The organism is Bacillota bacterium (genome assembly GCA_013178305.1).
In the GTDB taxonomy this organism is placed as follows: Bacteria; Bacillota; Sulfobacillia; order JABLXB01; family JABLXB01; genus JABLXB01.
In genome coordinates, this window is sequence record JABLXB010000001.1 from 1 (window position 1) to 115343 (window position 115343).

Below are 115343 nucleotides of genomic sequence, written 5' to 3' on the forward strand. Positions count from 1 at the left end.
ACTGTGACAGTGGACCTCGCCCATGGTTAGCCAGGGAGCTGCAGGGAAAAAGAGGGGCGTCCACCCATACTGCAGGTAAGGCCCGGCAGGCAAAACAATAGTCCGGGGCAAGTGGACTTGAACCAACAGCCTCATGGTCCCGAACTACGATCTCAAGTCTCGCTTAGCCTCATCTGTCAGCTTTCAAGGAAGCCGCGGTGCTTCTTCGCTTAGCCATGGCCAGGATCGCCCCGAGAGCGATAGATAGAAAGGACGCAGTCAGCACCCGGTATTCAGGGGGTAGCAGGAAGGTGAAGGTATGGGCGGGTATCCAAAACATGGGGATGGTTTTCAACACCACAAAGGATAGATGATCCCCCCAGTCAACACGGTTAATCATTTCCCTCAAGTGCGGCTTGAGCAGGCCCTCCCCGAAGACTAGGTCCAGGTAGGTGTCGGTAAGACGGTGAAACCCCATGAAGGTGGGGGCAAAGGTCAGGTTCATGATGGCGCTGGTGAGAAAGGCAAAGGCCAGTTTTGAATCCCGGCCCGGCAGCAGCCCCTTAACCAGGAGATGGGTAACCCCGCCGGCAAAGACTTCAAACATCATGGTGATGAGCATGCCGATGAAACCCCAGACCGCCATGCGAGCCCATAGCCCTGCCGGTTTCCGCCAGGTATTCCCGACAATCCTGATTCCCAGCAGTTCACCCATAGTGGCCAGGAGGGCAAACTTCAGGAACCCCGTGAGGTAGGGATGATGCTGGGTCATGGAAAGGAAAAGGCCATGGGTAGTCGGCAGAACCAGCAACAGGACCACGAGAATCAGAGCTAGGAGCCAGATCAAATCTCCTTTCTGCAATGACAACACCTCTTTCTTCACGAGAGTCACAGGTGACTCCTGGTCAACCCAGGCCACAGATTTGGGCCTGCTCCTCACCCCCAAGTACCTGGAGGCACCCTAGGGCCAAGGGCTTCGCTTCGTTCTCGCCCAACGAAGAGGCCGCTGCACCTACTGTACTTGCAGCGGCCCTCAGTCCTCGACATTCTCAGTAGCTGTACCAGCCCTTTCCGGACTTCTTTCCGGTCTCGCCCTTGTTCACTTTCGTAGCCAGCAATGGCGAGGGCGCAAGGCGGGCCTCACCGGTCTCCCGATATGCCGCCTCTTGAGTTGAATACACGAGGTCGATCCCGACCAGATCCATCAGGCGGAACGGCCCCATCGGATGCCCCAGCCCCTTGACTACGGCCGTATCCAGATCTTCAGGTGATATCACGCCGTCTCCCACTAAGTATACCGATTCGCGCCAGATGCTGTCCAGCACCCTGTTGACCGCGAAGCCCCTGATCTCTCTGTTTAACAATACGGGCGTCTTGCCGAGCCTGCGGGCGAATTCGAGGGCGGCTGTCACGGTCTCACCGGTCGTATGAGGCCCCTTTACGATCTCCACCAGCTCCATAACGAGAGCGGGGTTGAAGAAATGGACGTTGCACACGCGGCCGGGAGACCTCAACCCTTTCACCAGCTGGCTGCTCGGTATGGTGGAGCTGTTCGTGAAAAGCAGGGCCCTGTGGCTCGCTTCATCCGCCTCCTGGAACACCTGTTGCTTCGCCTGCAGGTTCTCCACCACAGCTTCCACGACGTAGTCCGCCGGGCGCACGCAGTCTTCAATCCGCTTCTCTATGAACAACCGGGTCCTGGCCTGCTCCGCGGCCGCAGGATCCAGTTTCCCTTTTTGTACCCTATCATCAAGGTAGGAAGCAGCCCATCGCTGGAAGTGCTCCGGCACCCCCTCCACACTGTCAAATACCCTTGTGTATAACCCCCTGAGCGCGCACAACAACGCTATCTGTGAGCCCATTTGACCGAGACCGATAACCCCGACAGTGCCACCCTCCATGGAGCCACCCCTCCCCGATTAAGGACTTTGCCGACGCGGGTCTCTTACCCGCGCCCCATTACGTCAGTCTAGGCGAACGAAGGGAACGCCACCAGTAGCAGAGTCACAACAAGTGACGCCACGAGCGTAAACGCCACTGTGATCCAGAACATCGGGACATAGGATTCTTTGTGATTGCAGCGGGTGTAGTTGAGCATCGTAATGACGCCGCCGTTGTGTGGTAGAGTGTCAAGGCCCGATGACCAGAACGAGGCCACGCGGTGCATGGCAGCGGGATTCACGCCCATCTGGCCGACGAAAATCGGGGCCAGGATAGGAAGCGCGATACCCAATCCACCAGAGGCAGAGCCGGTTATACCCGCAATAAGAGTGACGCTAATACCGGCCGCCATCAGCGGATTGCCGCCGAGCTTCGTGACAATGTCCACCGCCGCTTTGAACCCGGGCAGTGTGCCGATGACCGCCCCGAAGCCAACCGCGGCAGCCGTGTTCAGTACTGCGGGGGCCGAACCCAGAGCGCCCACGTTGATCGTAGACTGAATGTCGCGCAGGTACGGCTTCATCAGAACGAATCCCAGGATAATGCCCACAACAAGGGAGGTAACAATGTTGAGCTTAGCCACGTTCAACAGACAAAACACCACAACCAGCGGCAACAGTGCAACCCACGGCGACGGCAGGTTTTGATCGGTGACTATCTTGTCCTGAGGATGGGGCTCGTACTTCTCGCCGCCCTTCATTGCCGTTGTTATGGCCCTGTCCAGGTAAACGAGGGACATCCCGAATATCATGAGGCACCCGACAATGCCAGGGATCAGGCCGGCAGTGGGCGGCGTCTTGAGTATCGTGGCGGGAATGATGTTCTGCACCTGCGGCGTCCCCGGTCCTACCATCGCGAACGTGGCAAGGCCTGAAATCATGACGGCCGGTACGAATCGCCTTGGCATACCGAGTTCCTGGAACAGCGCGAGCGTGAGCGGGAATAACGCGAAGGTGGCGACCATGACGTTGACCCCGCCGTACCCGAGGATACCCCCCGCAAGGATGATCGCTGCAATGGCGGGAAGCCGCCTGCCCGAGCCGAATGCCTTCACAATGGCCCCGGCGATGGCCTTGGCCCCACCGGAGTCCTCGTAGAGCTTGCCCATTATGGTACCGAGTAGGAATACGGGGAACATGGATTGGACGAATCCAGCGGCGCCTTTCATGTACGTGTTCACGTAAGCCGGGAGCAGAGCCTCGCCCGAGAATGCCGCCGCGACAAGGGCGCAGATTGGGGCGATGACGTAGATCGAGAGACCCCTGTAAGCCAGGAACATCAGCAGTGCCAGCGATAATAAGATTCCGAAAAGGCCCATTGCTTCAACCTCCTTGGCGTTTTGGATGGACTCCGAAACCCTCGGGTCACGAGGGCTTCACCGCACCCTCGTGACCCGTTATCCGCCTAGATGACCCCCTCGGCCGCCAGCGTAGCGATGTCGTTTTCGCTCAGGCCGGCAAGCCTCGAGTAGACTTCGACGTTATGCTGCCCCAGAGTAGGCGGCGCAGCGTAAAGCTCCCCAGGCGTTTCGGACATCTTGATGTTCGAGTTTGGTAGGGTTACCCAACCTGCCGTGGGGTGCAATACCCTGGCAAGCATGTTCCTCCACTTGAGCTGCGGGTGTTCCACGACCTTGTCCGCCGTAAGCACGGGCCCGCACGGGACGCTCACCTCTTCGAGAGCGTTCACAACCTCGTCCGTGCTGTGCGCTGAAGTCCACTCCTCCACCACCGAATCCACGAATTCGATTGCCGCCTTCCTCTTGGCCATTGAATCAAAGTTGGGGTCCTCACCCAAGCCGGGCCGGCCCATCACCTGGCATAGCCGCTTCCACTGACCCGGGTTACCTGTGGCAATTACTACATACCCGTCCGTGGTCCTGTAGATGTTGTGAGGCCCGCCGGAGGAATGGCGTACGCCCATGGGCGTCGGAACGTCGTTTGCCATGGTGACCCTGGCCACTGCGTTCTCAAGCACGGAGAAGCCGGCGTCAAACATGCTGATGTCGATTTGCTGGCCCCTTCCCGTCCTACTACGGTGAATTAAGGCAGTCACCACGGAGTAGGCGCAGAACATGCCCGCCAGGATGTCTGTTATGGACGTCCCGACCCTGACCGGCGGTCTGTCGGGATACCCGGTCATGCTCATCAGCCCACTCGCCGCCTGGATGATCAGGTCATACGCCGGCCTCTTACTATGCGGCCCGTCCTGTCCGAACCCTGATATAGATGCATATACGATGTCCGGCCTGATCCTCTTGACCGAGTCGTAGTCGAACCCAAGCTTCGCAGTGGTACCCGGGCTGAAGTTCTCCACGAAGACGTCCGCTTGTTTGACGAGCTCGGCGAGGAGCCTCTTCCCTTTCTCCGAGGTCAGGTTCAGGGTGACGCTCTTCTTGTTCCGGTTCGTGCACATGAATGTGCCACTCTCTTTATTCTGAAAAGGCCAGAAGAACCGGAAGTCGTCGCCCATCTTGGGCGTTTCGACCTTGATCACCTCGGCGCCCATGTCCGCGAGCAGCATCGTGCAGTACGGCCCCGACAGGAACCTGGTGAGGTCGATGACTCTAATGCCGTCCAATGCCCGCATCTCGAAGGCCTCCTGTTCAAGCCGGTTCAAGGCCAATTACGATCGCTGCCCCCTGCCCTCCGCCTACGCACAGGGTGGCGAGCCCGTACTTTGCATTTCTCTTGCGTCCCTCGTAGACGATCTTCGTTATGAGGATCGCTCCCGTCGCACCGACGGGATGGCCCAGCGCGATGGCTCCCCCGTTCACATTCATCCTGGCCCTGTCCCACTTGAGCTCCCGTTCTACGCCGAGTATCTGCGCGGCGAAAGCCTCGTTGCACTCGAGCAGGTCAATGTCGCCCAGAGTGAGGTCCGCCTTCTCCAGCGCTTTCTTTGACGCCGGCACGGGTCCCATACCCATGTACGCGGGGTCGACTCCCGCCGTCGCGTACGCTATGAGTCTGGCGACTGGTTTGACCCCCTTGCGCTGCACAAATGATTCACCGGCGAGCACGAGTGCACCGGCGCCGTCGTTGATGCCGGAAGCATTGCCGGCGGTGACCGTGCCTTCCTTTCGGAAAGCCGGTTTCATGGCGGCAAGCTGCTCGTAGGTCGCTCCCTTGCGCGGGTGCTCGTCAACCTTGAACGTAAAAGGTTCCTTCCCGCGTTGCGGTACGTATACGGGGACTATCTCGTCGTTGAACCTACCTTCGGCTATCGCCTTTTCGGCCTTGTTGTGGCTCTCGACGGCGAATCGATCCTGCTCCTCCCTGGTGATCCCGTACTTCTGAGCGATGTTCTCAGCCGTGAGGTCCATGGCGCCCCCGAGCGGGTCGTCGAGACCCAGCCGGAGAGTATCGAAGATGCCGGTGTGGCCCATTCTCGCCCCCCATCTTACCGCTGGCACCAGGTACGGAGCGAGGCTCATGTTCTCAGCGCCGCCGGCTATCACGCACTCGCAGTCACCCGCCAGAATAGCTTGAGCGCCCGATATTATTGCGACCATACCGGAGGAGCAGTTGCTATTCACAGTATAGGCGGGGACTTCGATGGGGAGGCCCGCCTTGACGGCGATCTGCCTCGCCGGGTTGCCGCCCTGCGCATCGGTCACAAGGGCGTTGCCGAAAACCACTGCGTCGACGTCCGCCGGCTTCAGTCCCGCCCTTTCTACCAACGCCCTGACTACAACTACGCCAAGGTCAACCGGGTACATCGACTTGAGAGTCCCGCCGAACGTGCCTATGGCAGTCCTGCATGCTTCGAGGATGTAGACAGGCTTCATGCACTCACCTCCCGGATTACATGTACCAGCCGCCGTTGACGCTGAGCGTCTGGCCGGTCACATAACTGGAATCATCGCAGCACAGGAACAGCGCGACCTTCGCGACTTCTTCAGGGGAACCGATCCTGCCTATGGGTATCTGGGCCTTGCAGATCTCGCGAACCTTCTCGGGAACAACCCTGGTCATCTCGGTGTCGATGAACCCGGGAGCGATCGCGTTTACCCTGATGTTGAACCTGGCCAGTTCGAGGGCCATGGTCTTGGTCATACCTACAAGTCCGGACTTGGCTGCGGAGTAGTTAACCTGCCCCATGTTCCCACGCAACCCGCTTATGGAAGAGATGTTGACGATAGCGCCTCCTGCGCCTGAAGCCGAGTTCACCTGGGCGAAGGCTTGAGCGCACAAGAACGCGCCCTTGAGATCGACCCGCAGAACGTTGTCCCACTGCTCCTCAGTCATCTTGGTCAGAAAGGCGTCCCTGTTAATCCCCGCGTTGTTTAGGAGGGCATCAACTCCTCCGAATTGCCTCACGGCAGCCTCAAAACAGGCTGTAACCTGGGATTTGTCCCCCACATCCAGCGGCACCGCAAGGGCCTTGCCGCCCGACTCGACTATCGCCCCTGCAACGCTCCTCGCCAGGTCGAGTTGGACATCCCCGACAACCACCGCTGCCCCCTCTCTGGCGAAGACCTCGCAGAGGGCCTTGCCTATACCCCTGGCCCCACCCGTAACAACAGCTACCTTACCTTCAAGCCTATCCACGCGCAGCACCTCCTCGCCGCTTCTCCGGTCTTCGTAGTGCAAGCACCGTGCCAAATGAAAAAACCCCGGTTATCCACCGGAGTATGCTTGGACGACGCTGTGAAGTGTCGCGTTCTGCGACGCCTTCGTGTGGGCCCGCACTGAAGAAAACAGGCCTCAGACCACTGGTCTTCTGAAGGTGTCTCCTGATGCGACATGTGTCTCCGACAGCTACGCAACAGGTGAGGGCGCACACCCGGAACTCAAGTGGGAGGCCCGACGGCTAGCCGGAGACTACTCGGGTTCAAACGAACTGAGTTTCCTGTACAGTACGGACCTGTGGATGCCCAGGGCTCTGGCTGCTTTCGCCTTGTTGCCTCCGGCACTACTGAGGGCCTGCAACACCATCGAGCGTTCGAGCGTTTCTATCGACCCCTTGAGGCTTGCCGGAACATTGTGACCGCTTCCCTCAACGCTGGCCTTCAAGTACTGGGGAAGGTCGTCGGGCGTGAGTTCGCTTCCCGCCGAATGAAGTGCAACACTCGTTTCGAGGACGCTGCGGAGTTCACGAACGTTGCCGGGCCACCGGTATCTTATTATGATATCCATGGCATCCGGTCTTACCCTCATATCGCTCGTCCTGCCCAGGTTGCTGCAGATCTCCGTCAGCAACGCCTCGACAAGCATCGGAATGTCCTCGACCCTTTCCCGGAGCGGGGGAACAACGAACCTGGCTACACCGAGCCTGTAAAACAAGTCCTGCCTGAATCTCTTCTCATCCGTAAGGTAAACCAGATCGCGGTTGGTTGCGGCGACAATCCTGACGTCGACGCGCTTGTTCTTCTCGCTGCCGACCTTCTCGATCTCGCCTTCCTGAAGGACCCTGAGTAGTTTCGCTTGGACCGGCACCGGCATTTCGGCTATCTCGTCGAGAAACAGCGTCCCCTTATCCGCGAGTTCGAATCGTCCCCTGCGGCCGCCTTTTCGCGCGCCCGTGAACGCTCCTTCTTCGTACCCGAACAGTTCCGATTCGAAGAGGCTCTCCGGTATGGCAGCGCAGTTGACCTTGATCATCGGGCCGTCACAGCGGGGGCTCTCAGCATGTATTGCCTGCGCCAGAAGTTCCTTCCCGACACCCGTCTCCCCCATTATTAGAATGGGTAGGTTCGTGGAAGCGAGCTTCCTGGCCTTCGCCATTAGCTCGTGCACGGACTCACTATTGCAGACCATCGAATCAAACGTATAGACCAACCCGCGGGCCTTCTTCAACTCCCCCTTGTAGTAATCGAGAGCACTCTTGAGGGAATCGATCTCCTTGAGCATTTCTTTATGCTGCTCCACCGTCCAGAACTGGCTCCTGCCGAATGCGCCGATCGGCTGGCCGTCCTTGATTATCGGCAGGCGAACTCCCAACATCCGTTCGCCGTGGAAGACCATCGACACGAAGAACTCGGGCGTGCCCGTCCGGGCCGCAATGTGCAACCTGGTGCCGGGAATTACCTCGGTGGCGTGCCTCCCGAGTACGTCGCCCAGATTAATCCCGAGGAAATCGGCATAGAAGTGGTTAATGAGCACTATGCGACCTTCCGAATCAACCGCTACTACACCTTCATAAGGGTTGTCCACGATCTGTTCCAGCAGAGCGAGACGGGCCGCGTCTTTGTAAAGACAAAAGTCCACAGGCGTTCCTCCTCGCATTAGAGGATCCATATTAGTGCATTTGTAAACAACACCCAGTACATCAGGGGATCGTTCACTTGAAGGGAAGTGCGCGATTGGACTATTACGAGAGCGGTAATCCAAATCCTTTACAAAGCGGGGACCCCGCTGCCCGTTTCTTGGCAGCAAGGCCCCCACACTGATCGAACCGCCTGCCTCAGTTCGTTACGGTCCCTGCTGCCCCCGGAGTCAAGTTGACGGTTTTTTTGACGGTTAGAGTCTCAAGTAGTGGTGTAAATTCGATAGGCTGTTGACAGAAGTAGCCACCCCGTGGTTTCCTGCGGATGTAAGCGCGACCAAACATCTACAGGAGGGACGACGAGGTGGCCAATGACAGCTTCTCACTTTTGGACTGGCTACGCAAGGTGGGCATGGAGAAGAACGCCGATTTCCTCAGGGAGTCGGTACAGGTGCTGGCTCAGGCGCTAATTGACCTCGAAGTCGCGGAGAAGATCGGCGCCGGCGCCTATGAGAGGACACCCGACCGGCTCACCTATCGCAATGGTTACCGGGTCAGGGAATGGGATACCCGGGTCGGGACAGTCAACCTAAGCATCCCCAAGCTCCGGCAGGGGTCGTATTTCCCAAGCCTCCTCGAGCCCAGAAGGCGTGCTGAGAGGGCGCTGGTCTCGGTGGTCCAGAAGGCTTACGTTCACGGCGTTAGTACCCGCAAGGTGGACGAACTCGTGCAGGCGCTCGGGCTATCAGGCGTGAGTAAGAGCGCCGTATCGAGGCTGTGCGCTGAACTTGACGCGGAGGTGGAGCGGTTCAGGAATCGGAGGTCGAGGGCAGTCTTCCTGCCCGGGCGGTTGTGGCGCCCCTCAGAGATGAAACCCTGGATAATGTAGACCACCACTTACAACCTCCGCAAACCCGGCCTCAAATATCGTCCTTAAAACGCCGCTACCGACCCAATCTCAAAGAACAATCATGCTGGGCGGGATTCGCTCAGTATATTTTCCCGCGCCAGATTCGCAAACTAATTTCACTAAATGCAGAGGTGGCGATGTCATGACCGTAGGAAACAAGTACCAAACAATGCTGGCTAACCTGAAGAGCGTTCAGGCCGACCTTGAAAGTTTCTCCCTTGAGTCTCAGAATCAGAACGCAAAGCAACTCTTTCGTAGCTGCGCAACCGAGACAGGCGGCATTATCCGCCGTCTGGAACAACGGTGGAACGAAGTCTCCAAAGAAGAACCTTCCTACACACAGCAATAGTTGCCAAAAGCGAAGGGGACCGGAAAACGGTTCTCTCCGCTTTTCTTGCCATCTTGACCAATCCTGACCAAGCCTTATCGTTCGCCTTGCCCGCAGAAGCCGTCACGAGGAACCCATTCGCCAGGGCCAGGAAGTACACTACTCAGTTGGCGGGGGCTCGCGCCCGTGGCTAACTGCGCCAGCAGAATGACGGCGAAGCCCACCATGACCGCGTACAGATCTGAAGGGAGCTTCACGAAGGCCTTCGTGTACACCACCAGGTACGTCAGGAAAGAAGCCCCCGCCAGCGCTCGTCGTGGCGAGCGAGGATAACTTCCGCTTGCTCCATCTCCATCGCCTCCTCCAACACAAAAGCCGCCCGCCGGCGGCCATTGGATCACAAAGCCTTGATATTGTCGCGCAACGTAGCGCGTTTAGGTGGTTATCTCAGTGCAGCCAGAGTCTCCACCAGCTCAAGCACGCTTGCGTGAGTCCATGGGAAACTCATCGCGTGTGAGTAATGGGCCGGAACGGAACCGGTTGCCATTGACAGATGCCAGAACTCAGGGAATGTTCCGCTCGGAAATGCCGTCGCCAAGAAGGAGGCGGGCTCGAGGTCTCCGTGCTCAGCCGCCAGCTTTGCCACAATGCCGAGGAATGGCCCCCAGCTCTCATCTCGATTCTGTTCGGTCGGCTGTCGGGAGATAACAAGCCCGTAGTTTAACGAAACATTCTTGACCCCGAGGACCTGCTTTGACCATGAGCACCACTTCCAGGAGTCCTCGTTGCCGAGAAGCCACGCATCATACAGCATCGAAGCGAACCACCACGCCGCATCCTGCTGGGTTCCGTCCGGTTTAAGCGAGTGGCACAACCTGCCATTGGTCCCGGGGACTCTGTAGTCGTCAATATGGGCCCTCATCTCTGTGGCGGTCTGTGTGCAGAATGACGCTCTGACAGAATCACCGAGGGCCGTGTAAACGGGAGATATCGCCTCTAAGCCAGCGATCCACAAAATATCGACCATCGACTCATACTTGATGTCCCCTGTGGGCAGGGGGAAATACCCATCATCAGCAAAGTCGTGCGGATGCAGGGCTACGATATGGCCGTCCGCCGGAACGTAGTTTACCTGTGCATATTGCAGGGCGGAGTCTATCTGCGCTTTCAGAGCCGTCATGCGCGGCAAGTCCCGCGTTTGCTTCCAGTACTCCCCTACCGCCAGCAGCCAGGTTGCCGCGTTATCCGTATTGTGGTAGTTCCCGGGCTCCGCACCGTCAATCCCGTATGAGTTTGAGCCATAAATCGGCTCAGCGACGTTGGCGAACCAATCGAGCATTTCACCGGCCACATCCGGCTTTATTGGGGCAAGGGCCTTGATTACCCAGGCAGTGTCGCGTATGAAATTGCCGTACCATGCTCCCGGGCCTGCACCAAGGAAGGTCCCCTGGGAATTTGGCCGATAAGCAGCCATCATACTCTGCTGTAATGCCATATACCCTTTGAATCGCAGTTCAGCAGGAACATATAGCCAGCGCTCCCTGAGTCCCGCGAAAAACGACCGCCAATAGCCCATGCAGGATTCAAGCGGAATCCTCCATCCAGAGCTGAGAGCACCTGCCACCTTAGCCTGGGTGCTCGCCTTGTCGGTGCCCATCGCGAAACAGATCAGCATCTCGCCATTCAACCCCATGTTCTCTCTGCCAAAACCGTAATAGCATGCCCCACCGACGATAGGATCCACCTTGTCTGCAATTGGCCCCTCGTTGAGCACGATCCCACTCGACTGTATGGCCATCTGGTCTTCGGGTGTGCAGCCGATCACGAACCACAAGTCGGAGGTTTTCTCCTGTGCAGTGATGAGTCTGTGGCCTCCGACCGTCTCCATGGTAACATCATTGTTCGCCTGGCCGCCTGTACCGTGAAGCCAGCCGTTCATTCGCTGAGAACCAACGTTCTGAGTCTCCGTCACCAGGTAGATGACTCCATCCCAACCAAAGATTCGAGACTTCGCGGCTTGGTTGTCGCCTTCGGCAACGTGGGTGCTCTCGTAAACCGGTATAGGATACCCATCGAGGCTCATGAACCGGCCGGTGATATAGTTGTTCTCGCGCGGCTTAACATGGTAGGGATAGCCAAAATCAATGGCCTCAACGAGAGGTGCTGCAATCTTCCCGCCCGCGACCCCCTTTGTGCAGATATCCCTGATGAGTACACGCTCTTCGCTGTATGCCCCGACCACATGTACTGCAGCCAGACAAGTGGGGTCACTGACAAGCGGCTGGCCGAACCGGGAAGCCACAGTCCCCGACTTCCAAAGCGCTGAAGTCTGTAGAATCTCGTCATCCTCAATTTGAGCTTTGGCCAACAGTCGTCTCTTGTTTAAGGCTGCGGCAAACGGTACGCTTCTCCACCCCCTACCTATAGCCCACGCACTGCACAACAGCAGCGTAGTCGCCAATAACGTGCACAGCAGTACCCTTGACCTGGAGCGAGTACGCAGCGCCCTCCGGGACAAGAACATCGCCCGCGCCTCCTATCTCGGCAGACGAATCGATGTCGAGATAGATGTCTCCTGGTCCGATGTTGAGGATGTCGAAGGCTTCGCAGGCTTGGGCGAAAATTAGAACGGCTTCCTGGTTCGGCGTGAGCGTCTGCCGCTTTGCTTCTTTCGTCGAGTAGTATTGTGCAACCCGATTCCCTCCTCCTTCTCCCAGGAGCGGTTTGTAGTCGTCCGCAACTTCGTCGAAATACTGCGGGATCGGCTTACCATCCTTATCCTTCAGGATCGCCTTCGTGTTATAGGCCACACCCTTCACCCCTTCCTACTCCGTTTGAGGCCCGCTACAATACGAAAGCCGCCTGAAGGCGGCTGAGGCTGCCGGTATGCAGTCTCGCTACTCGGTCGCTCGCCTGCGCTGAAACCCGGCAGGCGCCGCGGGGACGAAGAAAGAATTCGGCTCTCCAACCGTATCCAACGCGCTTCCAGTGTCCTGGAGTACGACGAGCTCAACGTAGTCATTGACACTCCTGTTCTCAATGGCAGAGACTTGCACGTCAAACGCCCTGCTACTGGAGAAACTGCTGCACACCTTGACTATCCCAATCGTAGCGCCGCCGTTTTTCAAGATGCGGACCTCGCGAAGAGTCCCACCACTCCTGGCGACGAAACCGACGCCGCCAATTATGAGGTGCTTGCCAGCTGTCTTATCAGTGATGCTCCCCGCGTCCTGCGCCACCGCCCGCTCCCAGTCGCGTACCTCCAGCGCTGATTGCCGGTTGAAGCTCAGCCGGGTAATCGGAGAGGTTTTGTGGACAGCACATCATGAAACGGAGGGGTCGCGATGGGTATGCCAGAGAACCAAGTGAAGAGGCCCCGGCGGCGGATTGGGTGCCTGACGATTGTGGGGATCATTGTCCTGTTATTCGTAGCCAACGCAATCTACAACAGCACTGGCCGACCATCAAAGCCCGCGCCGGCTACCGCACCAGCATCATCACCCGCGCCGTCATCGGCACAGGTAACCCGGGCGGCAACTCCGCAACAGCAGACCGAGTCTGTTGTCAGGGGCAAGCTCTTAGGCAACAACAACCGTGGTCAGCCATTCCTTCGCTCGGTGCAGGTGGAGAAGGCCGACAAGGGCGGTTGGGCCGTCTATGTCGAGTTCAATGCGGCAGACAATCTTACACATCGTCCCTCATTCGTAGCGGCATCGAGATGAAAATGAAGGACATCTACGAAGCAGCGTACAAGGGCGCGCTCGATGTCGGATTAGTCAACGTGGCCGCCTACTTCAACCTCAAGGACAAGTACGGGAATACCTCGGACGGCTGCGTCTATCGAACTGAGCTGGAGGCCGCCGAGGCCAAGAAAATAAACTGGGCAAACATCACCTCCGACGATATGACTCGCATATGGACTACGCTCCTGATTCACCCGGACCTGAGAAAATGACGCCCGACAACCGCCAGGGCTTTGTCGTCGCCCATATGCAGGCGAGGATTCGCATGCCCAAGGCCAGGGAGTGCATCCAGCGCCAGCGCGAGAGGATCGAGGCATTCGCATTCACCTACGGCGTCAAGATTGATATGTGGCATATCAGGGCGAAGGGACTTGTTCCGATCCCCACGCTGGAGCAGATGATCGAAGAGGGCCGGGTGTATGCGGTGATTATCGCCGGATGGGGAAGGCTGGGGTCCCCTATATACCCTTCCGAAACCTCCGAGACACGCACGCCACCATACTTCTCCTCGCCGGGATCCATCCAAAGGTAGTCTCGGAACGCCTGGGGCATTCGGACGTTGGAACGACGCTCAACATCTATTCCCACGTGCTTCCTTCGATTCAGAGAGAATCTGCTTCGGCTAGGACAATCTCGTCGGACACAAGCCTACAGGCCGGACATAGATCGTCAGAATGGCAAATGGAATGGCAAGTGTAAACCGGGCTACGGAATGGCAGGTGGCGGATAATCCTCTAACAGGCAAAATAATGGTCGGGGCGAGTGGACTTGAACCACCGACCTCATGGTCCCGAACCATGCGCGCTAGCCAAACTGCGCTACGCCCCGACTGATGATTGGATGCTATTATGCCGACCTGAACTGCATCATCATTATAACTGAACCCACCCCCGCCGTCAAACGCGCGGACCTGTTGTGCTGCCGCTACTTCGCAGGCTCGCCCCCAGCATCACCCGGGATGTGGCGGTTCAGTCCGCTTCAATCTCCTCGACGAGCGTCTCATAGACCTTCCCACCGACGCTTACGAGGAATGCGCGTCTCCCAATGACCTTCGGCCGGAGTCTGGCGGCAATTGCGGAGAGCGTGGCTGAATACGTCCGCAGGACCTCATGAGCCTGTTCCACCGTGGTTGGCCGGAAGAACACGGTGTCGCCCGGCCTCGCCTGGCCGAGCAGATCGATGTCGGGCCCGATTACCGTGGCAATCTTGGGATAGCCCCCGGTCGTCTGGCGGTCGGCGAGCATTACGATAGGTTGGCCCTCGCCGGGCACCTGGATAGCACCGTGAGGAATACCGTCGGAGATGATATCGGGTTTGCCGGCGTGCTCCACTCTGGGGCCCTTCAACCTCATGCCCATCCTGTCGGACTGCCCGGTGACAGTCCAGGCGGCCGAGAAGAGGGTATCGATCCCCGCCCGTGTGAAATGGTCGGCCTGTGGGCCCGGGACGGCCCGCACAACCCACTCTCTGCCGAACCGCGGTCGCAGGCGGTCAGGCATGGAGCTGCCCGTGGCAGCAAATACACCGGTTTCAGGAATCAGGGTTGCGATGCGGTCGCCGGAGGCCAGCCGTCGTCCTTCGATCCCTCCGACAGCACCTCGCAAGTACGTCGACCTGCTCCCCATCACGACGGGCACGGCGATACCGCCGGCAACGGCGATATACGCCCGGCATCCCGCTTGCGGGACGCCGAACTCCAGGACATCACCCTCGCGCAGTTCAATCGACTCCCACTGCGGGACGAGCCGGCCGTTCACAGTAGGCTCGAACTCCGCTCCCGTAACGGCCACCAGGACAGGCCTAAGGGCGCGGAGTCTGGGGCCTACGTAAGTGACCTCCAGGCCGGCTGCATCGGGGCTGTTCCCAACCAGCAGGTTTGCGACCGGCAGCGAAAACCTGTCCATCGCTCCGGATGGCGGCATCCCGAACTGCTGGTAACCGAAACGCCCGTAATCCTGTACCGTGGTCAGGAAGCCGCCGTCGAGGACCTCGAATGAGTCGGCAGACCTGTGCAATTGATCGCGGGCGCCGGCGCCGTGGTCGACCCGTGGTTGCGCGGCCGAAAGCGACGCGGGGATGTGGTCCGCACCGGCCCGCGAGGCAGTCGGAGAGGCCGGTTTGCCGCCCAGTCCGGGCCCCGGATACGGTACGATGGTCGGAACGTGGGCGCCACTTTCAACGGCGATGCGGATCTCCTCGAAATCCGCTGCCGAGATCGGGACGAATCTCACGTAATCGCCGGCGCGTAGCAGGACCGCAGGATTGCGGGACGGGTCGTAGAGCCTGAGCGGGGTTCGCCCGATAACCTGCCAGCCCCCGGGACTCTCGATGGGGTAAATTCCCGTCTGGGGCCCCGCGATACCTACCGACCCGGCGGGAACACGGGCGCGGGGGCTTTTCAGCCGCGGAGTAGCGAGGCGTTCCGGCATGCCACCGAGGTACGGGTACCCAACCGTGAACCCGAGCATGTAGATCAGGTAGTCCACGCTGCTGTGCGTGCGAATGACCTCATCAGCCGCGAGGCCCGTGTGGGCGGCGACGCATTCGAGATCCGGTCCGTACTCTCCCCCGTAGGCAGTGGGGATCTCGGTGACTACGGGAGACGGCAGTTCCAGCGCGTCAAGGCGCGTTTCGAGTTCCTTGAGAGCGCTGACGAGCTCCGAGAAACCGATTTCCCGCGGGTCGTACAGCACCAGCAGCGACCTGTATGTGGGTATCGTTTCGAGGACGCCCCGTATCACCGAACCTTCGACCGCGCATTGCATCGATCTGACCTTGCTGGAAACCCCCGGCGATATCTCGCCGCCGAACTCCACGACGACGCCACAATCGCCCGCAGGAAGATACCTGGCCTCCGGATACACAACACTCACTCCTGCCTTACACACCGGGGGCGGCGGCCTAGCGGCCGCCGGCCCCGCGTACCCGAACGGATTACTTGATAATCCCGAAAGACCTTAGCACGAGCCGGAGCCCCAGGAGGATCGTGACAAGGGTCACGGCCCAACCCAGGATGTTCTGCGTGGGGTTGTTGGTGAACTTGCCCATGATCCTCGACTGGTTCATGACTATGATGAGGTATATGGTCGAGATCGGGAGCAGCACACCGTTGATCGCCTGCGCGAAAACGATGACCTGAACGGGGTTGGCCCCCGTGAAGGCGACGGTCGCGCCACCGGGCGCATGAGTGATCATTATCTCGGGGTGGGTTGTCATTGCCGCTGCCTGCGGGGTTACGCCGCAGGCCCAGAAAACGGGGACCTCGTTTTCGTGAATTGGAACCGGATCACCGAAATCGGGCCTTTCGATGTCGCGGATGCCGAGCGATTCCGGGTTTCCAATGGCCACGGGCGCTCCATGGACCGAGGGATACCTGGAAGTGATGAGGACGGCCTTTGCGACCAGGTGGCTGGGGATCGGGCGCATGCTCACGACAAGAGGCCCCTTGAAGGCACCGGCAGGCATGCACTGGCGATTGGTTATGTACATTGGGACGTTTCTGCCGAGTTCGATGTGTCGCACAGGGATACCCGCCTGTGCATGGCCAGGCGCGAGCCCGGCAGTTGGTCCCGTCCACTCCCCGAGACGTATCCTCTGCCTGAACTGGCGGGGGGTCGTGGGGGGAACACTTGCACTCGATTGGCTCATACTCACATCTCCAGCCAGTCCGCCAGTGGGGCCACCCTGACGCCCGAGCGCTCCAGGGCGGTGCGGATGGCCTGCGCGAACCCGAGCGCATCGGGACCGTCGCCGTGCAGGCATATGGTATCGGCAACGATTGGAACCCTGGTCCCGTCAACGGCTATGACCACACCCTCCTGGACCATTCGAAGCACCTGTTCAACGGCCTTTTCGTGGTCGTGGATGAGCGCGCCTGGTTGCGACCTGGGAACGAGGCCCCCGTCGCGGCTGTAGGTGCGGTCCCCGAACACCTCGCTGGCGGTGCGAAGGCCGGCGGTCTTGCCTGCCTTGTAGAGCTCGCTTCCGGAAAGGGCAACCAGTATGAGGGAGGGATCCACCTCGCGGATGCCTTCCACCAGCGCCTCGGCAAGTCGCCGGTCTCCTGCCGCCTGGTTGTACAGCGCTCCGTGGGGTTTAACGTGGGTCAGCCTTACACCCTCAGCCCTCGCAAACGCGGCGAGCGCTCCTACCTGATACACGAGGTCGTCCCTTGCCTCGTCCGGGCTGATGTCCATGGGCCTTCTTCCGAAGCCCACCAGGTCGGGTAATCCAGGGTGGGCCCCAATCGCCATTCCGCGGGCGGCGAGCTTCACGGTCCTACGCATTACACCTGGACTGCCCGCATGAAAACCGCACGCAATGTTCGCGGAGGTTATCAGGGACATGATCTCGGGATTCAGGGATATCTTCCATCTGCCGAAATCCTCGCCGAGGTCGCAGTTCAGATCGACAACCTTCATCCGCGCTCCTCCTCTCCGGCTGAGGGCCGGTATCCAAGCTTCGAAGAGACCGCGTCAACACAGCTTTTCAATGCCTTGACCAGAACGGGCTCTCGCTCGGGACCAAACCTCGCCTGCGGGCCGGCGATGCTGATAGAAGCCACCACTTTGCCTGTGTAATCCCTGATGGGCATGGCGATGGCCCAGGTGCCTTCGTAAAGCTCGCCGCAGCTGATGGTATAGCCCTGGGCCCTCTCCATCCGGATCCTCTCTTCGAGCTCCTTGCGGTCTGTGATTGTCACGGGAGTAAACCTCTGGAGGATCTGTTCGTCCAGGATGCGCTGCAACTCGTCATCAGGGAGAAACGCCACCAGCGCCCTCGGGCACGCGCCCGCGTACACTGGAGCCTTTCTTCCGACCCTCGTATACAGCCTTACCGGCTGAGTGGTCTCCACCTTCTCAATATAGACCGCCTCTTCCCGGTCCATCACGACGAGCTGCACGGCCTCCTCGATCTCATCCCGCAGTTTCACCATGAATGGGAGTGCGATAGACCGGATTTCCATCTGCTCCGCTACCATCTGTCCCAGTTCGAGAAGCCGCAATCCCAGCCTGTAACGACGCGGGCCGCGGGAGTCGCCGCTTACATCAATAAGGCCTGAGGAGACAAGCGCGCTGAGCATCCGGAATGCCGTGGATTTCGAGAGGCCCGACATGGTGCTGATGTCGTCAAGGGTAAGACTCGGGATGCTGGGCGTGAAGAGATTAAGTAGTTTAAGAGCCTTGATGGAGCTTGCGTTGGCGTTCTTTACCAATTGGGCTCACCCTCGATAGGTATATCATTTCATTAATTGAAATATATTGATCGATATTTGACACAGCACTTGAGCATTCGACACGGGAACGAGATCTCCTCCAGGATTTGGGCTGTCATCGAGTAGAGGTGGAGGTTAGCCGCCAGAGAGAGTACCTGGATTCGAGAGGGATTCGAGAGGGATTCGAAATACTCGCGCAGCACGGCGTCATCCCTGTTGGTTCCCTTGGCCGATACCAGGGGATGGCGGGCTTCAGGAACATCTTTAACGCCGGCGAGACTTAAGGGCCGGGACTCTCATTCAAGCCCGGCCCCTCCGGATCCGATAGTCTGGACCTTCACGCCCTCGCTACAGGGCCTCACTGCGCGGGGTTCTCACCATCCTCCGCGGGCCGCGCCACTCGAACACGGGCGACACGGAGGACGTCCCCTTCGTGGGTGTATCCCTTCTGGATCTCGTCGGTCACCGTTTCCTCTTTTACGCCGGGTGAGCTGCACACCGCGATCACTTCGTGTACCGCGGGGTCGAACTTCCTGCCCACAGATTCAACCGGCTGGACGCCCTCGGACGAGAGTATCCCCTCGACCTGTCGCAGCAAGACCTCCAACCCCGTTCGCAACGTGGCCGCGTCGGCATCCTTCGTCCCGAGAGCGCGGTTGAAGTTGTCAACCACATCGAGCAGCTTCAGGAGAAGGTCCTTCTTTCCCCTCCGGATCATCGCAGCGACTTCGCGCTCCATGCGGCGGCGGTAATTGTCGAAGTCGGCCCGCGATCTGAGGAACAGATCCCAGTTCTCGGCCACTTTGGCCTTCAGCGACTCGACCTCGGCTCGGAGCGCGTCAACGTCGCCGGCAACCGCTGAATCGGGGGCCTGTGAATCAGGGGCCTGTGCGGCCTTGTTGTCGCAGCACGAGCCGCAGGAATCCTTCATCTCTCGATCATCCATCACTTGTCGTCCTTCTTCTCCTTGAACTCCGCGTCATAGACATCCTGTGAACCACCGCCGGCACCGCCCGCTCCGCCGCCAAAGCCGCCCGGCCCCCCTGCGCCAGATTCGGGTCCGCCCGGGCCGCCTGCGCCGGCTTCAGGACCACCCGGACTACCAGCGCCACCGGGCCCGGCCTGCGGTCCGGCCTTCCTGTACAGCTCCTCCGCCACCTTGTAAGACGCCTGCTGCAGGTCGTCGGTGGCCTTCTTGATCCTCTCGACGTCGTCGGTCTTCAGGGCCTCCTTCAGGTCCTGGATGGCCTTCTCTACGTTCGCCTTATCGGCGGGCGCAAGCCTGTCGCCGACCTCCTTGAGGTTCTTCTCGACGTTGTAGACCAGGCCGTCCGCGCGGTTCCTCGCCTCGGCCGCCTCGCGAGCCTTCTTGTCAGTTTCGGCGTGCTTCTGCGCTTCACCAACCATGTTCTCGACCTGGTCGCGCGTGAGCTGCGTGGACGCCGTGAGCGTAATGCGCTGCTCCTTGTTGGTAGCGAGGTCTTTCGCCGACACGTTAAGGATGCCGTTGGCGTCGATGTCGAAGGTGACTTCGATTTTCGGTATCCCTCGCGGGGCGGGCGGGATGCCCTGCAGGTGGAAGCGGCCGAGCGTGCGGTTGTCGCGCGCCATGGACCTCTCGCCCTGCAACACGTGGATTTCGACGGTGTCCTGGCCGTCCGCCGCGGTAGTGAAGATCTCGCTCTTCTTGGTCGGTATTGTTGTGTTGCGCTGGATAAGCGGCGTGAACACGCCGCCGAGCGTCTCGAGCCCTAACGTAAGCGGGGTGACGTCGAGCAGCACGATGTCCTTGACCTCCCCCGCCAGGACGCCCGCCTGGATGGCCGCGCCCACAGCCACAACCTCGTCGGGGTTCACGCCCCTGTGGGGCTCCTTGCCGGTCAATTTGTTGACAAGTTCCTGGATGACCGGCATCCTGGTGGCGCCGCCGACGAGGATCACCTCGTCGAGGGCCTCGACCTTGAGCTTCGCGTCGTCGAGCGCCTGCCTGAAAGGCCGTATGCACCTCTCGGTCAGGTCCGCCGTGATCTCCTCGAACTTAGCGCGGGTAAGCTTCATCTCGAGGTGCTTCGGCCCGGACTGGTCAGCCGTGATGAACGGCAGGCTGATGTTAGTCTCGTACACCTGCGACAGCTCTACTTTGGCCTTCTCCGCGGCCTCGATCAATCTCTGCAGGGCCTGGCGGTCTTTCCTGAGGTCTATCCCCTGTTCCTTCATGAAACCGCCGGCAAGATAGTTCACAATTCGCTGGTCGTAGTCATCGCCACCGAGATGGGTATCGCCGGACGTCGATTTAACCTCGAACACGCCGTCGCCGACCTCAAGAACAGACACGTCGAACGTCCCGCCGCCGAGGTCCCACACGAGGATCGTCTCGTTCTTCTTCTTGTCCATCCCGTAGGCCAGCGACGCGGCGGTCGGCTCGTTGATGATGCGTAGCACCTCGAGCCCCGCGATGCGGCCGGCGTCTTTTGTGGCCTGTCGCTGCGAGTCGTTGAAGTACGCCGGGACGGTTATGACCGCCTTGGTGACCGGCTCGCCGAGGTACTTCTCGGCGTCCTCCTTCATCTTCCGGAGGATCATGGACGAGATCTCCTCCGGAGTGAGATCCTTGCCTGTTGCGGGGATGTTCACGCGGGCCTCGTTGTTGCCGCCCGCGGTGACGCGGTATGGGACGCGCTTACGCTCTTCGGCCACTTCCTCGTAGCGCCGCCCCATGAAACGCTTGATCGAGAACACCGTGTTCTCGGGGTTCAACACGGCCTGTCGCCGCGCGAGCTGCCCGACGAGGCGCTCGCCCGTCCTCGTGAAGCCCACGACGGACGGCGTCAGGCGCGAGCCCTCGGAATTGATGATGACGGTAGGCTTGCCGGCCTCCATCACAGCAATGACCGAGTTCGTGGTGCCGAGGTCGATCCCGACTACCTTAGCCATACATGCACCTCCACAATACGATGCCGCACGCCTCCGTGGTCCCGCGCGACGGCTTCATCGTCTACCTGCGGGGCCGCCCACGGGCTCCCCACGGCGCCCATCCATGGAATCCTCCCCACTTGCCCCCTCACCGAGGGCCTCGCCCGCGGGACTGCCGGCCCGTGAACGCTCTATCTCGAGGATGTGCTTCACGCCCGCCAGGTTGATACCGTGCTCCCTCAACAACGAACACACGTGCCTCAGCAGCACCAGCTCATTCTCGCAGTATAGCCTGGCGTTCGCATCCGTGCGCGCCGGCTCAAGGATCCCCTCTCTCTCGAGCTGGCGCAGCAGTTGGGGGCTCACCCTCAGCAAGCGCGCGGCCACGCTGATGGTGTACACCGGCTCATCCGGCCCATGGAGCCTGCCGGGAGGCCTGTGGCTCCTGGACTTATCCACCGCCCATTCACCCCTTGTGCAAGCCAGTTTCCTCTAAGAGAGTATATTGATTAATCCGGCTATGTCAAGGATAATGGATGGATCGCATCAGCAGACTGCTGTTATCGACATAATTTCCTTGATGACGGTTGATGACGGCGGGTGATAGCGAAATAGTGGCGAATAGTGGCGGGACGATGGTCTCGAAAGGGCCGGTAAGGCACGCCAGGTGAGGCGCTCTCTACAGGTAGAACGCCAGCTGGTGCAGTTCGAGGCTGACGTCGGCGGAATTGACTTTGACGCCCTCCGGCGCCCTCAGCTTCACCGGGGCGAAGTTCAGAAACAGCCTGACGCCCGCCTTCACCGCCCTCTCCAGCACGAACTGGGCGGCAGACGCGGGCACAGTGAGCACGGCTATCTGAACACCCTTTCCGGCCACGCGCTCCGCCAGCGCGTCCAGGTGATCGATCACGATTCCCTGCACGTGTTGGCCGACCTTGTTCGGGTCAACGTCGAATAGCGCCACGAGGCGGAACGGTCTTGAAGCCTCATCCGGCTGTTCCCGGGTCAGGTATCGAGCCAGCGCAGCGCCAAGCTCGCCCATCCCGAGTATCGCGACGTTGGTTGGACGGTCCGTTTTCAGGATCGACCTGAGCTGGACCTTCAGGTCGCGGGCAGGATAGCCAACCCCCTGTTTGCCGAACTCCCCGAACGTGGCCAGGTCTTTCCTGACCTGGGCCGGAGTCACGCCGGCAAGTTCCGCGAGTTCCTGCGACGATATGTAGTGGCCGAGCATCAAACCGTGTTCTTCGAGAAGCCTGAGGTATTGAGCGAGTCTCCTGACAACCACATCCGGAACTCGTGCCGGCCGCATTGACAGGTCCCTCCCACGACTACCGTTCTTCGCCGTATCATGACAACGTCCTGTTTTAGAACGTCCTGCTTCAGCTGCCGGATTCACCCGGCCCGAGCAGCGACCGTATGAGACCCTCGAGAGGCTTGAGCCTCAGTGAAATCAAGCCTACCAGTACACCGGTCGGCAGGCCGAAGGCCAGCAGCGCCGGCAGGTAGTAAACCAGGGCCGGTTGCCTCGTTATGAGTCCCGCCGCAACGAGCTGGGCAACGTTGTGAGTGATGGCTCCCACCACGCTTACGCCGACGGGGCTTAGCCGCTCGCGGCCGGTCACGACGAGTACACCCATGACTGCGGTACTGGCAAGCCCTCCAGCCGCGCTCAGTATGAAAGTCGCGCCGAGGAGGAACCCGCCAAGGAGGCTACCGAGCACGGTCCGGACGCCCGTGACGACCAGCCCTTCAACCAGCCCGTACGTGTATATCACGTGAACGGCTACGACGTTGGCCAGTCCAAGCTTGGCTCCCGGGAATATGTAGGGTACAGGGATCAATGCCTCAACGGCGTGGAGAGCCACGGCGAGCGCGCTTAGAGTCGACAGGTAGACCAGTTTGAACGTGTGGCCCCTGTTCACTTCGATTCGACCTTCAGGACGACCCGGTTGGGCAGGCAGACTATGACCTGGCCCGGCTGCGCAGCCCATCCCATCCGTATGCACACCTTGTCCGGGCAGTCGGAGGAGAGCATCCTGACGCGGCCGCCCGAAATCTCGAAGGTGCTATTGCCGATGAACCCCCGGACCGTCCGCCTGACGCTTTCGCCGCCGGTCAACGGGATGCGTTCGGCGTCAGTTCCCATCACGTTGACAACCACGACTGCGGCTGGCTCCTTCGGTCGGAGTACCAAAAAACCCACCCACAGCAGGGCAGCCAGTGCGAGTGCCGCTGCGATCACCAGGGTGTCGCTGCGGGTCCAGGCCCTACGACCCATCCCGGCCCGCATCCCCGACGACCCTCACCGGATCGCCCCTCCTGACACGTCCCCCTCTAACTACCCGCGCGAACACGCCCTCGCGCGGCATTATGCACTCGCCCACCTGGCGGAATATCGCGCAGCCGGCGTGGCATTCCTTGCCGATCTGGGTGACTTCCAGCAACGCCTCGCCCGCCTCGAGACGGGCGCCGACAGGCAACGACCAGACGTCCAGGCCCTCGATTGTCAGGTTTTCGGCGAAATCCCCGTAACCCACATCGAGGCCCCTCCCGCGCATCTTGTCGATGCTGGACACCGACAGCAGGCTCACCTGGCGGTGCCAGTCGCCTCCGTGGGCATCACCTTCCAGCCCGAACCCTTCCTTGAGAGCCCCTTCTCCGATATCGGTTTTCCTGACACCCTTGCGGTCGCTATGACACACCGCGACGATGCGACCCTCCATGCGAAATTCTCCTGTTCCACGATCATTTGCCGGATTTGCCGGCTCCAGCAAATCTAAATATAGCACGACCACGGTCTCAAAGAAAGGCGAGTGGCGGGCGGCCGGAAGGCCGGTGAACGCGGGCGGAGACAGGTATCGGTATGGCGAATAGAGCAACCTGTGGCGGTCAATTTTATCAGAAGAGCCTGCGCAGGGAGTCAATGGGGGTCGATAGTCCGTGAAAGCGATGGTAGACAAGGATTTATGCATCAGCTGCGGCCTTTGTCCGGAAATCTGCCCCGACGTGTTCGCCATGGGGGACGACGAGAAAGCATTCGTCAAGGAAAACTCCGACTGCAGTGCGGAATGCTGCCGGGAGGCGGCGGATTCGTGCCCCGTGGGGGCGATAGCGGTCGAATAGCAGCGCCGCTACCCTGCGGGCCGGACGTGGTATCTTCCGTATTCGACCAGGGCCTTCCTGAAGGCAAGTATGTGCGCGATGGGCAGGGCGGTCCTCACCACGCCGCTCGAGCTCGACAGGATGAACCCCCCGCCCGGGGCGCCGGCGGAGATTGCCTCGCGGACAGCGTCCTCTACTTCGCCGGCGGGTGACACCGCAAGCCTCTCCACCTCGACGTTCCCCATCAGGCAGACGCGCTCGCCATAGGCGCGCTTGAGAGAGCGGAGGTCCATCCCCGCCGACGGTTCCAGCGAGTGGATTACCTCAAACCCGAGGGAAACCAGGTCTTCAAACACCGCGTTCAAGTCCCCGTCGGAATGGAAGAAAGGTACACAACCCGCGTGCTTTATGGCGGTCACCATCTCGCCAAGCCGCGGAAACAGCAGCACTCTGAGATCGCGCGGCGACAGGTACGTCCCGCCCGAGTATGCGATGTCGTCTCCGATGAGGATGCCGTGCGCGCCGGAATCGACGGCCTCAAGCGCGGCCGAGGTGTTCCGGGCAATCGCGGCGGCGATGCCTTCCTGGATTGCCGGGCGATCGAGCCTGAGGCCCAGCATGAACCGGTCGAAGCCCATGCCGGACATGCACTCGTAGAAGCCGCCCCCCACCACGCAGAGGACGAACGCGTCGGTCTCGAGCCGGTAGCGCCTGACGCGATCCTCGAACCCGGGCGCGCCGGCATTCACTGGAGCGATGTCCATCCCGAGAGCGTCAATGGCTTCCATCTCCAGTTCGATCGAGAGCCGGTCCGGCTTCCCGCCTTTCATCTCGCTAAGCAGGTTACGCGCGGCGCCGGCCTCGATCCCGAGTTCACCCCAGGGGACCCTGTCCGGTTCCCGCTCCCTGCGTATCGCCATCATAACTCGTTCGAATCGTGTCATGGTCTTCAGTGCCCGCCCACGCCGGGCGCGGGGAACTCGATGTTCCTTACGAAGGCATCCTGGAACGAAGGCATCGCCGAGAGTTCCACGTGCTCGGCGGTTGACGCTATCCGCGCCGCCCTCCGGCGCGCCTCCACCGAGAGGAGGTACAGCTGCGCCCCGGTCCCCGCGGCGTTGCCGATGGCCCTTACGCGAGAAACGTCCACAGCCGGCAAGAGTCCGAGGCCCACGGCGTCATCGGGCCTGATATGATTGCCGAACGCCCCTGCAAGGCACACCACATCGAGGTCGCCGGTCGCGATTCCGGCCCGCTCCATCAGAAGCTCGATCCCCGTACGTATGGCGGCCTTTGCGAGCTGGAGCTGCCGCACGTCCCTCTGAGTCAACTGGACGGGGTTCCCCGCGGCGTCCCTGCCGAGGACATAGCCACTTGCCATGACGTCGCGGTCGCTGAACCTGCCGCGCGGGTCAATCACACTGGCGAGAAGCATTTCGCGAACGGCGCGGATGAGCCCCGAGCCGCAGAGCCCCCTGGGAGGGCCCCCGCCCAGCACGGTCACGCTGTCCGGTACACCCGGGGAGCCCGCCCCACGGGAGAGGCGGACGTCGACTATCGCCCCTGGAGCCGCCCTCATCCCGGACGCGATCTGCCCGCCCTCGAACGCCGGCCCTGCTGCGGTGGAGCATGCCAGCAGCCGGTCGCCCTTCTTTAGCAGGACCTCACCGTTGGTCCCTATGTCGACCGCCAGCCAGGTGCCGGACGGATCGAGTGCCTCCACGACCGTCCCGACAGCCACAGTGTCGCCACCCACGTACCCCGCTATCCCCGGGGCGATCCACACCTCGGCTTCGGGGTGGATCCCCAGCCCGAGGTCCCCGGCCGTGTACGTAAGGGGTTCGAGTACCGGGGGGATATACGGTGACCTGCCGAGCGCCTCGGGGTCTATACCGAGGAAGAAAGACGACATGCACGTATTCCCCACGACGCTGGCAGCGACGATCTGGCCGGCGGTGATGCCCGCGGTCTCGGCCAGCCTCGCGATCAGCATGTTGAACCCGCGGAGCACCAGGAGACGCATCTCCTCGACGCCACCCGCTTTGGCGGAAGAGTAGGTTATTCGCGAAATCAGGTCGGCCCCGGCACTCACCTGCGGGTTTGTCGTGGAAAGCGCGGCGACGGTCGCAGGGCCGCGCGCGGCCGCGTCCCCCGGCCACCCGAGGTCGAGGAGGTAGGCGGCAAGCGTGGTGGTCCCGACATCCAGAGCGAGCCCCCAGGGGCCTGGAGCCGGGGCGCCATCACCAGTAACGTGGGGCACCACACTCACGACGCGGTTCAAACCCGCCGTAACCGACACCCTGCCGCTTTCAGCCCTCAATGCCCGGGGGATGCTGCGAAGTGATGAAAGCCCGAATTCTAGGCTACCCCTGGATCGGTCCGGCCACTGGGCCGCCCGTCCCGCGAACGTCGCCCCCAGGGCGGTCTTCAGCCTCGAGAGGTCGTCCTTCTGCGATGCAAGGGACGGCGCCTCGACCGTAACCTCGGCGAGACGTACGCACGGGCTGTACTCGAACGGGGCGGGGACCTCGCCGAGCGGGGCGCCGCGCGAGCCGCCGTGCGAGGCCTGCAGGCTCCCCCGGAGAAGCGATACGGCGGGAATGGTAGCGGCTGTATCCTTGCCCCCGGCGAACTGCGCCCCGGCCGGGGCGTCGAGAGTGACCACGACATCCCCCTCGATCAAGGCCCTGCACGCGAGCCTGAATCCCGCCGCCAGCGCGGCGTCGCCGAGCCGTTCTCTCTCGGATGGGTCCGGAGGCGACAGCTGCCCGTCAACCTTGACGGCACACCGGCCGCACACTCCCCTCCCACCGCACGGCAGGTCGAACACCGCAACACGGGAGATAGCCTCGGCCAGGGACGTCCCCCTGTCCACCACGATGCTTCGCCCTTCCGGCATCAGCACGACGCGCGTCGTCGTGCCGGCCGGTCCGCCTGGTCCCGGTATCATGAGCCCCGCATCCCTCCAGCCCCGCTTCATAGAATGCCCATCAGCGACACACCGTCAGATTCTGCCCACAGCGCACCGGAACCTCTTTCAGCGGTTTCCGGGCCAAGCCTAAAACGCCGGTGGCGGCCATACCCTCTAACGGGTATACCCCCGCGGGGCGCAGTGTTCTTGCATCGCCCGCGGGGCAGCACCCAACATGGGCGAGGTGGTGTGAGTAAGATGTTCGGGGGGTCCCTTTTTCGCGCGAGCCTGCTCGGGGCCGCCTCCGGCGTACTCGGCACCGGGCTGGGAGGCCTGCTCGCCGCCATGTACCGGGAACCCGACCGGAAGGCATTCGCGGCAATGGTGGGATTCTCCAGCGGGATGATGCTCGCGGTGACCTTGCTCGACCTCATCCCCGAGGCCACGAGAGCGTCCCCGTTGGCCGGCCTCATTGGCACGTTCGCGGGAATACTCGCGATGGCTGCGACCGACATGGCCCTCCCCGCGGGTGGTCGCGCAGAACAGCCCCACGACTACCCGCTGCGGCCGGGGCACCGGTGGAGGCCAGTCACTCGCCAGCAAAGGCCCCTCGCGCGCCTGGCGGGCTATCTTCAGGCGGGCATCGTTGTCGGGCTGGGGATAGCCGCCCACAACTTCGCGGAGGGCCTGGCCGTGGGGTCAGGTTATGTTGCGACCGTCCGGCTCGGGCTCAAGATCGCGGTTCTCATCGGACTGCACGACGTGCCGGAAGGACTGGCGATGGCGACCATGCTGAGGCTGGGGGGCGCATCCCAGCCGGGAGTCGTCCTCGCGGCGGCTGCAGCGGGGCTTCCGATGGCCCTCGGGGCCCTGGTGGGAGCCATGATCGGCGAGATCTCCAGGGCCGGCCTGGCGCTTTCACTCGGGGCCGCCGGGGGCGCAATGCTGTTCATCACAGTACGCCTGTATCCGGAAGGGATCAGCCTGTCCTACGGCCACGCGCTGGTCTCAGGCACTATCGTCGGCCTAGCGTCAGGCGCTTTCCTCGTCGTGGCGATGTGACCTGTGGCGATGTGACCTGTGCGATGCGACCCGCCCCCAGGCGTTCCTCCGCTGCGGTATCCCCTGTATAATGTAGGTGTTGCAGTAAACTGACACGGGAGATGGTGCGCGTTGAACCACGAACGAATTCCCACGCCGTATCTCGCAGTTGACCTGAATGCCGTGAAAAGGAACCTGGCTCGGATGAAGGAGTTCGCCGGGTCGACGGGCGTGAACGTGAGACCCCACGCCAAGACGCACAAGTCGCCCGATGTCGCGCGGCTCCAAATCGACCACGGCGCTGCAGGGATCACTTGCGCAAAGCTCGGAGAAGCCGAGGTAATGGTGCATAACGGTATCGCCGACGTACTCATCGCGAACCAGGTGGTCGGGGAGGACAAGCTCGCCCGCCTCGCCGGTCTCTGCCATCTGGCAGACGTCAAGGTGGCGGTCGACTGCGAGTCCAACGCGCGGGCGCTGTCCGAGGCGGTCTCGCGGGCGGGCTCGAGGGCGGGCGTGCTCGTCGAGGTTGACGTCGGAATGAAGAGGTGCGGCGTCCGCACTGCCGCGGACGCGCTGCGCCTGGCCTCGCTCGTTGCGTCTCTGCCAGGGCTGGAGTTCAAAGGGCTGCTCGGTTACGAGGGTCATGCCGTCATGCTGGCGCCGCGGGAGGCGCGGCGCGAGGCATGCCATACCGCGAATGAAGTGATCGGCGGTACGCGGCGCCTGCTGGAGGATCATGGCCTCACGTGTGAAATAGTGAGCGGCGGCGGGACGGGGACGTACGACATGACAGGCGCGCACGAAGCCTTCACGGAGATCGAGCCCGGGTCCTACGTGTTCATGGACACGAAATACTCGTCATTGGACTTGCCGTTCGAACAGGCGCTTTACGTGGTGACGACCGTGATCAGCGTCCCTGAGCCGGGCCTCTGCGTGGTGGACGCGGGCCTGAAGTCCATGACAACGGAGTTCGGGCTGCCGGAGCCCTCCGCGTGGCTGCCGGCCGGTTCGCCGGCCGCTGCGCCAGCCCCACTGTCGCCCGGCTCGGTACGGGTCGTACGCCTCTCCGAGGAGCATGCCTGTCTCGACAATCCCGCCGGCTTGCCAGTATCACTGGGCGACCGGCTGTTCTTCAAGCCGAGCCACATATGCACCACGGTGAACCTCCACGACTTCTACCACGTGTTCGCGGACGGCAGGTTCTGCGGAAGGTGGAGGATCGAGGCGAGAGGCGCGACATACTGACCCGAGGCACCGCGCAAGAGCCGGTCGCGCTCAATCGCCGGTGCGGACAGCGGGGGCCGGGCGCACACCCGACCTGACCTGCGTCACGCCCGCGACTATGAGGATCGCGCCCAGCATCTGGACGAGCACCCACCGTTCTCCGAGGAACATCAACCCGCCGATACTCGCTATCACCGGGCTGATGTTCTGGTACACCGCGGTTCGCGCGCTACCTATACGCTTGACCCCCCAGCTCCAGAGAATATAGCCGAGCGAGATCGGTACCAGGGCGGAGAACGACAGCGCGCCCCACGACAACGGTGTCACCGAGACCCAGTCCTGCCGTTGAAGCGCTGGAACCGACAGCAACACGAGCGGGCCGGTCCCCATAGCCATGGTCAACGCCGTCGCCTTCAGCACCGAGTACCCTCCGAGGAGAGGCTTCATCAGCACCGTATACAGCGACCAGCATAGCGTCGCCCCGACTATCAGCAGATCTCCTGCAAGAGTACCTTGAGCCATGTCGACGCCGCGCCCCCCAGTGGTTACCAGGAGGACACCGGCGAGCGAGATCATGATCCCCGACCAGGCGCGCATGGTGTAGGACTCCCGCCCCATGTACTGGGTGATGAATGCTACGAAGGCGGGCATCGTGGCCAGGATGACCGAGGTCTTCCCCGCCAGCGTCAGGTTCAGTCCCTGTATGAACAGGTACTGGTAGAGCGTGTGACCGACGAGGCCCGTGGCGATGAACCACTTGAGGTCGGACGGCTGGACCCGCAAGTCCCTTTCGATCAACCATAGCATAGACAGGAGCACGACAGACCCCACGCTGAGTCGTACCGAGTTCAGGGCCAGCGGCTGCATGTTACCGAGTGTGTGCTTCAGGATGACGTGGTTCATACCCCACGAAACGGCTACCCCGATCATCCCGAGGTCCACAATCCTCGGCGGACCGCCGCCCGATGTCCCGGACATGTGCCAGCGCTCACCCTTCCACGCGGTATCGTCTCAACCAGACCGGATCATACCCTTCGCTTCGCGACGCGTTATTCCTTGCGGCAGGCCGCAGCCTGCCGCAGCCCCCGAAAACCCCACACGAAAACCCCGGCGGTATTGACACCTTCTCCATCGCGTTGTACTCTAATGCTGATATTTAGACGATTGGCTAAATGTCTAACGCCTGTGCCAGGGAGGGATATCATGAAGAACGTGTTCTTCGCCCTGTCCGACTCGACCAGGCGTGAGATACTCGAGTATCTGAACGAGGGCGACATGACGGCCGGCGAGATAGCCGACAAGTTCGACATATCGAAACCCTCCATCTCACACCACCTGAATATACTCAAGGAAGCGGGCCTGGTCACTGTCGAAAAGCAGGGGCAGTTCATGAGATACAGCATCAACACCACGGTTTTTGAGGATGTGGCAAGCTGGGTGATATCAATGATGGGAGGTCGGAAGCGTCATGCAAGGCGCGACTAGGTTCAAGTCCTTCCGGGGAAGCCTGCCGCTCGTGCTGGTGACGCTCGCCTGTCTCGCGATCGGGTTGTGGGCGTACCCCAGGCTTCCCGACAAGGTGCCAACGCACTGGAACTGGCGCGGTGAGATCGACGGCTGGTCGGGTAAGACGTTCGCCGTGTTCTTCCTGCCGGCGCTGATACTGGCGCTAATCGGGCTGTTCGGCCTGCTCCCGGCCCTTGACCCATTCAAACAGAACTACGAGAGATTCGCGGGCGCCTACAGCGTCATCAGGGCCGTGATAGTCCTGTTCTTCAACGCCGTGTACCTGGTGAGCATACTGGCGGGCCTGGGATACCTGATCGACACGTCCCTGGTTGTCAGGCTGGGAATCTCGCTCATGTTCATAGCGCTCGGCGACCAGATGGGCAGGCTGAAGCAGAACTGGTTCATCGGTATCAGGGTGCCATGGACGCTGGCAAGCGAGGAAAACTGGAGGAGGACGCACCGCTGGGGGGGCCGCACCATAGTGCTCGGTGGCGCGTTGTCGCTGTTGGCCCTGCCGTTCAACACCCCGGTTGCGGCCGCAATTCACTTCGGTCTGGTGATCGGCGGCATCGTGGCGCCTGTCGTATATTCGTACGTCCTGTTCAGGCAGGGTGTCAGGTGAGGGAGTTCGCCTCGTTGAGTTCATCAGCCGATGGCGCAAGTGAAAACGGATTATTGAAGGTAATGGGGCTAATACGAACGAACTACCATGGCAAAGACTAACAGGTAAGATAAGCGTATTCCGCATGGCGTGCTCCGCAACAAGAGGAATCAACTTCGGGGGTGAGCGGAAATGGAGGGACAGCTCACGTTCGGAGGGTTTACTTCTGCCGGCAACCGGCTTCCGCCGGGTCTGGTAGACCACCTGTACTCAGTTAACCCATGGTGGAGAGGCCGCCCTGGACCGCTCGTGCCGGCATTTCGCCGTTGGCTCTTTGACCGGATGGTACGGTCTCTCTGTGGCGGCATGACCCCGGCGGTTGTGCTTCGTGGCCCGCGGAGAGTGGGGAAAACGGTTTTGCTGCGCCAGATCATCGAGCACTTCCTCGATACTGACGTAGATCCGGCCAGGATCCTGTATGTTCCGTTCGACGAGCTCAAGGTCATAAAGGAGGTTGAAGAGCCTATCCTCGCTGTTGCCCGTTGGTTCGAGGATACGGTGTTGGGCAGGACGTTTAACGAATCGGCCAGGGACGGATCGCCTGCCTACCTGTTCTTCGACGAGGTCCAAAACCTCGACAACTGGGCGCCACAGGTGAAAAGTCTTGTAGACAATCATACCGTAAGGGTGCTGATCACGGGGAGCTCGTCCCTGAGGATAGAGGGTGGGAGAGATAGCCTCGCCGGTCGCATAACGACACTCGAGTTGGGGTCATTCCTGCTGCGCGAGATCGCCGGCATCCGGTTCGGTTATTCAGGCAAGCCTGTACTTGAGGACAACGGCCTCGATAATCTCGGGAAAATAGAATTCTGGCGCGCTGCGAGGGGCCTCATCAGCAGCGACATTGAGACGCGGTCGAGAGCGTTTGCAGCTTTCTCGGATCGCGGAGGCTATCCGGTAGCCCACGAGCAGTCTGGACTGCCTTGGCCCGAGGTGGCTCACTACCTGAACGAGACAGTGGTCAAGAGGGCTATTCAACACGACCTCCGCCTGGGAGCCCGGGGCAAGCGCCGTGATGAGAAACTGCTTGAGGAGGTATTCCGGCTCGCGTGCAGGTATGCGGGGCAGGCGGCCGGACAGGCAGTGATGGTCCCGGAGATCCAGCAGGCTCTGGCTGGAAACATCGGCTGGACCCGGATTCTGGACTATCTAAGATTTCTCGACGGCACCCTGCTGATCCGCCTTATTCAGCCTCTTGAACTGCGTCTGAAGAAAAAGAAGAGCCCGGCGAAGATATGTCTCTGCGACCACGCGCTGCGGGCTAGCCTCCTGCAGGAAGTGGTCCCGCTGGACCCCAATGAACTGGCGGCCAATCCGCATCTGACTGATATCGCGGGCCACCTGGCAGAGAGCGTGGCCGGCTACTTCCTATCGTCCATACCTCACCTTGATGTTGCCCACTCTCCCGCCCGTGGCGCCGAACCTGAAGTCGACTTCGTCTTGACGATCGGCACGCGCCGGGTACCTGTCGAAGTCAAGTATCGTCGCCGTATCGATGCCCATGAAGACACGCGTGGATTGAGGGCTTTCATTGAGAAGACGGCTTACAACGCCCCCTTCGGCATACTGGTCACGCAGGAAGACGGGGTCGATGTCCCAGATCCCCGCATCGTTCCACTGTCGTTGTCGGGACTACTTTGGCTCCGGTGAGTCGCTCCGCCGGTCCAGCCTGTAGAACCAGTACAGCGCGACCGCCACTATCAGGATGCTCGCAGCCTGTGCATAGGTCAGCGGACCGAGGTAGGCGGACTCCCTGAAGAACTCCACGAAAAACCTGATCACCGAATACATCAGGAGGAAGAGCGTGAACACCTGTCCGTCAGCCTTCATCTTCGACCTGACGGACCACAACAGGGCAAACAGCGCAAACGCCGCGATCGATTCGTAGATCTGGGTCGGATACCTGAGCCCGGGAGCATATCGCGTGAGCACGCCCCACGACCCCGAGGTGGGAACTCCGTAGCAGCAGCCGTTGAAAAAGCAGCCCCAGCGCCCGATCCCGATCCCGAGCGCAACGGAGGGGGCGAGTGTATCTGCGAGCGTGTAGAACGAGACCCCCCTCTTCCTGCAGAACCACAAGGCGACGATGACACCAGCCGCAAGCGCCCCATGGAGCGACAATCCTTCCTCGGTTATGTTAAGGATCGTCCAGGGGTTGGAAACGTAGAGACCCAGGTTGAGAACCACGTAGAGTGCGTGGCTCACAATTACCCCGGCCAGGAGCGTCACCAGCAGGAAGTCATACATCCACTCCCCGCCGATACCCTTGCGCTCGGCCTCGCGCGAGGCCAGTATGGAGCCGGCCACGAACGCCAGTCCGAGCATGAGCCCGTACGAGTGCACAGATACAGGTCCCCATCTCGCGATCACTGGATACATCCGATTCACCCTTCTCCGCCGCGGGGCTACAGTTCCTGGATAATCAGCCTGGGATTGGGCACATTAGGAATCCGGAGGCGATTCCTTTGAAGTCCAGGTCCTGGCCGCTCGTCGTCATAGTCGTGGTGCTGTTGTCAACCGTTGCGTCAATAGCCCTTATCGTAACAGACGCGCTTCCCGCCGGCCATGGCGGCTCCCCCGTTCGACCGTGGGACATCCGCGGCATGGTCAGGGAGGCCATCCAGGACATGCTCCGCAGCGATGAAACGCGGTTGATGCTCGAGTCCATGATGCCCGAAACCGTCCTCGACAGGCAGGCGCTCGTCAAGCAGATGATCGACGCCATCTCCACGTCCGAGGAGGCGCGCAAGGCGCTCAGGGACGCCCTCTACACCCCGGAAGCGCGCGAGGCGTTCGCCGCTGCCTTGAAGTCCCCGGAGGCCGAGAGGGCCATCAGGGAGCTCCTGTCCTCCCCCGGGATGCGGAAGATGGTCGCCGACCTCGTCCGCGAGTCGATGCGCCAGGGCTACTAGCATGGCCACCCGGCGCACCCGGCAAGCGCCTCGCCTCGCTCCACCCTGAACCGCAGGCCGAGTCGCTCCCACATCTCAAGGTACTGCCGCCGGGGGATCCGCTCAGGGGGCCTGCCGTCCAGGGCGGAAATCAGCGCCTCGAGGACGTTGGCTCCATACGACCTCCCGTCGATGCCGGGAGAGGTGGTGGCCACAAATGCGGCACCCCTCGCGAGCGCCTCATCGATTTCCGCCTGCGTGGCCGTGCTCAACACGACCGTCTTCCCCCGGAGATCGAGGGGCATGGCCCTCCACAACATGTAAGAATCGCCCGCGAGGACGTCCGCCCCGGAGAAGTCGGGCCCACGCCGCAGGCCGGCCGTCTCCACGCGCCTGCCGGGCTGTATGCGGCTCGGGTACAGGTACCTCAGCGGGACGTGCCGCAGGACCGGCATGGTCACCCTGGCCGCCACCGCGAACCGCCGTAGACCATTAAACACGAACGGGAGGCGAAGCGCAAGCGCGGCGTCGCAGACCCCCACCTCGCAGCCGGCGCGTTCAAGCGCTGCCGCCAGGTCCCAGCGGTCCAGCGCCGAGGCTACGAGGGCCTTCCTTCCGTGGAACCGTACGCCGCACCGTTGGAGCTCGTCAACGATCGACGGCTCGATGTACTCTTTCACGAACGCCCCGTCGGCGACAGGGGAAGAGCGCGCGTACTCGCGCAGTACCCACCCCTCGCGGATCCTGTACCTGGATGCGCCCGCCCTGTAATAGAGGTTCACGCCGCCGAGGCCGAACGCGTCGACCCTGCCATCGTATCGCCTGATGATGTCCTGAGCCCGGCGTATGTCGCCGCCCGTGCCGCGCCGTTCCACGAGCACGCGCTCACCGGCTGCGGAGACCTCAGCCGAGTGATCGCGTGCGGGGTCGCCGAGGCTTACGCTCATCACCCACTTCATCCGGCGCCCAGCTCCGTGGATCGGTCCCTGCCCCAGAGGATGAGTCCCAGGATCACGATGTACGTGCTCGCCATACTGACCACGCGGACCGACTGGTAGAACTCCATCATCGGGAGTGTCGGGTGAAAACCCCTGAAATAGTCCATGTAGTCGTTGAACACAGACCACAACCCGCACGCGAGTATGGCGGGCCTGCCCGGGGAGAAGTACCGTGAGAACAGGACCGCCTCGATCGCCATGCCGAAGTGGCTCGCGAAGAGGAACATCTCCTCGGGAAATGCGGCCTTACGAGCGATCCAGGCCTGGGCGAACACGAACATCGTCCAGAACCCGTATTTTAGCATAGAGATATACGCTACACCCTCGAGCGGGCGGAACCGCTTTCTCGCGTAGATCAGTATAAGGACAAAACTGAATAGCAGGCACGAAAGTGGAGAGTCGGGGACAACCGGCCAGTACCTGAGCGCGGTACCGGCCAGTTGCTCCTTGTACCAGTTGAAACCGTACAACGAACCCAGCAGATTCACCGGAATGAGCAGGGTAAGCCACCGCCTGTCGCGGGGGACGCTCATCAGGAAATCCCAGGCACACTGGATAACTCTCACTGTGTGTTGCCGCCTCCGACACCGGCTCCCGCGTTGGTCTCGTCGCTGACCACACGGCCGTCGCGCAGGCGTATGATCCGCCTGCAATGCGCCGCGACGTTCTGGTCGTGCGTCACGACCACGACGGTCATGCCCGCCGCGTTCAATCCCTTGAATATCGAGAGTACCTCGTCGCCAGCCCTTGAGTCCAGGTTCCCTGTAGGCTCGTCCGCCAGCAGGATCGACGGGTTCGAGCAAAGAGCCCGCGCGATGGCGACCCTCTGCTGCTGGCCACCCGAGAGCTGGTTTGGCCTGTGGTGCGTCCTCGAATCCAGGCCAACGGACGCAAGCGCTTCCAAGGCCCGCTCGAGCCTGTCCCTGACCGGGATGCCCCTGTATACGAGCGGTAGCGCGACGTTCTCCATCGCGGTCAACCTCGGTAGGAGGTTGAACGACTGGAACACGAAACCGATCCGCCGGTTGCGGATGTGCGCGAGTTCGTTATCGTCCTTCTCGGTCACGTCCTCGCCGGCCAGCAGGTAAGTGCCGGAACTCGCGCGGTCGAGGCAGCCGATTATGTTCATCAAGGTCGACTTTCCCGAACCAGACGGTCCCATGATCGCGGTCATCTCCCCCTCGTTCACCACGAAGTCGACTCCCGCGAGCGCCTGCACCTGCACCTCGCCGATAGTGTAGATCTTGGTGATGCCGCTCATCTCTATAACGGGCGTGGCGCAACCCCCCTGACCCTCCGGCCGGCGCAAACGACCGTCTCCACCGCATCTGCCCGGCCGTCTCGGCTGCCCGGCCCGGCCGCCCGGGCGACGGCCGGCGGCCTCCCTAGTTCTTGGCTTCCCACGGCGGAATTCCTTCCGGAACATCCTTACAGCACTCACGGCCAGCGCCGCAGGGTCCGAGACGCCCACCGTCGCGCATTCAGCCACGCCGCCTATCCGGTTACAGCCGTGGCCACCACCTTGACGCTGGTGGAGCCCGTGTAGGTCCTGGTCACCGACACTCTTCCGCCCGGCCGCTTGAAGGTCAGCCTCACCCTGGCGGCCGCCTTGACCTCGAACACCCCCGGCCTCTGCCAGGCCACCCGGAATTCCCGGCCGGGCTCAACGGTGATGACCTGCTTCGCCTCGGCGCCGGACGGCGACGCGTCCACCGACACCCGGAACACCGCAGGGCGACCCGTCACCCACATCTGAGGCCCGGAAACAACGACTCTGACGCCGGGGTCCGGACCACCCGCGGTGAACTCCAACGGTTCCGCGGACGCGTCTTCGCCGGCGGTGACGTCCCACGTCTCTTCCCTCAGCACCTTGCCGCGGGAATCCCTCGACCGCGCGCGCACGCAATACCTGCCCGGCCGCTCGAACGAATGCCGGGCAGACGATACTGGGCCCGCTTCCTGGTCGGTAAGAGCCTGTCCGTCGCCGAAATCCCATTCCCACACGCTATGTTCGCCTGTCAGCGATGAACTTGGGACGGTTTGCCTCGACGTCCTCACAACGTGAATCGTGGGTATCCCCGTGGAGGCGTCCGCCTGCCGGGGAGTAGTGCCCGGAGTGGCATCCTGTCCGGGGACCGAGCCGGGGGCCGGTCCGTCGCCCTCGGGCGTCGCGCCGGCGCCCGCGTCGTTCCCATCGGGCTCGAAGGCGAGGGAGTACCGGACGGCGACGTCGAGCCGCTCCAACCTCCTCAGGTCACTGTCAGATCTGCATTCCCCGGTCAATCTGAATCCTATGAGTACCTTTCCGAGGTCCGAGCCGAAGCGGGCAACCGCGGCCAATGCTGAGTGTGCGGCGCCATCACCAGCCTGCCCGGGACCCGCCTGACCTACGCCCGTCTGCCCCAGGGGGATCTCCTCCCTGCCGGCCCAGGACCCATCGCGCGAGAACCGGTGTACCCACCCTTTCAGGGCGACGCCGGCGGGGGTGCCCTCGTGCGACACCCTGATCGTCAGTGTGCCGCCGTGGCCGTCCAGCGAGGCCCCGTCCACCAGGACGTACGACGGCTCCCACGCCGATGCGGAAAGGTGGCCGGTTTCCGACCATCTCCACCACTTGAGCCACCCGCTACGGAACGACGGCGTATGGGCGCACTTCACGGGGTAATAACATTCCAGCTGCGACGCAACGAATCGATGGACCTCGGGCCGCCGTACGAACGCGCCGTGGTGTGGCCACACCGCTCCCCGGAACACTCTGAACACGTCATCGGGGCACTGGGGAAGGTGCGAGGAGAGAACCTCGACGGCGCCGTCGTTTTCGCCGGTCTCCCCGGACAGCGGCAGGCTCGGCAGCAGCGCCCCGCCGGTGACGGTGACGTACCTCACCGGCTGTCCGGCGGCCCACCTCGTCGCGGTCTCGGCTTCATTCCACCGGTTCAGGAAATGGTTGGCCGGAAGCGCCTGAGACGATCGCGCCACCCTGATCTCGCGGGTGACCAGCCGGCGGAGCACCGCCGAGTCCGCCCTCAACCCAAGTCTCGAGTCGAGAAAGCCCGCTGCAATCTCCTTTCCCTTCGTGACGGCCAGGTCGCCAAGCCGGGCGGCGTAGTACGCGAGCAGGCGCAGAGCGTACTCCCGCGCGATCTGCTTGACGTCCCCGGTGAGCGGAAGCGGCGAGCGCAGCATCACGTCGGCGAGCGTACCGCCGGTCCCGGCAAACCTCACGTAGTTGTGCCTCCCAACCTCAAGCGCGATCCTCTCGTAGTAGGCCCTGGTCAGATCCTTCCCCGGGGGCGGAGCCTCCCCCATGTCCCAGTCAGGTTGCAGGGGTGGGTCCAGGGCGCCGGTGAAGCACGCGCGGTACGCGTCCGCCCTCTCCCGCTCGAGCCAGTCCTCGAACCGGCCGCGCCCAGCCGCGCCGGCGGGTCCGAGGACGCGCGTGTCCAGGAGGAAATCGCCGTACAGGGGTTCGTAGAACGTAGCCGCCCTCCTGGAAACGTAATCGAATTCGTCCCGGAACTCGGGAAATTCGCGACTAACCTGCGATTTCCCGGGTTGCTTCGCGGGCCGCGGACCGTCGAAGCGATGGGCCTCGTGCGCGATCCTGGCAAGCGCCGAGCGCAGCGCGGTCGCCAGGAAAGAGCCGTTGTTGGGAGGACTGATCATGACGAGGTTCCGGACACCGCCAGCGTATGAGGGGCTATTGACGTAGTACCGCGCGAGCAGCGCGCCCGTGCTGTGCGCCACTATGTCGACAGCCGGAATCCCCGCCCTCGCCCTCGCGAGTTCGACAAAGGCCCCAAGGCGCCGGTACAACTGCGCATAATCGCCGGCGGGATCGTCGGAGTAGTCGAGGCGGAATAGGGTGACGCCGGGCTCGTATCCCCGGCCGGTCAGGAACGAGTACAATCCACCCGTATCGTTCTCGGCGCCCCAGCACTGGTCCGGGCTCGAGAACGCGCCGTGCACGAGTACCACGGGCACGCGGTCAGCCGGTCGTCGCGTGTCCGGAAGCGCGGCCTCACACGCGCCGGAGCAGGCGATCGCCATCACGGCGCCGAGAACGGCGGTGGCCGCCACGGTCGCCACTGTGTACGCAGGTCTCAGTAGCCGCACTCCTGCACACGCTCCTTCCGCCACAGGCCGTAGTTGAAGACGTCCAGGCGCGTGACGGGCGCCCCGCTCGCGAACGCCCGCCTGAGCGACGTTTCCCAGCCGGTACCGGGCGACAACTCGAGGACCGCGCTGCCGTCACGCACGCGCGCCCCGGTCCACGCCTCGCCCGGCTTGAGCGAAACGCTCCGGCCCCCGACATCGAGCGTAACCGTGCCGTCCCGCGCCAGTTCCGAGATGGTTATCCGGGCTGAATACAACCGCATCGTATTGTCAACGAGTGGCAGTCCCCACCCGGCCGGGCCGGCGGGGGCGCCAAGCGCGTCAACTGCGCGGGCCGGCCCGGCGCCGCCACCCGGACCCGGGTATGGAGACAGGGCGGTTACCGGTCCACCGGCATCGAAATGCCAGGGCGTCTTCCGAACCCTGTGAGCCTCGCTGAGTACGCGAACCCCGGCGCATTCGACCTCGTATACCACCAGCGCGCGGGTGCTCCGGTCCGGCGCGCATTCGGGCACCAGTGGCCGCAGCGTGCGGGCGCGCTCGTCAAGCGCGACCGCGCGCGGGGCGTCTCCCTCCGGTGGTATGGCAAGCAGCCCCCGCGTGTTGGTCTCCGTGACCAGCACCAGCGCGTAATCACCGCGCGGCACCAGCGAGCCGGCCCAGGACAGGGCGAGCGTGACACCGCCCACCAGGATCACAGTGACAATGCACACCTTAAGCCAGCGTCCTATTCGGTTTCCCCCCTTCACTTCTCACCGGCCGGCGGGAATGCGCGGGCACTGCCCACGTTCACGGCACGCACCACGACCGGCGAGCCGTCCCCCGCCTCCAGCCTCTCTCCCCACGATTCGCCTACATCGAGCACCGCCCAGGATATGCCGGGCGGCCCCACCACCACGAGCGCCTTACCCTCTGAGACGCGCAGCGCGAACACGGGCACCGCCGGGGTACCCCGGCCACCCGCCGTTGCCCTCGCCAGCCCGAGCAGTCCGGCGTGCGCTGTCACGAGCCGTGTGTCGCCACCGGTCCTGTCGTACAGTACGAGCGCGAACGCGCCCCGCGACGGCCAGGCAGCGCGTCCCCGCGCGGCGGGCTGAAGAAAGAAAAGAGGCACCTCCAGTGCGGCGTCGCGCGCGGGTGTTCCCGCGCGCCCGCTACGCTCACCGTAAGGAAGCGCCTCAACGACGATAATGTGGGTCGCAGAACCGCCGGACCCCCGCGCGCCGGGCGGGGTAGCCGTGACAAACCGTACGACAAAACAAAGAGCCAGGGCTGCGATCACCTTGGCTGGAGTCTTCGTAGGCTCCACCCCTCAGATCGTCAACCACTGGCGCCCTTCATGCCTGGTGGGATTCACTACCGGTGCGGCCCGATCCTGCCTGTCGCGCACCGGCAGTCATGGAAAACGTACGACATCCGGATGCACGCTTCGACGGGGCCGTTCGCACCCGGAGGTCTGATCGCCGGGCTAGCCGCCGGTCGCCCTACTTCCGTGAGTGCCTCTCGATCAGTTCTATAGCCTTGTCCAGCACGTCGAGGTTGTTGCGGTATCCGTTGAGTCGCCTGGTTTCGACCAGATCCACCCATTTTGCGTCGCGGATCTCCGCCAGCAGCGGGACCGGCTCACGCGGCTCCGACCTCACCAGGAAGTAGTGAACCGTCTTGGAAACGAGGTCCCTGCCGGAGGTGTGGTAGAAGTAGTGGGCGCGACCGAGGCTATGCTCGATCGTTCCCTCGATCCCCGTCTCCTCCCTGAGCTCCCTCAAAGCGGTCTCCTCAACGCTTTCGCCGTCCTCGACCAGGCCCTTGGGGAACGTCCACTGCCCGAATGCGTCGTGGATCATGAGGATCCGCGGTTCACGGCCGGCCTCCCCTGCGGATTGCGACGTTACTGGCCCCACATCGACAGGCCAGTTGTCCATAAAGTATGCGATCGCGCCCGACGAAACCTCCTTGAGCATGCCATCATCCCTTTCTGTAAACTATAGCAACAACGTCCAAGAACCTGACAGTGCTCGACACATAGGCAATTCGTGTCGATCTCACATGCGAAACATAGTTTATCCACAGGTTTATACACAATCTGTGAATAACAAACGCCAGTTTGGTTGACGACCGGACACGAGCGCCAAACGTCAACCCCAATCCGGATGTGATATTCGGCAACCGGTCGAACAACCCTTCACAATCCGGCCTGCGCTGGTTAGACTGTCGAGTGTAGGGTGCGCAGCAACTGTTGACATTGAATCAGACCTTTAAGCGCTGCCTCCGTATTCACAGTTGGAGGGAATGCGGTGAACGAAGAGGAGATTATAGGCCGGTGCCTGGCCGGGGATTCAGAGGCCTTCGAAGGCCTTATCCTGGCATACCAGAAGCCGGTTTTCAGCCTCGCTCACCGCATGACGGGCAACCCGGAAGATGCGATGGATGTGGCGCAGGAGTCGTTCCTGAAAGCGTTCCGCTCGCTATCGACCTTCCGCCGGGGCAGCCCGTTCAGGCCCTGGCTCTTGAGGATAACGGCGAACACCGCAAACGACCTCATGAGACGGAGGGCGCACGTGGCGTGGATGCCGGCCGGGGGCGGACCGGAGATGGAGATCCCCGACCTGTCCGCGGGGCCCGAGGAAATGGCCGAAAGGACTGAAGAGCGTGATTCCGTGAGGGCGGCGCTGATGAGTCTGTCGCCCGAATACAGGACGGTCGTGGAGCTGTTCCACGTTCAAGGCCTGTCGCTGGCGGAAATCGTGCAGATCACCGGGTTGAACCTGACGATCGTCAAGAACAGGCTGTTCAGGGCGAGGAAGATGTTACGAGAGCGGCTCCTGCAGGAGACCGCACCGGCCGTCAGGCCGGCCGCCGGTCAGGCCGGTGGAAGAGAGGTGATAGCATGAGGTGTTTCTCGGAAGAGGAACTCGACGCATACCTGGACGGGGATGAAACGCCGGGGCTTGAGGAGCACGCCGGGCGCTGCGCCGTGTGTGCGGCCACTCTCGCAGCGATGCGAGAGATCCGCAGCAGGCTCGAGTCGCTCGATTTCGAGTTGCCACCGCAAGCGCTGGCCCCGAGAGTGATGACGGAGGTCCTGTCGAGCCCGCCGGGTCTGCGAAGCCGAATCCTGGCGGTGGCGTCGCTGGGTTCCGCGGGCGTGGCCGGTTACCTCCTGACCGGACTGATCCGGGACAGGCTGGCCACCCTGGTGGCGGCGGTGCTCGGTAGGGCGGGGGCATTCCCGTCGCTTGTGCGGCTGGCGCAGGGGATGGCGGTGGACGCCCGGACTACCCTGTGGGTCATGTTCAGGATCCCCCAGGTGGGGCTGGCCTGCCTCAGTGCGGGGCTCGCTATGGTCGGCCTGGGGCTGATAATTGCCGGGCTCTTGCGTGACAGCAGGTCGCAGATGGATTACAAGGAGGAAGTGGCATGAAGAGGCTGTACAGGTCGAGGACCGATAAGATGCTTTTCGGAGTGGCGGGTGGCATAGCAAAGTACTTCGAAGTTGACGTCGTGCTGGTGCGGCTCCTGTGGGTGCTCGCGATCCTCGCGGGCCCCGGGGTCCCCGCCTACATCATAGCGGCGATAATCATCCCCGAAGAACCCAAGTCCTGCTACCCGACCGGAGGTCGCGACGCCGGACGGGCGCCGGCCCCAAAGCCCGCCGAACAGGCTGCACCACAGGCCACTCCCGACGAAGGGCGGCCTGAGGACGGCGCCGGTCCCGGAGATGGGCAGGACGGGGGCCCGGGTGGATACGGGCAGGCGGGGGGCCGGGAGGTTTCGGGCGAGAGCGGCGGTTCCTCGAGCCGGTTGTTCGGGTACGTCTTGATACTCCTTGGCGCCTACTTCCTGGCGCGCGCTGTTCTCCCGGGCTGGTGGTGGGCGCAGTTCTGGTGGATCAGGCCCGATCACCTCTGGCCTCTCATTCTGGTGGCTATCGGAATAGCGATAATCCTCAGGAGGCAGTCGAGGTAAAATGGCAGCGCTTATCGAAGGTCTACTTTTCGTGGCCGTCGGACTCGTGCTCCTGGGCAACACGCTGGGGTACATCAGCTGGCGGGTGTGGCTGGACGCGGCGGCTTACTGGCCGGTCATCCTGATCGTCATAGGCGTCCTCGTGTTGTTGAGGCGGCGAGTGCCCGGTCTCCTCGTGTTCCTGCTGATAGTGATGATAGCGCTCAACGCTATATCACTGCCGCTGCAGTTCGCGGGGAACTGGCCGGATTACGTGTTCCGCCCGGGCAGCCCGCCGCGGCCCTTCCCGGGGGACGACAGGAGCGGGACCGTGCACGTTTCGCAGGCGCTCGAGCCCGGCGTCAGTTCTCTCGCCGTGGCGATGGACCTGGGCACCGGCAACCTGGAGCTCTCGGGTGGGACCTCAAACCTGATCGAAGGCTACCTGGACTACACCGGCGCCACACCGGTGGTGAACTACGACCGCTCCGGCGCCAGGGCCACGATGAGCATCAAGGGCGAGCACGCCTGGGGACGGCGCGACGGGACCAGGTCCAGCTGGAGGATCGGTCTCAATGAATCGGTGCCCGTCTCACTCGACATCGACGCGGGTGCCATCATTGCCGACATGAACCTGGCGACGGTCAAGCTGTCCGCTCTCGACGTCGGCATGGGCGCGGGCCAGCTCAAGATCAGGCTCGGCGACAACGGCCTCGCCACTGACGTCACGATCAACACCGGCGCGTCGGAGGTCACCGTTGTGGTCCCGTCTTCGGTGGGTATGAGGGTCAAGACCTCGAGCGCGTTCACCGAGCAGAACCTGGGATCGGCGGGGTTCGCAAAGAGTGACGGACACTGGGTGACGCCCAACTACGGTTCGTCCAAGAGCACTGTTGAGATCAGGATCTCGTCGGTGTTAACGAAGCTCAGGGTCGAACGCCCGTAGACCTGCGGGGATACCACGCGGGGCCGCGTGAAGCGCGACCCCTTTCGTTTTTCCATGCGCGATTACCGCCTCCACCAGCTGGAAATAATGTGTACGAGTGTGCGCGAATACCGGTTGATAGGGGGTGAGGGCATGGCCAGGTACGTATGTCCCAGGTGCGGCAAGACTAGCACCCTTCCGGATTTCTGTTGCGGACTAGCGATGGCGACGAAAGGATCGTATGTGTGCAGGAGCTGCGGCTCGAGTTCGTCGAGCCCCCAGTCGTGTTGCGGCCAGCAGATGACCCAGGTGTAGCAGGATGGCGACACGGGCGCAATTACAGTTCGTGATATGTCCTGGACTTCAGACGCGAGCGCACCGTCAGCGGATCGCCGGGGCGCTCGCTTTGTTGTACTACCTGCAATTGTAGCGGAGTCGCCACCGATACGTGAACTACGCGCTCGCGCGGGTTTGCGGGCTCTGCCGTGGTGTGGTCCCCCTCGCGATCACGACCCCTGTGAAGACCAGCACGGCCCCGGCGATCTGCGCACGCGAGACAATCTCGCCGAGGATCAGTGGCGCCACCACCATGGATACCGTGGGAACCAGGAAATGAAACAGCGTCGTCTTGAGCGGACCGGAGTCCCGTATGCCCTGGTACCACAGCGTGAACGAGATGACGGTTCCGCAGGCCACGACGTAGGCGAACTGCAGCCAGGTCGCGGGGGCGAGCCCGGCAAGCGCCGAGAAGTCGCCGTGGACCAGTCCGAACGGGACAAGGACCGGGAGCCCTCCCGCCATAGCGAGCGCTGTGAGCTTCAGTGGGGAGTAGCACCCGAGCAACGGTTTAGCCGTAACCGAGTAAAACGCGCTCAGGAACGCGCTGGTGAAGACCAGCAGGTTACCTGAAAGACTGCCGGACTTGGGGTCAAACCTGCCGGCCGGCGAAGCGGCGACGATCGCATACACCCCGGCGAACGCAAGGGCTGTTCCCACAAACCGGCGCGGAGCTGGGCGCTCGATTCGCAGCAACGCCGAGTACAGTCCCGCAATAATCGGGGAGGTAGCGATGAGGACCGCGGCATTCGACGCGGTCGTCCTGTGTATGCCGTATGTCCACAGGATGTTGAAGATGCCCACCCCGGCGATTCCGAGCGCCAGCACCGGCGCCAGGTGCCTGCGTTCTACGATGAGGGTCTCGCCCCTGAGCTTCAACCACACCGCCATGACGCAGGTGGAGATGGCGAAGCGCAACAGGAGGAACTGGGGCTCCGGCATCGATTTGAGGACCAGCTTCACGGTGGAATAATTGACCCCCCAGAGAAGGGCGGCGGCGACTGCCGCAGTCTCACCCTTCAACACGGAGCCCATTGCGAACCTCACCTCCGACGGGTCTCGCCCTCGGGCGGATGAGCCCCTGCCGGACGAAGCCGGTTGCAGGGGCGTGCCTTCACGGGCGGGATAAAGTCAGCCCGAGAAGGCAATGCATAATCGACTACCTGTCCTCCCAGCGTTCCAGGACTTTCAGGGCAAACCTCGCGACCACCTGGGTTACGGCTCCCCCCATGGCGACCGCACATGCCAGTGTCTCAAGCACGTCTTCCCTCGTGGCCCCGGCCGCCATGGCTGCGTCGACGTGAAACTGGACACACGGATAGCACTTGACGTTCAATGACACCGCCAACCCCATGAGTTCCTTGTACTTCCTGGGAATGGCCCCGTCCTTGAATGCGGTGACTTCAAGGTCTTCGAGGTCTTTGAACAGCCGGCCCGATTCGAATAGCTTGCGGTCGTACGTCGCGCGGTCCCTCTTGATCTCCTCAATGTCCCACATGCAGGCGTCACCTCTTTCAAGATCCATCACTGCCAAAATAATAGACCGGCTTCAACAAAATGTCAATGTCTCAACATGTCGTACGATGACACTGCCCCGGGAGTTTTGACAGGCAATTCCCGGACAAGTATGCTTGGATTCAGGACTACCGGGAAGCGAGGGAGTGCGCGTGACGGCACAAGCCGGCAAGGACCCGGACTCTGCTCCTGCAGTGCTGCCGGTCCTCAAAGCAATCGTGAGGTGCTTCGGGCCTTCGAGCGAGGCGTCGCTCGTCCGCTTGGAGGAAGATGGCCGGGCGGTCGTCCTGGCGATTGAGAACGGAAGCGTTACCGGAAGGCGCAAGGGCGACGAAGCGGGGGCTTATGCCCCGTCCCTCTGTGCCGACCTGCCTGCCGGCGAACCGGTCACCCGGGTCGTGACCGGCACGACCGGACGGAGGTTCAAGTGCACGTCGGCCAGGATCGGACCGGGACTTGCAATTTCGATCGTCATAGAAACCACTGTACTGGAGTTCATGTCCGGGTTTCTCCAGGGCCTGCTTGACACACCACCTTCGGACTGGGCAGCCCGGCCTGCAGCCGGACCCGAGCGGGACGCCGGACAGCCGCTTTTCGACCTCAGGAAGGCCCTCACCTCGATGCTTAGAGAGGCCGAAACAAGCGTGGGCCGGCCTGTCACGCTGATGACCAGGGAGGACAAGCTCAGAGTGATTGGGGAACTGGACAGGCGCGGGGTTTTCCTCCTTCGGAACTCCGTTGAGGACGTCGCGAGGGCGCTGCAGATATCGAGGTTTACCGTCTACAACTACCTTGACAGCGTCAGGCAGTCGGCGGAGGGGGGCACACAGAATGGCGGGGGAACCGATGCGTAGGTTCGGTGCGGAACAGGGTGGAACCGCGGTGGCGGTTTCTTTGCTCGGGTTCGGGGGCGTGGGCCAGGAAATATACCGCCAGATTGTATCCAGTGAACGCGAACTCCTGGCGATGTGCAGATGTCCCGTCTTCGTGCACCGGATTCTTGTCAAAGACGACGTTGAAGCATCGTCGGCCAGGACGGCAGTAGCAGACCCGGCGTCCGTTACCACTGACTTCGAAGAGACCCTCAAGGCATCCATACTGGTGGAGGCAATCGGTGGCGTCGAACCGGCCTATTCTTATGTAATGACGGGCATCGAGCGCGGTTGCTCGATTGTGACCGTTAACAAGGACCTGATGGGCGTGTATGGGCCGGCCATTCTGCGGGCGGCGCTGGAGCGGAAGGTCGTGGTCGACTACGAGGCGACGGTCGGGGGCGCGGTACCGGTACTCGGTCCAATCCGAGAGCACCTTGCACCCGCAGGCATATACCAGGTTACAGGCGTCTTCAGCGGAACGTGCAACAACCTTCTGACCCAGATGAAAGACAGGCTGCTCTCGTTGCGAGAAGGGCTCGACGCCAGCAAGAAGGCCGGCGCTACCGAACCCGACCCGAGGAGAGACACGAGCGGGCGCGATTCCGCTGCGAAGATTGCGCTCACCCTGACCGAGGCCTTCGGGTTCTGGTTCGAGCCTTCCGAAGTCGCGACCGAGGGTGTGGAGGGTGTGAGCCTGGTCGACATGGCCTTCGCCCTCGAGGCGCGCCACTGCATAAAGCTGATCGGACTTGCGCGCCGCCTGCACGGGTCCCAGTTCTGGGCAGCAGTCTTCCCGGCAATGGTCCCCGCGGACAGCCTGCTCGGCCGGGTGGAGGGGCACGATGGAGCGGTCGTGGTCAGCGGCGAGGGCTTCGGACGCGTCGTACTGCAGGGGACCGCGGCAGGCCCGCGTGCGGTGGCGGCCAAGGTCATCGCAGGCATCGCAAGAATAGCCCGGAGGGCCGGTTGCGAACCCGACTACCGAGTCCCGTCCGGGACTGCGGCTCTGACCCGGACGGAACCGACCATGCCCCACTACGCCCGATTACGTGGGGACGCCTTGCCGTCACCGCGCCTCGCCGACCTCGTGCTTTCGGAGTTTGCCGGCCGGCGTCTCACCCCTACCTGGCACAGGTCCGAAACCAGCGACGGCGGCGTCGACCTCGCGGTGTTTCTTCCCCCATGCACCAGGGATGAACTGCATGGCGTTCTCCAGGCCCTGAAATCGGTCCACGGTATATCTACATGCGCGATCTACAGGGTTATCGACGACTCCGTGTGATGCCGGGCTCTCGCAGCCCGGCCTCGCCGAGTATCCCCGGGCCCAAGCCGCCCACGAAAAGCCCCCGCCGTAGTGCAGTGGCGGGGAGCGATGAACACAATTGGCCATACTCCGCTCCGAGGCGGCGGCTACTCGCCCAGGTAGGCCTTCTTCACGTGCGGGTCTTCCCTGAGCTCGCACGCCAAACCTTCGAGCGTAATACGCCCCGTCTCCAGGACGTACGCCCTGCTGGCGATGGACAACGCCATGTGCGCGTTCTGCTCGACGAGCATCACCGTGACACCTTCCCGGTTGAGCTCCTTTATGATGTCGAATATCTCGCGTACCAGCAGGGGCGCGAGGCCCATCGACGGCTCGTCCAGAAGGAGGATTTTCGGCTTCGTCATGAGCCCTCTGCCGATGGAGAGCATCTGCTGTTCGCCGCCCGAGAGCGTCCCCGCAAGCTGGTTCCTGCGCTCGAGGAGTCTCGGGAACCGCTTGAATACCTTCTCCATGTCTTCGCGGACGCCATCCTTGTCGTTTCTCGGATACGCCCCGAGTTCGAGGTTCTCGAACACCGACATGTTGGCGAACACGCGTCGCCCCTCGGGGACATGAGATATCCCGCCCTCCGCGATCTTGTGCGCGGGCATCTCTTTTATCGACTTCCCCTGGAAGAGGATGTCCCCCGACTTCGGCCGGAGAAGGCCGGATATGGTCTTAAGGCAGGTGCTCTTGCCGGCGCCGTTGGCGCCTATCAGCGTGACGATCTCCCCCTCGTTGACCTTGACCGACACGCCCTTCAGCGCGTGAATCGCGCCGTAGAAGACGTCCAGGCTCTTAATCTCCAGCATCGCGGACCTCCTCCCCGAGATACGCCTCAATTACCCTGGGGTTCCGCTTGATCTCGCCGGGAGATCCTTCCGCGATCGTGACACCGTAGTCAAGGACGGTGATCCGCTGGCATACCCCCATGACGACCTCCATGTGGTGCTCGATGAGGAGGATCGTCAGGTTGAACTCCTTGTTGATCCACTTGATCAGGCTCATGAGCTCCTGGCTTTCCTGTGGGTTCATGCCGGCCGCAGGCTCGTCGAGCAGCAGGACCTTCGGATTGGTGGCCAGGGCCCGCGCTATCTCCAGGCGGCGCTGTTCGCCATACGGCAGGCCCGACGCAATCGCGTCCTTGCGGTCATCCAGTCTGAATACGCTCAGAAGTTCAATTGCCCGGTCGGCTATCCGCTTCTCTTCAGCATAATACCTCGGCAGGCGGAACACCGCCTCCGCAACGCTGCACCTGGCCCCGAGGTGGAGAGCGATGCGGACGTTGTCCAGTACCGAAAGGCCCTTGAAGAGCCTGATATTCTGGAAAGTCCTCGAAAGGCCCAGCGAGGTGATCTGGTGCGGTTTCAACCCGATAAGGGACTTGTCTTCAAGCGCTACACGGCCGGTGTCCGGCCTGTAGACCCCAGTCAGCATGTTGAACACCGTGGTCTTGCCGGCGCCGTTTGGGCCGATCAGGCCCTTCAGGTCTCCCGTCTCGAGAAAGAGGTTGAACCCCGCCACTGCCCTCAGGCCCCCGAAGTTGATCGTAAGGTCCCTGATCTCAAGTAACGCCACGCTCATCACTCCTAACACTGGGCCGCTTTGACGGGGGCACCAGGAATCTGAAGATGCCGAGACTGAACTCCTTGCCTCCTAACAGGCCCTGGGGTCTGGTGAGCATTATGGCAACCAGACATGACGCGTACACGAGCATCCTGAGTTCCATTACCCTCCTCAGGACCTCGTTAAACACCGTGAGGAACACGGCTGCGACCACGGAACCAGTCAGGCTCCCCATCCCGCCCACGACGACCATCACGATGTAGTCGACGGACTTGAGAAAGTCGTAAGACGACGGGTGTAGCATCTGCAGGAAGTGCCCGTGTAGCCCGCCGGCCAGACCGGCAAAACCGGCGCCGATGCTGAAGGCCATGACCTTGTACCTGGTCGTGTCGACGCCCATCGCTTCGGCGGCAACCTCGTCTTCGCGGACGGAGATGCACGCCCGTCCGTGGGTCGACCAGATGAAGTTGGCTATGACCCACACCGAAATGGCCGCGAGGAGATAAGCCCAGGCGAACGAGGTGAACTTGGTGATCCCCATCACGCCGCGGGGCCCCTCGAGAAACTTCATCCCTATCTGGTCGGATGCTATTATGAGCATCCTGATTATCTCGCCGAATCCCAGGGTGGCGATGGCGAGGTAGTCACCCTTCAGCCGGAGGGTCGGTAGGCCCACCAGGACGCCGGCCATTGCGGCGGCGACAGCCCCGACAAGCAGAGCGGGTATGAACGATATCTGCGCGAACTTCGTCAGAGAGCCGGCGACATAGGCACCCACCGCCATGAAACCGGCATGCCCGAGGGAGAACTGCCCTGTGAAGCCGTTGATCAGGTTGAGGCTTGTTGCCAGTATGACGTTCATGCACGCAAGGGTAAGCACGTACATGTAGTAGTCGTTCCTACCGAACAGCGCAACGACGACCTTGTACATCACGGCGAGAGCGACGGCGGGCGCGACGAACGTGCGCAGGAAACCGGTCAGCATAGACGTGTTCCCATTCGAACTCCTCATGTTCGCGCTCACCTACACTTTCTCGCTGGCGTACTTGCCAAGCAGGCCAGAGGGCTTGACCAGTAGTACAATGATGAGAATGACGAATGCGACGGCATCTTTGAACGCCGAGTTAATGAAGTGAATGGCCATGACCTCAGCCAACCCCATGAACAGCCCGCCGAGCGCGGCGCCGGGGATGATCCCGATGCCGCCAAGAACCGCAGACACAAACGCTTTCAGGCCGGCCATCACTCCCATGTATGGGTCGATCCTGGGGTACGCGACGCCTACCAGCACGCCGGCCGCCGCGGCTAGAGACGACCCGATGGCGAACGTTATCGTTATGATCCTGTCCACGTCAATCCCCATGAGCCTGGCACAATCCTTGTCGAACGAGACGGCCCTCATCGCCTTGCCGGGCTTTGTCTTGAGGACGACGTATTGCAGGATCACAACGAGCGCCGCGGCAACGAGCGGGACGAAAACCTGGACGTTTGAAAATGTGACCCCACCGATTTCGTAGGGCACCCTCGTTATCAGGTCGGGGAACGGCAGGAAGTTCGGGCTAACGAATTTCCTGACGGCGTTCTCAAGGAATATGGAGACGCCTATCGCCGTGGTGAGCAGCGCGATCCTCGGGGCGTTCCGGAGCGGTTTGTAGGCGATCTTCTCGATGGTCACGCCCGCCAGGGCTGAACCCGCCATAGCTAAGATAAGTGCGGGGACAAAATGCGGACCCATCCAGTTCGCCACTTTGTAGCCGATGTAAGCGCCGATCATGTATATGTCGCCGTGGGCGAAGTTGATGAGCCTGACGATCCCGTAGACCATGGTGTAACCGAGGGCTATTAACGCGTAGATGCATCCCAGGGAGACACCGTTTATAAGCTGCTGGACAAACTCCACCAAGTCGTCCTCACTCCCGGGAGTAACTTCACACACAGAGGGGGGCCCCCACGGGGGCCACCCCCACTGTTACGGACGTTATCGGGCCGGTCTTACGGATTGACCAGCGCCTCGAATGCGAACTTGCCGTCCTTTACCTTCAGAACCACGGCGCTCTTGATCGGGTTGCGCGTCGCCGGGTCGATGGTGATGTTGCCGGACACCGCCTTGAAGTCCTTCGTCGAGTTGATGGCGTCCTTGATCGCGGTGCCGTCAAGCTTGCCGGCCCTCTTGATGGCATCCGCCAGGATTATGGTCGCATCATAAGCGAGAGCCGCCAGGGCGTCTGGAGTGGACTTGTAGTCCTTCTCATACGCCTCGCGGAAGGCGACTGCCTCAGGGTTCTTGGCGTCAGGCGAGTAGTGGTTGGAGAAGAAGCCACCTTCGATCGACTTGCCGCCGATCTTCGTCAGGTCGGCGCTGTCCCAGCCGTCGCCGCCGAGGAACACGGACTTGATGCCCATTTCCCTGGCCTGCTTGGTGATGAGGCCGACTGTGTTGTAGTAGTCGGAAAGGAACAGGACCTCGGGGTTCTTCGCCTTGATCTTGGTCAGCTGGGGCTTGAAGTCCTGGTCGCCGACGTTGTACGTCTGGTACTCGACGACCTTGCCGCCGAGCTTCTCGAAGTTGGCTTTAAAGGACTCCGCGAGTCCCTTCGTATAGTCGTTGGTCACGTCAAAGAGGCACGCCGCCGATTTGGCCTTCAGGTTCTCCCACGCGAACTTCGCCATGACGGCGCCCTGGAACGGGTCGATGAAGCACGCCCTGGTGATGTACTCGCCGACCTGTGTGACTTTCTCGTTGGTCGAGGTTGGGCTTATCAAGGGGACCTTGTTGGAGTTGGCGATGGGCGCGCCGGCCAGAGTGCACTTGGAAGCGACCGAACCAATAATGGCCACTACCTTGTCCTGGGTGATGAGCTTCTGCACGGCCGCCGCAGTCTCGGTCGGCTGGTTCTTGTCGTCCTCGACCTTCAGGACGATCTTCTTGCCGAGGATACCGCCCTTCTCGTTGATCTGCTTGGCAGCGAGTTCGGCACCCTGCTTGGTGCTCACACCGAAGGTGGAAACGTCACCGGTCATCGGCGCGACAACGCCTATCTTAATCTCGGTGGGCTCCGCAGGCTTCGGGGGCTCAGCGGGCTTCGCCGGCTCGGCCGGCTTCGCGGGCTCAGCGGGCTTCGCCGGCTGTCCGACGCAGCCCGCCACGAGCGTCATCACGAGCGCCGTAGCGACCAGGACTGCGAACCACTTTGCCTTCATCATCAATTCTCTACCCCTCTCTTTCTTTTTCCATGCCCCACATCATGGGCAAACCTTTCCGACCCCGAAAACATCCTGCACAATCCGTTCCCCTCGAGCCGCGATCCCCCCTTTCCAGGCCCATCAGCCCACTGGACGAAAAGCGTACGTTACCGCGCCGGCAGTGCTGGAGTATTTGTCTGGAACCGGGGCCTTGGCTCAGTCAGTTTCTATACAAATGCGCAATACTCCTTCCGTTCAGGCGGGTTTTACGTAAGAAAGTAATATGCAGGAGACCCCTGGCGGGGCTCCGCCGCGCGTCCCTGTCATGTTTGCGAGAGGACGAGACGGGAACGCTGTTGAAAGAATCGCTAATGCCTGCAAAGGGAGATGCGTGCGATGGAGACGTCCGGGCGGGCGCACAAGAATGACGGGGCAATGCCGCTGCCACGGCCGGAGTCGTCGGGCGGTCCGCCATTCTGGTGGGTTGTCGCAACCAGGCGGTCGGGGCGGGAGTTCTCTCCCGGGCCGCTCAGGGTGGAGGCACTTTCCCAGATTCTCTGGGCGACCGCGGGGGTGAACGGCGATACGAGGACAGTCCCCTCGGCGGGGGCAAGGTACCCGATTGAGACGTACGTCGTCGCGAACCGCGTCCCGGGCCTGGAGCACGCCGTCTACCACTACCGGCCGGAGGAACACGCCCTGGAGCCGCTGGAGGGCGGCGGGTCGCCGAGACAACTGAAGGACGCGTGCGCGGGCCAGCGGATGGTGGAGGAGGCGGCCGTGGTTCTCGCGTGGGGCGTCGTCGCCGAACGTACCACCAGGCGGTACGGCGCGCGGGGCGAGCGCTACGTGCTGCTCGATGCCGGCCACGTGGGCCAGAACTTCTACCTCGCGGCCACCGCGCTGGGCCTCGGGTGTTGCACGATTGGGGCGTTCCATGACGACAGGGTCAACGCCGTATTCGGGGTCGACGGGCGGCGCGAAACGATCGTCTACCTGGGGTGCGCCGGCATACCCGCGCGGTAGCCGGCCGAGGTCTCGGTTACAGCGATAACCAGGCAGTACAAGGGCATTTCGGTGGGATAGCGCACCCCCTTTCAATTGGTGCTTTACAAACGAGGCAAAGCGTGGTAGATTGGGGGCAATATATTCCGGGAAGGCCTTCAAGCAGGCATCCCGGCAAGTGGAAAAGGCAATGAGGGGAACCAGAAGAGGTCGGATTATCCGGCCACAGAGAGCCGGGACGCTGAGAACCGGCGCCGGGCCCGAACTCGAAGCTCCTCCCCGAGCCGCAGGCTGAAAGTGCGGCGGCGCCACGCGCGCCGGCATGAATAGGCCGAGCCGGTCTAAGACCGTTACATCTGCCCGGTGCGCGTTGCACCGGCCGAGGCCGTTCCCGTGAGGGTACGGCGAATTAGGGTGGTACACGAAAGGCCCCTCGTCCCTAGACGCAGTCGTTGAGGCTGCGGGGACGGGGGGCCTTGGATCGTTTGTGGAGGTTTTTGCGCTCAACTATACGTGCAGACTGCGCCTGGAGGTAGCGCGATGAGGCACACGCTCGCAGTACTGGTCGAGAACAACCCCGGTGTCCTGACCCGCGTGTCGGGCCTGTTCTCGAGAAGGGGCTACAACATCGAGAGCCTGGCCGTCGGCGTCACAGAGAACCCGGCCGTCTCGAGGATGACGATCGTGGTCCGCGGAGACGACCACGTCCTCGAGCAGGTTTCGAAGCAACTGAACAAGCTCATCAACGTTCTGAAGGTGTCCGACGTCACGTCGGACGATCACGTGGCGCGGGAGCTCGCCCTGATCAAGGTTACGGCGGAGCCCTCGCAGCGCCCGGCGATCATGCAGATCGTCGACATATTCAGGGCGAAGGTCATCGACCTCGGCAAGCGGAGCATGATCGTGGAGATAACGGGGGACGAAGAGAAGGTAAACGCCCTGATACAGCTACTTCGCGAGTTCGGTATCAAGGAGGTCGTGCGCACCGGGCAGATAGCAATGGTGCGGGGACCAAAGATAGTTACATCTCAAAAGGGGGACGTCAATGATGGCGAGGATCTACTACGATGGGGACGCGGATCTGGGGCTTCTGAAGGGAAAGAGAGTGGCGGTAGTCGGGTACGGTAGCCAGGGACACGCGCAGGCGCAGAACTTGAGGGACAGCGGCGTCGACGTGGTTGTGGCGCTCCGCGCCGGTTCCAGGTCGTGGGACCGGGTGAAGGCGGACGGGCTCGCGGTCGAGGAAATCGGCAAGGCGGCAGCCCAGTCCGACATCATTCAGATGCTCGCGCCCGACACGGACCAGCCTGCGATATTCAAGCAGTACGTTGCGCCTGGACTCAAGCCGGGGAAGGCGCTCTGCTTCTCGCACGGATTCAACATTCACTACAGCCAGATCGTCCCGCCCGCGGACATCGACGTTTTCATGGTCGCGCCGAAGGCCCCGGGGCACCAGTTCAGGTACGAGTTCAAGCAGGGTGGCGGCGTGCCGGGACTCGTGGCCGTCCACCAGGACTACACCGGCAGCGCGCTCAAGCTCGCGCTCGCGTATGCAAAGGGTATCGGCTGCACCAGGGCGGGTGTCATCGAGACGACGTTCAAGGAGGAAACGGAGACGGACCTGTTCGGCGAGCAGGCCGTGTTGTGCGGTGGCGTGGCGGAGCTCATCAAGTCCGGATTCGAGACGCTGGTTGGAGCTGGTTATCAGCCGGAGGTCGCCTACTTCGAATGTCTTCACGAGATGAAGCTGATTGTGGACCTCATCTACCAGGGCGGCCTCGACTACATGAGGTTCTCCGTCAGTGACACGGCAGTATACGGCGACCTGACCTGTGGCAAGAAGGTGATCACGCCCGAGTCCCGCGAGGGCATGAAGAGGATACTGGAGCGCGTGCAGAGCGGGGAATTCGCGCGCGATTGGATCCTGGAGAACCAGGCGGGCAGGCCGGTGTTCAACAACCTCCTGGCCCGCGAGGCGACGCACCTGATAGAGGAAGTCGGCAAGAAGCTCAGGGCGATGATGTCCTGGCTTCCAAAGCGCAAGTAGCGGGAGGTTGTTGCGATGTCAGAGCGAGTCGTCATCTTCGATACCACCCTCAGGGACGGGGAACAGACGCCGGGTGTCAGCCTCACCCCGGCCGAGAAGATGGAGATCGCCATGCAACTGGCGCGCCTGAGGGTGGACATCATCGAGGCAGGGTTCCCGATCACATCCCCAGGCGACCTGACCGCGGTGCAGTCCATCGCCGAGCGCGTGCGGGGGCCGGTCATCTGCGGCCTTGCGAGGGCGAACAAGGCCGACATAGACGCAGCCTGGAAGGCCGTCAAGAACGCGGAGAAACCCAGGATCCACACGTTCATCGCGACGTCGGAGGTCCACATGAAGCACAAACTGCGCAAGACCCCCGACGAGGTCCTGAAGGCCGCGGAGGAGGCTGTCCTGTACGCGAAGTCCTTCACTCCCGACGTGGAGTTTTCCGCGGAGGACGCCACGCGGAGCGACCCCGAGTTCCTCTACAGGATATTCGATCTCGCGGTTCGCGCCGGCGCCACGACCATAAACATACCCGACACAGTGGGTTACACGACGCCCAACGAATTCTACGAACTGATCGAGGGCACACGCAGGAACGTCAAGGGCATGGAAGACGTGGTCATCAGCGTCCACTGCCATAATGACCTCGGCATGGCGGTGGCCAACTCGCTCGCGGCGATAGAGGCCGGCGCAACGCAGGTGGAGTGCACGATCAACGGCCTCGGAGAGCGCGCAGGAAACGCCTCCCTCGAGGAGATCGTCATGGCCCTCGGCACTCGCAACTCCTACTACGGGAAGAAGACGAACATCGCTACCGACCAGATATACCGGACCAGCAGGCTCGTGACGACGCTCACCGGCGTCCCGATCCAGCCCAACAAGGCCGTGGTGGGGGCCAACGCCTTCGCGCACCAGTCCGGCATCCACCAGGACGGCGTGCTCAAGCAGCGGCTGACCTACGAGATAATGACCCCCGAGTCCGTGGGACTCCCGTCGAACCGGATAGTGCTGGGCAAGGTATCGGGCAGGCATGCGTTCCGGTCGAGGCTCGAGGAACTCGGGTACGAGGTGCCGGAGGCTGAACTGGACCGGCTTTTCCGCCAGTTCAAAGATCTTGCGGATCGCAAGAAGGATATCACCGATAGGGATATCGAAGCAATCGTGGAGAACGAGTTGCACTCCGCCGAGCCGCACTTCGTACTGGACTACTATCACATCAGCACCGGTAGCTCGACCGTGCCGACGGCCACGGTCAGAGTCCTGGCCGGGGCAACCGGGGACTCGGCCGCAGTCGTCAACGAGGCGGCGAGCGGCGACGGACCTGTGGACGCCGTGTTCAAGGCGATCGACAGGGCGGCCAGGATGAACTGCCGGCTGACCGAATACACGCTGAGGGCTGTCACGAGTGGAAAGGACGCCCTGGGCGAGGCGAGCATCAAGGTGGAGGCCGGCGGCAGGCTGGCGGCGGGACGCGGTGTGAGCGTGGACGTGGTTGAGGCGAGCGCAAAGGCGTACGTGAACGCCATCAACCGGCTATGGGAAATGGGAGTGCGACAGGTAAACGGAGTTCCGTCCAACGGGAACGGCGCTAACGGGCACGCCTGACCCCGCCTGTGAGCGCTCAGCCCGCGGCGCAACCACGAGCGCCCGGGCAATCTCAGAAAGGGGGATTGTACTCGTGGCGAAGTTTATCTGGTTAGATGGCTCCCTTGTCCCTACCGATCAGGCCAAAGTCTCGGTGTTCGATCACGGGCTTCTTTATGGCGACGGGGTTTTCGAAGGGATCCGGGGCTACAGCGGACGTGTCTTCAAGCTGACCGAGCACCTCGACCGGCTGTATGAGAATGCCCACTCCATCGCGCTCGAAATTCCCCTGACGTGGAAGGAGATGGAAAAGGCCGTCCTCGACACCGTCAGGGCGAACGATCTCCGGGACTGCTATATCAGGCTGGTGGTCACGCGCGGGGTAGGCGATCTGGGACTTGACCCGCGCAAGTGCCAAAAGGCTACCGTGTTCATCATCGCCGACACGATTACTCTATTCCCCGAGGAGTTATATACCAGGGGCCTCGCGATAGTATCCGTCAGCACGCGGCGCACTGCCGTCGACGCCCTCAACCCACGGCTCAAGCCCCTCAACTACCTCAACAACGTCCTGGCCAAGTTGCTCGGGAACCTCGCGGGAGTGCCCGAGGTCGTCATGCTGAGTCCAGAGGGCTACGTCGTAGAGGGCACCGGAGATAACATATTCATCGTCCGGAGGGGAAGGCTGATCACTCCACCGCTGCACCTGGGCGTGCTCGAGGGCATAACACGAGCATTGATAATGGACATCGGGAGATCCATGGGCATCCCCGTTGCCGAAGAGATGTTCACCCTGCACGACATGTACGTGGCCGAGGAATGCTTCCTTACCGGCACCGCGGCGGAGGTAATACCCGTCGTGAACGTCGACGGCAGGAAGATCGGTCGGGGCACGCCCGGACCCATCACCGCCGGACTGATCAAGGCATTCCGCGAGATCACCAAGACGACCGGGACTCCGGTGTATCCCGAGAAGGTCGAGGCGGAGGTCGCACGATGACGGCAAACGGTCCGGCAGGTTCCACGGCATCCGCAAACCCGGTGGCCTCGCGCCGCCGGTTCCCAATTGTTGTGCTCCCCGGCGATGGCGTGGGACCCGAGGTGACAGCCGAGGCCGTCCGCGTGCTGGGTGCCTGCGGAGAGAGGTTCGGGTTTGAACTGGACATCAGCGAGTACCCCGTGGGAGGGGCCGCCATACGGCAGTTCAATAATCCGCTCCCCGCGGAGGTACTTCAGGCCGCCCAGCGGAGCTCGGCTATTCTATTCGGCGCGGTGGGCGACCCGGCATTTGACTCCAATCCGCCCGACCTGCGCCCCGAGAAGGCGATACTTGGACTGAGAAAGGGTCTCGGGTTGTTCGCCAACCTGCGCCCGGTGAAGTCGTTCAACGCGCTCGCGGCGTCTTCGCCGCTCAGGGCGGACATCGCCGCGGGCATTGACATGCTCGTCGTGAGGGAACTCACCGGCGGGCTGTATTTCGGCCCGAAGTCGAGGGAGGCCATACCCGGCGTACCAGGCGGTGAGAAGGCGGTCGATACGCTGGTTTACACGACTGCGGAGATCGAGCGCATCACGAGGGTGGCGTTTGACGCCGCCAGGCTCCGCAGGCGTAATGTGTCGTCCGTGGACAAGGCCAACGTGCTCGAGAGTTCACGCATGTGGCGGAGCGTGGTGAACCGCGTGGCGGCGGAATACCCCGACGTGGCGGTGGACCACCAGTACGTGGACTCGTGCGCGATGAAGATGGTCGCGGCCCCTGGATCGTACGACGTGATCCTGACGGAGAACACGTTCGGGGACATACTCAGTGACCTCGGCGGCGCTCTGGTCGGATCGCTTGGTCTTCTGCCTTCGGCGAGCATGGGCTCGGCAGGACCGGCGCTTTACGAGCCTGTACACGGATCAGCCCCGGACATAGCCGGGAAAGGCATAGCCAACCCCGTCGGGGCCATCATGTCGGCGGCGATGATGTTGAGGTACAGCCTGAACAGTCCCGAAGCGGCAGACGTAGTGGAAAGGGCGGTCGAGTCAACGCTGGATCGCGGCTGGCGCACGAGGGATATGGGTGCCGGGACCGGGGTCACGGTCGCAGGCACGAGCGAAATGGGCACTCTCATAGCAGACGCGATCCGGCGGTAGCGTATGGACCACCATAGCACGGCAAGCACGGAGACAGCGGCTGCGGCCGTATCGGCCGGAGCCAGGGTTACCGGAGCGGAGGCCCTCCTCGAGGCGATCGAGCGCGAGGGCGTCGAGATAGTGTTCGGCTACCCGGGCGGAGCGGTGCTGCCAATTTACGACGCCTTCCACAAGAGAAAGGCTCGCTCCGGCCTGAAGCACGTCCTGGTGAGGCACGAGCAGTCGGCGGCGCACGCTGCGGACGGCTACGCCCGCGCCACCGGCAAGACCGGCGTATGCCTGGCCACATCGGGTCCCGGGGCAACCAACCTCGTAACAGGGATAGCCTGCGCCTTCATGGATTCGGTCCCGCTCGTGGCATTGACGGGACAGGTCGCCGTGTGCATGCTCGGCAGCGACGCGTTCCAGGAAGCCGACATGACCGGAATTACGATGCCGATCACCAAGCACAGCTACCTGGTCAAGGACGCCGCCGACATCCCGCGCGTCGTGCGCGAGGCGTTCCACATAGCCTCAACCGGACGGCCGGGCCCGGTACTCATCGACCTCCCCAGGGACGTTTGCGAGTCCTCGATCGAGCCGAGGTATCCGAAGGCAGTGCGGCTGCCGGGGTATAAACCCTGCTACGACGCACATTCCATGCAGGTACAGAAGGCCGCCGCGACGCTCAACAACGCCAAACGGCCGATCATCTGCGCGGGCGGCGGGGTGCTGTCGTCGGGCGCGTCCGGACAGCTGTTAGAACTCGCCGAGAAGGCGACGATCCCTGTCGTGACCACCATGATAGGGATCGGGTCGTTCCCGAGAAACCACCCGCTGTCACTCGGCATGCTTGGCATGCACGGCCTGCCTTCCGCGAACAGGGCCGTCATGGAGGCCGACGTGTTGCTCGCTCTGGGCTGCCGGTTCGCCGACAGGGTCACGGCCAAGGCGCGCGAGTTCGCGCCGAACGCGCAGATAATCCACGTCGACGTCGATCCCGCCGAGATCGGGAAGAACGTGAGAGCCGACATCCCGATCGTAGGCGACATATCGCGTGTGCTGGCCGCGCTGATCCCGCACGTCAAGGCCGCGGAGGCGGACGGCGCCGGGCGGAAGTCCTGGGTAGAAGGGATGCGAGCGATCCAGCCACCCGAGCCGTCGCTTCCATTTAAGATAGTGGAGGCGCTGGCATCGGTGGCGCCGCCCGAGGCCGTCGTTACTACCGACGTGGGACAGCACCAGATGTGGGTGGCGCAGCACTACCCGTTCACGAAGCCCAGGACATTCATCTCGTCGGGCGGCCTCGGCGCAATGGGCTACGGTCTCCCGGCCGCGGTGGGCGCTCAGCTCGGCCTGCCCGGACGCACCGTCATCCACGTGTCCGGCGACGGGAGTTTCCAGATGAACATGCACGAACTCTCCACCGTGGTGGCCCACAGGCTGCCCATCAAGATGATAGTGATGAACAACGACAGCCTCGGCATGGTTCGCCAGCTGCAGCACTACTACTGCGGCGCGAGGTACTGCCAGATAGACCTCGAGGCGAATCCCGACTTCGTGAAGATAGCGGACGCCTACGGCATCCCCGGGTTCAAGGTCGGGTCGCAAGATGAGGTCGAACCCGCGCTGAGGAAGGCCTTCGAGGTTGACGGACCGGCTCTCGTGGATATCAAGGTGCCGGCGTCCATCAACGTGGTGCCGATGGTGCCGTCGGGGAAGACCCTGAATGACATGGTGACCTGAACGCCGCCTCGGGCCGGCTTCAGCAAGTCCCTCCAGATGAACCTGCTCGCGGTGGGGATCTCTTTCGTAAGCAGGATCATGAAAACCGCCTTTTCACGATATCAAGTAAATGGCGGGGTTCTCTGGCCAGCCGCAGGGACTTGACATCTCTTTCTTCGGACAGGAGGGAAGCGAGCTGGCTGAGAAGCAGGACGTGTGACCTGTTATCGACGGCGCCGAAGATGCAGATAAGCCATACCGGGTCGTTCACGCTGCCGAAGGGAACCGGCTCAACGAGGACAGTGATGCTCACGCAGAGCCTTTGGACACCCTGCTCCGGCCTGGCATGAGCCAGAGCGACACCGGGGGCCACCACGATATAGGGGCCCAAGGCCTCCACCATACCTATCATGGCGTGGACATACTCCGGAGTCACATCGCCGTTCCGGACTAGAGGTGACGAGGCAACCTTAAGAGCCTCACGCCAGTCCCGGGCCAGGCGCCCAATCTGGACCCTGTCCTCAGTGAGCAGGGAAGGAAGCCCGTTCGTTGCCGGATCTGGCTCCGTAACCGGCCTGTCTTCTCTATTCAGAAAGGCCTCCTCCTCTGGCGAGACCCTCAAATCGGTGTCACCCCCGTTTTCCGCCAACCTCATCACCTGATCTTCAGGGCCCTCAACACCGCATCCACGATGGCCTCCGAGGTAAGGCCGAGCGCCTGGTAGATCTCGTCGGCGGTACCCGTGTCTCCCAGGGCATCACCTGACGACACCCTGACTACGGGGACCGGTTTCGTTCGCCCCACCAGCTCGGACACGAGGCACCCGAGCCCTCCGGCGGAGTTGTGATCCTCGGCCGTCACCACTGCGCGCCTCGAGCGGAGGTGCGTAATGAGCAGGTCCTCGTCGAACGGTCTCAGGGTGTGGAAGGATATGACGCCTGTCGAAATACCGAGAATGTCGAGGTCCCCTGCCGCCTGGATCGACCGTGAAACCATCATCCCCGTGGCGCAGATGACCGCGTCGGATCCTTCCTTGAGGACGCGCCCCTTCCCCAGGACGGCCTCAGGCCCCGCCTGCGGTGGAAGCGCTTCCCGCGTTACGCGCAGGTAACATGGGCCTCTGTAATTGAGGATCTGGGGAAAGAGCTGGCGGAGCTCCAGTGGATCGCCCGGGTTGATTATGGCTATCCCCGGCAAAGCCCTGAAACAGGCCAGATCGAAAAGGGCGTGGTGGGTCGCGCCATCCTTGCCGTTGGAGACGCCGGAATGGGTGCCGACGAGCTTCACGTTCAGACCGGTGTAGGCGATGCTCTGCCTCACCTGATCGAGGCATCTCGAGTAGAACACGGAAAACGTGGCCGCCACGGGGATCTTCCCGCCCAGCGCCAGGCCGGCCGCGACCCCGATCAGGTTCTGTTCGGCGATCCCTACGTCGATGAACCTCTCCGGGAACTCGGCAGCAAAAGCAGCAGTCTTCGTGGAGCGTGAGAGGTCCGCATCCAGGACCACGAGGTTAGGCTCACTCCGCCCCGCTTCGCAAAGGCATTCGCCCAATACGTCCCTGAGCGACGACGCACCGATCATCTGCTCCATGCCTCCGTTGACCTCGCCCATTCCTCCGGCGTGAGGAGCCTGCTGTGGGACTCCACGGTGTTCTCGAACCCGTACACTCCCTTGCCCTTGACGGTGCGCGCGATCACCGCCACGGGGCGGTTCTCGTGCAGTGACTTCGCGCGGCAGAACGACTGAGCGAGGCCGCGCGCATCGTGCCCGTCCGCTTCCAGCACCTCCCAGCGGAACGCTCTGAGCTTGTCGGCGAGGGGTTCCATGTCCAGTATGTGAGATGTGAAGCCATCCAGCTGCAGGCCGTTTCGATCGATGACCACCACGAGATTATCGAGGCGCAGGTGAGCTGCGAAGGCGAAGGCCTCCCAGCACTGGCCTTCGTCGAGCTCGCCATCTCCCAGGATCGCGAAGATGGTCCCGCGCCGCCCATCCATACGGTAGGCGAGGGCGAGGCCGGCGGCCGCCGAAAACCCCTGGCCCAGGGAACCCGTCGAGAACTCGATCCCGGGCGTACTCCTCATATCCGGGTGCCCCTTGAGAATCCCCCCGAATTTCCGCAGGCGCGGCGCTTCGGACTCCGGGATGAGCCCACGGTCGATGAGCACCGCATAGAGGGCGGGGCAGCCATGTCCCTTTGACAGAATGACCCTGTCATGCTCGGGGTCCATAGTTGAATAGTACAGCGCGACGAGGATTTCGATCACCGACAGGGAACTACCGAGGTGCCCTGAACCCGCCCTCTGTACCATGTCGATCGTGGCGCGGCGGATGCGTCGGCAGATGTCTTCCATTTGCGACCTCCCGTCTGCGGCGTCCTGTCCGGACCCTCCTGCGGTTACAGCATCTGGGCCGGAGAGGCGGGCCCCTCCGGCCCCTTTCGATCCTACTATCCCGACCCTACTTGAACAGGCGCACGATATACCCGACGGCGATACCGGTCATCAGGAAGTCCGAGTCCGAGAATGTCGTGTTCTTGTACCCGAGCTCTCCGAGCAGGCCCAGCAGCGCGATAGGGAGGAACGAGATGATCACGCCGTGGACGAACGCGCCGATCATGGCGCCCTTCCGTCCCCCGGTAGCGTTCCCGAACACACCGGCGTTGGCTCCGCAAAAGAAGTGCGGAATGACGCCGGGGACGATGACAGTCCACCTGAGGGCCGCCTGGACTATCATGCTGACGATCCCGCCCAGGAAGCTGAAGAGGAACCCGATGAACACCGCCGTCGGGGCGTAGGGGTACACGACGGGGCAATCGAGGGCCGGCTTCGCGTTGGGCACCAACTTCATGGCGATACCGCGGAACGCGGGGATGATCTCCGCGATGATCATCCTGACGCCGGCGAGTATCACATACACACCGGCCGCGAAGGTGAGGGCCTGCAGGAAGCTGAAAACGACCCAGTTCTGGCCTCCCGATAGTTGGGAGACCGCTTCCTGGCCGGCCACGGCGGAGACAACAACGAACAGGATGAACATAACCACTGCGATCGCCAGGGAGGTGTCCCTGAGGAAGGTTAGGTTTTCGGGGAGCTTCATGCTCTCCGTAGAGTCCTCCTTATTACCGAACCACTTGCCCACCACCGCTCCGACGACCGCGCCCACCGTGCTGAAGTGGCCAAAGGCGATGTCATCAGAGTCCGTGATCTTCCTCATGATCGGCTGGCCCACCGCGGGATACAGCACCATGGTGAACCCCAGCAGCAGCGCCCCAAGGATGACCATGGGCCATCCCGTAACGCCCGCGCTGACGAAGATGGCCGCCAGCAGAACCGCCATGTAGAAGGTATGGTGGCCACTGAGGAAGATGTACTTCCACGGGGTGAACCTGGCGAACAGGATGTTCGCCACAAGACCCAGCGCCATAATGAGCGCGGTTTCACGGCCGTAGGTCTGGACGGCGATGGCGACGATGGATTCGTTGTGGGGCACTACGCCATGCACGCCAAATCCCTTCTGGAACAGGGTCCCGAACTTGTCGAGGGCCCCAACGGTCACTCCAGCGCCTGCTCCGAGGATGAGGTAACCCATGGTGGTCTTGAACGTGCCCGAGACGACCTGATGGAATGCTTTCTTCTGAAGGAGGAGTCCGACGAGCGCCGTGAGACCGATCAGGACTGCAGGTTGGCTCAGCACGTCGTGCAACAAAACTTTCCACAGGGTATCCATGGTACGCACCTCCATTCACGGTTGTAAGGGTACACGGAGCCGGACACGCAGTCACGACTCTCCAGGCGGGGCGAACAGGTTTGCGATCTTATCCTTCACCTCCTTCTTGTCGAACAGGCTCCTCAGCGCCACTACGTGGGGGGCCTTGTCTTTGATCTGCGGAAAGAGATCCATGGTCCCCACGATGATGTCGGGCTTGAGGCTCTTCGCGGACGCCAGGTCGGCGTGCGACACCTCGGCGTCGATCCCCAGCTCGCCAATCGCTTCCGCGATGTTCATTTCGACCAGAAGGCTCGAGCCGAGCCCGCTACCGCAGACTACCAGGATCCTCTTTTTCATTCTGACCCCCACCTTTCATTCGACGACCAGGCGGACCGCCGCTCCCCGTCAGCAAAGCCGCAGCACCCTCGGGGGCTGATACCTGCCTGAGGCCGTTGAGCTTTGCAGGTGAATTGACCACTGCTGCCAGTTCGGTCAGGGCCTTGAGGTGCGAAACGAGGTCGACGCTGCACAACGCGAATACAAGGTCCACCGGATCGTTAACCACGCTGCCGAAGGCCACGGGTTCCTTCAGGCGCACCATGCTCATACCCACGCCGGACACATCGTCCTCCGGACGCGCGTGCGGCAGGGCTACGCCGGGGGCAACCACAATATACGGGCCCAGTGTCTCGAGGAGCTCGACCATCCGGTCCACATACATGGGCAACGCCAGGCCCGCTTCCACTAGCAGGGTCCCTGCAATCCTGACGGCTTCCACCCGGGTACCACAGGGCGCGTCCAGCACGATCCGGCTTGGAGGCAGGGCCTCCGCAAGGGCGTTCGCAGCGCGGTGTCGAACTACCCTCGTCGCGTTGCCCTCCTGGCTACTCGCGTTTTCATGGGTGCTCCCCAGGAGACGATCGCGGAGGGTCTCGATGTCACGCTCGTCTACTATGGGTGGAACCATGATAACCGGGGGACCCAGCGGTGGAAGGGGTACAGTCGAGACGATGTAGTCCACAGGGCCGGAACGCAGGATCTGGCCGAGTACATCCAGATGAGAAGCCACCTCGACTATCTCTACTTCGGGGATGTGAGTGGCCACCATGCTTGCGAGTAGCTGCGCCGCCCCTATACCATTGCCACAGGCCAGGATCACGCGAATCCTCTTGTCCCTGGAGCGCCGGCGTTCAAGAGCGGCCCCGAGGTACATTGCGAGGTAGCCCACTTCATCATCCGGTACGGGCAGCCCGAACTTCTCCGCGAGGAGAGCGGAGCACTGCTTCGCTACGAAAAAGATGCCGGGATACTTGGACTTAATGTCTTCGAGCAGCGGATTTCTAAGGGGAAGCCCGAACCGGAGGCGCTCCGCTATGGGAGCGAGGTGCAGCGCCAGGCCCAGTTGGAGTTCCCTGTCCTGCGCGAGCTGCACCCCGAGGAGGGATTCGGCAAGCACCACGAACCTCGAAGCAAGTGAAGATACCTCGGGATCGACCGGGGGGGCAATGTTCTGGCTCAACACAATGCCGGACCTACGAGAACTGAGGAATTGCACCGTGAAGTAACCGATTTCGTCCTCGGGGACCTTGATCGCGAGCGCATCCTTCAACTTCGCGGCCAGAATCGATGCCGCCTCGTGCTCGACAGTCCCCTGGAACAACAGTCGCTGCGACTCAGGAATGGTAACGGTTTTCCCCCGACGGAATCTCCCGAGGAACACGGCCACGTGCCATACCACGCCGGACATGTCCGCAACGTCCAGGGGCAGGTTGCTGGCGCGGCATGCGCTGGCCACCGCAGCAAATACCTGGGGAAGCAGGTGGGCGTCCACCAGCTTCAAGATGGGGCGTACGTACGAGCCCGTTCGCAGCGAAAGTGGATCGCGCGATTCCAATGGAAGTACCCCGGGCTTGCGCCGTCCTCCCCACAAGGAATAGCCCTGAGTGGCCCTGGAGAGAATGTCCACCGCAAGAGAACGGATGGCCTGTTCGGAACCAGTGGCCACGCAGCCTTTGCCACGTATCCTTGAAAGCCGTACGCCCCGCGTCCGCAGGTATTCTTCGACTCCGTCCATATCCTTCAAAACCGTATTCCTGCTAACCATCAATTTCCTGGCCACCTGGGCCGCGGTCAGAGGGCCTTTGTCTATCAGAGCGGCGATTATCAGATCTCGCCGTTCCGTCGCCGAGCAGACGTAATCATAGGAAGCCCGCTCTGAAACGGGTAAGGAATCTGGCAGGTTCAGGGGCTTCACCACGGTAACTCCAAGACGGGATCGCTTTTGAAGGCTTCCGCCCTTCGATCGAAGCCAGGCATCGATCGCAGCCAGGTCATATCGGGCGGTACGTTGACTGACTCGGAACCTTTGCGCAAGTTCCGAGATTTTCACCGGCTTGTAGCTTCCCAGAACGAAACACAGCATTGCTTGGCGTCTGGGAGTCATGGACACGATAATCACCTTTCGCAGGGCAACCCAGTCTGATGGGCGGGGGTGCTATTCCCTAGCTTCGACTTTTCTGGGTTCCTCCCTCGCTAATTGTTCTCGTGCCCGCGCAAATTACGTAGGCTCGTCGATACAAGAAATGGGCTTGCGGAGCGGACCCCTGGGGTAAAATGCCTGTCCAGCATGAAACGGGGGCAGTCCGGTACATTACAGGGTAGCGCCAGGTGCTGGCGTTATTTATATCTCAGGCGATCGGTCGCAGCTCGCCATCCCACATGCTCTCGAACAGCTGGGAAGCCCCCCGTAGCGTCATCGGCCGGGGGTTGAACGGTCGCGGGTAATCCCTTACGAGATCCTCTGCATACAGGCTTACATCGGACGGCTTGACCCCCATCTCCTTCAATCTGCGCGGCATCCCGACCTCGCCCAGCAGGTCCTGAGTACGGCGGATTACGGCGAGAGCAGTATCGCCGCAATCGCCGGGCAGCCCTCCCTGGAGCCCTGCCGCCCCTGCCATATACTCGAGCTTCTCCCTGATGAACTCGATGTTGAACATGAGGGTGTAGGGTAAAGCGATCCCGCATCCGGCCCCGTGGCCGGTACCCAGGTGGTGGGTCAACACGTACGAGATACTGTGCGCGTACAGCCCCCCGGTCCAGCTGTAAGACATCATGCCGAGTGCCGACGCCCAGGACATATAGTACCGGGCCTCGATGTCCGAACCGTCAGCGGTGGCGCGGGGCAGGTACTCGAAAACGAGCTCCACGGACTTGACGCTCAGGGCATCGCCGATCGGGTAGGCTTTTATGTGAGTGAGGCCCTCCACGGCGTGGGTGAGCGCGTCCAATCCGGTGCCGGCGGTCACTCCCGGGGGCATCGTGACGGTAAGGATGGGGTCGATCAGCGCCACGTCGGCGAAAAGCATGGGGTGCCCCGCGGACCGCTTCTTCCCCCCCACGATAAATACGAAGAACGGGCTGACCTCGCTGCCGGAGCCGGAGGTCGTGGGGATCATGATGGACGGGAGACCGGGTTTTTCGAACTGCCTCCCGCCTCCCGGCACGTAGTCAGTTATCGAGCCCGGATTCGTGACCAGCGCCGCCGCGGCCCTTGCCGTGTCCAGGGCGCTGCCGCCTCCGAGCCCGACTACGACGTCGAAGCCCCTATCCCTCAGCATCGCCGCGACCCTGTCGGGTGTCTCGGCCGGCGGTTCGGGCTGGACGTCGCTGAACACGTCCACGCTGAACCCGCTCGACTCGAGCGCTGCCCTGACGAGGTCCGGGATCCCGATGGAGGTGACGTTCCGGCCCGTCACGATCAACGCCCGGCGGTCAGGCCCTCCGGACGACCGCACGATCTTCGCCGCCTCTTCCCCGCACTTCCTCGCGACCCCGCAGCCGAACAGGATCTTCCCGTCCGGCTTTGCGCCGGCCGTCTGCCACGTTAACGCGCACCTGAGCCTTTCGGGGGTCGCAGCAAGTATCTGTTCGTAATCGAAATCCATTTATGATCCTCTCCTGGCTACGCTATCGGCCTCAGCTGCCCATCCCACATGCTTTCGAATAGCTGCACAGCCTGTTCGAGATTCATGGGCCGGGGATTGAACGGCCTGTAGTACTTTTCAATGAGCTCCCTGGCATACAGCTCGATCGCTGATCGCTCGACTCCCATTTCCTTCAAGCCCTGCGGCAGGCCCACCTCGGCCAGAAGCTCCCACGAACGCCTGATCGCCGCCATGGGGGCGTCGCCCACAGCTTCCGGAACCCCTATCGCCTTCGCCATGTACTTAAGCTTATCGCGCACGAGGTCGATGTCGAACATGAGCGTGTACGGCAGCGAGATGCCGCAGCCGAAACCGTGGCCAGCCTTCAGGAAATGCGTCAGCACGTACGACACGCTGTGTGCATAAAGGCCTCCGGTCCAGTTGTAGGACATCATCCCAAGGGATGATGCCCAGGACATGTAGTATCGCGCCTCGATATCACCGCCGTTCTTCGTCGCGCGGGGCAGGTACTTGAAGACGAGCTCGATTGATTTCGCGCTGAGCGCATCGCCCATGGTGTACGCCTTTGGGTGAATGAGCCCTTCGACGGCGTGGCAGAGGGCATCCAGCCCGGTGCCTGCCGTTATCGCGGGGGGCATGGTACTCGTAAGGATTGGGTCGATCAAAGCCACGTCCGCGAACAGCATCGCATGGCCAGCGAACACCTTCTTGCCGTCCTTACTGAAGACGAACGAGTTGCTGACCTCGCTTCCGGTACCGGAAGTGGTAGGAATCAGGATCTTCGGCAGGCCGGGCGCCTCGAATGGCTTGCCGGTGACATAATCGAGGATCGGGCCGGGGTTGCCCGCTGCAATCGCGGCGGCCTTCGACGTGTCGATGGCGCTGCCTCCTCCTAACCCTATGACCACTCCATATGACCCTTTCCTGGCGACCTCGGCCGCAGCGTCCGCCACCTCAATCCGTGGTTCCGGCTCAACATCGCTGAATACAACCACCTTGAAGCCGCTGGCCTCGAGCGACCTAACCACAACATCCGCGACCTTCAGGTCCACTACTGTCTTGTCCGTTACGACCAAGGCCTTCTCTTTGCCGAGCTTCGCGGCTTCGTCCCCAACGGCCTTGGCCAAACCGCAGCCGAACAGGATCTTACCATAAGGCTTCGTTCCCGCCGTCTGCCACGTGATAGTCCTCTTTAGACTGTCGCCTGTCTTACCAAGAATTGCGTCGTAGTCGAACACTCCTAATTCCTCCTCCCCTCAGCCCCCGGTGATGTGGGTGAACAGGGTAACCCTGTCCAGCGGCCTGAGTACGGACTCATCCCCAACGACGGAGTCGTTTACGGAGACCATCCAGAGATGCTCGGGCGAGACTCTGAAATGCCTGATCATCCCCACGACGGTGCACCCGTCGGGCACCTCGGCCTCGACCTGCGTGCCGTCCGGGGGCAGGAAGTCGCTCAAGTTACCGTACGAACGAACAACTATCTTCAAGACATCACCCGCTACACCGCCGGCGCAGGCTCCGACACCGAGGCCCCGACGCGCGAGCCCTCTCCGGCAAAGACTCTACTTCGGTCTCCTCGCTATACCCCTTACCTCCAGCGCTTTTTCCCTGGGCACTTCCACGGTCACCACCGTGGTCCGATCGTAAGCCTTCGCCGTCCTCACATCCTTCACTGTTCCCGTAGTGACCGGGACGCCCTCCCTGTTGACGAGTTCCACGGTCGAACCCGTCACGGGCATCGGCAGGTATTCCCACGGGAATTGTACGCTCGCCTTTCCGTTCTTCTGTGACATGTCGACGACGAATATCGCGAGGCCGGGGCAGGATGCTATGCATATTCCGCATCCCGTGCACCTGTCCTCGTCGAGGATCGGGAGGTTCGTTATCGGAACTCCTACTTTGATGGAATTCCTCGGACAGGCGGCCTCGCACGGGTTGCATGGGATTTCCTGGACGCATTCGATTACAGCGCAGGGACCCTTTGCAAGCCTCTCATCGCTCGGAAATCCGGGCGTAGCGCGGAGTTCTTCGATTGCTGCAAAGCCATGCTTCTCGATCGTGGATGTCATGTCTCGTGCCGCCCGCACCCGAGTGGGCGTGAGCGCTTGCCCCCCTTCGACAAATGGGTCACAGCTCCGATGTCGACTCGCTGGCCATGAAGCACCAGTCCACGAGAGTTACGATGTCAAATACGGGGAGGCCGACCGCCTCCTGCACGGCCTTCGAGAAAGGCACCATGTTGGTGCATTCGAACACTATCGCCCCGACCTCGGGGTTCTCACGTACGAGCCGTTCGGTGCCCTCGATCATGTCCCTCTCCAGGGCATCGTAGTCTAGCTCGAGCCTGCCCCCGATGAAAGTATCCGCGAATTCCGACCCTTCCCTGAGCCCGCCCACGGCCACCGAAACGGTCCTGGAAGTGAAGCCGACCGCTTCGAAATGCACGTCGGACATGAAGCGGGCTCGCTCGGTGAGAATTCCAACCTTGCGCCGTGGCCCGATCATCCTCGCCACCAGGGGCACCTGTAGGAGGCTCGACGTCGCCACTGTGACCGAGACCTCGTCGGCGAGTATCCTCTGGAATGGAGCGAGGAAACCACAGCTCGTCGTGATGATTTTGGCGCCAGCAGCCTCGAGTTCTCTTGCCGCGTCTATGAAAGGTCCAATCAGCTCCCGGTCGGGTTCATGCCCCATGATCCGGCTGGTGACCGCGCCCTTTACGGTCCGGTACATTACCGGATACCGCCAGGTGCTGGCATTCCCTATATCACCGGGCAACCGCGGGAACTTCGTGTCCAGCATGATGATGCCGACATTCTGGCCATACGAATTGTATCCGCCACTGACCGGACGACCCAACGCTTCACCCCCTATGGCGGTCACACACGCACACGTAGCAACGCTGCTTCACGGCAGTGTACACCATGTGCGTGAGTGTGACGATATCGTAAACAGGTCTACCGGTAACAAGAGCGACGTCCCTGGAATAGGGCGGCAGGTTCGTGCATTCGAACACGAACGCCCCGATTTCGGGGTGGCGCTCCACCATTTCGAGGGCCCTGCCCACAACCTCGTCTCGGATGATCCCGAAATCGGCCTCCATTCCATTTCCCACGTGGGTCTTCATGAATTCGGGCTTGTCCTCCAAGCCTTCCACGATCACGGGGATTTCGCTCGTACTCCAGCCGGCTCCCCTGAAGTGATCCTCCGTCAGGCCGCTCTTATTGGCCGTCAGGACGCCTACCTTCTGTCGCCCGTTCAGGGTCCTCGCGACGACGGGCACCTGCATTAGACTCGATGCAAAGACGGGGATACTGACCGAAGCTGCCAGCTCTTCCTGAAATATGGCAAGGAACCCGCAACTTGTCGTAATCGCCTTGACGCCCTCGGACTCGAGCTCCCTCGCGGCAGCGATAAACGGTGCCAGCAGAGCGGGGTCGGTTCTCCCGAGGACGACGCGATCGGGCGAGGCACCTCTTACCGTCCTGTACCGGACGGGAAAAGGGAAAGTGGCCGCGTTGCCTATATCCCCACGTACCCTGGGGAACATCGTATGCAGCATCAGGATACCTATGGGGATTTCGTACGTATTGAAACCGCCCTTCATTGTCAAGGGCACACCCGATCATCTCCCGTTCAACGCCCTCCATTGCCGTTGCCGACGGCTCTGGACAGTTCGCTATTCGATGGCCCGTTGTAAGGGCTTAGCTCCTCATGCTCACGGAGGAACTGCTCAACCATAGTAATGTGCTCCATAATCTTGGCTTCCGCCCGGTTCGGATCCTGGGCGGCTATGGCTTCGTAAATCTCCTGGTGCTGCCTGGCGTACACTCTGGCGCGACCTATGTCTGCGTTCAGTTTCCTCCGGCTGGCCTCGTAGTGCTCGTTCATAAGCCCCGATATCATGGTCATGACGTTGCAGATCAGGGGGTTCCGCGAAGCTTCTGCCACGTACTGGTGGAAAGCCACGTCTTCGGCATCGTGCGGTTGCGCGGTCTCCACGCACCTCCAGAGGGAAACCACCGATTCCCGCAGGCGCAAGAGATCGACTTCCGTGGCCCGCTGCGCCGCCAACCGGGCCACCTGGCCTTCGAGGATTCGCCTGAGTTCGAGCAGGTGCATGACGTTTTCCCTTTCGGAAAGGAGCGCATCGGCGAGGGGTTCGATCAGTGACTCCATGTTGGCCCCGGTTATGATAGCGCCGGCCTTGGTAACTTCGACCTGCCCCATGTATTCCAGGGCGCTCAAAGCCTCCCGTATTGTGGGCCTGCTCACGCCGAGTTTCTCGGCGAGCTGCCGTTCCGGCAGCAGCTGATCTCCCGGAGCCAGTTTCCCTTCCTTTATGAGCTTCCGTATCTCGGATACGATGACACGGTAACTACGCGTGCTCTTGCGCTCACTCTTGATATCCACGATAACACCTGCCTTGAACAGGAGTCGCGCCGCGGACCGTGTTACGCCGAAAGAGCCGAATGCCTGACTTCTTCGAACAGGCGGACCTTGGCCAGCCTCCGCTTAAGGCCAAACGGCCCTCCCCTGAGCGCATCGAGGCGCCTCCTTACCTCGGCCTTAGCCGCGTCCGCCTCGACGCATTTCAGGTACCCCAGGGACTCGGCGACCGAGAGACCCGCAAGCCTTCCTTCTTCCATCGCCGAGGATGCCTCTTCAACGCCGGAGATGTCTCCCGCTATATAGACCCCGTGCACGTTTGTTTCCATGTTGTCGTCGTGAACAGGGACATGCCCTCCCATGTCGGGCACGAAAGCCACCCTTACGCCGATCATGGTTGCGAGCTCGATCAGTGGTTTGAGTCCCACGGCGATGCATACGGTGTCCACGTCAAGATCGCGATCACTCCCCGGGACGGGGCTGAACGATTCATCGAGATCGCAGATTACCGCGGACTCCACGCTTTCCGTGCCGCGGACCTCTCTCACGGTGCACGATGTGAATATCGGGACGCCCGCCCTCCTGATCTTCGAGGCGTGAACCCCGTATCCGCCGATCCTGGGGAGTGCCTCGACCAGCGCGACAACGTCTCCCCCGGCCTGCATGATCTGGTAGGACACGATGAGTCCGACGTTGCCCGACCCGACCATGAGCACTCTTTTCCCCGGAAGGATACGGTGGATGTTGACGAGCGTCTGGGCAGCGCCGGCCCCCATTACCCCTGGAAGTGTCCATCCTGGGAACGCAAGCGAGTTCTCGCTGGCGCCGGTAGCGAGGATTATCCTGTCCGTCTGGACAATGTAATGCCTGTCCTTGTCGAACGCGGCGATGGTCTTGGGATCGAAAAGCCCATAAACGGTAGTCCCCAGTCTTATCTCGACACCGAAGTCGCGGGCCCTGTCCAGCAACATGCGGCCTATCTCGAATCCCCTGACCCCGGCCAGGTGCTCGTTCGAACCGAAGAACTTGTGAATCTGTTTGAAGAGCTGCCCCCCCGGCTGAGCCTGCTCGTCCATTACGAGTACTCGTACGCCGTGCTCGGCCGCCGTAACCGCCGCACTAAGACCCGCGGGGCCTCCGCCTACGACCGCAAGTTCAAACCTCTCCATCGGATACCCCCCAATTGCCGCGACCTATCTGCGTCTGCACCTTCATCCCATTTCTGACGGGGGTAACGCACGTTTTCACGTTCGGGATCCCATCTACTATCATGACGCAGTCCGTGCACCTGCCGATGGCGCAGAAGATACCCCTCGGCGCGTGGCCTTTTACAGTCTTTCTGAACCACTTGACGCCTGCGGCAATGAGGGCCACTGCTATGGGTTCTCCTTCGTAAGCCTCGATCCTCTTTCCATCCAGTTCTATCCACACCCTGTTACTCCTGGCTGCGGGCCCCAGGATGGGGTGTTCATCGACACGCACGTCCGGCACCTCCAAATCCTCACCCGTGTCCCGGCCACGGCGCGCGACTCAGGCGACCGGTTCACCGCGGCTCAGGCTCAATCCATCAGGAAGCCGCCGTTTACGTTCAGGACCTCGCCCGTAACGTACGAACTCGCTTCCGAACAAAGGTATACCACCGCATCGCCTATCTCCTCAGGCGTCCCCAGCCTCCTCAGCGGAATCTGCCCGAGGCCATCCTTCCAGCGGTCCGATTCGTACACTTTCTTCGTACCGACCCATCCCGGGGCGACAGCGTTGACGAGTATTCCATGCGGCGCCATCTCCAGGGCTATCGAACGCGTCAAGCTCATCACCGCCGCCTTGGATGCGCAGTAGCCCGCGTTGCCGAGGGCAGGCCGTTTGCCGTCGGCCGACGCCATGTTCACGATCCGTCCGCTGCGCTGGGGTATCATTACCCTCAGGGCCGCCTGGGAACACCGGACAACACCTTTTACATTGATGTCGAAGATGGCGTCCCAGTGATCGTCATCTATCTCCATAAACGCGCGGGCAGGATATATCCCGGCGTTGTTTACCAGAGCATCCAACCTACCGAACTCACTTATCGCCGCGTCCACCATCACGCGGGCGTCGGCGTCGCTGGTAACGTCAACCTGTACGGGCAGAACCCGGGCTCCGCCGGAGGATAGGTCCGCGGCGGCGCGCGTCGCAGCCTTGAGGTCCACGTCCGCGATAACTACCGGGAAACCCGCACAGGTTAGCCGGCTGGCTATCGCGAAACCGATCCCGCTCGCCCCTCCGGTGACGATCGCCGCTCCCCTCACTACACCCACCTCCCGAGTTGACTAGAGGACCAGGTTTACCGGGTTCTCGAGGTATCGCCGTAGAGTAGCCATGAACCTGGCTCCCTGAGCTCCGTCCACGACCCTGTGGTCGCAGGATAGGGTGAGAGACGCGCGCCAGCCCACGACGAGCGCTCCTGACTTCACGACCGGAACCTGCCGCATCTGCCCCACCGCGAGGATCCCCGCCTCGGGCGGATTGATTATCGCGTGGAAGGAGTCGATGCCGAACATCCCGAGGTTGGATACCGTGAAGGTCCCCAGCGCGAAGTCGCCGGGCATGAGTCTCCCGGCTGCGGCCTTCTCTCTCAGAACACGTGTCTGCCTCGCAACGTCGTTTAGCGACAGCGCGTCGGCATTCTTCACGACCGGGACCACCAACCCATTGGGGGTGTCCATCGCCACCCCGACGTTGACGGCCGCCTGCCTCCTTATGCCTTCGCCGGAGAAAGAAGCGTTCATCTCGGGATGTGCCGCAAGGCTCCGGGCAACGGCCTTCACAATGATATCCGTGTATGAAACCCTGACCCCGCCGGACAGGTCGCTGGCTTTCACGAGGGATTCTCTGAAGTCGGCCAGCCTGTCGGCATCGATGTCAATCGTGAGGTAGAAGTGGGGAACGTTACGGAAACTGTCGGTAACGCGTTCGCCTGTGATGCGTTTAACGGTTGAAAGGGGCACAATCATCTCCTGGCTGTCCGCGCCGGAGGTTGCCATCGCGGCCGAATCCGGCCCCGCACCCCCGGTAAATGCGTTGTTGTTGGCGACCGCCGCCTTCGCGCTGATGGCCGCCTCTACATCCTCCTTGACGATCCGCCCCCCGGGCCCTGAGCCCTTCAGCGTGGATAGGTCAATCCCGTGTTCCCGCGCAAGGCGCTTCGCCAGCGGTGAGGCCTTTATTCCCTCTGCTACCGCGGCATCCCCTGAAGGGCCGGCCTCCGCCGCCCCGAACGCAGGCGCGCCACTGCCTCCGGCCCCGCCGGCCTCCACGGGCGAAGGGTTCGACGCTTCGGCTATATCCTCGCCGCTTATGACCTCACCCTCGGTAACGATGAACGCTACCGTTTGGCCGACGGGGACCCTCACGCCCACCGGAGTAATAATCTTCGCGAGATTCCCGCCGGCTGTGGCTTCAACCTCAACCATGGCCTTCTCGGTTTCGACCACAAACAGGGGTTCTCCCTTTTGGACGTCGTCGCCCTCGTTCTTGAGCCATTCATTTATGGTGCCGTCGCTCATCGTCAGGCCGAGCTGAGGGAACACGACCCTTTTCTTCATCCGACTCATCCTCTCGAACAGTAGCGCCTCGAGGCAGGAGCGAGGGCATGCGCGCCGAGTTGCGAATGCCCTTCGCCCCCGCGGTCGTCTTGCGGGCTACCTGGTCGCTGCGTTGACGAACTTGCCGTCCTTGACGATAAGGAGGACCTGCCTCTTCGACTTCTGGTCACCCTTCTCGTCGAACGCCGTCAACCCGGTGGGTCCGTTAAACGTCGTCTCCCTGAGAGCGTCGCGGACTTTGGCACGGTCCAGGCCCACCTTCTCGATCGCCTGTTTGATAAGGTACGGGATGTCGTACGCGTATCCGGCGTATTCCTCGGGAACCTTGCCGAACTTCGCCTGGAAGTTCTTCACGAACTTCTGCGTCTGCTCGGAGGGGTTCGACGGATCCCAGTATCCGATAACGTACGCGCCCTCTGCCGACTTACCGGCCAGTTCTATGAAGCTGGAGGACTGCACGCCCGCCGCACCCATCACGACCTGCTTCATCCCGAGGCTCCTCATCTGACGGACTATCGGGCCGGCCTCGACATAGGTGCCCAGAATCAGGATGGCATCGGGATTCGCCTTGCGCACCTTGGTGAGCTGAGGAGTAAAGTCCTTGTCGGTCATTGGCACATACGTTTCCTTTGCCACCAGTTCGACTTCGGCCTTTCTCTTCTGCGCCTCACCTTCGGCTGCTGCGAGGAGCCCGCGTCCGTAGTCGTCGTTCGCGTAGATTATGGCTATTTTTTTAGCCTTGAACGTCGCTATGGCTTGATTTATCATCTCCGGTCCCTGCATCTGGTCGTGCGGAATCGTGCGGTAGAAGTTCTTGAACCCCTGCTGTGAAACATGCGGAGCGCTGGAGCTTGAGGAAATGGTCGCCAGGTTTGCCGAGTCGTATATCGGTAACGCGGCCATGGTGCAGGAACTGTAGAGATGTCCGATATTCGCCACGAACCTGGTGTCGCCGGCGATCTTCTGGGCCACTACCGCCGCTTCCTTGGCGTCTGCCTTATCATCGAAAATAACGATCTCGATCTTGGCACCCTTGATCCCGCCCGCCGCGTTGATCTCCTCAACCGCCAGTGTGGCGCCGTTCTTCATCATTTCGCCCATGTTGGCGGCGTCACCGGTCAAGGGCCCCGCCATACTGATGAAAATTTTCTCAGGCCACTGAGGTTTGGCTGGCTCGGCGGGTTTGGGCGCCGCGGCCTGCTGGCCGCAGCCGGCCAGGAGTGCCGTAACGAGCAACAACGATACCACGATACAGAACAGTCGTGTCCTGGCATTCGCAAACATCTTCACTCGTCTCTCCTTTCGTTTCGTGTCCGATCGTTTCGTGTCCGACCTGTTTGGTACGTCACCGGCAAACACCCTTTACCCCCTCACTTTTCACCCCTTTCGTCGCATCATTGAGAGAGATACAGCCTACTCTTCACCGAGATACGCTTTCCTGACGAGGTCGCTTCCCAGCAGCTCTCGTGCGCCGCCCGCCATCGCGATGCTACCGGTCTCGAGGACGTAGGCCCGGTCGGCGATTCTCAAGGCCTGCAGGGCATTCTGCTCAACAAGGAGGATGGTGGTTCCCTCCTCGCGTATCTCGCGGATTATCCTGAAAACGTCCTTGACTAGCGTGGGTGCAAGCCCCATGGAGGGCTCGTCCAGCAAGAGTAACTTGGGGCGGCTCATGAGTGCACGACTGGTTGCGAGCATCTGCTGCTCCCCGCCGCTCAGAGTCCCCGCAAGCTGGTTACGGCGCTCGCCCAACCTGGGGAATCTCGTCATGAACTTCTCCACGTCCCTCTTCACGCCGTCCCTGTCGGACCGGACGAAGGCGCCCATCAGCAGGTTCTCGAGGACTGTGGATAACGGGAAGACGTTCCTCCCCTCGGGGGCCTGGCTGATGCCCATCTTGACTATCTGCTCAGGGGTTTTGTCGTCGATCTTGCTCCCCAGGTACGCGATGCTACCGCTGGTGGGTCGCACCAGACCCGATATCGTCTTCAGCAGGGTGCTCTTGCCTGCCCCGTTTGAGCCGATCAAGGCGACTATCTCCCCCTGGTTGACCTCGAGAGAGACCCCCCGCAAGGCCTCGATCGCACCATAATGCACGTACAGGTCATTGACGGCGAGCATCTCTCAGTCCTCCGATCCCAGATACGCCTTGATGACGGCAGGGTCGCGGCTGACTTCGTGCGGAAGCCCTTCCGCAATCTTCTGCCCGGCGTCCAGGGCGATAACCCTGTCCGATATGCCCATTAGAACCTTCATGTTGTGCTCGATGAGAAAAACGGTGACCCCTGACTCCCTGATCTTCTGGATCCAGCCCATCATGGTGGAAGATTCCTGCGGGTTCATGCCGGCGGTCGGCTCGTCGAGCAGAACGATTTCCGGTTCACTCGCGAGTGCGCGAGCGAGTTCGACCCTTCTCTGCTCGCCGTAGGGAAGGTTCCCCGCAAGCTCGGATTTTCTCGGCAGGAGACTCAGGAAGGCGAGCAATTCCTCGGCCTTTTCCTTCGACTGCTTCTCGCAGTCGCGAAAGCGGCGGTTCCGGAGGAGGGCGTCCATGAGGTTAACCTGCAACCTGCAATGCATCCCCGTTTGAACGTTTTCGAGCACTGTGGCGTTCGAGAACAGGCGTATATTCTGGAACGTCCTGGCCATCCTGCATCTGGTAATCTCGTAAGGAGGCAGTCCCCCAATGCTCTGTCCACTAAAGATGACCTCTCCGGAGGTCGGCCTATAAACCCCTGTAAGCACGTTGAACACGGTGGTCTTCCCGGACCCGTTGGGTCCGATCATCCCGAATATCTGGCCCTTTTCGATCTGGAAATCAAGCTGGGACACGGCCTTGAGACCACCGAAGTGCCTCGATAGCTTCCTGGCTTCCAAAACGACCATGCATCCACACCTGCCTTCGATGGCTGGTCTACGCGGGAGTCGCTCCCGGCCCCACATTGCCGACGGGTTGGGCCGGTCCCGGTTGCACCGGTTTCTTCTTGCGGCCCACCGCAATCGTGCCCATAATGCCCTGTGGCCTCCAGATCATCAGGAGAACCATGATCAGGCCGTTAATCAACATCCGGTACGCATATAGAGGCCTGAATACCTCGGGTATGAGAACCAGGATGGCGGCGCCAAGGATCGAGCCGGGTATGCTGGCCAGTCCCCCGAGGATTATCATCTGGAACATCAGCAGGGACTCGTCCAGGTTGAAGCTCATCGGACCTATGAACCTCAGGTACACAGCCAGCAAGCTCCCCGCCATACCCGTAAGAGCAGCGGAGAGAGTGAAGGCCTCGACTTTGTAATACGTGGTATTGATCCCCATCGCGGCGGCGGCAAGCTCGTCTTCGCGAATGGCCACGAGGGCCCGCCCCACCTTGGAATGTACAATCCGGTAGACCACAAGTATGGTCAGGACAAGGCAGGCAAGGTACAGGTAGTAGTAATCCTGGCTCGTCCTGAACTGGTACCCGGCTATGCTCGCAAAGGGAATGCCGGGGATTCCCATTGGGCCCCTCGTTACGTCGACCCAGTTCAGGAAGATAATGCGAAGGATCTCGGCGAAGCCGATTGACACTATGATCAGGTAATCACCGGACACCCTCAGTGTCGGCAGGCCGACCAAAAGCCCTGATAGAGCAGCGATAAGCGTGGCTGCCACAGTTGCGGTAATGAACGACCATTTCAGTTTGATCATGAGCAGGGTCGCGGTGTATGCGCCGATACCATAGAATCCCGCGTGTCCCAGGGCGAGCTGACCGGCGTAGCCGCCCACCAGGTTCAGGCTGAGCGACAGGATCCCGTACAGCATGATCATGTTCGCTACCCTGAGGATGTACTGGTCGGTTACTACCTTTGGAACCAGGAGCACCAGCAAGATCATCAAGGGGCATATTGTCCGCGCGTTTTTCTTGATCAGGTTGCTGATCCTCTTTGTCGAACTCATGCTCGCTGACCGCTCCCCCCCGTCGTCGGTTTGCCCAGTAGTCCCGTCGGCTTGAATAGCAACAGCACTATCAGGACCCCAAAGCTTATGGCGTCGCGGTACGCCGATGAAATGAACCCTGAAGCCAGAGCCTCCATGAGCCCGAGAAGTATGCCGCCCAGAAAGGCGCCGTATATGTTGCCCAGCCCGCCCAGGAGACCGGCCGTAAACGCCTTCATGGTGCCGAGGAAGCCCATCCCGATGAACACACTGTTGTAGTAAGCGGCAAACAGAATGCCGGCGGCAACGCCTAGAACAGCGCCAAGTGAATACACGATAGAGATGATCTTGTTAACCGGAATCCCCATGAGCTGAGATGTGGGGATGCTCTGCGCCACACAACGAACCGCGATGCCGATCTTGGTCCTTTCCACCAGAAGGCCTACAACGAGCATCAGGATTAACGCGATCCCGAAAATGGTTATCTCCATGGTGGAGAACCTCACCCCGCCCACTTCGTAAAAGTAGCGGGGAATGACCTCCGGGAAGGGATAGGTCTTCGTACCCCAGACGAGTTGCGCCGAGTTCCTGAGCACCAGCGCTGCGCCGACCGCGCTTATCATCGGGGCAGCCTGATGCGAACCGCGGATCGGCCTGTACGCGAACCGCTCTATGCTGAAACCTATTAACGCCCCACACACGCACGCTCCCAGAATCATTGCGGGCACGCTGGCTGTGGCCAGGATGACCGACAAGGCGACGAATGTACCGAACATGTACGTGTCGCCGTGGGCGAAGTTCATGAGTTTCAGAATGCCGTATATGATGCTGTAGCCGATCGCTATGAGCGCGTATATGCTGCCCATGGCCAGACCGTTTGCGAGCTGGCTCAGCACATATTGCGCGTCCACCGCCATCCCCCCATTTCTAACAGACTCTTCAACGGCTGTCGCGGATCATCACGCGGTACGCTTATCCCTGTCATGAGGCTGGTGTGCGAAGTGCGCCCCCGACACAGTCCTGCGGTCCTGCGCAAATCGCTTGAGGGACAGGTTACCGATGTAGACGGACGGGCGGGAGTCCATGATCAGCTCGGCCATGACCTTGCCTATTCCCGGCGTCAGGGCGAACGCGTGACCCGAACCGCCGCACGATACGAAAACACCGGGGACCCCGAGTTCACCCATAATCAGCACGTCGTCTTCGGAGAAATCTATCGTTCCCACCCAGCTCCTGATGATGTTGGCCTTACGGAGCAATGGAACGACTTCGCTGATGAACTTGGCCGAGCGAATCATCTCGGGGAGAAGCGTACGCTTGCTGAAACCGGAGAGGCCGGGAAGGTTCGTGTTGCCGATTATCACGTTGCCGTCGACCCTTTGCAGGCACACGGCGTGCGTGCTCAGCACCAGCGGCTTCACCACTGGCGGCAGCGGTTCCGTTACCATCATCTGGTTGGGGCAAGCATATATGGGCAGCCTGACCCCGAGCTTCTCCGCCAGCGGGGCCGACCACGGCCCGGCAGCGAGTACAGCGACAGGGGCCTCAATGCGGCCCCTGTCGGTAATGATCGCGAACAGCCTTCCGGCGGAGAATTCGAACCCGGTCACGGTGGTATCGTTGTAGAATGCCACACCACGCCGTTTGGCCGCTGCGACCAATCCTTTAACTGCTTTAACGCAGTAAACCTGGGCATCGGACGGGCAGTGAACCCCTCCGACTATGTGTGAAGATACCGCGGGGAACCTGCGACGGATTTCGGCGCCGTCCAGGAACTCCACGTTAACTCCGCTATCCTGCTGGGTCTTCGCGACCTTCGCTTGATACTCGGCCTCTTCCTCGTTGGAGGCGACCCACAGGTAGCCCATCTCGTAGTACTGGAGGTCTTCTCCCAGTTCATCGCCAAGGAATGGCCAGATTCCGGCCGACTCCAGTCCCAGGGGAAGCTCGAGCGGGTGCCGGCCGAGCATACGAATGCCTCCCGGGTTCCTCCCCGATTGCTCGCACCCTGGCGCACCCTTGTCAACCACGACCACGTTTTTCTGGCCCTTCTTAGCAAGGTAGTACGCGATTGCGCATCCGAGAGCACCAGCGCCTATCACCACCACATCCGCCTTCACGGTGGACTGGAACTGGGGCTTTGGCTGTGCCTTTATCAGACGAACGTCCGAGTCGTCATCCGGAAGCAGACCCGTGGGACTCTCGTGTCCGTCGTACGCGTCCGCCAGGATCGAAATGGGGATGGGCCTGACGGGAGGACGCCGGCTGTCCGGAAGGACGAACTCCGGCGCGGCCCCGGTCCTCTGCCTGACGACATTGGCAACCAGGCGCCCGCACACGCCTCCCTGGCAGAGGCCCATTCCCGCCCGAGTGAACCGCTTGACCCACGTTACGGAGCCGGCGCCAGAAGCGATAGCCGACAGCACTTCCTCTTCAGTTATCTCCTCGCAACGACAAACAAGGTTCGATGTATTGGACATGTCATTCGTCTCCCCGCGGCGCCTGATCTCCTACCCCTCGAGCATGGCCCTCGCCGCCGCAACGATCTTCTCCGGCGTGGGTATGATGTAGTTCTCCATGGGTTTGCTGAACGGCGTGGGCACGTCCATGGTGGCGACGCGCACTACGGGTGCATCCAGGTAATCGAATCCCTTCTCGGCGACCTCGGCGGCAATTTCCGCGCCGGTGCTGCCGCGACGGCAGTCGTCGGTGGCGACGATCAACCTACCCGTCTTCTTCACTGACTCCAGGACCGTGTCCATGTCCATCGGTGACAGCGTCCTCATGTCGATGACCTCGGCCTCGACCCCGTCTTCCTTTGACAGGACAGCGGCCGCCTGCATGGACTTGTGGACCATGTTGGAGTAAGTGGCTATGGTAAGGTCGGAGCCCTTACGCTTGATGTCCGCCTTCCCTATCGGCACGGTGTAATCTCCCTCGGGCACCTCTCCCTTGACCGTGTAGTAGAGGAAGCATTGCTCGAAGAATATCACCGGGTCGTCCGACCTGATGGCTGCCTTGAGGAGGCCCTTCGCATCGTATGGAGTCGCGGGGGCGACCACCTTCAGGCCGGGCATGTGCATCAACATCGCCTCGGGGCGCTCGTTGTGCTGCGCGGCCGTCGAGCGACCGATCGCGTTCACTGTCCTGATGACCATGGGCACCTTCACCTGGCCTCCGCTCATGTACCTGACCTTGGAGACCTGGTTCCATATCTGCTCCCAGCAGCACCCGAGGAACGAGGAGAACATGATCTCCGGGACCGGGCGAAGCCCTGTGAGGGCGGCGCCAAGCGAAGCCCCGACAATGGCGTCCTCGCTGATCGGCGTGTCGCGCACCCTATCCTCGCCAAACTCCTTTTGCAGCCCTTTGGTGATCCCGAAGTTGCCGCCTATCCTCCCGATGTCCTCGCCAAGGCAGAACACCGCCTTGTCCCTGCGCATTTCCTCACGAAGAGCTTCCGTCAACGCCTCCGCGTATGTAATCTCCCTCATCTACACCACCTCCGAGAACAGGTCATCAAGGGCTTCTTCCGGCGCCGGGAACTCGCTCTTCCTCGCGCGGGCCACTGCGTCGGCCATTTCCGCTTCGACTTTGCCATAGAGGGCTTCGACTTGCTCGGCGGTCATGTATCCGTGGCCGATGAGATGCTTCGTCATGATCTTTATGGGGTCGATCTCCTTCGCGCGGGCGACCTCATCCTTTGGCCGGTACTCCTGAGCGTCCCCTTCTTCGTGACCCCTCTGTCTCAGGGTGTCGCAGACGAGCAGCGTCGGCCCACCACCCGAGCGCGCACGTTCCACCGCCTTCTTCGCGGCCTCGTAAACCGCCATGGCGTCGTTGCCGTTAACCACGGCTCCGGGCATCCCGTAGGAGCTAGCCCTCGTGCTCAGGTCCTGGATACGAGTCGATTTTTCACGCGGCACCGATATGGCCCACTTGTTGTCCTCGCACACGAATATGACCGGCAGGTCCCATATGGCCGCCATGTTCAGGGCCTCGTGGAATGAACCCCTATTTGTCGCGCCGTCCCCGAAAAATGCGACCGCCACCTGGTCGGTCCCGCGAATCTTCGCTGAGAGAGCGGCTCCGGTGGCGATCGGTATCCCCGAACCTACTATTCCATTTGAACCCAGGACCCCGTTCTCGAAGTCCATGGTGTGCATCGATCCGCCCTTACCCTTGTTGCACCCGTCCTTTCGACCCATCAGCTCGGCCATCATCCGGAACGGGGGCGATCCCTTTGCTATACAGTGACCGTGCCCGCGGTGCGTACCGGTAACGTAATCGTCCTTGCGGAGGTTGGCGCACACGCCGGCGGCTATGGCCTCCTCGCCGATGTACGTGTGCAGCACCCCGCCCATAAGGCCTTCGCTGAAAATCTCGATGGCGTGTTCCTCGAACTTCCTCATCCGGAGCATCGTCTCCATGATCTTGATAGCGACTTCCTTCACCGGATCTCCCCCTTCAACCGGCAGCCCTGCGCCGGTCAGACCAGCGGTCTTGCACGGTATACCTTGGTAAGGTTGTGGTATACCACACATTCGATGGTGATTCCTGAAATCCTTCCACGGGGTTAATCCGCGTTCAACATCAGCTCAACAATGGCTTGACACTCGAGCAGAGACGGCCCGGGGCGACCGGGCCGTCTGGTTAGTGAAAGGTTCGCCTGCTTCGCCAGGTGGCGTCCAGTTAGCTAGGTGGCCGCCCACTCGATGCCCAGTTCGGCGAGCTTTCCTCGCGTGGGTTCGCCATCCTGGTTCCAGCCTGACATCTCGTAGAGGAGTGCCAGCGAATCGCGGAATTCCCTCTCTTCCACGACAGAACCCTTCAGGACGCCGGACTCGATGGGCTTCAGGAAGCAAGTGTTGATGGTGTCATCGGCGGCCGAGAATCCCTCTCTCAGGTCGAATATCCTGCCGAGATTGTGGGCGCGCTCGCCAACTTTCAGGAGTTCGTGAACGCTAGTCTGCCAGCCCGTCACGGCCTTGACGATGTCCACGACCTCTTGCGGACGCCAGGGGGTGAGCATGCAGATGTGCCCACAGTTTATGAAATGGTACCAGTTGACCACATAGTATGTCAGCCTGACCTTTCGCGGGGAAAGCTCCGCCTCGTGCAGCCCTTCGAGGATCCCGAACGGCTTGAGCGCATCGACGCTTTTGTTCCACATGGTGTCATGGATATTGTGACAGTGGTCACTCCCCGTGGGGGATATGGCATACCCGAGACCCAGCCCCTTCTTGAACCTCGGATCGTGCAGCGGTGTCTCCTGGCCTTTAATATGGTAGGCGTACTGCTCCGAGCCACGGCCGATCTTCCGGGAAGCGCGGTGCGAGCCCTCTGCAAGGATGTCCCCGAAGCCCTGCCTTGAGGCGATCATGTCGAGGCACTCAAGCATGGCTTCCGCGTTTCCGAAGCGGAGGTCCAGTCCTCCCGTGTCTTCCTTCGAGAGAATGCCTCTCTCGAAGCACTCCATAGCGAAGGATATTGTCACGCCGGCGGATATTGTGTCGATACCGTAGCGATTACACATCTCGTTGCCCTTCACGACTGCATCGAGGTCGTCCACGCCGCAGTTGGACCCGAAGGCGGCCATCGTCTCATACTCCGGCCCACCATAATCCGGATCGACCTTGTACTTGCCGTCGGAAGCGCACACCGACTTGCAAGGGATCGGGCATCCGTAGCAGCTGTGCCTTTTGATCTGGAACCTATCCCTCACCAGTTCGCCGGAGACCTTCTCTGCCCCCTCGAAATACGTCGAGCGGAAGTTCCTCGTCGGCAAGCCCCCCGCGGCATTGAGGATGAGGACCGACCCCGCGGTACCCGTGTCAAAATACCTTGGTACTCTCGTCCGGGCCTCGTCCGCCATCAGCTTTGCAAAGGCGCGTACCCCGTCGGGGTCAGCCATAGTCAGCTGCCCCTCCCCCTTAACCGCGATCGCCTTGAGGTTCTTCGAACCCATGACCGCACCCATGCCGGTCCGTCCGTACAGGTGCCGGAGGTCGTTTGCCACCGTAGCATACCTTACGCGGTTCTCTCCAGCGACGCCGATCTGGGCCACACTAACGCGGGGGTCCCCGAGTTCGTCACGTATAGCAGACTGCACGTCTTTGGGTTCCTTACCCCAGTAACCCCTGGCGTCCCTGATTTCCATCTTCTCGGGGGATATGAAGAGGTACACGGGGTGCGCCGCTCGGCCTTCGATGATGAGCGCATCGTAGCCCGTCCTCTTGAACGCTTGCGGCCATACTCCACCCGCCTCGCTGGTCCCGTAGCCCCCTGTGAGGGGAGATTTGGCCCCCACGCTGCTCCTACACGTACCCGCTATGTTCGACCCCGCGAGGATTCCCGGAGCGAACACCAGTTTATTCTCCGGCCCAAACGGGTCGGTCCCCGTTTTCAGTTCCTTGAAGAGGAAGTAGGACGTGAAGCCGTGACCGCCCAGATAGGTACGGTAGAATTCTTCCGGGTATTCTTCGGTGCGCCACGTCCCCGACGTGAGGTCCACCCGCAGGATCTTTCCGTTAAAGCCGTTGCCCATTGCTGTCACCTCCACAAGAATGCCCGGTCCCTTTCTCGTCCACTTCTACGACGACCATGCCCAGGTCCGTGTCTACAGCTACTATTACGCCATCAACCAGGCGTTCGAACGACTCCGCGGGAACCTCAACCACCGGGATACGCTTCTCGTACAGAACCTCCGCAATTATGCACCCCGTCACGAGAACCGGATCGGTTGTGATGTTGATGACTGCCAGCGGCGCTCTGCCGCTGCGGACCGCGTCCACGAGCACCGCGGCACTGGTGCTGGAGCCCCTGCCTTCAGGATACGCGAAGATGAAGCCCGCCCAGCTTCTTCCCTCGAGTTCGTGCCCCTTCTCGATCACGACTCCTCTCGCAGGGTCGAGGCCGCCCCACAACGACAGCGGCTGGCGGGTGACCACCGCCCTCCCCTTGACCTTCCCCGGTATCACCGTACGGGATATGGACAGGGTTACCGCGGCCATTCGATCACCTCCGGGCGAAACCAGATACTGCGACCTCAGCGCACTCCTCGAGCGACCCGAGCAGGACTGCGTCGCATCTGGACCTGCTGTAGAACGCGAACTTACCGGAATTGGTCATAAGCGAACCGAAATCCCATGCTTCCGAGGGCCAGCTCAGCAGGCACGAGTCGGTGCTGATTTCGACGCCGGACTCGCGCAGCGCCCCACCGATACCCGTCTCGTCCGCCCAGCTCGCAGTGACCCGATTAGTGAACACCCACACCCTGGTCGACGGCGAAACCCGCCTGCCTCCCAGGGCCGACGCCAGCCGCCTCATCTCGTCAAATGAAAAGTGCGGGCATCCGAGGGCGACCAGCTCCACGGGGCCCCCGTCGGTGGAGGACAGGCGGCGGGCCGTGCCCATTAAGTCTTCCAGCGAGAATTCGTATTTCTCGGGCTTTGCGCCCCTCAGGACCGTTTCCAGGGTGGGCGCTTCAGGCGTGATTCCGGCGGCATGAAACATCCCGACAGCTCCGCCCGACGCCGCGCTGGCTCCCAACGCCTTGAGTTCGTCCGCCCGGAAACTCCGCGGGATTCCCGTCAGCACGGGCACCCTTGCCCCCGCTATCTCCCCGGTCAGGTGCCCTATCGCGGAGGCAAGCACATCCTTGCCTCCATCGTGGTTCTCGAGACCGCGAAACGCCAGGTGCACGCTGGGTTCTCTGGCGTCGTCGAGATACAGGCCGAATCTGGGCGCCCGTCCGGTGATGGCTACACACAGCGGGACAAAGTCGCCATATCTGGGCGTCCTGGCTCCGAGCACAGAATTGGCGTACACTATCGCATTCGATTCCGACCAGGCGACCAGCTCTCCGAAACGCGGATGCATCCCTACCTGGTATGGGGCGCACGTCCAGGTCGGGATGCACCCCATACTCAAATATGCCTGCTCCATTGACGCGCACTTGCCGGCGAAAACCTGAGGGAGGCCGAACCGGCGCCAGTTCGTCGCGTCGCGGCCGCTGATGTTGAGGGTGGTTGGCACTCTCACCCGCGCGCCCAGCGACGCGAACTTGAGGGCGAAATCGAGACCGCCTTCACCGGAAGTCCCGAATGAGACTCCGCCTATGTGGACCCCATGCGCGTCGACGAGTTCATCGGCGCCGTAAGCGTCGCCGACCCGCACCAGGATCTCCATCGCCGCCCTGACCGCCGGTCCCTCGCGACCCTCAAGCATCATTTCGTCCCTGCGCGACAGGTTCATTATCATCACCCCGCCCGGTACCGCCGGCCCACCTCGTCGAGTGGCCAGGGCCAGCCACGGGCTGCCCATCACGGCCGCCCGGTTAGTAGTAGCCCCCGTCCACGCGGATGGACTGCCCGCTCACGTGCCTCGATTCCTCGGAGGCCAGGTAAATCACCAGGCCGCACAGATCCTCGGGGTCGCCCAGCCTTCCGGTGGATGTCCTGGAAACAAACCTCGTGGAGACGGCGGGGTCGGAGAGCACGGGCCTCGCCATTTCCGTCATCATGACGCCCGGCGCAACCGAGTTTACCGTGATGTTATGGCGCCCCCACTCGGCCGCGAGTACGCGCGTGAGTTGCCTCACGGCCGCCTTGGATGCCGAGTAGACGGTGCGGTTGGGCAGCACTTCCTCCTGCCAGATCGACGTTATGTTAACTATGCGCCCGTAGCCCCGGCGGATCATCTCCCTGCCGGCCGCCTGGCAGCACAGGTAGACGCTCTTCACGTTTGTGGCGATCACCCTGTCCCACTCGTCTTCAGGTATGTCTTCGAACGGCAGCCTGCTCAGTGTCCCCGCGTTGTTGACCAGGATCTCCAGGCTCCCGAAACGCTGGACGACGGCGTCCACCATCGCGTCAACCTGTTCCCGCGAGGATACGTTGCAGCGGAAGAACGAGGCCTCTCCTCCGGCGGCTGCGATCTCCTCCACAACCTTCGCTCCGGCTTCACCCCCGCGCGCGACCACCGCCACGCGCGCCCCTTCGCGAGCCATGGCCATGGCCATCGCCCGGCCGAGCCCGCGGGACCCACCTGTTACAATGGCGACCTTGCCTATGAGCCTGGGCAGACTGCATCCCTCCCGCGCTAGCGGTCCGCTGCCGAATCCGATACTACTCTTGCTGTCACGGCAAAGATCGGGTCTGCCGTTACGGCTTCCGTCGTGCCTCCGCCAAGTAGACCTCTTCCGCCGCTGCCAGGGCAGACCCCACGTCCGCGGAGAACCCCATCGACCTGAGCACCGAACCCATGGCCGAAAGAAACAGCAGCACGTTATGTCGCCGCGACGTGTGACCCATGAGGCCCACGCGCCAGACCTTCCCCTTCATCGCCCCGAGGCCGCCGCCGATTTCAATGTTGTACTCGTTAAGCAACCTCGACCTCCCAGTGGCGTCGTCTATCCCCTCCGGAATCGATACGGTGGTCAGCGAAGGAAGCCGGAACTCGGGCGCCACGAATGGTTTCAATCCCATCGCCTCAAGGCCCGCTACGAGCGCCGACCAGTTCTGCCTGTGCCGGTTGAACCGCGCCTCCAGCCCTTCTTCCGCGATTATCCTCACCGCCTCGTGCAGCGCGTATATCATGTTGACCGGTGCGGTGTGGTGGTAGAACCGCTCCTTGCCCCAGTACCTCTGGATCATGTTCAGGTCCAGGTACCAGCTCTGGACCTTTGTCTTGCGCTCAGCCACGACCTTCGCGGCCCTGTCGTTCAGCGTCACGGGGGCCAGTCCAGGCGGGCAGCTCAAGCATTTCTGAGTTCCCGAGTAAACGAAGTCGAACCCCCGCCTGTCGACGTCGACAGGCACACCACCGAGAGACGTCACGGTGTCGACCAGCACCATGGCACCGTTGGAATGGGCTATCTCTACGATCTCGTCCAGTGGCTGGAGGACGCCGGTCGAGGTTTCGGCGTGCACGATGGCTAGGACCTTCACTCCCTTCGTGCGCGAGAAGGCCGCACGAACGCCGGCCGGGTCTACCGGTTGGCCCCGCGGGGCCTCGACCACCGTCACCTCGGCGCCACAGCGCGAGGCGACGTCCGCCAGTCTTTCGCCGAACACACCGTGTACGCACACAATCGCGCGGTCGCCCGGCTCTAGCAGGTTGACGCAGGACGTCTCCATCCCGGCGCTCCCCGTCCCGGGCATGACCAGTGTGAGATGGTTGGTGGTCTGGAACACCGACTTCAGCAGGTCCATCGTCTCAGTCATGATCGCGAGGAACCTGGGATCGAGATGCCCGAGCGTGGGCTCCGACATCGCCCTCAGGACCCGCGGGTCGCAGTTGCTGGGCCCCGGGCCCATCAGGAGCACTTCCTTCGAATTCCTCGAGCTGCCGTAGCAGGCCCTAGACTCGTCGGTCATTATGCACCCTCCCTCCGTCTGTTCCGGCGCGCGCGTTCGAACGCGCGTACTCGGCCTGTGCGTAACCGAGGCACGCCGAGAGTTCGCGGGCCGCGGTCACCACGAGGTTCACAAGGCACTCCCTGCCGCCGGCTCCGAGCCTGGCGGCGGGGCCGGAGACGCTGATTGCTGCCACTGCCCGCCCTGTAGTGTCGCGGACGGGGGCGGCAATGCACACGACCCCTTCCTCCCGCTCCTCGTCGTCCACCGCGAACCCCGCCGCCCGAACCTTCTCGAGCTCCGCCTCGAGGTCCGCAGCCACGCACATGGTTTTCGGGGTGAACCTCTCGAGTTCACAGTCATCGATGATCTTCCCGAGTTCCTCCGGGCTGAGGTCCGCCATGAGTGCTTTCCCGACGCCCGTGCAGTGCGCGGGGACTCTGGCGCCGAGGCGGGTGAACGTTTTCATCACCCTGTCGGGTAGACTCTGAGCGACGTATACGACCGAGTCGCCGTCAAGGATTGCGAGGTTGGCAGTCTCCCCCGTCGCCTCCATGAGCCGCCTGAGATACGGGTCGGCGGCATCTCGTATGTCCAGCGTCTCGGCCACCGCCGCGCCGACCGCAAACGCCCTCAGCCCGAGACGGTACTGCCGCGTGGCCGGGTCTTGCCCCACAAACCCCCGGCGGCGAAGCGTGACCACAATGTGGTGCAGCGTGCTCGGCCTCAGACCGAGGCGCGAAGCCATCTCGCCCAGGCTCATCGGGCGTCGCTCGCGAGCCAGGAGCTCCATGAGCGAGAGCGCCTTGTCGACGGAGCCCAGCATCATTTCTCCAACGCCGCGAGCGTATTGTCGAGTATAGTTTTCAGCTCCTCTCGCTGCTGGGCGCCGAGCGGCAGCAGCGGGGGCCTCGGGTCGCCACCGAAGTACCCGATCATGTCGAGCGCCGCCTTCAGCCCGGCGATTCCCCATTTGGCGGTGACCGCCGCGTTGAGATCCAGTATCCGCATCTGAAGGTCCCTTGCGGCCGCCAGATTGCCCCCGTTGAAGAGACTGACTATACTAGCGCAGGCATCGGGGATCACGTTGGCTACAGCCAGCGTACCCCCCACGCCGCCCATCATCAGAGTCGGCAGGAGGAAGCTCCCCGACCCCGCGAACACCGCGAAGCCGCGCCGCGACCCCGCAACGATGTTGGAGATCTGGACGATGTCGCCCGAGCTGTCCTTGACCCCGATGATGTTCGGGTGGGCGGACAGCTGGACAACCAGCGAAGACGCCAGGTTGACTCCTGTATTGCGCGGCATGTTGTACAGCATAACGGGGCAGGGGCATCGGTCCGCTACGGCCGTGAAGTGCGCTTTCAGAGCGGCGTCCGTCATGGCGCCCTTGTAGTACCACGGGGTAACCACCAGGACTGCGTCGGCGCCGAGCGCGTGCGCGCGTTTGGACAGGCGCACGGTGGCGCGGGTGGACTCGCAACCTGTCCCCGCGATCACCTTCTTGTCGGGGGTCAGGTTTTCCCTCGTGAACGCGATCAGGCGCTCCTTCTCATCCTCGTCGAGCAGCACGAATTCACCGTTCGAGCCCAGAACGACCACGCCGGCCAGCGATGTCTTGGACCATTTGGCCAGGTTCTCTTTCAGCCGGCCATAGGCGACTTCCCCGCCCTCGAACGGCGTTGGTACCGGAGCGAATATCCCAGAGAACAACTTCATACCACCTCGATTCGGGCGACGGCCCGCATGATTTCACATCTTGAAATGCTTGTCACTATACGAAACAGGGGGTCTTATTCTTCGTGGGGCCACAATAATCCTTCAGTCAACCGGCAGGCGGCGTGCCTGGCAGTTGGCAGCATGGCCGGCGGCAGGCGGCGGCCAGCGGTTAGCAGCTCCGGCGCTGGCCGGGGCAAGGCAGCGCCAAGGTTAAAGCCGGCCCAATCCAGGGCCGGCCTACCGGCGCGTTGACTTGCGGTCCGCTTACACCCTATCTCACCTTGTACTTCTCCGTTACGCCCAGTTCGTCCATCAACCGCCGCATCTCGGCCATGCGGTCGGGGGCCATCTCCGGAAGCGGCAGCCGCGGCTTGCCACACGGTAGCCCGAGGATGCCGAGAGCCGCTTTTACCGCCACGGGGTTCGTGACGCTGTAGAGCATCTTCAATAGCGCGTAGTACTTGAAGAAGATCTCCCTCGTGCGCTCGACGTCCTCGAACGTCCGCCACGGCCTGGACATGGCGGCCATTTCCTCGGGAATGATGTTCCCGCCGATGTTGGCCGTCCCGTGCCCACCCAGTCCGAGCGTCGGTATGGTTATCGAATACGCCGGGTAGTCGCAGCACAGAACGTGCAGCTTCCCTTTGGTGAGGCTGAGCACATCCGCGAGCTGCGAGACGTTCGGCATGGCTTCCTTGTCGGCAACGAAGTTGGGGCATTCATCCACCAGCCTGGCTATGGTGGCCGGGTCGATGTTGACCCCGACACGAATCGGGTTATTGTACACCGCGGTGGGAATGGACACGCTCTGCATGACCGTCTTGAAGAACTGGAACACGGCCTCCTGTGGAGGTCTGATATACGACGGGATGACAAACAGCACCCCGTCCGCCTCGTTTTCCTCGGCAAAACGCGCGAGTTTAATCGTCTCCTTAGTGTTGGAGCAGGTAACCCCGAAGAACGTGGGCACCTTCCCCTTCGCGTAGGGAGCCACGCGCTTGATGATCTCGCGGCGCTCGTCGATAGACAGCATCGATGTCTCCCCCGTGGAGCCCATCACCAGTAGCGCCGAGGTCCCGTGCCCGGCCTGGAAATCGATAGTCTCATGGAACCCCTCGAAGGCAACCTCGTCATCCGGTGTGAATGGGGTTGCAATGGCAACCCACGACCCACTCGGTCTCAGCATGCCAGCTCACTCTCCCTCATCTGTCCGGTGCGTCATTGGTTGCTGCGGGATGGTGCTACTTGCCCTCGTCAGGGCAGGCACGCTGATTCGATGACCTCCGCAGCAAGCCTCGCCGCGGTGTCCACCAGTTTCAGGCACTTCTCGCGCCTCTGCTTATCCGAATGAAACTTCGCGTACTGCTCGGGGATGCGAAGATCGTACCCGGTAAGGTCCCTGCAGTATATGCCGCCTTCGGCCCTGATGAACTCGTCCATGAACCGGCGTACCGCAGCGTGGACTGCGTCATACAGGTCCTTTTGATCGGGGCTGGTCCTGTTGGCCTTCAGACCGATAGCCATCACTCCGCCGGTAACCGCTCCGCACGCGTCGCCGTACCGGCCGATCCCCCCGCCGAACCCCGTCGCTACGGTCGGGACCGCCGGCAGTCCGAATGCCTCGGTCAGCCCCATCAGGACGGACTCAGCACAGTTAAAGCCCTTGCGAAAGGCTGTGGTCGCAACCTCGCTCGCCTTCGCCACCGCTTCACTCACGGTAACGCCCCCTTCTTGGCAGTTGTTCCTCAACAGACGGGGTACTGCTTTCGAGGGTGGCGGTCGTTTCCCCTCCTGCTCACTCGCTCGTACAATTAGACCAATTCATACGAGTGCCCCGGCATTCGACGAATATTGAGCGATTTCGACATAAGTGGTAGGATATGTATAGGGGTGGGGGGGGTTCTTCTTCGTTTTCGGGCTTTCATCAAGTAACGCCCTCCATTCGCATACTTGTATTCCGGGGTGAGTGAGTGCAAGTAGTGGTCTGGGACAAGCCCGAACTAAGGGTGAGCATAGTTACGTTCATCAACCTGCAACACCGTGTAACGGTTGATGGCAACCTGGGCCCGCTCCATAAGCACTCGTGCAGCATCGAAGTTGAGATCACCCCCCCACACGAAAACATAATACCGTTCGCTGAGATAGAGTCCGAGGTCAGGGCGCAGGTCATGCCGTTCGATGGGAAGACGCTGAACGACATGGCCAACTTCCGGGACATCAATCCCACTATCGAGAACCTCGGGTGTCACCTGTATAATCGCCTCACAGTCATCCTTGCCGAGTACGGCGCGGTCTTGCACTCGGTTACGGTGAATGAGTCGCCCACGAGGAGCGTCAAGCTCATAAACCCCCTCTCGGGGTCGAGGCAGGGAGCGCCGGATGGGGTGATGGCCCCGCCCAGCAACGAGTCCAGGGCGCCGTTCGGCAACTTGCCGGCGAGTCCCAACCAGCGAGCCGCGTACGAGTTCGGAGACCCCGTCCCCATTATCTCAGGCACCCGGCCGGGCGAAAGCTCGTCGCTGGATGGACGCGGGCAGATTCCGCCCAATCAAGGAAACGACAAAGCCTCAAGTTCAGACTACCGTGGAGGGAATCCGGAAGTCGCCACACCACTACCCGGCCCTCCGGCTGCGCCGGTAGACGTGCCGGCCCACGAGAAGCCCGAGCCTTCCCTGGAACCGGTCGCTCCGGTTGAGGCGCCCGCGCTCATCTATGATTCGCTCCCCAGCAGAAGGCGAAGGAAAGAAAACCCCGCGTCGAGGCCAATAGGCGACGAGGTCGTTCACGGTTCAGCACGAACAGCGCGATCGACCATCATTGCCGTAGTATTGCTCATGGCTGTCTGCGCGCTCGTATACCGGAACGTGCTCTGGCCTCCGTCTCACGCAGGCTACCCATGGGGTTCGGACACATGGGGGCATATCGCCAAGGCGGAGTTCCTTCTGCGAGAGATCAGTCGCGGCAACTTGTACCCGCGGTTTAACCCCGCCTGGTACAACGGCGTCGAGCCCTTCCGCTACTGGGCTCCCGCACCGTACTACGTGCTTGCTGCGCTGATGCGAGTCGTTCGCGACCCATTTCGGGCCGCGGGGTGGTTCGTTGCGCTCTGCGCTCTTGTGGGCGCGCTGGGTTGGCTGCCCCACCGCCGCAGGCTCGGGCTCGCGGCCGCTGTCGCCGCGTCCGCTTTGTGGATGATATGGCCCGATCACATACGGGTCGCCATGTCCGAGGGCAACTTGCCGCGAGCCATGGCGACAGCGCTTTTCCCGTGGGCTCTCCACTGGTTCGTCATGGTGGTTGAACGCCGGGACTGGCCCATCAGTGGCCTTGCTATGACCCTGACCGCCGCCTTCCTGATACTCACCCATGCCATGATTGCGGCCGCGTGTTTTGCCGAAATGACGCTCCTGGCGGTGCTATGGGGATTACTCGGAGGCATCCGGGCCAGGTCGGTGGCGCGTGGTGTGGGGACTATCTTCGCCGGAATAGGAACCGCGGCATGGTGGCTGCTACCCGCGCTGAAAGGCGGTATCACGTCAATCAACGTGGAAGCAGTCACCGAGACAATGGATTACTTCCCGTTGACCACGAGCTTCAATCCTGTGCTGCGGATGACGAACCCCGAGGTGTTCTACTGGGGGATAGTCCTCCTCCCGGTTTCGCTCTGGGTGCTGTTCACATGGCACAAGCGAAGCTCGCTTGCCAGGGCGTCATTCCTGGCGGGAGCGGTCCTGGTAGCCATAACGACCACGACGCTCCGCCCGTTCTACAACTCGATTCCCCTGCACCACCTGCTCTGGCCCTTGTACATGGCCAGTGGTGCGTCGGCCATGTTCTTCCTGGCGGGATTGGATCCGGTTACGTTCGAGCCGGGCAGGCCGAGGAGACTCGCGACGGCCGTCCTCGTAGCCTTGCTGACGTTCTACCTGGCTGATGCGTACCCAAGCTTCAAGCTGATCGACACCCGACCCATGCCACTTCACATAGAGAAAACCGCCCGCGAGATCCCGAAGGACGGGTGGCGCATCGCCACACTCGACCTTAGCGGGTTCGGTTCGGTGGGGACATACATGTTCGGTGACGGGTCGAGAAGGGAACAGGTTTTCGGCTGGGCCTGGCAGGGCGCAAACACGGCCAGTAGCATCGTGTGGCTGAATACCGCCCTGAAGGAAGGGCGAACTACCTTTCTGTTTGACAGGCTCAAGGAAATCGGAGCGACTTCACTCGTCGTCCGCAGGCAGGTCGTGGAGCACAACCTGGAAGACTTCCTGAGATCGGCTTCAGTTGCCGGCTACCGGGAGTCCTGGTGTTCGCCCGAGGTGATCCTGCTTACAAGGGATTCGGGGCCGTATGCCTTGAATGACCCGTACCAGGCGCTAGGTATTGGAAGGTTCGTCCCCAACCTGGCGATGATGTTCCCTGCCGTTGAAGTGGGAACGAGCAATCAGGTGGATATCTACACAATCGAATATCTCCAGCGATACCGCGTGGTTGTGTTGTCGGGGGCAACCTGGGCCAACAAGGCCAGGGCGGAGGATCTGTTGATGGCGTACGCGCGCGGAGGGGGTCGCCTCGTCATCGACATGCAGGACCTTCCTGAGGACGTGCTCTCCAGAAGACCCAGCGTGCTAGGCGTAACTGGCGAGCCGGTACTGCTTTACCGGCGGGTGGAAGTGCTCGAAGACGGGCGTCCTGTAATGGAGTTGAGGAACTTCGACGATGCGCACTATCCCTGGAAAGCCTTGAGTCCTCAAGGCCTGGATCACATGATCCTATACTTCGATCATTTCCAGGAAAACGCAGCGCTGCTCGGCACCAAGAAGGTTGACGGCGGCGAGGCCTGGTTCATTGGGGCGAATCTTCCGTTCCACGCCTACCTGACAGGGGATCCGGCAGCCCTGTACGTCCTATCACAGGCTCTCACCCTTCAACTATATGCCCCGCCGGAAAGGCGTCAGATCCCGCTGGAGGGCTATGTAGCAGATGCGGATGGGTACCGTTTCTCGCTGATGGTGCCCCAGGAATGGGGCGAGAGCAGGGTACTCATCCCTGTCGCCACTCGTGAGAATACGGAACTCATAGTTGATGGCGTGCCGGCCTCCAGCGAGTCGATCCACAATCTGCTCGCAGTTCGAGTAACGCCCGGAAGACACACGGTAAGCGCGCGCACGACGATTCCTACCCCGTCTCGCGCGGGCATTTTGGTATCCATCGTTTCGTTGATATGTTTCGGCGTGGTGACCAGTCTCCCCCGACGAGGTGTAGGACGTGAAGTCGTTTCGACTACTGGCGCTACTCACAGCACTGCTGATTAGCCTTGCCAGCCCAAGGGCCGCTCAGGCTGCGACCCGGATCGTGCTTGACGGGGAGTTCGACGATTGGGGGGGTAAGGCACACCTTGATGATCCACCCGGAGACGCACGCAGGGGTGATTACGACCTCGTGCGGTTGTACTGGGCGAACAACCCCGATCAGGCGCGGCTCTACTTCATGGTAGAGAGGCTCGAGCATCATAAAAACGACCACAAACCGGTGTTGTACGTGATGTTCATCGACACCGACAACGACGGGAGGTTCAACGGACCCGCAGATGCCCGAGTGGACGTGCGGTATGCACCGAAGTCGCTCGGCCTGGTAACAGTGATGGTCTTCAGGGGGCCGTTTCCCGTGGCGGGGTACGGCGGTCTCTGGGGAGAAACGAGTGATGAGGGCGGCACCCGGTGCGAGTGGCCTGTGGAGTTCTCCGATATTGACATAGAGCCCGGACAGGTGATCCGAATGGTGCTGTTCGCCACCGACAACCCCCCGAATCGGCCCAGCATAGGAGCGTATGAGAACCTGGCATCCTCGGGAAAGGCGGACCGCCTTCCCGATTCCGGCGATATACAGTGGGCGCCTGTGCCAACCGCCCCTTCGTGGTTCCATCTCGTGCCCCTGGCAATGTGCGTGCTTGCCGCGGGGCGATTCTACTCATGGAGGAAGCGCACATCGTACCTGTCATGATCCTTTCTCCGGTTGCGGCCGTAGCGGCCGGCTGGTTCACCATCTATCTGTTCTTCAGGAAGGCCCGCGCGTGGCTCCTGGCTTACGTCGTCGGGGCTGTGGGGTTTACACTCATCGCCATCTACCTCGCGCGCGGGTCCTGGCTGGAGGAGCAGGTGGAAGCCGGCGCGGCGCTCGCGGCTCACTGGCTGTCCAGCCTGGTGGGAATACCCACCCGTGTATTCTTCGATGCTCCTGGAACCCTGCTCGTGCTCATCGTGTATCAGGTGATGGGCTGGACCGCTGTGGAGATCGACATTGAGTGCTCCGGCATACTGGAGTTGGCCGCTTTCGCCGGCCTAGTACTATTCTTCGAGGGATTCGAGTGGTGGAAGCGGCTGCTCATACTCACCGGCGGTCTGCTCCTAACATTCGGGATGAACGTCATCCGCATACTCATCGTCGTCGCCACCATACACCGGGGCGGCAAGGACGCTATCTACCTGGCCCACACCCTTATAGGAAGGGCCGTGTTCTTCGCGATGGTGATCGGGTTATACTGGTACGTCTTTACCCGCCTGACCATGGAGACTATCCGGCGGCGGATTTCGGGTGACCGGTGATGCTGAAGGCTGCTCTCTTGAGATTTGCCCTGTTCTGGGGCATCTGGATACTGGTACCGATAGCCATCGACGGCATCAGCGCCATCGCATATCTCTGGGCGAGCCTCACCCACGCCGAATTGGCCACGGGCGACAGCGGGGTCAAGCGACCAGCGATACTGGCAACCATCCTGATCCCGGTCTACAACGCCGAACGCAGTCTTTACCGGTGCATTGAGTCGCTGGCATCCCAAACGTACCCACACAGCGCCATGGAGATCATTTGTATGGGCAACGCGGTGACCGACAATAGCATCAGGGAGTTCACGAGAGCACAGGCACGATTCGGTTCGCTCAACGCAATGTGGGTTTCACTTTCACAGCGGGGCAAAGCGCGAGCGCTCAACGCTGGAGTGCTGCTATCCAAAGGCACTGTCGTAATCAACATTGACGCGGACACCCGATTGGGCCCCAACGCAGTGGAACGAATGGTAGCAGCCTTCGAGGACGACCCCGACCTCGGTGCCGCCAGCGGCTCAATACACGTAGACCTCCTGCCCCCCGGCGCACCGTGGTGGTGGAGGTTGCTGAACGCCTGCGAAATCCTCGAGTACCTCGCGGCGTTCCGTATCGGAAGGCGCTTCCAATCCCGCCAAAACGCGGTCTTCACGCTATCCGGCGCCTTCTCCGCATTCAGGCGTTCGGTGGTCCTGAGCACCCACCTGTACGATGACAAGACGGTGTCGGAGGACACGAATCTGACATTCGACATCAGAAACGTGGAAGGGGGCAGGTGGCGGATAGCCTGCATTCAGGGCGCGGAGGCATTTGTGGAGCCGACGCTCTCGCTGTCCAAGCTCATGTCACAAAGGCTCAGGTGGCAGCGAGGACAGCTCGAGGTAGCGTCCCTGTACCCGCGATACTGGAGGACAAACCCCATTTCGGCGCTAACCCATTTCACGAGCCGGATCCTCCTTGGTGATCACACGCTGTCCTTCCCGCGACTGGCATGGACGTTCATAATCCCGTACCTGTACCTCTTGGGGTACTCGCTCCCGCTGGTCGCCGCCGCGCTCTGGCTAACGTATTTCATGTACGTCATCGTTGAGTTCCTGTTCCTGCTGTCCATCAGGAAGGCGTTGTGGGCAGCGTATCGTATGCCCATCGGGAACTGGTGGCATTTGTCCCTGGTCATGCCAGTATACAGGTCGTTGATCTACTGGTTCCGGTTGGCGGGAATGATCTACGCACTGTGCGAGCCGGCGAGCTGGTCGGCTGAGAATGAAATCGAACGGGTGAAGAAGGAGGCCTACAGGCTGTGGAGTCGCCTGCGCCGGACAACCGAGCGCGCTGTTGCCAGGCGAGGGGGGGCCGTCTAGAGATCAACCGTATCTGCTGGTTAGATTTGGGAATTGCAGGGACGGTTTGTTCATACGCGGTCATTATCCTTGCAGTGTTGAGTGCAGGCTGGCGAGTGTTTAGTGCACCGGGCAACCTTTACCCTGGTGGCATAGACGGACTTGGACATCTTCTAAAGGTGAAATGGACCGCCGAGAAATGGAACGCCCTCTCTTTCGGCGATTGGTTCCCGTACTGGTACAACGGCTCTACCGGTATCCAGTACTATCCGCCTTTGGCTGTCTGGGGACCAGCAGTCCTGCACCTCATTTCCGGAAGCGTTTTCAATACGTTCAAGGCTATTGCACTCTTGTCAATGGTCTCGGCGGGAATCGCAACCTTCCATCTAGCGCGCGCAGCGGGAATCCAACGGGCTGGGGCCACACTGGCAGGGGTTCTATATGCGGCCGGGCCCTACACGTTGTTTACAATTTTTGCCGACAATACCCTTGGGCGAGTCGTAGCGCTCCCGTTGTATCCGATGCTGCTGGGTTCGTTCATCCGGATTCCATTTCAAGTGGCGTACCGCGATATAGTGCGTTTGGTGCTGTTATCCGTCCTACTGATCCTTGCCCACGCCATGCAAGCCTACATGTTTGCCATCACAATCGCTATAGTACTGGTGGTACACGGCGCTCACCATCGGGGATTCTGGAGGACGCTCCAGGTGGGGGCCTTCGTTGGGCTAGTTGCGCTCCTTCTGTGCGGTTTCTGGGCCGTCCCCGGGGTTACGGGCTGGGAGAATCCCGGTCTCCCTTGGGCGCCCCCCGAGCGTCTCCTGCACAACTCTCTGAATCCAGCCAGGATTGATATTCTCATCCATCGATTTGGAGCTGTCTATATATCCGCAGCTGTCTTGGCCTGCCCGTTCTCCGTTCTAAGGAAGCCGAGGAGCAGTCTCCAAATGGGACTATCCGTCGCCTTCCTGGTTTCATCGACTCTATGCTTTGGTCCGTCAAATCCCTTGTACTGCGCCATCCCCCTGGGGGCAAGCTTGTTCCCTGCAAGGTTCCTGAACTGTGCGTACCTGCCGGCGTCCGTACTTGTAGGCAGTCTCGTCGACCGACTAATCCAGAACTCGCTGCACTTGGAAGGACGAAAAACCGTAGCCGTGCTCGCTGCATCGGTTGTTGCGGTCGGGCTCTTATCCGACATCAATCATGCACGTAAGGCGATTTCGGGGCCCACAGATCACTTACTGATTCGCAGCCTGGTATCGGAAATCCCCGCAAGGCCAGGCGGACCGTTTGGAAACGGCAGAATGGCTCTCGAATTACCCCTAATGGATTCGTTCCAATCTTACTACCCAGTTGTGAACGGCTTCAACATTACTTCAGGCTGGAATCTAGAGGGTACTCCCCACATACGCACCTTTCATCAACATAATATTGCATATCGAGACGGCTTTCCTGAGTATGTGGTGCGAAACTGGACTCTGTGGAATTGTCGTTCGGCTCTATTTGACGAGACCTATGCCAGCCTCCGACCAGTACTCGAACGTGCGGGGTGGCGATTCATTTCACATAGATCTGGCTATATGGTGTTCTTCAACGACGCGCTTCCCACTTACTTGATGAGTCTTGACTGCAGGGCCATCGTCATAGGCAGGAGCAGCTTCTATGTGAGCAGACTTTTCCCGTGGGTTACCGAAGGTCGAGAGGCGGATGCGCTACATTATACCCCTGAGTACATAAATCAATTTCGGTTAGTCTACCTATACGATCTACCCGCCACCGACGTCTCGAGACTTGAGTCCACTATTCGTAATTGGGTTAGGCGAGGCCAAACGGTGATAATTGACCTCTCGGCCTCGGGTATTCCTGCGGTTTTTGGCGTAACAAAGACCGATACGGAAGTTGACGGCAAAGTCACTCTCGCTCCCTCAACAACATCCCCCTACAACGGGGCCGTACAACTGATCCTGGAGAAAGGAGCTGGCGCAACTTATGATGGCCTTGATGACGTATGGCTCACCGCTAGAGTCGGTGACGCCGATCTGCCAGTAGTAGGGGCGAAGTGGATCCCCGAAGGTAAGGTCTTCTTTACGGGATTGCATCTACCTCGTCTCCTATCGCTATCGTACAAGGAAGCCGTCAGGGAGTTGCTCGGCCAACTGTTAGAGCCAGCACAGCCAACCGGGTCAACGCTAAGCCCATATACCCCCGTATGGCATCAGTGGTATAGCAATGGAGTGGAGTTCTACTACGACAACCCCGGTGAGCAATCGTTGCTCGTGTCCTTGACTTACACGCCTCGCTGGCATTGCACGGTTGACGGGGGAAGTTGGCCCGTCCTAAACCACGAGAACCTAATCTACCTGATTCTCCCCCCCGGGAAACACGTGGTACGGATCCGATACGGATCCACGTCGGCAGTATGGGCAGGTTGGGCGTTGACAGCCGCGGGTTTGTCTGCCCTATTAGTGTTGCGCCGGTCATCAATGCTTGAGCGCTGGAAGGTGAACTCTACGCGAGCGGGTTCCAGGGGGTGAGTGGTCTATGTCAATGGCATTGGTTTCAATCCTGCTAGGCAGCACGGGTCAGTTCCTGTTAAAGCTGGGGGTGACAAGGCTCGGAGGAGTAAGATGGGGTCCTGGGCTTTTCATCAGCACAATCTTCGATGTCTTCATGGAACCTTTTATCGTCTGCGGAGTTGGCTTGCTCGGAATCAGCATGCTGATTTGGTTAGCAGTAATCTCGAGGATGCAGCTCTCAACAGCGTACCCTTTGGTGTCACTGTCCTATGTGATGGTCACGATCATGTCGAGGTTGTTCTTGGGCGAACCTCTGACACTATCAAAGGCGCTGGGTATGTCTCTGATACTTGCGGGAATAACGGCGATTAGCAGATAAGGGCAGACAGACGCCCGCTGGGGACCAGCTTCTGGGTTTCAGACTCAACGCCAGGTACCCGAGGATGGTCTCGGCGACCCTCATCTTGCTGGGCGACTGCTTTCGATCATAGAGTAGAGTAAGAGGTACTTCAGCGATCCGAGGGCACAAACTGCACAGGCGGAGCAGAAGTTCTACCACCCCTGCGAACCCTCTGGAATCGACAACCTGTGCCGTACTGCTGAGAAGTGCGGCTTTAATCAGGGAAGATCGGTAGGCTCGGTAATTTGTGGAATAATCTCTAAGACCTTTTATCGGAAACATCAACTTCATGAAAATGGAGGCCCCGAGGCTCAGCAAGCGCCGGGCCGTAGTCAACCCCTGCTCTGCTGCACCTGCCGCATATCGCGAGGCAATCACAATATCGTAACCTTCTTTAATCTTGTCAACCATCGTCGTAATGAGCGACACTGGGTGACTTGCATCAGCATCCATGGTTACAATTACATCCGTCTCTTGACGAAGTGCTTCGCGGAACCCCTCGACTAAGGCCGCCGGTAGCCCACGATTAGGAGTATACGACACGACCCTCAGTCGTTTGTCTTGGCAGGCCCACGCTTTAAGCATTTCCAGCGTTCCGTCGGTACTCCCATCGTTCACAGCAACGATCAGATCTACGCAATTCGCCCGGTCCAGTTCTTCTCGCAGCAGCCGGACGGACCGTTCCTCGTTAAACATAGGTAGGACGAGTACGGTCATCTAAATCCGTCCTCTCCTATTACGTTTTTCTGGGGACGACCCCTCGCCCGGCCGAATCTCGCTCCGAATGCGTCGGGATATGTCAAGGACATCCTTGCACATTCGCAATCCATCAGCTATTGGCCGTATAGCACTTCCATTGGCATGGCTCCATCGGACAGGAACCTCCACGATCGAATACCCGAGCTGCCGTGCAATAGCTAGAGCTTCAACATCGGTGGCAAACCCATTTAGGCGGCACTTTGAGTAGATCTCTTTGGCAGCCTCGCGGATGAACATCTTGAATCCACACTGGGTGTCGAGAAATTCGGGCAAGATGACCATCCTAATGAACAGGTTGAACATCTTACCCAGGCATTCTCTATATATGGGCTGTCTCCGCTCCAGACGGGCCCCAGTAATGGCCCTTGACCCGATAGCTACGGCTGCGCCTGCGGCGATGGCTTCCTCCAAAATCTGCATCTCTTCTATCGGAGCCGACAAGTCAGCATCGGTCGTGAGAATGAGCCTTCCATCTGCAGCCAGCACTCCATTGCGAATGCTGTAGCCCTTTCCCATGTTCCGGAGGTTTGCGACCAGACGCAGTTTCCCGCCCGATGCCGACATGTCCTTCACTAACCGCGCTGTCCCGTCGCGACTGCCGTCATCGACAACAATGACTTCCCATTCGGCGCGGGTTGACGAAAGATATGAAATGACCCGCCGCAGAGTGGCGGGTAGTCTCTTCTCCTCGTTGAATGCAGGTATAATGACCGATAGGTCCACGGATTAACCGCCTCTCACCAGCCGACCAGCTTGTCCCAAATCGCCCCACATTCTGGTAACCAGCTGCCCCCAGACCAGTCTATAACCGATCTGAGCGGCTGTCCAGAGGCTCTATTCCTCGGCACGCAATGCGCGTCCGCCCTCTGGAAGAAGCAATGATGCTCTCTACCTGCAGCAACCCCGCCGGCGCGTCTCTTCGCCCGCGTATCTTGAAGGCTCCTTTTCAAACTCCGCCTTGCACCGTGGCGAGCAGAAAAAGTATCGCCTTCCCTTGTACTCGCTTTCGCCTGCAGCTGTGTCCTGGTCAACTTCCATGTGGCATACCGGGTCAACGGGCCTTGACATGTCATTAACCTCCTATGTTCGTGTCCCTGACGATAGGTTGACCCGATAGCACCTCGGCAAACCGGGTGACTCGACTATGGCCGTTCTGCCAGGCACGCCAGGGTATGCTGATACACCTCGAGATCCCCTGGAGTAAACAGTACAAGCCGGATCTCGGCAAAATGGTTGTGCAGCAGGACGTATTCCTTGACGGCCTCCAGCGCTATTCGCGCCGCGCGGTCGATGGGGAACCTGTATGCTCCGGTGCTGATTGACGGGAACGAAATCGTCTTAACCCCGTTCTCCGCCGCCACTGCTAGGCTGTTGAGATATGCGCTGCGCAGGAGAGAGTCTTCTCCCGCGGTCCCGCCGCGCCACACCGGGCCGACGGCATGAACCACAAACCTCGCCTTCAGATTGCCGCCGCCGGTGATGACCGCCTGGCCGGCCGGGCACCCGCCTTGCCTGGCGCAGATCCGCTTACACTCCTCGAGGATTGAGGGGCCCCCGGCCCTGTGGATGGCGCCGTCAACGCCGCCTCCTCCCAACAGGCTACTGTTGGCCGCATTGACGATCGCGCCGGTATCCTCCTGCGTGATGTCACCCTGCTTCAGCACGACCCTGGTCGAACCCCAGTTCAATGCTCCGCCACCTCCCATGGAACAGCATGGACTCTGGCAATCGCGCTTCCCCTGGGTGTTCGCTGTCTTCCACTCTGTATCCTGGTCGGTACGAACTTCAGTCCAACAGCAGGAGAAGAAGGGACGGCCGTTGAAACTCCGGTGAATTCCCTGAAACAGGAGGTGCCAGAGTGCAGCCTTTAGTAGCTTTTCTCATCGTGGCAGCAGTCTTCGCCATCGGTGACATCGTCTCGATAAAGACCAAAGCGATCGTGTCGTCACTCTTCGTAGTTTCCGTCCTGTTCCTGGTCGGTTTCTGGACTTTCTTCCCCGCGGATATAGTGGGAATATCGACGCTGCTGGCCACCGCAAACATGGCGATCCCGCTGCTGATCACCCACATGGGCACACTCATGACCATCAGGGAGCTCATAAGGCAGTGGAAGACGGTTGCAGTCGCACTCGCAGCCGTGGCCGGCATCGGTCTAATGCTCTTCACAGTCGGCGGTCTGGTCCTCGACAAAATGATGGCTCTCGTCGCCGCCCCGCCCGTCGCCGGAGGGGTGGTGGCCTCCCTGATAATGAGCGAGGCAGCCAAGGCCAAGGGAATGCCGAACATGGCCATATTCGCCACGCTCATACTGGTCGTCCAGGGCTTTCTCGGCTATCCGATCTCGACCACATGCCTGCTCAAAGAGGCACGCAGGCTTCTCAACAACAGGGGCGCCGGCGCCCCGTCCGGTGACGCAAAACCGCAGGAGGCCTCGCAGGCCAAGAAGGTATTCCCGCCGACACCCAAGGAGTTCTCCACCCCGTTCGTCCTTCTCGCCAAGCTGGCTGTAATGGGATACGTGGCGGTCTGGCTCGCCGGAAAGACAAACGGCATCATACATCCGTTCGTGATGTCGCTCATCGTGGGGATCATCGCATCTGAACTCGGCATACTCGAGAGGGACATCATGACCAGGGCTAATGCGTTCGGGTACCTCATCCTGCCGCTGACGGCTGTCATCATGGCGAACCTCGCGAAGGCTACGCCACAGGTGCTGGCCTCGCTGATCGGACCCGTCCTGATAAGCCTGGCCCTGGGCATTATCGGGATCGCGGTGTTCGCGATAGTGGCCGGCCGGGTGCTGGGCCTGTCGTCTGAGATGAGCCTGGCGATCGGCTCCACCTGCCTGTTCGGCTTCCCGGGAACCTTCGTCGTCTCGCAGGAAGTGGCGAGAGCCGTCGCCGGAAACGATGAGGAACGCCAGTATATCCTGGATCACATCCTCCCCAAGATGCTGGTGGCTGGCTTTACCACGGTGACCGTCGCGTCCGTCGTGCTGGCAGGGATATTCGCCAAGCTGGTGTAGGGCTGTGTCCGGCGCCGCCAGGTTACGGAACAGATCACGGAGGGATAGCGGATGTTGGTGATTGAAAACGGCATGGTCTGGACCGGGAAGAGCGGGAAACCCGTGCCGCGGACGATAGTCATCGAGGGATGCAAGATCGCCGGGGTATACGAACCCGGTAGTGCCCCTCCATTTCCACAGGGTTCTGAGAGGTTCGACGCGTCGGGCAAGACCGTGGTTCCGGGGCTGATAGACTGCCATGTGCATTTCTGTATGGATGCGGGCGCCGACCCGATGACAGCCGCGGTCAGGGATGGGACGCTCGTCACCGCGTACAAGGCCGCCGTACGCGCCGGGCAGACCCTGAAGGCAGGGGTCACCACGATCCGTGACCTCGGCGCGCCGGACGGGATAGACCTGGCCCTCAAGAAGTCCATCAACAGCGGGATCCTCCCCGGCCCCAGGATGCTGGTAAGCGGGCGCGTCATCTGCATGACGGGCGGGCACGGGTGGACCATGGGGTACGAGGCGGATGGCCCCGACGAATGCAGGAAGGCGGCGCGCAGCCAGATCAAGGCGGGGGCGGACGTGGTCAAGGTCATGGCTACGGGCGGCGTCATGACTCAGGGCGTGGAGCCGGGGTCACCCCAGCTCACCGTGGAGGAGATGCGGGCCGCCGTCGAGGAAGGCCACAAGGCGGGACGGCGCTGCGCGACTCACGCCCAGGGCCTTCTTGGGATCAAGAACGCAGTCCAGGCGGGGATCGACTCGGTCGAGCACGGCGTGTTCCTCGACCGCGAAGCGGTTGACATGATGCTGGAGCGTGGCACCTACCTCGTGCCGACGCTGTCGGCGCCATACAACATCATCAAGAACGGCGTCGCGGCCGGAGTGCCGGAGTTCGTGGTGCGAAAAACTGAGATGGTCTACGACTCCCACATCAACAGCTTCAAACTCGCGCTCGAAAATGGCGTCAAGATAGCATCAGGCACCGACGCGGGCACCCCGTTCAATGTACACGGGGACCTGGCGGTGGAGCTTAAACTCATGGTCGACGCGGGTATGCCGGCTGAAAAGGCGCTCGTTTCAGCCACGCAGACCGCCGCCGAGCTGCTGGGGATGCAGGACCACGTTGGGTCCATAGAGCCCGGCAAGTTCGCCGACATCCTCGTCGTCGACGGCGACCCCACGCAGGATATCACGAGCCTCCAGCGGGTAGTTGCAGTGTTCAAGGACGGGAAAAGGGTCGCGTAGGACTGGAAGAAGGTTGCGAGGGGCACCGTCCGGCTCTCGGACAGCCCCTCGTTGAAGTGATGGTGAGCAGGGAGGAGACCCCGCCTTCAGGGCGGGGTCCGTCGTTGTGACACGGCTTCGTGGCATGACCGGCTTACATTCCGTCGGGCTTTGGGATATCATGTATGGAGAGGGAAGTAATGGATGGCACCTTGGCGCCATCCGCCCAGCAGAAAACGGAGGGAGGAGGCTATTCCATGAGGGTATCGCGGAAGTGGGCCCTGCGGAAGATTTGCCTGGCAACGCTGGTCTTCAGCTTAGTCTTCTTCACGACCGTCGGCTCGGCGCTGGCCTGTACCACGATTATCGTTGGCAAGAACAAGACAGAGGATGGCTCCGTGCTGGTAGCCCACAGTGAGGAACTGGGCTTGAACTCGGCCCAGCATCTGGTCGCAGTGCCCCGCAAGGAACATGCCCCGGGTGAGGTGTACGTATCCTACGCCGGGGCCAGGATTCCACAGCCGCCTGTTACTTATGCATACATCGCCTCCAGGATCTTCGAGAAGGATTACTACCCGGGGGAATACACCACCGGCGTCAATGAGTTCCAGGTCACCGTAGCGAACAACATGTCGTGGACCCGCGGGGTTCCCGAGGAGACCGCCTGGGAACCGCCGATCGCCGGGGGTGTGATCTGGAGCGAATTCACCCATCTCGTCCTGGAACGGGCCAGGACCGCCCGTGAAGGAGTGGAGATCATGGGTGAACTGTGCGAGAAATACCACCTGAGCAGCGATCCGGGCACCATGTTCGCCATCGCCGACCCAAACGAGGGATGGTGGATCGAAATCGCCCGGGACGGCCAGTGGATCGCCCAGCGCGTTCCGAACGATGCGGCGGTCATGCGAGCCAACTCCTACCGTGTTGGGGCGGTGGATCTGAACGACAAGAGGAACATCATGCACTCCAGCAACCTGGTGGAGTATGCGGTGGCGAAGGGCTGGTATAACCCCGAGAGCGGGAAGCCCTTCAGCTTCGCCGAGGTGTATGGGGAACCATCGAATCAAGAAGACGAGTACAATAACCTCCGGCACCGTATGGTCGATGAAGCCCTGACTGGCGGTAAGATCTCCAAGGCAAGGCTGATGGAGATCATGCGCTGGACCTATGAAGGAACGCCTGTCTATAAGGCCAACGAGGAAACCGGGTCACCCTTCCGAACCGGTGTGCGGACCGTTTCCCGCATGAATACGGAGATCAGCGCGGTGGCGGAGTTGCGTGGAGGGATGCCGGCCGATATAGGGGCTGTGATGTGGTGGAACCTGGGCACCGCCAGGACAGGGGTATACGTGCCGTGGTACCTGGGTACCAGGGAATTCTGCACCCCGTTTACCCGAGGCACAAATCACTATTCGGACGATTCCGCCTACTGGGCGTATGCTGAGATGGCCAGGCTGACGGACGCTCACTACAACGAAGTGATCGACAAGGTCACCAGCACCTGGAAGAGCTTCGAGGCCAACGAATTCGCTCTACAGAAGGGCGTCGAGGCCCAGGCCCTGGAGATGTACAAACGGGATCCCGACTCAGCCCGCCAGTTCCTGACCTGGTATTCGAACGCTCTCGGAGAGCGGAGCTACCGCGTCGCCAGGGAACTGCTCGCCGATGTCAAGACCGAGGCATATAAAGAGGAATAGAGAAGGGACGGACGCGCGTTCAACCCGGCCCGTCGCTGAGCCAGGATTCACATCCCCAGCCTCTGGATCTGGTTGACAAATCAGTCAGGAGAAGCAGGAAATCAACAGAATCCGCCGACATTTGCGCCTTGCGGGACCCCGGGCGACTTCTCGGAGCCGTAGTTGCTGTCCCTAGCCATTTTGGATGTTGCATTGTGTACGTACCGACCGTATATACTAAGGTTGGAGTATCTTCGCTAGTGTTCTCTTGAGGACGCTAGGCATGAGTCGCAGAGAGACCACCCGATGCGGTGGCCTTCTCCTTTTATCGAAGCCTGAGTGCTCGGATCGCCTCGGCCGTAATCTCAATCCTCTCGTCAGCGGTTTCCCACAGTTCTGCGTTGTAGGTTCGGTGAGGACCGTGAACCAGCTTCACGACCACCCCGTAGTTCTTCGCGAGCCTGACTGCCGGCAGCAGGTCACTATCGCCCGCTAACAAAGCGAGAACATCTATCCGATCGTGAAACACGAGCGTAGCAGCATCAAGGCCCAGCTGCAGGTCTACTCCTTTCTGCGCAAACAGGGGGCGCCCGTCGTCAGCCGTGCCCTTGTACTGGAGTTTTCCGAAACGGAGAGTAAGGCGCGGAATGCTCTGCAACGCATGAAAAAAGCGGTCTGCCTTGGAGGTCTCGGACCTTTCCTCAGGAGTGGGGTCGGCGGATTGGCGGGGACGACAATCATAGTAGTACGCGCGAAAAAGCTCGTCCTGTCCTCGAATCCATTCAATGAGGCGCTGGTAATCAACCTTTGGTTTCCCGAAATGACGCTCAAGGATCTTTGTGAGGTACCCGCCGTCTATCAGCACGGCAATTCGTTCCATCATAGCCCTCCTTGGGCCGTCGCCGGAGGTCGCAGCAGGGCTCGTTCCAACCGTTCCTTCTGTTTCCTCGAACAGGGTGGTTCCTTCCCTCCCGGGTGGGCCTTTCAGCCTTTTTCACCCTGTCCCCTCAATCGGGAACGAACGAGAGCACGCGCTCCCACTCATATTCTGGTCGCTCAAAGACATTATAGTCAGGAAGCGACAGGATCCGCCTGGATCTTGCTCAGACGCACACCGACCTTTGAGCCGGCAGGCCTCTCGAAGAGAACGCCTCGTGCAAGGCGGGATTTGGGCAAGACGTGGGTTAGAGGATGAGTCTGGCCCGCTGAAACCTCCGGATGCCAAATGCCAGTAATGCGGCGTCGACCACACCCAGAGCGACCATCGCAGCCAGCCCCAGCACCATTGGATCAGCCGAGGCCAGCATATCGGCAGCTTGCTGCTTCATTGCGGCGGGCATCCTCCTGATGATGGCGGGAACCGCGAAAACCAGCAGAAAAGGGAGCAGGACGAAAACCAGGCTGAGGGTTTGCTGGGCCTCGCGTACGGTCCTGGCCCGCAACGAGATTAAAACCCCGACTCCGGCCACGAGGCCAGCCACGAGGGCCGCGGCGATCAGGCGTCCGGCCAGCTCGCCAGGAGACGGGAAATCCGCGCCACGCGCCAGGTTGGCCGCGACGAGGCCGATTCCCATGACCAGCACGGTCATCCCCCAGCTATAGCAGACCACACCGGCCACCTTGCCCAGGAAAATGGCGTGGTCAGGCAGTCGCGTGGCGAGCAGGGTTTCCAGCGTCTTGCGTTCCCGTTCACCTGCGAAACTATCCGCCACCACGCCCCCCGTCACGAGGAGGGGCAGGAATACCGACATCGCCGGGGTCACCACCCAGACCTCGGGGTCCTGCAAGGGCATGAACACCCCCATCCACCCGACCAGCACCAGCATCTGTATGATCAGGCTGCGCCTGCTGTCCCTGACAGACAGGAGCTCCTTCACCTCCTTCCTGGCCACCACAAAGAAGTCCCTCATGCTTGCTGCTCCTTCAGCAGGGCGATAAACGCCTCTTCCAGGCCCGCCGCCTGCTTGCGGACCTCCTCGATCCCGGCCCCCATGTCGACCAGGAGCCTGACAAGCGGCGCCGCGCTTGCCCCTTCATTCAAATCGATTGTGAGGCCGTCTTCCCCGAGCGCCACGCGCTCCACCTCTGGCCGGCTCTCAAGGGCAGCGACCATCCCAGGGGTAAATCCGTACCCCGCAATCTCGAGGCGTGGGCGACGAATCCCTGTCCCTATCTCGGAGGGCAGCCCCTCCGCTATCAGGCGCCCCCTGTGGATGACCGCCACGCGATCGCAGACCTTCTCCGCCTCCGCCAGGTTGTGGGTCGTGAGAAACACCGTCACACCTTCCCGAAGCGCGAGGTTCCGCAGGCCTTCTCTCAAAGACACGGCGCTGACCGCGTCGAGGCCGCTGGTAGGTTCATCAAGGAACACCAGCAACGGGCCGTGAAGGATCGCGCGCGCAAGCCCGAGTTTCTGCCTCATCCCCCTGGAATACGTCCTGACCCGTTCGTTTCGACGGTCCCAGAGGCCCATGTGTTCGAGAAGCCGCCTGATGCGCGATTGCCGCTCGGTCCGGGACAGCCGGTAGATTTCCCCGTAGTAGTCCAGGTTGTCATAGGCGGTGAGGCGCTCGTACAGGCCGTCGTTGTCGAGCAGCACGCCGACCCGCTCGCGGACCCGTGCGGCCTGGGTCCGGACGTCGAATCCCAGCACGCGCGCTTCACCTGAAGTCGGCTCCATGAGACCCAGAAGCATGCGAATGGTGGTCGTCTTGCCGGCGCCGTTGGGGCCGAGGAATCCGAACACCACGCCGGCCGGTACGTCCAGGCACAGGTCGTCTACCGCCCGTAGGCCGCCGAACGATTTCGACAGGCCTTCAGTCTCTATCACTGCAGTTCCCTTGCCAGTAGAGGACACTTCCACTCCCCCGGTGACCGGCCCGCAAGGAGGCCCCGCCAGTTGCAGCGGCGGGGCCTCCGGTCCAGTCTCAACGTGAGCGTCCTGCGCTCGCTCAGTAGCGAGATCTCACGGTGTAGTGCGTGTGCAGCAGCTCGTGCGACTTGTGCCCGAGCGGGTGGCCGAGGAACTCCTTGTACAGCGTGTCGACGACGGGGTTCTCGTGCGACTTCCGCATGGGCATGTTACAGTCGACCTCGTATATCGCCTTCATGCGCTTCGCCCTGACCTCGTTGGTCGTCGGGATCGGCTGGCCGCCGCCACCGATGCATCCGCCGGGGCAGCACATGATCTCGATGAAGTGGTAGGGCGACTTGCCCGCCGCTAGCTGGTCCAGGAGCTTCTTGGCGTTGCTGAGGCCGTGCGCCACGCCGACGCGGACCTTCGTCCCCGACATGTCGACCTCGGCTTCCTTGATACCCTCCAGGCCGCGGACCGCCTCGAAATCGATCTTCGGCAGCGTCGTCTTCGTTACGAGCTCATACGCAGTACGCAGTGCAGCCTCCATGACGCCGCCGGTCGCTCCGAATATCGCTGCGGCGCCGGTGGATATGCCGAGCGGCAGGTCGTAGTCCTCCTCAGGCAGCGATGCGAAGTCGATCCCGGCCTCGCGTATCATGCGGCCGAGCTCGCGCACCGTGAGCACCACGTCGACATCACGGTAGCCGCTCGAGTCCATCTCCGGCCTCGCCGCTTCGTACTTCTTGGCGGTGCAGGGCATTATCGACACCGAGAACACGTCGGCGGGGTTGATGCCCTGCTTCTCCGGGTAATACGTCTTGGCGAGCGCCCCGAACATCTGCTGCGGTGACTTGCACGTGGACAGGTGCGGCAGGAGCTGTGGGTAGAAATGCTCGATGTACTTGATCCACCCGGGACTGCACGACGTTATCATCGGCAGCGTTCCGCCCTTCGTCAGGCGCTCGATCAACTCCGTGCCTTCCTCCATGATCGTGAGGTCGGCCGTGAAGTCGGTGTCGAACACCCTGTCGAAGCCTAGCCTCCGCAGCGCCGCGACCATCTTGCCCGTCGCTATGCTGCCCGCGGGCATGCCCATCTCTTCGCCCAGAGCAACCCTGGTTGCAGGGGCCGTCTGCACGACCACGTGCTTCTTCGGGTCGGCGATGGCTGCCCACACGTCAGCCGTGTCGTCCTTCTCGGCGATAGCCCCAACCGGGCATGCGTGGATACACTGACCGCAGAACACGCACGACACGTCGTTCAGGCTCTTCTCGAACGTCGGCGCCACGAAGGACTCATGGCCCCTGTGCACGGGGAACAACACGCCCGTCCCCTGGGTCTGCTGGCAGGTGTACACGCAGCGCCTGCAGACGATGCACTTGTTGGGGTCGCGGATGATCGCGGGGTTCGAGCGATCCTCTGGCAGTCCGCGGCTGAACCGCGGGAACCTCACGTTACGAATGCCCAGCCGCTCCGCGAGCGCCTGCAGCTCGCAGTGGAGGTTGCGCTCGCACTT

Annotated in this window: 115 protein-coding genes, 1 tRNA gene and 1 pseudogene (1 of these 117 running past the window's edge); 35 read left to right on the forward strand and 82 right to left on the reverse strand. The window is 61.5% G+C overall.

Going from position 1 to position 115343, the window contains the following annotated elements; genetic code table 11:
* Positions 1-169: 169 nt before the first annotated feature.
* The 7 genes from HPY55_00005 to HPY55_00035 all read right to left on the reverse strand — a co-directional run bounded on the left by HPY55_00005 (position 170) and on the right by HPY55_00035 (position 8132).
* Positions 170-841 (reverse strand): Mpv17/PMP22 family protein, encoded by a 672-nt coding sequence (locus HPY55_00005; GenBank protein ID NPV69011.1) that lies wholly within the window; start codon positions 839-841, stop codon positions 170-172.
* 187 nt (positions 842-1028) lie between these two features.
* Complete coding sequence (locus tag HPY55_00010; protein ID NPV69012.1) at positions 1029-1880, reverse strand: 3-hydroxyacyl-CoA dehydrogenase family protein; 852 nt, start codon at positions 1878-1880, stop codon at positions 1029-1031.
* Positions 1881-1948: 68 nt separating this feature from the next.
* Positions 1949-3238 carry a GntP family permease gene (locus HPY55_00015; protein NPV69013.1) on the reverse strand — a complete coding sequence of 430 codons (1290 nt, stop codon included), beginning with the start codon at positions 3236-3238 and terminating at the stop codon, positions 1949-1951.
* An 86-nt stretch (positions 3239-3324) separates the two neighbouring features.
* Entirely contained in the window at positions 3325-4509 is a 1185-nt protein-coding gene (locus HPY55_00020) for a CoA transferase (protein ID NPV69014.1), read from the reverse strand.
* 16 nt (positions 4510-4525) lie between these two features.
* Positions 4526-5710 (reverse strand): acetyl-CoA C-acetyltransferase, encoded by a 1185-nt coding sequence (locus HPY55_00025; protein NPV69015.1) that lies wholly within the window; start codon positions 5708-5710, stop codon positions 4526-4528.
* Between the two features lie 16 nt (positions 5711-5726).
* Positions 5727-6473, reverse strand: coding sequence for a 3-oxoacyl-ACP reductase FabG (gene fabG, locus HPY55_00030; GenBank protein ID NPV69016.1), 747 nt, complete (start codon positions 6471-6473; stop codon positions 5727-5729).
* A gap of 273 nt (positions 6474-6746) precedes the next feature.
* Complete coding sequence (locus HPY55_00035; GenBank protein NPV69017.1) at positions 6747-8132, reverse strand: sigma 54-interacting transcriptional regulator; 1386 nt, start codon at positions 8130-8132, stop codon at positions 6747-6749.
* Between the two features lie 410 nt (positions 8133-8542).
* Between HPY55_00035 and HPY55_00040 the strand changes: the two are divergent.
* The 3 genes and pseudogenes from HPY55_00040 to HPY55_00050 all read left to right on the forward strand — a co-directional run bounded on the left by HPY55_00040 (position 8543) and on the right by HPY55_00050 (position 9701).
* Positions 8543-8950, forward strand: a pseudogene (locus tag HPY55_00040) (IS256 family transposase).
* A 232-nt stretch (positions 8951-9182) separates the two neighbouring features.
* Entirely contained in the window at positions 9183-9389 is a 207-nt protein-coding gene (locus HPY55_00045; protein ID NPV69018.1) for a DUF1657 domain-containing protein, read from the forward strand.
* Positions 9390-9554: 165 nt separating this feature from the next.
* Complete coding sequence (locus tag HPY55_00050) at positions 9555-9701, forward strand: hypothetical protein (protein NPV69019.1); 147 nt, start codon at positions 9555-9557, stop codon at positions 9699-9701.
* Between the two features lie 109 nt (positions 9702-9810).
* Here HPY55_00050 and HPY55_00055 read toward each other — a convergent pair whose 3' ends face one another.
* The 3 genes from HPY55_00055 to HPY55_00065 all read right to left on the reverse strand — a co-directional run bounded on the left by HPY55_00055 (position 9811) and on the right by HPY55_00065 (position 12607).
* Positions 9811-11736, reverse strand: a complete 1926-nt coding sequence (locus tag HPY55_00055; protein ID NPV69020.1) for a hypothetical protein — start codon at positions 11734-11736, stop codon at positions 9811-9813.
* A gap of 49 nt (positions 11737-11785) precedes the next feature.
* Positions 11786-12187, reverse strand: coding sequence for a hypothetical protein (locus HPY55_00060; protein NPV69021.1), 402 nt, complete (start codon positions 12185-12187; stop codon positions 11786-11788).
* A gap of 78 nt (positions 12188-12265) precedes the next feature.
* Positions 12266-12607, reverse strand: a complete 342-nt coding sequence (locus tag HPY55_00065) for a hypothetical protein (GenBank protein NPV69022.1) — start codon at positions 12605-12607, stop codon at positions 12266-12268.
* Positions 12608-13086: 479 nt separating this feature from the next.
* Between HPY55_00065 and HPY55_00070 the strand changes: the two genes are divergently transcribed.
* From HPY55_00070 to HPY55_00080, 3 genes are read left to right on the forward strand one after another with little or no spacing between them, the layout of a single operon-like run.
* On the forward strand, positions 13087-13323 hold the full coding sequence (locus HPY55_00070; GenBank protein NPV69023.1) for a hypothetical protein: 237 nt from the start codon (positions 13087-13089) through the stop codon (positions 13321-13323).
* 53 nt (positions 13324-13376) lie between these two features.
* Positions 13377-13643 (forward strand): hypothetical protein, encoded by a 267-nt coding sequence (locus tag HPY55_00075; GenBank protein ID NPV69024.1) that lies wholly within the window; start codon positions 13377-13379, stop codon positions 13641-13643.
* A complete protein-coding gene (locus HPY55_00080; GenBank protein ID NPV69025.1) occupies positions 13550-13810 on the forward strand; it encodes a tyrosine-type recombinase/integrase in 261 nt (86 codons plus the stop codon). The genes HPY55_00075 and HPY55_00080 overlap by 94 nt, the downstream gene beginning before the upstream one ends.
* Positions 13811-13861: 51 nt before the next feature.
* On the opposite strand, the gene HPY55_00085 is transcribed toward HPY55_00080, so the two are convergent.
* The 12 genes from HPY55_00085 to HPY55_00140 all read right to left on the reverse strand — a co-directional run bounded on the left by HPY55_00085 (position 13862) and on the right by HPY55_00140 (position 23965).
* A tRNA-Pro gene (locus HPY55_00085) sits at positions 13862-13939 on the reverse strand.
* A gap of 140 nt (positions 13940-14079) precedes the next feature.
* Positions 14080-15975, reverse strand: coding sequence for a 5-oxoprolinase subunit PxpB (gene pxpB, locus HPY55_00090; protein NPV69026.1), 1896 nt, complete (start codon positions 15973-15975; stop codon positions 14080-14082).
* A gap of 70 nt (positions 15976-16045) precedes the next feature.
* Positions 16046-16873, reverse strand: a complete 828-nt coding sequence (locus HPY55_00095; GenBank protein ID NPV69027.1) for a DUF1445 domain-containing protein — start codon at positions 16871-16873, stop codon at positions 16046-16048.
* Positions 16762-17532 carry a LamB/YcsF family protein gene (locus HPY55_00100; protein NPV69028.1) on the reverse strand — a complete coding sequence of 257 codons (771 nt, stop codon included), beginning with the start codon at positions 17530-17532 and terminating at the stop codon, positions 16762-16764. Before HPY55_00100 ends, HPY55_00095 begins: the two co-directional genes overlap by 112 nt.
* On the reverse strand, positions 17529-18326 hold the full coding sequence (locus HPY55_00105) for an IclR family transcriptional regulator (protein NPV69029.1): 798 nt from the start codon (positions 18324-18326) through the stop codon (positions 17529-17531). Before HPY55_00105 ends, HPY55_00100 begins: the two co-directional genes overlap by 4 nt.
* A gap of 358 nt (positions 18327-18684) precedes the next feature.
* Positions 18685-19275 (reverse strand): nucleotide exchange factor GrpE, encoded by a 591-nt coding sequence (locus tag HPY55_00110; GenBank protein NPV69030.1) that lies wholly within the window; start codon positions 19273-19275, stop codon positions 18685-18687.
* Positions 19272-21260: a molecular chaperone DnaK gene (dnaK, locus tag HPY55_00115; GenBank protein NPV69031.1), complete on the reverse strand. Its 1989-nt coding sequence runs from the start codon at positions 21258-21260 to the stop codon at positions 19272-19274. Before dnaK ends, HPY55_00110 begins: the two co-directional genes overlap by 4 nt.
* Positions 21261-21314: 54 nt before the next feature.
* Entirely contained in the window at positions 21315-21698 is a 384-nt protein-coding gene (locus HPY55_00120) for a MerR family transcriptional regulator (protein ID NPV69032.1), read from the reverse strand.
* Positions 21699-21918: 220 nt separating this feature from the next.
* Positions 21919-22551 (reverse strand): redox-sensing transcriptional repressor Rex, encoded by a 633-nt coding sequence (locus HPY55_00125; GenBank protein NPV69033.1) that lies wholly within the window; start codon positions 22549-22551, stop codon positions 21919-21921.
* Between the two features lie 70 nt (positions 22552-22621).
* A complete protein-coding gene (locus HPY55_00130; GenBank protein ID NPV69034.1) occupies positions 22622-23164 on the reverse strand; it encodes a Gx transporter family protein in 543 nt (180 codons plus the stop codon).
* Positions 23161-23520, reverse strand: a complete 360-nt coding sequence (locus tag HPY55_00135) for a NusG domain II-containing protein (protein ID NPV69035.1) — start codon at positions 23518-23520, stop codon at positions 23161-23163. The genes HPY55_00130 and HPY55_00135 overlap by 4 nt, the downstream gene beginning before the upstream one ends.
* On the reverse strand, positions 23510-23965 hold the full coding sequence (locus HPY55_00140; protein NPV69036.1) for an MOSC domain-containing protein: 456 nt from the start codon (positions 23963-23965) through the stop codon (positions 23510-23512). The genes HPY55_00135 and HPY55_00140 overlap by 11 nt, the downstream gene beginning before the upstream one ends.
* A gap of 217 nt (positions 23966-24182) precedes the next feature.
* Here HPY55_00140 and HPY55_00145 point away from each other — a divergent pair, with 217 nt between their 5' ends.
* Positions 24183-24365 carry a ferredoxin gene (locus HPY55_00145; protein ID NPV69037.1) on the forward strand — a complete coding sequence of 61 codons (183 nt, stop codon included), beginning with the start codon at positions 24183-24185 and terminating at the stop codon, positions 24363-24365.
* 8 nt (positions 24366-24373) lie between these two features.
* On the opposite strand, the gene HPY55_00150 is transcribed toward HPY55_00145, so the two are convergent.
* Positions 24374-25288 carry a hypothetical protein gene (locus HPY55_00150; GenBank protein NPV69038.1) on the reverse strand — a complete coding sequence of 305 codons (915 nt, stop codon included), beginning with the start codon at positions 25286-25288 and terminating at the stop codon, positions 24374-24376.
* A gap of 5 nt (positions 25289-25293) precedes the next feature.
* Positions 25294-27324, reverse strand: coding sequence for a DUF4445 domain-containing protein (locus HPY55_00155; GenBank protein NPV69039.1), 2031 nt, complete (start codon positions 27322-27324; stop codon positions 25294-25296).
* A gap of 189 nt (positions 27325-27513) precedes the next feature.
* On the opposite strand from HPY55_00155, the gene HPY55_00160 reads away from it, so the two are divergent.
* Both HPY55_00160 and HPY55_00165 read left to right on the forward strand, forming a co-directional pair.
* On the forward strand, positions 27514-28317 hold the full coding sequence (locus HPY55_00160) for a hypothetical protein (GenBank protein ID NPV69040.1): 804 nt from the start codon (positions 27514-27516) through the stop codon (positions 28315-28317).
* A gap of 183 nt (positions 28318-28500) precedes the next feature.
* Positions 28501-29544, forward strand: a complete 1044-nt coding sequence (locus HPY55_00165) for a DSD1 family PLP-dependent enzyme (GenBank protein NPV69041.1) — start codon at positions 28501-28503, stop codon at positions 29542-29544.
* A 30-nt stretch (positions 29545-29574) separates the two neighbouring features.
* On the opposite strand, the gene HPY55_00170 is transcribed toward HPY55_00165, so the two are convergent.
* Positions 29575-30501 (reverse strand): EamA family transporter, encoded by a 927-nt coding sequence (locus tag HPY55_00170; protein ID NPV69042.1) that lies wholly within the window; start codon positions 30499-30501, stop codon positions 29575-29577.
* Positions 30502-30726: 225 nt separating this feature from the next.
* Here HPY55_00170 and HPY55_00175 point away from each other — a divergent pair, with 225 nt between their 5' ends.
* The 3 genes from HPY55_00175 to HPY55_00185 all read left to right on the forward strand — a co-directional run bounded on the left by HPY55_00175 (position 30727) and on the right by HPY55_00185 (position 33343).
* Positions 30727-31008 carry a winged helix-turn-helix transcriptional regulator gene (locus HPY55_00175; protein ID NPV69043.1) on the forward strand — a complete coding sequence of 94 codons (282 nt, stop codon included), beginning with the start codon at positions 30727-30729 and terminating at the stop codon, positions 31006-31008.
* Positions 30992-31654: a DUF1648 domain-containing protein gene (locus HPY55_00180; GenBank protein ID NPV69044.1), complete on the forward strand. Its 663-nt coding sequence runs from the start codon at positions 30992-30994 to the stop codon at positions 31652-31654. Before HPY55_00175 ends, HPY55_00180 begins: the two co-directional genes overlap by 17 nt.
* Positions 31655-32035: 381 nt before the next feature.
* The gene (locus tag HPY55_00185; protein ID NPV69045.1) at positions 32036-33343 is read left to right on the forward strand and encodes an ATP-binding protein; all 1308 of its coding nucleotides are present in this window, start codon (positions 32036-32038) and stop codon (positions 33341-33343) included.
* Here the strand turns inward: HPY55_00185 and lgt are convergent.
* Complete coding sequence (gene lgt / locus HPY55_00190) at positions 33326-34072, reverse strand: prolipoprotein diacylglyceryl transferase (GenBank protein ID NPV69046.1); 747 nt, start codon at positions 34070-34072, stop codon at positions 33326-33328. The two genes, HPY55_00185 and lgt, sit on opposite strands and share 18 nt — an antisense overlap.
* A gap of 86 nt (positions 34073-34158) precedes the next feature.
* Here lgt and HPY55_00195 point away from each other — a divergent pair, with 86 nt between their 5' ends.
* Positions 34159-34605, forward strand: a complete 447-nt coding sequence (locus tag HPY55_00195; GenBank protein NPV69047.1) for a hypothetical protein — start codon at positions 34159-34161, stop codon at positions 34603-34605.
* On the opposite strand, the gene HPY55_00200 is transcribed toward HPY55_00195, so the two are convergent.
* From HPY55_00200 to HPY55_00230, 7 genes are all read right to left on the reverse strand, one after another.
* Positions 34602-35543, reverse strand: a complete 942-nt coding sequence (locus HPY55_00200) for a quinate 5-dehydrogenase (protein ID NPV69048.1) — start codon at positions 35541-35543, stop codon at positions 34602-34604. The two genes, HPY55_00195 and HPY55_00200, sit on opposite strands and share 4 nt — an antisense overlap.
* A complete protein-coding gene (locus HPY55_00205) occupies positions 35540-36148 on the reverse strand; it encodes a DUF1405 domain-containing protein (GenBank protein NPV69049.1) in 609 nt (202 codons plus the stop codon). The genes HPY55_00200 and HPY55_00205 overlap by 4 nt, the downstream gene beginning before the upstream one ends.
* Positions 36145-36843: an ABC transporter ATP-binding protein gene (locus HPY55_00210; protein ID NPV69050.1), complete on the reverse strand. Its 699-nt coding sequence runs from the start codon at positions 36841-36843 to the stop codon at positions 36145-36147. Before HPY55_00210 ends, HPY55_00205 begins: the two co-directional genes overlap by 4 nt.
* A gap of 233 nt (positions 36844-37076) precedes the next feature.
* The gene (locus HPY55_00215; protein ID NPV69051.1) at positions 37077-39632 is read right to left on the reverse strand and encodes a hypothetical protein; all 2556 of its coding nucleotides are present in this window, start codon (positions 39630-39632) and stop codon (positions 37077-37079) included.
* A gap of 53 nt (positions 39633-39685) precedes the next feature.
* The gene (locus tag HPY55_00220; GenBank protein ID NPV69052.1) at positions 39686-40411 is read right to left on the reverse strand and encodes a hypothetical protein; all 726 of its coding nucleotides are present in this window, start codon (positions 40409-40411) and stop codon (positions 39686-39688) included.
* A gap of 32 nt (positions 40412-40443) precedes the next feature.
* Positions 40444-41007, reverse strand: coding sequence for a hypothetical protein (locus HPY55_00225; GenBank protein NPV69053.1), 564 nt, complete (start codon positions 41005-41007; stop codon positions 40444-40446).
* 175 nt (positions 41008-41182) lie between these two features.
* Complete coding sequence (locus HPY55_00230) at positions 41183-41659, reverse strand: NUDIX domain-containing protein (protein NPV69054.1); 477 nt, start codon at positions 41657-41659, stop codon at positions 41183-41185.
* Positions 41660-41992: 333 nt separating this feature from the next.
* Between HPY55_00230 and HPY55_00235 the strand changes: the two genes are divergently transcribed.
* From HPY55_00235 to HPY55_00250, 4 genes are read left to right on the forward strand one after another with little or no spacing between them, the layout of a single operon-like run.
* Positions 41993-42589, forward strand: a complete 597-nt coding sequence (locus HPY55_00235) for a sigma-70 family RNA polymerase sigma factor (protein NPV69055.1) — start codon at positions 41993-41995, stop codon at positions 42587-42589.
* The gene (locus HPY55_00240; protein ID NPV69056.1) at positions 42586-43119 is read left to right on the forward strand and encodes a hypothetical protein; all 534 of its coding nucleotides are present in this window, start codon (positions 42586-42588) and stop codon (positions 43117-43119) included. The genes HPY55_00235 and HPY55_00240 overlap by 4 nt, the downstream gene beginning before the upstream one ends.
* Positions 43116-43664 carry a PspC domain-containing protein gene (locus tag HPY55_00245; GenBank protein NPV69057.1) on the forward strand — a complete coding sequence of 183 codons (549 nt, stop codon included), beginning with the start codon at positions 43116-43118 and terminating at the stop codon, positions 43662-43664. Before HPY55_00240 ends, HPY55_00245 begins: the two co-directional genes overlap by 4 nt.
* A gap of 1 nt (position 43665) precedes the next feature.
* Positions 43666-44589 carry a hypothetical protein gene (locus HPY55_00250; GenBank protein ID NPV69058.1) on the forward strand — a complete coding sequence of 308 codons (924 nt, stop codon included), beginning with the start codon at positions 43666-43668 and terminating at the stop codon, positions 44587-44589.
* A gap of 432 nt (positions 44590-45021) precedes the next feature.
* On the opposite strand, the gene HPY55_00255 is transcribed toward HPY55_00250, so the two are convergent.
* Both HPY55_00255 and HPY55_00260 read right to left on the reverse strand, forming a co-directional pair.
* Positions 45022-45939 (reverse strand): EamA family transporter, encoded by a 918-nt coding sequence (locus HPY55_00255; protein ID NPV69059.1) that lies wholly within the window; start codon positions 45937-45939, stop codon positions 45022-45024.
* 124 nt (positions 45940-46063) lie between these two features.
* Positions 46064-46402: a carboxymuconolactone decarboxylase family protein gene (locus HPY55_00260; GenBank protein NPV69060.1), complete on the reverse strand. Its 339-nt coding sequence runs from the start codon at positions 46400-46402 to the stop codon at positions 46064-46066.
* A gap of 169 nt (positions 46403-46571) precedes the next feature.
* On the opposite strand from HPY55_00260, the gene HPY55_00265 reads away from it, so the two are divergent.
* Together HPY55_00265 and HPY55_00270 are read left to right on the forward strand one after the other, a co-directional pair.
* Positions 46572-47273 (forward strand): hypothetical protein, encoded by a 702-nt coding sequence (locus HPY55_00265; protein ID NPV69061.1) that lies wholly within the window; start codon positions 46572-46574, stop codon positions 47271-47273.
* Positions 47266-48576, forward strand: a complete 1311-nt coding sequence (locus tag HPY55_00270) for a homoserine dehydrogenase (protein ID NPV69062.1) — start codon at positions 47266-47268, stop codon at positions 48574-48576. Before HPY55_00265 ends, HPY55_00270 begins: the two co-directional genes overlap by 8 nt.
* 128 nt (positions 48577-48704) lie before the next feature.
* Here HPY55_00270 and HPY55_00275 read toward each other — a convergent pair whose 3' ends face one another.
* The 5 genes from HPY55_00275 to HPY55_00295 all read right to left on the reverse strand — a co-directional run bounded on the left by HPY55_00275 (position 48705) and on the right by HPY55_00295 (position 53364).
* Positions 48705-49409, reverse strand: a complete 705-nt coding sequence (locus tag HPY55_00275) for an ABC transporter ATP-binding protein (protein ID NPV69063.1) — start codon at positions 49407-49409, stop codon at positions 48705-48707.
* Complete coding sequence (locus HPY55_00280) at positions 49396-50175, reverse strand: ABC transporter ATP-binding protein (GenBank protein NPV69064.1); 780 nt, start codon at positions 50173-50175, stop codon at positions 49396-49398. The genes HPY55_00275 and HPY55_00280 overlap by 14 nt, the downstream gene beginning before the upstream one ends.
* Positions 50162-51148 carry a branched-chain amino acid ABC transporter permease gene (locus tag HPY55_00285; protein ID NPV69065.1) on the reverse strand — a complete coding sequence of 329 codons (987 nt, stop codon included), beginning with the start codon at positions 51146-51148 and terminating at the stop codon, positions 50162-50164. Before HPY55_00285 ends, HPY55_00280 begins: the two co-directional genes overlap by 14 nt.
* A gap of 39 nt (positions 51149-51187) precedes the next feature.
* Positions 51188-52063: a branched-chain amino acid ABC transporter permease gene (locus HPY55_00290; GenBank protein NPV69066.1), complete on the reverse strand. Its 876-nt coding sequence runs from the start codon at positions 52061-52063 to the stop codon at positions 51188-51190.
* A gap of 92 nt (positions 52064-52155) precedes the next feature.
* Entirely contained in the window at positions 52156-53364 is a 1209-nt protein-coding gene (locus HPY55_00295; protein NPV69067.1) for an ABC transporter substrate-binding protein, read from the reverse strand.
* Between the two features lie 378 nt (positions 53365-53742).
* Between HPY55_00295 and HPY55_00300 the strand changes: the two genes are divergently transcribed.
* From HPY55_00300 to ilvB, 7 genes are all read left to right on the forward strand, one after another.
* Positions 53743-54372, forward strand: coding sequence for a SagB/ThcOx family dehydrogenase (locus tag HPY55_00300; GenBank protein ID NPV69068.1), 630 nt, complete (start codon positions 53743-53745; stop codon positions 54370-54372).
* A 519-nt stretch (positions 54373-54891) separates the two neighbouring features.
* The gene (ilvN, locus tag HPY55_00305; GenBank protein ID NPV69069.1) at positions 54892-55479 is read left to right on the forward strand and encodes an acetolactate synthase small subunit; all 588 of its coding nucleotides are present in this window, start codon (positions 54892-54894) and stop codon (positions 55477-55479) included.
* On the forward strand, positions 55400-56398 hold the full coding sequence (gene ilvC, locus HPY55_00310; GenBank protein NPV69070.1) for a ketol-acid reductoisomerase: 999 nt from the start codon (positions 55400-55402) through the stop codon (positions 56396-56398). Before ilvN ends, ilvC begins: the two co-directional genes overlap by 80 nt.
* Positions 56399-56413: 15 nt before the next feature.
* Positions 56414-57991, forward strand: coding sequence for a 2-isopropylmalate synthase (locus tag HPY55_00315; GenBank protein ID NPV69071.1), 1578 nt, complete (start codon positions 56414-56416; stop codon positions 57989-57991).
* A gap of 73 nt (positions 57992-58064) precedes the next feature.
* Entirely contained in the window at positions 58065-58970 is a 906-nt protein-coding gene (gene ilvE, locus HPY55_00320) for a branched-chain-amino-acid transaminase (GenBank protein NPV69072.1), read from the forward strand.
* Positions 58967-60109, forward strand: coding sequence for a 3-isopropylmalate dehydrogenase (gene leuB, locus HPY55_00325; protein ID NPV69073.1), 1143 nt, complete (start codon positions 58967-58969; stop codon positions 60107-60109). Before ilvE ends, leuB begins: the two co-directional genes overlap by 4 nt.
* A gap of 3 nt (positions 60110-60112) precedes the next feature.
* Positions 60113-61834, forward strand: a complete 1722-nt coding sequence (gene ilvB / locus HPY55_00330; protein NPV69074.1) for a biosynthetic-type acetolactate synthase large subunit — start codon at positions 60113-60115, stop codon at positions 61832-61834.
* 76 nt (positions 61835-61910) lie between these two features.
* On the opposite strand, the gene HPY55_00335 is transcribed toward ilvB, so the two are convergent.
* From HPY55_00335 to HPY55_00500, 34 genes are all read right to left on the reverse strand, one after another.
* Positions 61911-62468 carry a PTS sugar transporter subunit IIA gene (locus tag HPY55_00335; GenBank protein ID NPV69075.1) on the reverse strand — a complete coding sequence of 186 codons (558 nt, stop codon included), beginning with the start codon at positions 62466-62468 and terminating at the stop codon, positions 61911-61913.
* Entirely contained in the window at positions 62468-63427 is a 960-nt protein-coding gene (locus tag HPY55_00340) for a transketolase family protein (protein NPV69076.1), read from the reverse strand. The genes HPY55_00335 and HPY55_00340 overlap by 1 nt, the downstream gene beginning before the upstream one ends.
* Positions 63394-64170 carry a transketolase gene (locus HPY55_00345; GenBank protein NPV69077.1) on the reverse strand — a complete coding sequence of 259 codons (777 nt, stop codon included), beginning with the start codon at positions 64168-64170 and terminating at the stop codon, positions 63394-63396. The genes HPY55_00340 and HPY55_00345 overlap by 34 nt, the downstream gene beginning before the upstream one ends.
* A 106-nt stretch (positions 64171-64276) precedes the next feature.
* The gene (locus HPY55_00350) at positions 64277-65545 is read right to left on the reverse strand and encodes a PTS ascorbate transporter subunit IIC (GenBank protein ID NPV69078.1); all 1269 of its coding nucleotides are present in this window, start codon (positions 65543-65545) and stop codon (positions 64277-64279) included.
* A gap of 51 nt (positions 65546-65596) precedes the next feature.
* Positions 65597-65884: a PTS sugar transporter subunit IIB gene (locus HPY55_00355; GenBank protein ID NPV69079.1), complete on the reverse strand. Its 288-nt coding sequence runs from the start codon at positions 65882-65884 to the stop codon at positions 65597-65599.
* Positions 65853-67781, reverse strand: a complete 1929-nt coding sequence (locus HPY55_00360) for a PRD domain-containing protein (GenBank protein ID NPV69080.1) — start codon at positions 67779-67781, stop codon at positions 65853-65855. The genes HPY55_00355 and HPY55_00360 overlap by 32 nt, the downstream gene beginning before the upstream one ends.
* Before the next feature lie 433 nt (positions 67782-68214).
* Positions 68215-69474 (reverse strand): iron-containing alcohol dehydrogenase, encoded by a 1260-nt coding sequence (locus HPY55_00365; GenBank protein NPV69081.1) that lies wholly within the window; start codon positions 69472-69474, stop codon positions 68215-68217.
* Positions 69475-69491: 17 nt separating this feature from the next.
* On the reverse strand, positions 69492-70712 hold the full coding sequence (locus HPY55_00370) for an iron-containing alcohol dehydrogenase (GenBank protein ID NPV69082.1): 1221 nt from the start codon (positions 70710-70712) through the stop codon (positions 69492-69494).
* Positions 70713-70730: 18 nt separating this feature from the next.
* Entirely contained in the window at positions 70731-70964 is a 234-nt protein-coding gene (locus tag HPY55_00375) for a hypothetical protein (protein NPV69083.1), read from the reverse strand.
* Between the two features lie 75 nt (positions 70965-71039).
* Positions 71040-71546: a 4Fe-4S binding protein gene (locus HPY55_00380; protein ID NPV69084.1), complete on the reverse strand. Its 507-nt coding sequence runs from the start codon at positions 71544-71546 to the stop codon at positions 71040-71042.
* Between the two features lie 58 nt (positions 71547-71604).
* Complete coding sequence (locus tag HPY55_00385) at positions 71605-72336, reverse strand: aspartate/glutamate racemase family protein (protein NPV69085.1); 732 nt, start codon at positions 72334-72336, stop codon at positions 71605-71607.
* A gap of 4 nt (positions 72337-72340) precedes the next feature.
* Positions 72341-73084, reverse strand: coding sequence for an aspartate/glutamate racemase family protein (locus tag HPY55_00390; protein ID NPV69086.1), 744 nt, complete (start codon positions 73082-73084; stop codon positions 72341-72343).
* 29 nt (positions 73085-73113) lie between these two features.
* On the reverse strand, positions 73114-73890 hold the full coding sequence (locus HPY55_00395) for a FadR family transcriptional regulator (protein NPV69087.1): 777 nt from the start codon (positions 73888-73890) through the stop codon (positions 73114-73116).
* 41 nt (positions 73891-73931) lie between these two features.
* Complete coding sequence (locus HPY55_00400; GenBank protein NPV69088.1) at positions 73932-75035, reverse strand: FAD-dependent oxidoreductase; 1104 nt, start codon at positions 75033-75035, stop codon at positions 73932-73934.
* Positions 75022-75348 (reverse strand): (2Fe-2S)-binding protein, encoded by a 327-nt coding sequence (locus HPY55_00405; protein ID NPV69089.1) that lies wholly within the window; start codon positions 75346-75348, stop codon positions 75022-75024. The genes HPY55_00400 and HPY55_00405 overlap by 14 nt, the downstream gene beginning before the upstream one ends.
* Positions 75349-75425: 77 nt before the next feature.
* Positions 75426-76154, reverse strand: a complete 729-nt coding sequence (locus tag HPY55_00410; GenBank protein NPV69090.1) for an SDR family oxidoreductase — start codon at positions 76152-76154, stop codon at positions 75426-75428.
* A gap of 21 nt (positions 76155-76175) precedes the next feature.
* Positions 76176-77450, reverse strand: a complete 1275-nt coding sequence (locus HPY55_00415) for a 2-oxo acid dehydrogenase subunit E2 (GenBank protein ID NPV69091.1) — start codon at positions 77448-77450, stop codon at positions 76176-76178.
* Between the two features lie 96 nt (positions 77451-77546).
* Positions 77547-78740 (reverse strand): ABC transporter substrate-binding protein, encoded by a 1194-nt coding sequence (locus HPY55_00420; protein ID NPV69092.1) that lies wholly within the window; start codon positions 78738-78740, stop codon positions 77547-77549.
* Between the two features lie 123 nt (positions 78741-78863).
* On the reverse strand, positions 78864-79571 hold the full coding sequence (locus HPY55_00425) for an ABC transporter ATP-binding protein (protein NPV69093.1): 708 nt from the start codon (positions 79569-79571) through the stop codon (positions 78864-78866).
* A 3-nt stretch (positions 79572-79574) separates the two neighbouring features.
* On the reverse strand, positions 79575-80336 hold the full coding sequence (locus HPY55_00430; GenBank protein ID NPV69094.1) for an ABC transporter ATP-binding protein: 762 nt from the start codon (positions 80334-80336) through the stop codon (positions 79575-79577).
* 28 nt (positions 80337-80364) lie between these two features.
* Positions 80365-81387, reverse strand: coding sequence for a branched-chain amino acid ABC transporter permease (locus HPY55_00435; GenBank protein ID NPV69095.1), 1023 nt, complete (start codon positions 81385-81387; stop codon positions 80365-80367).
* Positions 81384-82277: a branched-chain amino acid ABC transporter permease gene (locus HPY55_00440; GenBank protein NPV69096.1), complete on the reverse strand. Its 894-nt coding sequence runs from the start codon at positions 82275-82277 to the stop codon at positions 81384-81386. Before HPY55_00440 ends, HPY55_00435 begins: the two co-directional genes overlap by 4 nt.
* A 48-nt stretch (positions 82278-82325) precedes the next feature.
* Positions 82326-83846, reverse strand: a complete 1521-nt coding sequence (locus tag HPY55_00445) for an FAD-dependent oxidoreductase (protein ID NPV69097.1) — start codon at positions 83844-83846, stop codon at positions 82326-82328.
* A gap of 30 nt (positions 83847-83876) precedes the next feature.
* Complete coding sequence (locus tag HPY55_00450; protein ID NPV69098.1) at positions 83877-84860, reverse strand: alpha-ketoacid dehydrogenase subunit beta; 984 nt, start codon at positions 84858-84860, stop codon at positions 83877-83879.
* Complete coding sequence (locus HPY55_00455; protein NPV69099.1) at positions 84861-85796, reverse strand: thiamine pyrophosphate-dependent dehydrogenase E1 component subunit alpha; 936 nt, start codon at positions 85794-85796, stop codon at positions 84861-84863.
* 266 nt (positions 85797-86062) lie between these two features.
* A complete protein-coding gene (locus tag HPY55_00460) occupies positions 86063-87913 on the reverse strand; it encodes an aldehyde ferredoxin oxidoreductase family protein (protein ID NPV69100.1) in 1851 nt (616 codons plus the stop codon).
* The gene (locus HPY55_00465) at positions 87897-88379 is read right to left on the reverse strand and encodes a DUF126 domain-containing protein (GenBank protein NPV69101.1); all 483 of its coding nucleotides are present in this window, start codon (positions 88377-88379) and stop codon (positions 87897-87899) included. Before HPY55_00465 ends, HPY55_00460 begins: the two co-directional genes overlap by 17 nt.
* 4 nt (positions 88380-88383) lie before the next feature.
* A complete protein-coding gene (locus HPY55_00470; GenBank protein ID NPV69102.1) occupies positions 88384-89691 on the reverse strand; it encodes a DUF521 domain-containing protein in 1308 nt (435 codons plus the stop codon).
* Positions 89692-89704: 13 nt separating this feature from the next.
* On the reverse strand, positions 89705-90376 hold the full coding sequence (locus HPY55_00475; GenBank protein NPV69103.1) for an SDR family oxidoreductase: 672 nt from the start codon (positions 90374-90376) through the stop codon (positions 89705-89707).
* A 154-nt stretch (positions 90377-90530) separates the two neighbouring features.
* Positions 90531-91745 (reverse strand): alanine--glyoxylate aminotransferase family protein, encoded by a 1215-nt coding sequence (locus HPY55_00480; GenBank protein NPV69104.1) that lies wholly within the window; start codon positions 91743-91745, stop codon positions 90531-90533.
* Positions 91729-92553: an IclR family transcriptional regulator gene (locus HPY55_00485; protein ID NPV69105.1), complete on the reverse strand. Its 825-nt coding sequence runs from the start codon at positions 92551-92553 to the stop codon at positions 91729-91731. Before HPY55_00485 ends, HPY55_00480 begins: the two co-directional genes overlap by 17 nt.
* Positions 92550-93443, reverse strand: coding sequence for a dihydrodipicolinate synthase family protein (locus tag HPY55_00490; protein ID NPV69106.1), 894 nt, complete (start codon positions 93441-93443; stop codon positions 92550-92552). The genes HPY55_00485 and HPY55_00490 overlap by 4 nt, the downstream gene beginning before the upstream one ends.
* A 271-nt stretch (positions 93444-93714) precedes the next feature.
* The gene (gene dapA, locus HPY55_00495; protein ID NPV69107.1) at positions 93715-94629 is read right to left on the reverse strand and encodes a 4-hydroxy-tetrahydrodipicolinate synthase; all 915 of its coding nucleotides are present in this window, start codon (positions 94627-94629) and stop codon (positions 93715-93717) included.
* A 68-nt stretch (positions 94630-94697) separates the two neighbouring features.
* Entirely contained in the window at positions 94698-95159 is a 462-nt protein-coding gene (locus HPY55_00500) for a C_GCAxxG_C_C family protein (GenBank protein NPV69108.1), read from the reverse strand.
* Between the two features lie 254 nt (positions 95160-95413).
* Here HPY55_00500 and HPY55_00505 point away from each other — a divergent pair, with 254 nt between their 5' ends.
* From HPY55_00505 to HPY55_00530, 6 genes are all read left to right on the forward strand, one after another.
* Positions 95414-98758 (forward strand): hypothetical protein, encoded by a 3345-nt coding sequence (locus HPY55_00505; GenBank protein ID NPV69109.1) that lies wholly within the window; start codon positions 95414-95416, stop codon positions 98756-98758.
* Positions 98712-99446: a hypothetical protein gene (locus HPY55_00510; GenBank protein NPV69110.1), complete on the forward strand. Its 735-nt coding sequence runs from the start codon at positions 98712-98714 to the stop codon at positions 99444-99446. The genes HPY55_00505 and HPY55_00510 overlap by 47 nt, the downstream gene beginning before the upstream one ends.
* The gene (locus HPY55_00515; protein NPV69111.1) at positions 99416-100048 is read left to right on the forward strand and encodes an archaeosortase/exosortase family protein; all 633 of its coding nucleotides are present in this window, start codon (positions 99416-99418) and stop codon (positions 100046-100048) included. The genes HPY55_00510 and HPY55_00515 overlap by 31 nt, the downstream gene beginning before the upstream one ends.
* Entirely contained in the window at positions 100048-101406 is a 1359-nt protein-coding gene (locus HPY55_00520) for a putative glycosyltransferase, exosortase G system-associated (GenBank protein ID NPV69112.1), read from the forward strand. Before HPY55_00515 ends, HPY55_00520 begins: the two co-directional genes overlap by 1 nt.
* A gap of 95 nt (positions 101407-101501) precedes the next feature.
* Positions 101502-103916: a hypothetical protein gene (locus tag HPY55_00525; protein ID NPV69113.1), complete on the forward strand. Its 2415-nt coding sequence runs from the start codon at positions 101502-101504 to the stop codon at positions 103914-103916.
* A 7-nt stretch (positions 103917-103923) separates the two neighbouring features.
* Positions 103924-104277 (forward strand): EamA family transporter, encoded by a 354-nt coding sequence (locus tag HPY55_00530; protein NPV69114.1) that lies wholly within the window; start codon positions 103924-103926, stop codon positions 104275-104277.
* Here the strand turns inward: HPY55_00530 and HPY55_00535 are convergent.
* The 4 genes from HPY55_00535 to HPY55_00550 form a co-directional block, all read right to left on the reverse strand.
* Entirely contained in the window at positions 104221-105015 is a 795-nt protein-coding gene (locus HPY55_00535; GenBank protein NPV69115.1) for a glycosyltransferase, read from the reverse strand. The genes HPY55_00530 and HPY55_00535 overlap by 57 nt on opposite strands.
* The gene (locus HPY55_00540) at positions 105016-105780 is read right to left on the reverse strand and encodes a glycosyltransferase family 2 protein (protein ID NPV69116.1); all 765 of its coding nucleotides are present in this window, start codon (positions 105778-105780) and stop codon (positions 105016-105018) included.
* A gap of 165 nt (positions 105781-105945) precedes the next feature.
* Complete coding sequence (locus HPY55_00545) at positions 105946-106125, reverse strand: YHS domain-containing protein (GenBank protein NPV69117.1); 180 nt, start codon at positions 106123-106125, stop codon at positions 105946-105948.
* A gap of 74 nt (positions 106126-106199) precedes the next feature.
* Positions 106200-106763: an O-acetyl-ADP-ribose deacetylase gene (locus HPY55_00550; protein ID NPV69118.1), complete on the reverse strand. Its 564-nt coding sequence runs from the start codon at positions 106761-106763 to the stop codon at positions 106200-106202.
* A gap of 152 nt (positions 106764-106915) precedes the next feature.
* Between HPY55_00550 and HPY55_00555 the strand changes: the two genes are divergently transcribed.
* The 3 genes from HPY55_00555 to HPY55_00565 all read left to right on the forward strand — a co-directional run bounded on the left by HPY55_00555 (position 106916) and on the right by HPY55_00565 (position 110991).
* A complete protein-coding gene (locus tag HPY55_00555; GenBank protein NPV69119.1) occupies positions 106916-108082 on the forward strand; it encodes a hypothetical protein in 1167 nt (388 codons plus the stop codon).
* Between the two features lie 51 nt (positions 108083-108133).
* Positions 108134-109315: an amidohydrolase family protein gene (locus tag HPY55_00560; GenBank protein ID NPV69120.1), complete on the forward strand. Its 1182-nt coding sequence runs from the start codon at positions 108134-108136 to the stop codon at positions 109313-109315.
* Positions 109316-109551: 236 nt separating this feature from the next.
* Positions 109552-110991: a hypothetical protein gene (locus tag HPY55_00565; protein NPV69121.1), complete on the forward strand. Its 1440-nt coding sequence runs from the start codon at positions 109552-109554 to the stop codon at positions 110989-110991.
* Between the two features lie 304 nt (positions 110992-111295).
* Here HPY55_00565 and HPY55_00570 read toward each other — a convergent pair whose 3' ends face one another.
* The 4 genes from HPY55_00570 to HPY55_00585 form a co-directional block, all read right to left on the reverse strand.
* Positions 111296-111853 carry an NYN domain-containing protein gene (locus tag HPY55_00570; protein ID NPV69122.1) on the reverse strand — a complete coding sequence of 186 codons (558 nt, stop codon included), beginning with the start codon at positions 111851-111853 and terminating at the stop codon, positions 111296-111298.
* Between the two features lie 301 nt (positions 111854-112154).
* Positions 112155-112880 (reverse strand): ABC transporter permease subunit, encoded by a 726-nt coding sequence (locus tag HPY55_00575; GenBank protein NPV69123.1) that lies wholly within the window; start codon positions 112878-112880, stop codon positions 112155-112157.
* On the reverse strand, positions 112877-113800 hold the full coding sequence (locus HPY55_00580) for an ABC transporter ATP-binding protein (GenBank protein ID NPV69124.1): 924 nt from the start codon (positions 113798-113800) through the stop codon (positions 112877-112879). The genes HPY55_00575 and HPY55_00580 overlap by 4 nt, the downstream gene beginning before the upstream one ends.
* A 121-nt stretch (positions 113801-113921) precedes the next feature.
* A protein-coding gene (locus HPY55_00585; GenBank protein ID NPV69125.1) for a 2Fe-2S iron-sulfur cluster binding domain-containing protein crosses the window boundary here: on the reverse strand, positions 113922-115343 show its 3' portion. It continues 297 nt past the right edge of the window; the window shows 1422 of its 1719 coding nt (coding positions 298-1719); the start codon falls outside the window, past its right edge — the gene reads right to left on this strand; the stop codon is at positions 113922-113924.

Coding starts and splice junctions, on each gene's coding strand:
- HPY55_00010 (NPV69012.1), bottom strand. CDS start 1,880: ATGGAGGGTGGCACTGTCGGGGTTATCGGTCTCGGTCAAATGGGCTCA.
- HPY55_00015 (NPV69013.1), bottom strand. CDS start 3,238: ATGGGCCTTTTCGGAATCTTATTATCGCTGGCACTGCTGATGTTCCTG.
- HPY55_00020 (NPV69014.1), bottom strand. CDS start 4,509: ATGCGGGCATTGGACGGCATTAGAGTCATCGACCTCACCAGGTTCCTG.
- HPY55_00025 (NPV69015.1), bottom strand. CDS start 5,710: ATGAAGCCTGTCTACATCCTCGAAGCATGCAGGACTGCCATAGGCACG.
- HPY55_00045 (NPV69018.1), top strand. CDS start 9,183: ATGACCGTAGGAAACAAGTACCAAACAATGCTGGCTAACCTGAAGAGC.
- HPY55_00070 (NPV69023.1), top strand. CDS start 13,087: ATGAAAATGAAGGACATCTACGAAGCAGCGTACAAGGGCGCGCTCGAT.
- HPY55_00075 (NPV69024.1), top strand. CDS start 13,377: ATGCCCAAGGCCAGGGAGTGCATCCAGCGCCAGCGCGAGAGGATCGAG.
- HPY55_00080 (NPV69025.1), top strand. CDS start 13,550: ATGGGGAAGGCTGGGGTCCCCTATATACCCTTCCGAAACCTCCGAGAC.
- HPY55_00095 (NPV69027.1), bottom strand. CDS start 16,873: ATGCCTGCACGGCGACGGTCCCGATGCGCTCGGGTTCGCGCAGGCCAT.
- HPY55_00100 (NPV69028.1), bottom strand. CDS start 17,532: ATGAAGGTTGTCGATCTGAACTGCGACCTCGGCGAGGATTTCGGCAGA.
- dnaK (NPV69031.1), bottom strand. CDS start 21,260: ATGGCTAAGGTAGTCGGGATCGACCTCGGCACCACGAACTCGGTCATT.
- HPY55_00125 (NPV69033.1), bottom strand. CDS start 22,551: ATGCGGCCGGCACGAGTTCCGGATGTGGTTGTCAGGAGACTCGCTCAA.
- HPY55_00135 (NPV69035.1), bottom strand. CDS start 23,520: ATGGGTCGTAGGGCCTGGACCCGCAGCGACACCCTGGTGATCGCAGCG.
- HPY55_00140 (NPV69036.1), bottom strand. CDS start 23,965: ATGGAGGGTCGCATCGTCGCGGTGTGTCATAGCGACCGCAAGGGTGTC.
- HPY55_00150 (NPV69038.1), bottom strand. CDS start 25,288: ATGACACGATTCGAACGAGTTATGATGGCGATACGCAGGGAGCGGGAA.
- HPY55_00155 (NPV69039.1), bottom strand. CDS start 27,324: ATGAAGCGGGGCTGGAGGGATGCGGGGCTCATGATACCGGGACCAGGC.
- HPY55_00160 (NPV69040.1), top strand. CDS start 27,514: ATGTTCGGGGGGTCCCTTTTTCGCGCGAGCCTGCTCGGGGCCGCCTCC.
- HPY55_00165 (NPV69041.1), top strand. CDS start 28,501: ATGAAGGAGTTCGCCGGGTCGACGGGCGTGAACGTGAGACCCCACGCC.
- HPY55_00170 (NPV69042.1), bottom strand. CDS start 30,501: ATGTCCGGGACATCGGGCGGCGGTCCGCCGAGGATTGTGGACCTCGGG.
- HPY55_00175 (NPV69043.1), top strand. CDS start 30,727: ATGAAGAACGTGTTCTTCGCCCTGTCCGACTCGACCAGGCGTGAGATA.
- HPY55_00180 (NPV69044.1), top strand. CDS start 30,992: ATGCAAGGCGCGACTAGGTTCAAGTCCTTCCGGGGAAGCCTGCCGCTC.
- lgt (NPV69046.1), bottom strand. CDS start 34,072: ATGTATCCAGTGATCGCGAGATGGGGACCTGTATCTGTGCACTCGTAC.
- HPY55_00200 (NPV69048.1), bottom strand. CDS start 35,543: ATGAAGTGGGTGATGAGCGTAAGCCTCGGCGACCCCGCACGCGATCAC.
- HPY55_00210 (NPV69050.1), bottom strand. CDS start 36,843: ATGAGCGGCATCACCAAGATCTACACTATCGGCGAGGTGCAGGTGCAG.
- HPY55_00215 (NPV69051.1), bottom strand. CDS start 39,632: ATGGCGATCGCCTGCTCCGGCGCGTGTGAGGCCGCGCTTCCGGACACG.
- HPY55_00230 (NPV69054.1), bottom strand. CDS start 41,659: ATGCTCAAGGAGGTTTCGTCGGGCGCGATCGCATACTTTATGGACAAC.
- HPY55_00240 (NPV69056.1), top strand. CDS start 42,586: ATGAGGTGTTTCTCGGAAGAGGAACTCGACGCATACCTGGACGGGGAT.
- HPY55_00245 (NPV69057.1), top strand. CDS start 43,116: ATGAAGAGGCTGTACAGGTCGAGGACCGATAAGATGCTTTTCGGAGTG.
- HPY55_00250 (NPV69058.1), top strand. CDS start 43,666: ATGGCAGCGCTTATCGAAGGTCTACTTTTCGTGGCCGTCGGACTCGTG.
- HPY55_00255 (NPV69059.1), bottom strand. CDS start 45,939: ATGGGCTCCGTGTTGAAGGGTGAGACTGCGGCAGTCGCCGCCGCCCTT.
- HPY55_00260 (NPV69060.1), bottom strand. CDS start 46,402: ATGTGGGACATTGAGGAGATCAAGAGGGACCGCGCGACGTACGACCGC.
- HPY55_00270 (NPV69062.1), top strand. CDS start 47,266: ATGCGTAGGTTCGGTGCGGAACAGGGTGGAACCGCGGTGGCGGTTTCT.
- HPY55_00275 (NPV69063.1), bottom strand. CDS start 49,409: ATGCTGGAGATTAAGAGCCTGGACGTCTTCTACGGCGCGATTCACGCG.
- HPY55_00285 (NPV69065.1), bottom strand. CDS start 51,148: ATGCTGACCGGTTTCCTGCGCACGTTCGTCGCGCCCGCCGTCGCTCTC.
- HPY55_00295 (NPV69067.1), bottom strand. CDS start 53,364: ATGAAGGCAAAGTGGTTCGCAGTCCTGGTCGCTACGGCGCTCGTGATG.
- HPY55_00300 (NPV69068.1), top strand. CDS start 53,743: ATGGAGACGTCCGGGCGGGCGCACAAGAATGACGGGGCAATGCCGCTG.
- ilvN (NPV69069.1), top strand. CDS start 54,892: ATGAGGCACACGCTCGCAGTACTGGTCGAGAACAACCCCGGTGTCCTG.
- ilvC (NPV69070.1), top strand. CDS start 55,400: ATGGCGAGGATCTACTACGATGGGGACGCGGATCTGGGGCTTCTGAAG.
- HPY55_00315 (NPV69071.1), top strand. CDS start 56,414: ATGTCAGAGCGAGTCGTCATCTTCGATACCACCCTCAGGGACGGGGAA.
- leuB (NPV69073.1), top strand. CDS start 58,967: ATGACGGCAAACGGTCCGGCAGGTTCCACGGCATCCGCAAACCCGGTG.
- ilvB (NPV69074.1), top strand. CDS start 60,113: ATGGACCACCATAGCACGGCAAGCACGGAGACAGCGGCTGCGGCCGTA.
- HPY55_00335 (NPV69075.1), bottom strand. CDS start 62,468: ATGAGGTTGGCGGAAAACGGGGGTGACACCGATTTGAGGGTCTCGCCA.
- HPY55_00340 (NPV69076.1), bottom strand. CDS start 63,427: ATGGGCGAGGTCAACGGAGGCATGGAGCAGATGATCGGTGCGTCGTCG.
- HPY55_00345 (NPV69077.1), bottom strand. CDS start 64,170: ATGGAAGACATCTGCCGACGCATCCGCCGCGCCACGATCGACATGGTA.
- HPY55_00350 (NPV69078.1), bottom strand. CDS start 65,545: ATGGATACCCTGTGGAAAGTTTTGTTGCACGACGTGCTGAGCCAACCT.
- HPY55_00355 (NPV69079.1), bottom strand. CDS start 65,884: ATGAAAAAGAGGATCCTGGTAGTCTGCGGTAGCGGGCTCGGCTCGAGC.
- HPY55_00365 (NPV69081.1), bottom strand. CDS start 69,474: ATGGATTTCGATTACGAACAGATACTTGCTGCGACCCCCGAAAGGCTC.
- HPY55_00380 (NPV69084.1), bottom strand. CDS start 71,546: ATGACATCCACGATCGAGAAGCATGGCTTTGCAGCAATCGAAGAACTC.
- HPY55_00390 (NPV69086.1), bottom strand. CDS start 73,084: ATGAAGGGCGGTTTCAATACGTACGAAATCCCCATAGGTATCCTGATG.
- HPY55_00400 (NPV69088.1), bottom strand. CDS start 75,035: ATGGAGAGGTTTGAACTTGCGGTCGTAGGCGGAGGCCCCGCGGGTCTT.
- HPY55_00415 (NPV69091.1), bottom strand. CDS start 77,450: ATGAAGAAAAGGGTCGTGTTCCCTCAGCTCGGCCTGACGATGAGCGAC.
- HPY55_00425 (NPV69093.1), bottom strand. CDS start 79,571: ATGCTCGCCGTCAATGACCTGTACGTGCATTATGGTGCGATCGAGGCC.
- HPY55_00430 (NPV69094.1), bottom strand. CDS start 80,336: ATGGTCGTTTTGGAAGCCAGGAAGCTATCGAGGCACTTCGGTGGTCTC.
- HPY55_00435 (NPV69095.1), bottom strand. CDS start 81,387: ATGAGTTCGACAAAGAGGATCAGCAACCTGATCAAGAAAAACGCGCGG.
- HPY55_00445 (NPV69097.1), bottom strand. CDS start 83,846: ATGTCCAATACATCGAACCTTGTTTGTCGTTGCGAGGAGATAACTGAA.
- HPY55_00450 (NPV69098.1), bottom strand. CDS start 84,860: ATGAGGGAGATTACATACGCGGAGGCGTTGACGGAAGCTCTTCGTGAG.
- HPY55_00455 (NPV69099.1), bottom strand. CDS start 85,796: ATGGAGACGATGCTCCGGATGAGGAAGTTCGAGGAACACGCCATCGAG.
- HPY55_00460 (NPV69100.1), bottom strand. CDS start 87,913: ATGGGCAACGGCTTTAACGGAAAGATCCTGCGGGTGGACCTCACGTCG.
- HPY55_00465 (NPV69101.1), bottom strand. CDS start 88,379: ATGGCCGCGGTAACCCTGTCCATATCCCGTACGGTGATACCGGGGAAG.
- HPY55_00470 (NPV69102.1), bottom strand. CDS start 89,691: ATGGGCAGCCCGTGGCTGGCCCTGGCCACTCGACGAGGTGGGCCGGCG.
- HPY55_00475 (NPV69103.1), bottom strand. CDS start 90,376: ATGGCTCGCGAAGGGGCGCGCGTGGCGGTGGTCGCGCGCGGGGGTGAA.
- HPY55_00480 (NPV69104.1), bottom strand. CDS start 91,745: ATGACCGACGAGTCTAGGGCCTGCTACGGCAGCTCGAGGAATTCGAAG.
- HPY55_00485 (NPV69105.1), bottom strand. CDS start 92,553: ATGATGCTGGGCTCCGTCGACAAGGCGCTCTCGCTCATGGAGCTCCTG.
- HPY55_00490 (NPV69106.1), bottom strand. CDS start 93,443: ATGAAGTTGTTCTCTGGGATATTCGCTCCGGTACCAACGCCGTTCGAG.
- dapA (NPV69107.1), bottom strand. CDS start 94,629: ATGCTGAGACCGAGTGGGTCGTGGGTTGCCATTGCAACCCCATTCACA.
- HPY55_00515 (NPV69111.1), top strand. CDS start 99,416: ATGGAGGAAGCGCACATCGTACCTGTCATGATCCTTTCTCCGGTTGCG.
- HPY55_00520 (NPV69112.1), top strand. CDS start 100,048: ATGCTGAAGGCTGCTCTCTTGAGATTTGCCCTGTTCTGGGGCATCTGG.
- HPY55_00530 (NPV69114.1), top strand. CDS start 103,924: ATGTCAATGGCATTGGTTTCAATCCTGCTAGGCAGCACGGGTCAGTTC.
- HPY55_00535 (NPV69115.1), bottom strand. CDS start 105,015: ATGACCGTACTCGTCCTACCTATGTTTAACGAGGAACGGTCCGTCCGG.
- HPY55_00545 (NPV69117.1), bottom strand. CDS start 106,125: ATGTCAAGGCCCGTTGACCCGGTATGCCACATGGAAGTTGACCAGGAC.
- HPY55_00550 (NPV69118.1), bottom strand. CDS start 106,763: ATGGGAGGTGGCGGAGCATTGAACTGGGGTTCGACCAGGGTCGTGCTG.
- HPY55_00560 (NPV69120.1), top strand. CDS start 108,134: ATGTTGGTGATTGAAAACGGCATGGTCTGGACCGGGAAGAGCGGGAAA.
- HPY55_00565 (NPV69121.1), top strand. CDS start 109,552: ATGAGGGTATCGCGGAAGTGGGCCCTGCGGAAGATTTGCCTGGCAACG.
- HPY55_00570 (NPV69122.1), bottom strand. CDS start 111,853: ATGATGGAACGAATTGCCGTGCTGATAGACGGCGGGTACCTCACAAAG.
- HPY55_00575 (NPV69123.1), bottom strand. CDS start 112,880: ATGAGGGACTTCTTTGTGGTGGCCAGGAAGGAGGTGAAGGAGCTCCTG.